This window comes from Bifidobacterium sp. ESL0769 (assembly GCF_029395495.1).
Lineage (GTDB): Bacteria > Actinomycetota > Actinomycetes > Actinomycetales > Bifidobacteriaceae > Bifidobacterium.
In genome coordinates this window covers 1,095,757-1,211,099 of the sequence record NZ_CP113918.1, presented here as the reverse complement: position 1 = coordinate 1,211,099, position 115,343 = coordinate 1,095,757, and the positions used below count along the sequence as shown (strand labels likewise).

Annotated in this window: 96 protein-coding genes, 6 tRNA genes and 2 pseudogenes (2 of these 104 only partly in view); 31 read left to right on the top strand and 73 right to left on the bottom strand. The window is 53.8% G+C overall.

The window, feature by feature from the left end; genetic code table 11:
• The 13 genes from hisF to OZX72_RS04890 form a co-directional block, all read left to right on the top strand.
• Positions 1-151, top strand: the end of a protein-coding gene (gene hisF, locus OZX72_RS04950; RefSeq protein WP_277159284.1) for an imidazole glycerol phosphate synthase subunit HisF. The gene continues 638 nt to the left of window position 1, outside the view; 151 of the gene's 789 nt are visible here — the last part of the coding sequence; its start codon lies off the left edge, out of view; the stop codon is at positions 149-151.
• A gap of 116 nt (positions 152-267) precedes the next feature.
• Positions 268-690, top strand: a complete 423-nt coding sequence (hisI, locus tag OZX72_RS04945) for a phosphoribosyl-AMP cyclohydrolase (protein WP_277159283.1) — start codon at positions 268-270, stop codon at positions 688-690.
• A gap of 81 nt (positions 691-771) precedes the next feature.
• The gene (gene lgt, locus OZX72_RS04940) at positions 772-1,770 is read left to right on the top strand and encodes a prolipoprotein diacylglyceryl transferase (RefSeq protein WP_277159282.1); all 999 of its coding nucleotides are present in this window, start codon (positions 772-774) and stop codon (positions 1,768-1,770) included.
• Between the two features lie 136 nt (positions 1,771-1,906).
• On the top strand, positions 1,907-2,572 hold the full coding sequence (rpe, locus tag OZX72_RS04935) for a ribulose-phosphate 3-epimerase (RefSeq protein WP_277159281.1): 666 nt from the start codon (positions 1,907-1,909) through the stop codon (positions 2,570-2,572).
• A 55-nt stretch (positions 2,573-2,627) separates the two neighbouring features.
• Positions 2,628-2,891, top strand: a complete 264-nt coding sequence (locus OZX72_RS04930) for a phosphoribosyl-ATP diphosphatase (RefSeq protein WP_277159280.1) — start codon at positions 2,628-2,630, stop codon at positions 2,889-2,891.
• A gap of 66 nt (positions 2,892-2,957) precedes the next feature.
• Positions 2,958-3,809, top strand: a complete 852-nt coding sequence (gene hisG / locus OZX72_RS04925) for an ATP phosphoribosyltransferase (protein ID WP_277159279.1) — start codon at positions 2,958-2,960, stop codon at positions 3,807-3,809.
• Between the two features lie 9 nt (positions 3,810-3,818).
• The gene (locus tag OZX72_RS04920) at positions 3,819-4,430 is read left to right on the top strand and encodes a CDP-alcohol phosphatidyltransferase family protein (RefSeq protein WP_277159278.1); all 612 of its coding nucleotides are present in this window, start codon (positions 3,819-3,821) and stop codon (positions 4,428-4,430) included.
• The gene (locus OZX72_RS04915) at positions 4,427-5,404 is read left to right on the top strand and encodes a DUF881 domain-containing protein (protein ID WP_277159277.1); all 978 of its coding nucleotides are present in this window, start codon (positions 4,427-4,429) and stop codon (positions 5,402-5,404) included. The genes OZX72_RS04920 and OZX72_RS04915 overlap by 4 nt, the downstream gene beginning before the upstream one ends.
• A complete protein-coding gene (locus OZX72_RS04910) occupies positions 5,404-5,736 on the top strand; it encodes a small basic family protein (RefSeq protein WP_277159368.1) in 333 nt (110 codons plus the stop codon). Before OZX72_RS04915 ends, OZX72_RS04910 begins: the two co-directional genes overlap by 1 nt.
• A gap of 6 nt (positions 5,737-5,742) precedes the next feature.
• A complete protein-coding gene (locus OZX72_RS04905; protein ID WP_277159276.1) occupies positions 5,743-6,558 on the top strand; it encodes a DUF881 domain-containing protein in 816 nt (271 codons plus the stop codon).
• 4 nt (positions 6,559-6,562) lie between these two features.
• Complete coding sequence (locus OZX72_RS04900) at positions 6,563-7,003, top strand: FHA domain-containing protein (RefSeq protein WP_277159275.1); 441 nt, start codon at positions 6,563-6,565, stop codon at positions 7,001-7,003.
• A 102-nt stretch (positions 7,004-7,105) separates the two neighbouring features.
• The gene (locus OZX72_RS04895; protein ID WP_277159367.1) at positions 7,106-7,726 is read left to right on the top strand and encodes a MerR family transcriptional regulator; all 621 of its coding nucleotides are present in this window, start codon (positions 7,106-7,108) and stop codon (positions 7,724-7,726) included.
• 152 nt (positions 7,727-7,878) lie between these two features.
• The gene (locus tag OZX72_RS04890) at positions 7,879-8,262 is read left to right on the top strand and encodes a hypothetical protein (protein ID WP_277159274.1); all 384 of its coding nucleotides are present in this window, start codon (positions 7,879-7,881) and stop codon (positions 8,260-8,262) included.
• 508 nt (positions 8,263-8,770) lie between these two features.
• On the opposite strand, the gene OZX72_RS04885 is transcribed toward OZX72_RS04890, so the two are convergent.
• The 5 genes from OZX72_RS04885 to OZX72_RS04865 all read right to left on the bottom strand — a co-directional run bounded on the left by OZX72_RS04885 (position 8,771) and on the right by OZX72_RS04865 (position 16,319).
• Positions 8,771-9,118, bottom strand: coding sequence for an RNA polymerase-binding protein RbpA (locus OZX72_RS04885; protein WP_277159273.1), 348 nt, complete (start codon positions 9,116-9,118; stop codon positions 8,771-8,773).
• Positions 9,119-9,202: 84 nt separating this feature from the next.
• Positions 9,203-11,944, bottom strand: a complete 2,742-nt coding sequence (locus OZX72_RS04880) for a DEAD/DEAH box helicase (protein WP_277159272.1) — start codon at positions 11,942-11,944, stop codon at positions 9,203-9,205.
• An 83-nt stretch (positions 11,945-12,027) separates the two neighbouring features.
• On the bottom strand, positions 12,028-12,495 hold the full coding sequence (locus tag OZX72_RS04875) for a hypothetical protein (RefSeq protein ID WP_277159271.1): 468 nt from the start codon (positions 12,493-12,495) through the stop codon (positions 12,028-12,030).
• A 91-nt stretch (positions 12,496-12,586) separates the two neighbouring features.
• Positions 12,587-14,512 (bottom strand): WYL domain-containing protein, encoded by a 1,926-nt coding sequence (locus OZX72_RS04870; protein WP_277159270.1) that lies wholly within the window; start codon positions 14,510-14,512, stop codon positions 12,587-12,589.
• Between the two features lie 325 nt (positions 14,513-14,837).
• Positions 14,838-16,319 (bottom strand): UTP--glucose-1-phosphate uridylyltransferase, encoded by a 1,482-nt coding sequence (locus OZX72_RS04865; protein ID WP_277159366.1) that lies wholly within the window; start codon positions 16,317-16,319, stop codon positions 14,838-14,840.
• Positions 16,320-16,388: 69 nt separating this feature from the next.
• On the opposite strand from OZX72_RS04865, the gene OZX72_RS04860 reads away from it, so the two are divergent.
• Positions 16,389-16,727, top strand: coding sequence for a hypothetical protein (locus OZX72_RS04860; RefSeq protein WP_277159269.1), 339 nt, complete (start codon positions 16,389-16,391; stop codon positions 16,725-16,727).
• Between the two features lie 614 nt (positions 16,728-17,341).
• Here OZX72_RS04860 and OZX72_RS04855 read toward each other — a convergent pair.
• A complete protein-coding gene (locus OZX72_RS04855) occupies positions 17,342-17,887 on the bottom strand; it encodes a hypothetical protein (protein WP_277159268.1) in 546 nt (181 codons plus the stop codon).
• A gap of 850 nt (positions 17,888-18,737) precedes the next feature.
• On the opposite strand from OZX72_RS04855, the gene OZX72_RS04850 reads away from it, so the two are divergent.
• Positions 18,738-19,682, top strand: coding sequence for a hypothetical protein (locus tag OZX72_RS04850; RefSeq protein WP_277159267.1), 945 nt, complete (start codon positions 18,738-18,740; stop codon positions 19,680-19,682).
• A 231-nt stretch (positions 19,683-19,913) separates the two neighbouring features.
• On the opposite strand, the pseudogene OZX72_RS04845 reads toward OZX72_RS04850, so the two are convergent.
• A pseudogene (locus OZX72_RS04845) lies at positions 19,914-21,006 on the bottom strand (IS256 family transposase).
• 215 nt (positions 21,007-21,221) lie between these two features.
• Here OZX72_RS04845 and OZX72_RS04840 point away from each other — a divergent pair.
• The 3 genes from OZX72_RS04840 (at position 21,222) to OZX72_RS04830 (ending at position 26,433) form a co-directional block, all read left to right on the top strand.
• Positions 21,222-21,875 (top strand): hypothetical protein, encoded by a 654-nt coding sequence (locus OZX72_RS04840; RefSeq protein WP_277159266.1) that lies wholly within the window; start codon positions 21,222-21,224, stop codon positions 21,873-21,875.
• Between the two features lie 1,278 nt (positions 21,876-23,153).
• The gene (locus OZX72_RS04835; RefSeq protein ID WP_277159265.1) at positions 23,154-24,221 is read left to right on the top strand and encodes a hypothetical protein; all 1,068 of its coding nucleotides are present in this window, start codon (positions 23,154-23,156) and stop codon (positions 24,219-24,221) included.
• Between the two features lie 1,063 nt (positions 24,222-25,284).
• Entirely contained in the window at positions 25,285-26,433 is a 1,149-nt protein-coding gene (locus OZX72_RS04830; RefSeq protein WP_277159264.1) for an IS1249 family transposase, read from the top strand.
• Between the two features lie 90 nt (positions 26,434-26,523).
• Here the strand turns inward: OZX72_RS04830 and OZX72_RS04825 are convergent, their stop codons facing one another.
• From OZX72_RS04825 to OZX72_RS04810, 4 genes are all read right to left on the bottom strand, one after another.
• Complete coding sequence (locus tag OZX72_RS04825; RefSeq protein WP_277159263.1) at positions 26,524-26,682, bottom strand: hypothetical protein; 159 nt, start codon at positions 26,680-26,682, stop codon at positions 26,524-26,526.
• A gap of 77 nt (positions 26,683-26,759) precedes the next feature.
• Positions 26,760-26,833, bottom strand: a tRNA-Pro gene (locus OZX72_RS04820).
• 372 nt (positions 26,834-27,205) lie between these two features.
• Positions 27,206-29,341 carry a bifunctional cytidylate kinase/GTPase Der gene (gene der / locus OZX72_RS04815; RefSeq protein WP_277159262.1) on the bottom strand — a complete coding sequence of 712 codons (2,136 nt, stop codon included), beginning with the start codon at positions 29,339-29,341 and terminating at the stop codon, positions 27,206-27,208.
• Positions 29,338-30,114, bottom strand: a complete 777-nt coding sequence (locus tag OZX72_RS04810) for a pseudouridine synthase (protein WP_277159261.1) — start codon at positions 30,112-30,114, stop codon at positions 29,338-29,340. Before OZX72_RS04810 ends, der begins: the two co-directional genes overlap by 4 nt.
• A gap of 184 nt (positions 30,115-30,298) precedes the next feature.
• Here OZX72_RS04810 and OZX72_RS04805 point away from each other — a divergent pair, with 184 nt between their 5' ends.
• Complete coding sequence (locus OZX72_RS04805) at positions 30,299-31,324, top strand: aquaporin (protein ID WP_277159260.1); 1,026 nt, start codon at positions 30,299-30,301, stop codon at positions 31,322-31,324.
• A gap of 33 nt (positions 31,325-31,357) precedes the next feature.
• Here the strand turns inward: OZX72_RS04805 and OZX72_RS04800 are convergent, their stop codons facing one another.
• The 21 genes from OZX72_RS04800 to OZX72_RS04700 all read right to left on the bottom strand — a co-directional run bounded on the left by OZX72_RS04800 (position 31,358) and on the right by OZX72_RS04700 (position 48,781).
• A complete protein-coding gene (locus OZX72_RS04800; RefSeq protein WP_277159259.1) occupies positions 31,358-31,645 on the bottom strand; it encodes a DUF3017 domain-containing protein in 288 nt (95 codons plus the stop codon).
• A 149-nt stretch (positions 31,646-31,794) separates the two neighbouring features.
• Positions 31,795-33,462, bottom strand: a complete 1,668-nt coding sequence (gene purH / locus OZX72_RS04795; protein WP_277159258.1) for a bifunctional phosphoribosylaminoimidazolecarboxamide formyltransferase/IMP cyclohydrolase — start codon at positions 33,460-33,462, stop codon at positions 31,795-31,797.
• Positions 33,463-33,488: 26 nt separating this feature from the next.
• Positions 33,489-34,775: a DUF6350 family protein gene (locus tag OZX72_RS04790; protein WP_277159257.1), complete on the bottom strand. Its 1,287-nt coding sequence runs from the start codon at positions 34,773-34,775 to the stop codon at positions 33,489-33,491.
• 83 nt (positions 34,776-34,858) lie between these two features.
• Complete coding sequence (gene sucD, locus OZX72_RS04785) at positions 34,859-35,794, bottom strand: succinate--CoA ligase subunit alpha (RefSeq protein WP_277159256.1); 936 nt, start codon at positions 35,792-35,794, stop codon at positions 34,859-34,861.
• Complete coding sequence (gene sucC, locus OZX72_RS04780) at positions 35,791-36,987, bottom strand: ADP-forming succinate--CoA ligase subunit beta (RefSeq protein WP_277159255.1); 1,197 nt, start codon at positions 36,985-36,987, stop codon at positions 35,791-35,793. Before sucC ends, sucD begins: the two co-directional genes overlap by 4 nt.
• 61 nt (positions 36,988-37,048) lie before the next feature.
• Positions 37,049-37,630 (bottom strand): adenine phosphoribosyltransferase, encoded by a 582-nt coding sequence (locus OZX72_RS04775; protein WP_277159254.1) that lies wholly within the window; start codon positions 37,628-37,630, stop codon positions 37,049-37,051.
• An 85-nt stretch (positions 37,631-37,715) separates the two neighbouring features.
• Positions 37,716-38,213, bottom strand: a complete 498-nt coding sequence (locus OZX72_RS04770; protein WP_348519673.1) for a preprotein translocase subunit YajC — start codon at positions 38,211-38,213, stop codon at positions 37,716-37,718.
• A gap of 132 nt (positions 38,214-38,345) precedes the next feature.
• The gene (gene ruvB / locus OZX72_RS04765) at positions 38,346-39,407 is read right to left on the bottom strand and encodes a Holliday junction branch migration DNA helicase RuvB (protein WP_277159252.1); all 1,062 of its coding nucleotides are present in this window, start codon (positions 39,405-39,407) and stop codon (positions 38,346-38,348) included.
• A gap of 6 nt (positions 39,408-39,413) precedes the next feature.
• Positions 39,414-40,031: a Holliday junction branch migration protein RuvA gene (gene ruvA, locus OZX72_RS04760; RefSeq protein ID WP_277159251.1), complete on the bottom strand. Its 618-nt coding sequence runs from the start codon at positions 40,029-40,031 to the stop codon at positions 39,414-39,416.
• 151 nt (positions 40,032-40,182) lie between these two features.
• On the bottom strand, positions 40,183-40,764 hold the full coding sequence (gene ruvC / locus OZX72_RS04755; RefSeq protein ID WP_277159250.1) for a crossover junction endodeoxyribonuclease RuvC: 582 nt from the start codon (positions 40,762-40,764) through the stop codon (positions 40,183-40,185).
• Between the two features lie 14 nt (positions 40,765-40,778).
• Positions 40,779-41,534 carry a YebC/PmpR family DNA-binding transcriptional regulator gene (locus OZX72_RS04750; RefSeq protein ID WP_277159249.1) on the bottom strand — a complete coding sequence of 252 codons (756 nt, stop codon included), beginning with the start codon at positions 41,532-41,534 and terminating at the stop codon, positions 40,779-40,781.
• 53 nt (positions 41,535-41,587) lie between these two features.
• Positions 41,588-42,778, bottom strand: coding sequence for a glycosyltransferase family 4 protein (locus OZX72_RS04745; RefSeq protein ID WP_277159248.1), 1,191 nt, complete (start codon positions 42,776-42,778; stop codon positions 41,588-41,590).
• A 101-nt stretch (positions 42,779-42,879) separates the two neighbouring features.
• Entirely contained in the window at positions 42,880-43,887 is a 1,008-nt protein-coding gene (locus OZX72_RS04740; RefSeq protein ID WP_277159365.1) for a phosphatidylinositol mannoside acyltransferase, read from the bottom strand.
• A gap of 183 nt (positions 43,888-44,070) precedes the next feature.
• Positions 44,071-44,727 (bottom strand): CDP-alcohol phosphatidyltransferase family protein, encoded by a 657-nt coding sequence (locus OZX72_RS04735; protein ID WP_277159247.1) that lies wholly within the window; start codon positions 44,725-44,727, stop codon positions 44,071-44,073.
• Positions 44,728-44,754: 27 nt separating this feature from the next.
• Entirely contained in the window at positions 44,755-46,788 is a 2,034-nt protein-coding gene (gene thrS, locus OZX72_RS04730) for a threonine--tRNA ligase (RefSeq protein WP_277159246.1), read from the bottom strand.
• A 381-nt stretch (positions 46,789-47,169) separates the two neighbouring features.
• A tRNA-Gly gene (locus OZX72_RS04725) sits at positions 47,170-47,245 on the bottom strand.
• Between the two features lie 70 nt (positions 47,246-47,315).
• The gene (locus OZX72_RS04720) at positions 47,316-48,263 is read right to left on the bottom strand and encodes a cation diffusion facilitator family transporter (RefSeq protein ID WP_277159245.1); all 948 of its coding nucleotides are present in this window, start codon (positions 48,261-48,263) and stop codon (positions 47,316-47,318) included.
• Positions 48,264-48,376: 113 nt separating this feature from the next.
• Positions 48,377-48,449 (bottom strand) — tRNA-Val (locus OZX72_RS04715).
• Between the two features lie 49 nt (positions 48,450-48,498).
• Positions 48,499-48,571: transfer RNA gene (locus tag OZX72_RS04710), tRNA-Val, on the bottom strand.
• 36 nt (positions 48,572-48,607) lie between these two features.
• A tRNA-Cys gene (locus tag OZX72_RS04705) sits at positions 48,608-48,678 on the bottom strand.
• A gap of 30 nt (positions 48,679-48,708) precedes the next feature.
• Positions 48,709-48,781 (bottom strand) — tRNA-Gly (locus OZX72_RS04700).
• 244 nt (positions 48,782-49,025) lie between these two features.
• Here OZX72_RS04700 and OZX72_RS04695 point away from each other — a divergent pair.
• Positions 49,026-49,904, top strand: coding sequence for a PAC2 family protein (locus tag OZX72_RS04695; RefSeq protein ID WP_277159244.1), 879 nt, complete (start codon positions 49,026-49,028; stop codon positions 49,902-49,904).
• Between the two features lie 3 nt (positions 49,905-49,907).
• On the opposite strand, the gene uppP is transcribed toward OZX72_RS04695, so the two are convergent.
• Positions 49,908-50,822 (bottom strand): undecaprenyl-diphosphatase UppP, encoded by a 915-nt coding sequence (gene uppP / locus OZX72_RS04690; RefSeq protein ID WP_277159243.1) that lies wholly within the window; start codon positions 50,820-50,822, stop codon positions 49,908-49,910.
• A 266-nt stretch (positions 50,823-51,088) separates the two neighbouring features.
• On the opposite strand from uppP, the gene OZX72_RS04685 reads away from it, so the two are divergent.
• Positions 51,089-51,880 carry a fructosamine kinase family protein gene (locus tag OZX72_RS04685; protein ID WP_277159242.1) on the top strand — a complete coding sequence of 264 codons (792 nt, stop codon included), beginning with the start codon at positions 51,089-51,091 and terminating at the stop codon, positions 51,878-51,880.
• A 142-nt stretch (positions 51,881-52,022) separates the two neighbouring features.
• On the opposite strand, the gene dnaJ is transcribed toward OZX72_RS04685, so the two are convergent.
• Both dnaJ and hrcA read right to left on the bottom strand, forming a co-directional pair.
• On the bottom strand, positions 52,023-53,168 hold the full coding sequence (dnaJ, locus tag OZX72_RS04680; RefSeq protein WP_277159241.1) for a molecular chaperone DnaJ: 1,146 nt from the start codon (positions 53,166-53,168) through the stop codon (positions 52,023-52,025).
• Between the two features lie 75 nt (positions 53,169-53,243).
• Complete coding sequence (gene hrcA / locus OZX72_RS04675) at positions 53,244-54,344, bottom strand: heat-inducible transcriptional repressor HrcA (RefSeq protein ID WP_277159240.1); 1,101 nt, start codon at positions 54,342-54,344, stop codon at positions 53,244-53,246.
• Positions 54,345-54,630: 286 nt separating this feature from the next.
• Between hrcA and tkt the strand changes: the two genes are divergently transcribed.
• Both tkt and tal read left to right on the top strand, forming a co-directional pair.
• Positions 54,631-56,730, top strand: coding sequence for a transketolase (gene tkt / locus OZX72_RS04670; protein WP_277159239.1), 2,100 nt, complete (start codon positions 54,631-54,633; stop codon positions 56,728-56,730).
• Between the two features lie 122 nt (positions 56,731-56,852).
• Positions 56,853-57,956 carry a transaldolase gene (gene tal / locus OZX72_RS04665; protein WP_277144769.1) on the top strand — a complete coding sequence of 368 codons (1,104 nt, stop codon included), beginning with the start codon at positions 56,853-56,855 and terminating at the stop codon, positions 57,954-57,956.
• 96 nt (positions 57,957-58,052) lie between these two features.
• On the opposite strand, the gene OZX72_RS04660 is transcribed toward tal, so the two are convergent.
• The 11 genes from OZX72_RS04660 to uvrA all read right to left on the bottom strand — a co-directional run bounded on the left by OZX72_RS04660 (position 58,053) and on the right by uvrA (position 72,582).
• The gene (locus OZX72_RS04660) at positions 58,053-58,850 is read right to left on the bottom strand and encodes an alpha/beta hydrolase (RefSeq protein ID WP_277159238.1); all 798 of its coding nucleotides are present in this window, start codon (positions 58,848-58,850) and stop codon (positions 58,053-58,055) included.
• Between the two features lie 208 nt (positions 58,851-59,058).
• The gene (locus OZX72_RS04655; protein ID WP_277159237.1) at positions 59,059-59,616 is read right to left on the bottom strand and encodes a hypothetical protein; all 558 of its coding nucleotides are present in this window, start codon (positions 59,614-59,616) and stop codon (positions 59,059-59,061) included.
• A 191-nt stretch (positions 59,617-59,807) separates the two neighbouring features.
• Positions 59,808-60,647: an HAD hydrolase family protein gene (locus OZX72_RS04650; RefSeq protein WP_277159236.1), complete on the bottom strand. Its 840-nt coding sequence runs from the start codon at positions 60,645-60,647 to the stop codon at positions 59,808-59,810.
• A 111-nt stretch (positions 60,648-60,758) separates the two neighbouring features.
• A complete protein-coding gene (gene secG, locus OZX72_RS04645; RefSeq protein WP_277159235.1) occupies positions 60,759-61,010 on the bottom strand; it encodes a preprotein translocase subunit SecG in 252 nt (83 codons plus the stop codon).
• Positions 61,011-61,098: 88 nt separating this feature from the next.
• Complete coding sequence (tpiA, locus tag OZX72_RS04640) at positions 61,099-61,902, bottom strand: triose-phosphate isomerase (protein WP_277159234.1); 804 nt, start codon at positions 61,900-61,902, stop codon at positions 61,099-61,101.
• Between the two features lie 201 nt (positions 61,903-62,103).
• Entirely contained in the window at positions 62,104-63,309 is a 1,206-nt protein-coding gene (locus OZX72_RS04635) for a phosphoglycerate kinase (protein WP_277159233.1), read from the bottom strand.
• Positions 63,310-63,595: 286 nt separating this feature from the next.
• On the bottom strand, positions 63,596-64,552 hold the full coding sequence (gene whiA / locus OZX72_RS04630; protein ID WP_277159232.1) for a DNA-binding protein WhiA: 957 nt from the start codon (positions 64,550-64,552) through the stop codon (positions 63,596-63,598).
• A 205-nt stretch (positions 64,553-64,757) separates the two neighbouring features.
• On the bottom strand, positions 64,758-65,687 hold the full coding sequence (gene rapZ, locus OZX72_RS04625; RefSeq protein WP_277159364.1) for an RNase adapter RapZ: 930 nt from the start codon (positions 65,685-65,687) through the stop codon (positions 64,758-64,760).
• Between the two features lie 65 nt (positions 65,688-65,752).
• Positions 65,753-66,778 (bottom strand): shikimate dehydrogenase, encoded by a 1,026-nt coding sequence (locus OZX72_RS04620; RefSeq protein ID WP_277159231.1) that lies wholly within the window; start codon positions 66,776-66,778, stop codon positions 65,753-65,755.
• 103 nt (positions 66,779-66,881) lie between these two features.
• A complete protein-coding gene (gene uvrC / locus OZX72_RS04615) occupies positions 66,882-69,476 on the bottom strand; it encodes an excinuclease ABC subunit UvrC (protein ID WP_348519672.1) in 2,595 nt (864 codons plus the stop codon).
• Positions 69,477-69,645: 169 nt separating this feature from the next.
• On the bottom strand, positions 69,646-72,582 hold the full coding sequence (gene uvrA / locus OZX72_RS04610) for an excinuclease ABC subunit UvrA (RefSeq protein ID WP_277159363.1): 2,937 nt from the start codon (positions 72,580-72,582) through the stop codon (positions 69,646-69,648).
• Between the two features lie 375 nt (positions 72,583-72,957).
• Here uvrA and OZX72_RS04605 point away from each other — a divergent pair, with 375 nt between their 5' ends.
• From OZX72_RS04605 to OZX72_RS04585, 5 genes are all read left to right on the top strand, one after another.
• Complete coding sequence (locus OZX72_RS04605) at positions 72,958-74,559, top strand: ABC-F family ATP-binding cassette domain-containing protein (RefSeq protein WP_277159229.1); 1,602 nt, start codon at positions 72,958-72,960, stop codon at positions 74,557-74,559.
• A gap of 98 nt (positions 74,560-74,657) precedes the next feature.
• Positions 74,658-76,646 carry a bifunctional ADP-dependent NAD(P)H-hydrate dehydratase/NAD(P)H-hydrate epimerase gene (locus OZX72_RS04600; RefSeq protein WP_277159228.1) on the top strand — a complete coding sequence of 663 codons (1,989 nt, stop codon included), beginning with the start codon at positions 74,658-74,660 and terminating at the stop codon, positions 76,644-76,646.
• 74 nt (positions 76,647-76,720) lie between these two features.
• Positions 76,721-77,386, top strand: coding sequence for an HAD family phosphatase (locus tag OZX72_RS04595; RefSeq protein ID WP_277159227.1), 666 nt, complete (start codon positions 76,721-76,723; stop codon positions 77,384-77,386).
• A gap of 122 nt (positions 77,387-77,508) precedes the next feature.
• Positions 77,509-78,435, top strand: coding sequence for a LysR family transcriptional regulator (locus OZX72_RS04590; RefSeq protein WP_277159226.1), 927 nt, complete (start codon positions 77,509-77,511; stop codon positions 78,433-78,435).
• Positions 78,436-78,712: 277 nt separating this feature from the next.
• A complete protein-coding gene (locus tag OZX72_RS04585; protein WP_277159225.1) occupies positions 78,713-79,750 on the top strand; it encodes an alpha/beta hydrolase in 1,038 nt (345 codons plus the stop codon).
• A 52-nt stretch (positions 79,751-79,802) separates the two neighbouring features.
• Here the strand turns inward: OZX72_RS04585 and OZX72_RS04580 are convergent, their stop codons facing one another.
• The 10 genes from OZX72_RS04580 to OZX72_RS04535 form a co-directional block, all read right to left on the bottom strand.
• Positions 79,803-80,831 (bottom strand): LacI family DNA-binding transcriptional regulator, encoded by a 1,029-nt coding sequence (locus tag OZX72_RS04580; protein WP_277159224.1) that lies wholly within the window; start codon positions 80,829-80,831, stop codon positions 79,803-79,805.
• Positions 80,832-80,920: 89 nt separating this feature from the next.
• Positions 80,921-83,305 carry a glycosyl hydrolase family 65 protein gene (locus OZX72_RS04575; protein WP_277159223.1) on the bottom strand — a complete coding sequence of 795 codons (2,385 nt, stop codon included), beginning with the start codon at positions 83,303-83,305 and terminating at the stop codon, positions 80,921-80,923.
• Positions 83,306-83,311: 6 nt separating this feature from the next.
• A complete protein-coding gene (locus tag OZX72_RS04570) occupies positions 83,312-84,217 on the bottom strand; it encodes a carbohydrate ABC transporter permease (RefSeq protein ID WP_277159221.1) in 906 nt (301 codons plus the stop codon).
• Entirely contained in the window at positions 84,214-85,149 is a 936-nt protein-coding gene (locus OZX72_RS04565) for a sugar ABC transporter permease (protein ID WP_277159220.1), read from the bottom strand. The genes OZX72_RS04570 and OZX72_RS04565 overlap by 4 nt, the downstream gene beginning before the upstream one ends.
• A 214-nt stretch (positions 85,150-85,363) precedes the next feature.
• The gene (locus tag OZX72_RS04560; RefSeq protein WP_277159219.1) at positions 85,364-86,746 is read right to left on the bottom strand and encodes an ABC transporter substrate-binding protein; all 1,383 of its coding nucleotides are present in this window, start codon (positions 86,744-86,746) and stop codon (positions 85,364-85,366) included.
• 181 nt (positions 86,747-86,927) lie between these two features.
• Entirely contained in the window at positions 86,928-87,749 is an 822-nt protein-coding gene (locus tag OZX72_RS04555; RefSeq protein ID WP_277159218.1) for an endonuclease/exonuclease/phosphatase family protein, read from the bottom strand.
• A 239-nt stretch (positions 87,750-87,988) separates the two neighbouring features.
• Complete coding sequence (locus OZX72_RS04550; protein WP_277159217.1) at positions 87,989-88,348, bottom strand: type II toxin-antitoxin system PemK/MazF family toxin; 360 nt, start codon at positions 88,346-88,348, stop codon at positions 87,989-87,991.
• A complete protein-coding gene (locus OZX72_RS04545; RefSeq protein WP_277159216.1) occupies positions 88,342-88,611 on the bottom strand; it encodes an AbrB/MazE/SpoVT family DNA-binding domain-containing protein in 270 nt (89 codons plus the stop codon). The genes OZX72_RS04550 and OZX72_RS04545 overlap by 7 nt, the downstream gene beginning before the upstream one ends.
• Positions 88,612-88,831: 220 nt before the next feature.
• Positions 88,832-89,686, bottom strand: coding sequence for a DUF1648 domain-containing protein (locus OZX72_RS04540; protein WP_277159215.1), 855 nt, complete (start codon positions 89,684-89,686; stop codon positions 88,832-88,834).
• Positions 89,683-90,063: a metalloregulator ArsR/SmtB family transcription factor gene (locus OZX72_RS04535; RefSeq protein WP_277159214.1), complete on the bottom strand. Its 381-nt coding sequence runs from the start codon at positions 90,061-90,063 to the stop codon at positions 89,683-89,685. The genes OZX72_RS04540 and OZX72_RS04535 overlap by 4 nt, the downstream gene beginning before the upstream one ends.
• 268 nt (positions 90,064-90,331) lie before the next feature.
• Between OZX72_RS04535 and OZX72_RS04530 the strand changes: the two genes are divergently transcribed.
• On the top strand, positions 90,332-90,904 hold the full coding sequence (locus tag OZX72_RS04530; RefSeq protein WP_277159213.1) for a hypothetical protein: 573 nt from the start codon (positions 90,332-90,334) through the stop codon (positions 90,902-90,904).
• Positions 90,901-91,095 (top strand): helix-turn-helix transcriptional regulator, encoded by a 195-nt coding sequence (locus OZX72_RS04525; protein WP_277159212.1) that lies wholly within the window; start codon positions 90,901-90,903, stop codon positions 91,093-91,095. The genes OZX72_RS04530 and OZX72_RS04525 overlap by 4 nt, the downstream gene beginning before the upstream one ends.
• A gap of 8 nt (positions 91,096-91,103) precedes the next feature.
• Here the strand turns inward: OZX72_RS04525 and OZX72_RS04520 are convergent, their stop codons facing one another.
• From OZX72_RS04520 to OZX72_RS04460, 13 genes and pseudogenes are all read right to left on the bottom strand, one after another.
• Entirely contained in the window at positions 91,104-92,576 is a 1,473-nt protein-coding gene (locus OZX72_RS04520) for a hypothetical protein (RefSeq protein ID WP_277159211.1), read from the bottom strand.
• 59 nt (positions 92,577-92,635) lie between these two features.
• Complete coding sequence (locus OZX72_RS04515) at positions 92,636-93,088, bottom strand: hypothetical protein (protein ID WP_277159210.1); 453 nt, start codon at positions 93,086-93,088, stop codon at positions 92,636-92,638.
• 83 nt (positions 93,089-93,171) lie between these two features.
• The gene (locus OZX72_RS04510) at positions 93,172-94,983 is read right to left on the bottom strand and encodes an AMP-dependent synthetase/ligase (RefSeq protein ID WP_277159209.1); all 1,812 of its coding nucleotides are present in this window, start codon (positions 94,981-94,983) and stop codon (positions 93,172-93,174) included.
• Positions 94,984-95,087: 104 nt separating this feature from the next.
• Positions 95,088-96,578, bottom strand: coding sequence for a hypothetical protein (locus tag OZX72_RS04505; protein WP_277159208.1), 1,491 nt, complete (start codon positions 96,576-96,578; stop codon positions 95,088-95,090).
• Between the two features lie 128 nt (positions 96,579-96,706).
• A complete protein-coding gene (locus tag OZX72_RS04500; protein WP_277159207.1) occupies positions 96,707-98,725 on the bottom strand; it encodes an AAA family ATPase in 2,019 nt (672 codons plus the stop codon).
• A 39-nt stretch (positions 98,726-98,764) separates the two neighbouring features.
• Positions 98,765-99,457, bottom strand: coding sequence for an orotate phosphoribosyltransferase (gene pyrE / locus OZX72_RS04495; RefSeq protein WP_277159362.1), 693 nt, complete (start codon positions 99,455-99,457; stop codon positions 98,765-98,767).
• Between the two features lie 106 nt (positions 99,458-99,563).
• On the bottom strand, positions 99,564-100,490 hold the full coding sequence (locus OZX72_RS04490; RefSeq protein ID WP_277159361.1) for a dihydroorotate dehydrogenase: 927 nt from the start codon (positions 100,488-100,490) through the stop codon (positions 99,564-99,566).
• Between the two features lie 95 nt (positions 100,491-100,585).
• Positions 100,586-101,404 carry a dihydroorotate dehydrogenase electron transfer subunit gene (locus tag OZX72_RS04485; protein WP_277159360.1) on the bottom strand — a complete coding sequence of 273 codons (819 nt, stop codon included), beginning with the start codon at positions 101,402-101,404 and terminating at the stop codon, positions 100,586-100,588.
• Positions 101,405-101,471: 67 nt separating this feature from the next.
• Positions 101,472-102,488: pseudogene (gene pyrF, locus OZX72_RS04480) on the bottom strand (orotidine-5'-phosphate decarboxylase); the annotation flags it as partial.
• A gap of 169 nt (positions 102,489-102,657) precedes the next feature.
• Complete coding sequence (locus tag OZX72_RS04475; RefSeq protein ID WP_277159205.1) at positions 102,658-104,157, bottom strand: dihydroorotase; 1,500 nt, start codon at positions 104,155-104,157, stop codon at positions 102,658-102,660.
• Between the two features lie 142 nt (positions 104,158-104,299).
• On the bottom strand, positions 104,300-104,719 hold the full coding sequence (locus OZX72_RS04470; RefSeq protein ID WP_277159204.1) for an aspartate carbamoyltransferase regulatory subunit: 420 nt from the start codon (positions 104,717-104,719) through the stop codon (positions 104,300-104,302).
• Positions 104,719-105,675, bottom strand: coding sequence for an aspartate carbamoyltransferase (pyrB, locus tag OZX72_RS04465; RefSeq protein ID WP_277159359.1), 957 nt, complete (start codon positions 105,673-105,675; stop codon positions 104,719-104,721). Before pyrB ends, OZX72_RS04470 begins: the two co-directional genes overlap by 1 nt.
• 282 nt (positions 105,676-105,957) lie before the next feature.
• On the bottom strand, positions 105,958-109,101 hold the full coding sequence (locus OZX72_RS04460) for a bifunctional [glutamine synthetase] adenylyltransferase/[glutamine synthetase]-adenylyl-L-tyrosine phosphorylase (RefSeq protein WP_277159203.1): 3,144 nt from the start codon (positions 109,099-109,101) through the stop codon (positions 105,958-105,960).
• A 201-nt stretch (positions 109,102-109,302) separates the two neighbouring features.
• On the opposite strand from OZX72_RS04460, the gene OZX72_RS04455 reads away from it, so the two are divergent.
• On the top strand, positions 109,303-109,677 hold the full coding sequence (locus OZX72_RS04455) for a hypothetical protein (protein WP_277159202.1): 375 nt from the start codon (positions 109,303-109,305) through the stop codon (positions 109,675-109,677).
• 143 nt (positions 109,678-109,820) lie between these two features.
• On the opposite strand, the gene metF is transcribed toward OZX72_RS04455, so the two are convergent.
• The 4 genes from metF to OZX72_RS04435 form a co-directional block, all read right to left on the bottom strand.
• Positions 109,821-110,672, bottom strand: a complete 852-nt coding sequence (gene metF / locus OZX72_RS04450) for a methylenetetrahydrofolate reductase [NAD(P)H] (protein WP_277159201.1) — start codon at positions 110,670-110,672, stop codon at positions 109,821-109,823.
• 86 nt (positions 110,673-110,758) lie between these two features.
• Positions 110,759-113,098, bottom strand: coding sequence for a 5-methyltetrahydropteroyltriglutamate--homocysteine S-methyltransferase (metE, locus tag OZX72_RS04445; protein ID WP_277159200.1), 2,340 nt, complete (start codon positions 113,096-113,098; stop codon positions 110,759-110,761).
• Positions 113,099-113,265: 167 nt separating this feature from the next.
• Positions 113,266-114,411 (bottom strand): tRNA (adenine-N1)-methyltransferase, encoded by a 1,146-nt coding sequence (locus OZX72_RS04440; protein WP_277159199.1) that lies wholly within the window; start codon positions 114,409-114,411, stop codon positions 113,266-113,268.
• Between the two features lie 181 nt (positions 114,412-114,592).
• Positions 114,593-115,343 carry the 3' portion of an NAD(P)-dependent oxidoreductase gene (locus OZX72_RS04435; RefSeq protein WP_277159198.1) on the bottom strand. The gene runs 254 nt beyond the window's last position, so 751 of the gene's 1,005 nt are visible here — the last part of the coding sequence; its start codon lies beyond the right edge, outside the window — the gene reads right to left on this strand; the stop codon is at positions 114,593-114,595.

Genomic DNA, 115,343 nt, shown 5'->3' with positions numbered 1-115,343 from the left:
ACTTGAGGATTTCCCACCCGCTGTCGAGGCGGGAGCGGATGCGGTGCTTGCAGCCTCGGTGTTCCATTATGGCAAGATGACCATCGCGCAGGTCAAAGAGACCATGAAGGAACACGGCATCACGGTTCGTGAGCCGGCGATGGTCCGTTAAAAACAGCTAAAATATAACATAACTCAATGGTTGCCGGGTTACGCTGGAAACTCGCCGATATGAGCGCAATCGTAACTCGCAACAAAGAAAGAAATCAAGGAAGACTGAAGAAAAAGTTGAATAACGACGACATTACTTACGACAACAGCAAAACGTTGGATCCCCGTCTCGCGGCGCGGCTGAAGCGCGACGGCAAAGGGCTCGTTGCTGCAGTCATCCAACAATATGATTCCAAGCAGGTGCTGATGGTCGGCTACATGAACGACGAGGCGCTGCGCCGCACGTTGACCACCGGCCGGGTCACGTTCTGGTCGCGTTCCCGTCAGGAATATTGGCGCAAAGGCGACACCTCAGGCCACGTGCAGTATGTCAAAAGCCTGTCGTTGGACTGCGACGGCGACGCGTTGCTGGTCGAAGTCGACCAGGTCGGTGCGGCCTGCCATACCGGTGCACGTTCCTGCTTCGAAGAAGGCGGGGAAGTTCCTGTGGTGGTCGGTCAGCGCAAACCTGAAGACGCCGCCTACGACATCTGCCGCTGAAATTCGGGAGATTACAGCGGTTATGGCCTCGGGTATGATGGCCGGCAGAGACAATATCGGCGAAAGTTGCTTTGAGGGGCCATGATACAAGGATTGACATTGAACGTGTTTGCAGGACGCAGCCTGGCTTATATCCCATCTCCGAGTATTTCGAAGGTCGTCATTCCGCAGCTGAAAATCGGCAACTGGTCGATCGGCCCGATTCCGATTCGTTTTTACGCGCTGTGCATCCTACTCGGCATCGTTTTCGCCGTTTGGATTACCGAGAAACGCTGGAAGAAACTCGGCGGCAACTTCGACCAGATACTTGATATTGCGTTGTGCGCAGTGCCTGCCGGCATCATCGGCGCACGTCTTTACCACGTGGTGACCACGCCGGAACGCTTTTTCGGCCCGAACGGTGACCCCATGGAGATACTGCGCATCTGGAACGGCGGCCTCGGCATCTGGGGCGGCGTGCTCTTCGGTGCACTGGCCGCCTGGGCCTGGTGCCGTCATAAGCATTATCCGATGGCTCTGCTTGCCGATGCCGTGGCTCCGGGGCTCTTGGTGGCCCAAGCAGTGGGCAGACTAGGCAACTGGTTCAATCAGGAGCTCTACGGCGCCCCCACAACCCTTCCGTGGGGTTTAAAACTCAACATGACCGGCTCGGCCATCGGTCACGGCGAACAGTGCTACGACGGCGAGACCTGCCCGACTGGCACCCTCTTCCAGCCCACGTTCCTCTACGAAATGATCTGGAACCTCATCGGTGCCGCACTTATCATCTGGATCGGCCACAAGGCCATGAATCGCCTCAAAGCAGGAAGCCTGTTCACCGTTTACGTGATGTGGTACACCGCCGGCCGCACCTGGATTGAGGCGCTGCGCATCGATTTCGCACATGAAATCCTCGGTGTACGCGTCAACGTCTGGGTCTCTATGATCGTTTTCATACTGGGCGTGGTGGCGTTCGTCGTCGTGCAAAAGCTCGGAAGTTCCACCATAAGTCTTTCCGAGCGTCTACGTACCTTGACAGAAGTTGAGGAACAGGCTGAGGCCGATGCTGAAAAAGCCAAGAACAAAGCCGAAAAGCAGTAGACCCAAGAAAGCCTTCGATAATACAAAACAATATTAGGGCATCTAAAATTTTGATGTCTAAAAACACGGCTAAAATTCTCTCAGGCTTTGTTACAAGCCGTTTTCAAGTCGTTCGCACAGCATAGGATATACAATTATGACCATTCAAATCGCACCAAGCATTCTTTCCGCGGATTTCTGCAATCTTGAACGTGACCTCAAAGCCATTGACCATGCCGATTTGGTTCACGTTGATGTGATGGACCACCATTTCGTGCCGAATCTCACCCTCGGAGAACCCGTCGTCAAGCGCATCTGCGAGGTGACCGATCTGCCTGTCGACGTGCATCTGATGATTGACGACCCCGATCGCTGGGCTCCCGAATATGCCAAGCTCGGAGCCTCGTCAGTAAGCTTCCATATGGGTGCCGTTCACGCCCCGGTGCGTCTGGCGCGCCAGCTGCATGGAATGGGCTGCAAGGCCTGCTTTGCGGTGCGTCCTGCGGAACCGGTCGAGCCGATTTTCGACATCCTCGAAGAGTTCGATATGATTCTGATCATGACGGTTGAGCCCGGATTCGGCGGCCAGAAGTTCCTCGACAATCAGATGGCCAAGGTTCGCCGTCTGCGCGACGAAATCACCCGTCGTGGCCTCAACACACATATCCAGGTCGACGGCGGTGTGAGCCCCAAGACGGCCGACATCGTGGCCAAGGCCGGTGCTGATGTGCTCGTCGCGGGCTCTGCGGTCTATGGAGCCGATGACCGTGCCAAGGCGATCGACGACATCCGGGCCAAGGCGGAAGCCGCGTATCAGGCCTGACATATTACTTACGCCGTCCACACTATGGAGTGCAGAAAACAACGGAGAGAAAACGATGAAGACATTCGAATCACTGTTCAAAGAACTTAGCGAAAAGGCCGAAACCCGTCCGGTAGGTTCCAAAACGGTCGACGAGCTCGACAAAGGCACGCATTTCATTGGCAAGAAGATCAATGAAGAGGCAGGGGAGACCTGGATTGCCGCCGAATACGAAGGCGCGGACCGTACCGCCGAGGAAATGAGCCAGCTCATCTACCATATCCAGGTGATGATGATCAAGCACGGTATCAGTCTCGAAGACCTGTACAAGAACCTGTAGAAACATAACCGATGACGTTTGGCACATCGGATTAGCAATGAGAAAGAGCAGTGAAGGAGGAAAGGAATGCTGAGAATCGCGGTACCCAACAAGGGCATGCTTTCTGAACCCGCGTGGAGTCTGCTGAAGGAAGCCGGATACCAACTGCGCACCCAGCCACGTCAATTGGTGGTTCAGGACGAAGACAATCAGGTCGAGCTTTTCTACCTCCGTCCTCTTGATATCGCCATTTACGTAGGCCAAGGCGCCATCGATATCGGTATTACGGGTCGCGATATGCTACTCAACACCGACACTGAAGCCACCGAAGACCTTCCGCTTGGTTTTGGAGCGTCGACTTTCCGCTTCGCTGCCCCCAAGGATTCGTCCATCACCAAGCTCGAAGACGTTGATGGCAAGCGCATCGCCAGCTCCTTCGACAAGCTCGTTCGGGATTATTTGACCGAGCATGGCCTGCATGCCGACATCACACACCTTGATGGTGCCGTCGAGTCCTCCGTTCAGCTTGGTGTCGCCGACCTCATCGCCGATGTCGTCTCCACCGGCACGACGTTGCGCAACGCAGGTTTGCGTATCTTCGGCGACCCGATCCTGCACTCCGAAGCCATTCTCATCCGTTCCCCGCACATCTCCGAGCACGACAAGCAGCTGCAGATCTTCAAGCGACGTCTTGAAGGCGTGCTGACCGCCCGACGATATGTGATGATGGACTATGACGTGCCCGTCAGCAAGGTCGGCGCTGCCGTAGCCCTCACCCCGGGGCTTGAAAGCCCCACCATCTCACCGCTTCACGACCAGCAATGGTGCGCTGTCCGCGCCATGGTGGAACGCGAGAAGGTGAATCAGACGATGGACCAACTCTATGACGTCGGCGCACGAGCCATCATCGTCACCGCTTTGCAAGCTTCAAGAATCTGAACCCGTTTTATGAAACTTCCAATCAATTCCAACAACCGTTACAGTCCGGACGCACGTGATATCTACTTCACTGTGCCGAACCTCATCAGTATTCTGCGCATCGTCTCAATACCCTTCATCTCATGGCTCACGGCACAGCACAAGATGGTTGCGGCGCTTATTGTGCTCGCGGTTTCGGCGGCCAGTGACGGTTTGGACGGAACCATCGCCCGCAAGTGGAACCAAGTCAGCAAAATCGGTCAGATTCTCGACCCGGTGGCCGACAGGCTACTGATATTCTGCAGCATCCTGGCTCTCGGCTTGGCCGGTATCATTCCATGGTGGATGTTGTTCATCGTGGGGTTGCGTGACCTGATACTGCTGATACTGATTGTTGTCCTTGCCCAGCATGACTACGGACCTCTGCCGGTGCATTTCGTCGGCAAAGCCGGCACCGCGTTGCTGATGATTTCAATCGCAGCGCTGATTTTCGCGGATTTATGGAACAATACGTTTACACAAATCATCCATTTGGCCGCGCTGGCCGCTGGCATCTGGGGTATCGTTCTTTATTGGTTGGCTGGATATATCTATATCCGCCAAGGTATTACACTGGTTCGTCATGATTCGGGCAATAAATGACAAAACCGGAACGAGCACCCGCTTCATTTCCCGTTGAAATCGACGAACAGCCGAGCAAACGCCGCGCAGTGTTCTCCAAAGCCGTTCAAAATGTTGGCTCTTGGCATGTCGTCGACGCAGATGATACGGCTGCGCTTTCTTCCCGGCACCGACGCAAAGTCGACGATGACAGCCTTCGTCTCATCGACGATCTGACCAACCGACCGCTCGATCCGCTGTTTTCCGATGCCAGGCTGACCCAACAGAAACCACGCTCCGCACTTTCGATCTGGTCCACTCGCATCATCGTCTTCATCATCTGTATCGCGGTGGGTTTCGTCGGCAGCGTTTTCGTCCGTCAGCTCAATACCGACCCGCGAAAGCAGGTACGCGCAAGCCTTATTTCGGAGCTGGAACAACAGAATGCGAGCCTCAAGAAAGTCACCACCGAGGTCACGGATCTGCACGCCAAAGTCGTCAAGCAGGCGGATTCCATGCCCAACGCCAGCCCGGATTCCACACTGAGCCAAGACGAGATGGTGAACGGCACACTGGCTGTCAAAGGTCCCGGAATCGTCTTTACTTTGGCCGATCCAGTGGCTTCCGGAGCGGCCAACGGTGCCGCACCAAGGGAAAACAACACGAATCATATCCGTGTAGTCACCGATGCTGACCTTCAGGGCATCGTCAACCTGCTTTGGAAGGCAGGCGCCGAGGCGATAGCAATCAACGGATACCGTATCGGCGTTTCGACGTCGGTGCGAACCGCGGGCCAGACGATTCTCATAGGGGTGAATCAGGTAACGAGTCCCTATAAGATAGAAGTGATAGGTGATGCAAAAGACCTGTCAGAGGCAATGAACAGCAAATCGCAGCCTGGCCTGTACCGTACGCTTAACGCGGCCGGTATTAATCCTCAGATATCGCGATCCTATTCATTGAAACTGCCAGCGGCGGAAACCACCAACATAACCGAAGCAAAAAGGAGCAAATGATGGCAGCAGTGCTCGGTCTGATTGTCGGGGTCATCATCGGCATCTTCGTGAAGCCGGATATCCCTATAGTCCTGCAACCGTATCTGCCGATTATGGTCGTTGCGGCTCTCGATGCGCTTTTGGGTGCCGCAAGGGCTTATTTCGAACGTTCCTTCTCCGACAAGGTATTCGTCATTTCCTTCATTTCCAACGTTTTGACCGCCACGCTGCTCGTCCTGCTCGGCAACCAGCTCGGCGTCGGCTCCCAGCTGCAGACCGCCGTCATCGTCGTGCTCGGCATACGAATATTCTCCAACGTCTCCGCCATACGCCGGTTCATTTTCAAGGGCTGATCGACGATGGCAGGTATCAAGAAACGCAACATCCTCAACAGCATGCACATCCAGCATGCGCAGGATCGGGAAAACGACCGTACCAACACCGGCTCCTTCCCGATCGTACGCAAAAAACCGATACGGCAAATGGGCGGGGGCATCGTCACCAGATTGATGACCAGCCTTCTGATTGTCCTTTTGTGCGCTCTACTCGGCTTCGGCTATGCCATTCAGCTCAACAACAAGACCTCCAGCTACGAGACCATGAGCGAGGAAGAACTGACGAGGCTCATCAGCGAAACCAGCACGCAGGTGCAGAACCTTCAGCAGCGCAAAACCGAGCTTACCGGCCAGCTCAACTCGTTGAAAGCTTCCGCAAACAAGCAGCAGGAGGCTCAGCGCATTGCCAAGGAGAACGAAGACACCAGCGGTATCCTTTCCGGCCGCCTGCCCGCCGAAGGCAAAGGCGTCATCATCACGATCTCTCAAGGCAGCAAAGAACGCATCGACGCCGCCACAATGTTCCAGCTGCTCGAGGAGCTGCGCAACGCAGGCGTCGAAGTCATGGCGCTTGACAACGTGCGTGTGGTGACTTCGACCTACATTTCGGACACGAAAAAAGGTCTTGAATGCGACGGGCAGGCCTTGAAGACCCCGTACAAGGTCAAGGCGATCGGCGACCCGCAGAACCTGCAGAACGCCGTCAATATCGCCGGGGGAGTGGGCTCGAGATTCAAAGTGAAATTCGGCGCCGACGTCACCGTCACCCCAAGCGAAAGTGTAGATATCAGCGAGACACGCGATGTCGGGCAATATCAGTATGCAAAAACGGTAGAATGAAATTATGACTAATCCGATTCCAAGTGCGGGCGAAACGACCATCATCGGCATGCCCGCTGTCAATATTCCGGTCACCTCTACGGGCGACCGTCCTCTGACCCAGGATGATCTGGACACCATCACCAAATTGTCGCCGGGTTCGGCATTGCTGATTTCGACCAGGGGAGCGGTATCCGGTTCCCGCTACCTGCTTGATGAAGACGAGGTGAGTGTCGGGCGCGACCCGCATGCCGACATCCTTCTGGACGATTCCACTGTTTCGCGTGCGCATGCAGTCTTTCGTCGTGCCGGCAACACCTTCGAAGTCGATGACTCCGGGAGCCTCAACGGAACGTACGTTAATCGTCAACGTGTCGACCGTGCGACGCTGCACAACGGTGACGAGATTATGATCGGGAAGTTCCGCTTGGTGTTCTTCTCGCCATCTGCTGTGGTTGCTCAGTGAGAGTTTTCGCTGAAGCTTGAAATTGCCAGAAGAAAGGAGAACGCCTTGAAAACCAGCAATAAAGTAACAACAATTGCCAGGACACCGTCTCGTTCTTCTTCTCTGGGCAAAACTCCGAAAACAAAAGGCGGAAATTCTGCCGACTTGGTGCAGGGGGAGTTGTTCTCCGAATCGAGCGATGAGGCGGATACCCGGGGATACCGCGGAACCGTGGCTTCCAAGGTTGCCGGTATCACCTACCGCCAGCTTGATTACTGGGCCAGTAAGCGGATCTTGGTCCCTTCCATTGCCACTTCACACGGATCAGGTTCCAGAAGACTGTATTCGTTCAAGGATGTCCTGATTCTTGCCGTGTCAAAGAAGCTATTGGACATTGGCGTCAATTTGCAGAACGTCACTTCTGCCATCGGTTTTCTTTCTTGTCATCGCACCACTGAGCTTGAACACATGACCATCATCTGTGACGGCCAAGATGTCAAAGAATGCGAGAACGGCGACGAAGTACTGAAACTGATTGACGAAGGCACCGCGGTTTTCGGAGTTTCGGTGGGGAAGTTGTGGCATCAGGTCGAGGCCCAGCTTGAGCAGGAAAAACACGTTGACATCACGCCCGGTGATTCCTCAGTTTCCGCGTTGCCTGTTTCGCCCATCGACGATATCGCAGCCGAACGTATGCGTCAAAAGCTCGAAAACCAACATCTTGAAAGAGCTATGCAACATTGACATTAATGTCGGCATTTATTCCGTCCGATGTTCCCGAAACTGTCGATTATATTATTGCTCATCCACTGGTAACTGTTACATTTATCAGCACAACAGCTTTTTAGATTTAACATAACAGTTGTCAGTAAGATCCACACAAAAGGTTTGAACATATGACCGCAATACTTCCAGGATTTCTCTGGCTTTTCGCTTTGCTATGGGCTTTGGGAATCTGCGCAATGTGCCTTGTCAACGGAGCCCTTCGTAAAAAAGACGACCATCGCAAGGTCGAAACCGTGCAGTGGTCAGTCGTCATCATGCAGATCGTCTCGATGTTCCTGTGCTGCGCGCCGTACGGCGTCTACAAGTTATTGCATGCTCAAATCCACGGCATCATTCGTCATCTCTACGCCATGCTTGGCATCCCGTCCGCCGTCATCTTGGGCATCTTTTTCGTCGCCGAACTGGTCCTGATGTATCTGCAAGCCAAGCAAGCCCAACGCAGCATCATCGACGAGGTCCTTTCCAAGCGCCATCATCACACAACCGTTAAGTAATGACCGAGAGATCATATCAGCCAAGTCTTGCTCAGGAAATAATCGCGGAATCATAATTGCCGTAGGGTGGCGCTACGTTATGTAAGCCAGCGCAGCTTGGGTATATAAAACGTGACGACCGCGAGCGGTTATGTAAGCAAACTTAGCTTGGTTATATAACCGCGAGACGTTATGTCGAGATTTCTTTGAAATCTGACATAACGTACATTATCGGACAATCGTCTGAGGTACGGAATCGTTGACTTGTATACGTTAACGATTCGCTATGCAATATTAATTGCTTTTTCTAAATTCTCTCAGCACAATTCTAAGGGACAATGTACAGAATTCATGCAACAAAATTGTAACCAACCGAATAACCAATTAGTCAGTAGTCGTTATCAAAATTTTCTCAGCGCGATTCTAAGCGACACAGTCAATAAATCAGCAAACAAAAACGGCGATCACCTGAATGAATCAAGCAATCACCGTTTTATCGTCAGTTATTTACCGAGCAAAACTCAAAAACTCACTCGTAATCCGGGAACCAGCCTTCACGGTGCATCTTCAAACGCTTGTCGAGCAGCTCTTTGAGTTCGTCTTCGGTACGACGTTCCATAAGCATGTCCCAATGGGTACGCGTCGGCTTTTTGATTTCGTCGACTTCATCAGGATTCGCATCCTCGCGCTTGGCGACCTCACCGCAACGGCATTCCCATTCGGAGGGAACTTCGGCACCTTCAGCGAACGGCAAAATCGTACGATGGCCCTTTGGGCATACATAGGCCACATCAGTTCTCGCCGCAAAATCAACATTTTCATCGGATTCGAGTGATTTCGCCCCGATGCTCATACCGCGTAGGCTGCGTTCCGCCATACATTCTCCTTATTAATAGTCTATTTCTAAAGTACAGAACAGTTCGGACGAGTCGATTATTCCCCCGCCGATATCGTTTTACGCTCAGTCAACTCCGGAATACGCAACAATACCACGGTTGACCAGTTTGTTGGCTTTCCTCGCGTTTTCAGCCAGATGTGGATCGCCCGCCTCATAGTAGGTGTCGGCAGTAGAGATTTGCTGAAGTACATCGGAAAGGCGCTTGGCGTTACGAACGAAGTCGCCACCGGTCAGCTCGGTGCCATGCAGAATCTGAGCGAGGTCCTCTCCCCTGGCCCAGTCATATATAACGTCTACCAGCCCGAAATCAAGCGGCTCCAGTTCGTCCAAATCAGCGTCCTCACGCATCATCTCGACATCGGCAAACACGTCCCGCAGATGCCGGCAACTTGTAGCGACGGGGCCGCCAGGGCCACCGGGGTAGCGTCGCGGTTCGTTGTCTCCTCCCCTGCGCGCCTGGTAGACGAGCGCAGACAGGGTAGCCGCGAGTTCTTCCAGCTCGAGTCCATCCAGAAAACCATCGGTGATGGCTTCAGAGAGCACCAGATCATATTCGCTATACAAGTGACGTAGCAGCTGACCCCGCATGGTGAGCCGGTAATCGCGGGTTTCCTGTGCTGCGGGCTGGGAATTGATTGTTGGCGTTGAAGTTGCGCCTTCACGATTCGCCGCCGTCGAAAGTGAGCCCTGATGATCTTCATAGGAAGAATATTTATCGGTATTCCCATGGGTTTCCTTGAGATAACCTAGAGAAGAAAGCACATTGCAGATCTGGTCGAACTGACGTGCCACGGAACCGGTGCGCGATTCGTAGCGTCCTCGTGCGTGCCGCAGTTCCTTGGATTCCCGCAGCCAGCGGTGTCCCCATTTCAGATGGTTCTGGAAGTCCGGGCAAGACTTGCAGGGATGTTCGCTTTCTTCGGTTTTCAGCTGCTCAATACGCTGGTCGAGTGCACGGAACGCTTCGGTTCGTGCCTTGTCGCTGGCGAAACTCCGGCGCTTGAGATGCCTGCGTTCATCCTTCTGCAAGTAAGAAAGTTTCTGGCGAATGGTCATGAATTCCTTGAAATCACCGTGCGAGCAGGCGAACGCCTTTTCGTAGCCTTCCACAGCCTTTTGAAGGGTCTGGATACGCGATTCCAAGTCTTCGGCCGATTCGTTGGCTTCCCATTGCGCGAACGAATGGTCGAGCGTGTCACGCGCGGTCTCGTAGCTGCTGGAATTGAGCAGGTTCACGGCCATGTTGAAGGTCGGCTTGAAACTCGAATGCAGCGGGTAGACACGCTTGCTGGAAAGCGAGGCGGCAGTGGCCGGCACGAAGCCTTGATGGTCGACAATAACAGCATGACCGATGGTGTCGATGCCACGTCGACCTGCACGGCCGGTGAGCTGTGTGTATTCCCCTGGTGTCAGTGTTACGTGATCGACGCCGTTGAACTTCTCAAGCTTTTCGATGACCACACAGCGGGCCGGCATGTTGATGCCCAAAGCGAGTGTCTCAGTGGCGAAGACCATCTTGACCAAGCCTTCTTCGAAAAGACGCTCGACAATCTGACGGAACAGTGCGACCATGCCGGCGTGATGAGGTGCAAAGCCTTCTTCCAGCGCGTAACGGAAACGGGCGAAACCGAGCGCTTTGAGATCGGCGTGGTCAAGTTCGCCTTCCACCATCTCGTCGACGATGGCCCGGATACGCATGACTTCGTCTTTGGTAGTCAGTTCAAGCCCGGCTCGGAGACATTGTTCAACCGCCTCGTCACAGCCGTTACGCGAGAAGATGAAGTAGATGCCAGGCAGGAGCCCCATGAAGTTCAGTTCATCGACCACAGCCCATCGACGGGGTGTATAGCGACGTACTTGGCCGGGCCTGCGCCGTTTCTCTACTCCCTTGCGATGCCGGTTTTTGCCCCTACGCCATTCTTCATGCGCACGTGATGCCGCCTTGCGGTCGAGCTGGTCAATGCGGTCAACGAGCTTCGCGTTGAGTTTGTCGGTCTGCACGCCGTTTTTATTATGCCGGTAAAGATCGATGAGTTCGGGTTCGTGCTGGTCGTCACTCTGCACCATGACGTGCTGTTCAAGGGGCACCGGGCGCTTTTCGGAGACAACGAGCTTGGTAGCACCACGAACGGATTCAATCCAAGCGCAGAAATCCTCCACGTTGGAAACGGTTGCCGAAAGACCGACGATTTTAACGGATTTAGGAAGGTGGATGATGACCTCTTCCCACACCGGTCCACGGAATTTGTCAGCCAGATAATGCACTTCATCAAGAATCACGTAGCGCAACGCCCGCAACGTTTCCGAGTTTTCGTAGAGCATGTTGCGCAGGACTTCTGTGGTCATCACCACGATGTTGGCTTCCGAATTGATGGAAGTGTCACCGGTCAGAAGCCCTACGTGATCCGAACCATAGATATCGACCAAATCATGGTATTTCTGATTGCTCAAAGCCTTGATCGGCGTGGTATAGAACGCCTTCACGTTCTTTTCCTGCGCCAGATGCATGGCGAAATCGGCGACGATGGTCTTTCCTGCGCCCGTCGGTGCCGCAACCAGCACATTGTCTCCGGCCTCGAGTGCCTCATCCGCCTCTATCTGGAAGGGGTCGAGTTCGAACGGCAACGTTCTGGCGAATTTCGCCGCCTCTGACCTCTCGTATGTACTGTGTTTTTTGAACGCGGCGTAACGTTGTGACGGCGAAAGCTGTCGTTCATCGTCCGAACTGTTGTCAACCGATGGGTTGAAATCCTCGAAATCCAGATCGGAATGCTTTTTGTGACGGGAATGATGTGAATGACTCATAAGAACGAAACTGTCGATTCATGAACGTCGGATATGCTTTTAACTTTTGAAAGAATAAATGCGATAGACAGCAGAACCATCATTTAATTGGCCTTCGCCATATTCCGATGGGTGGTATTCGGATACTGCTCAGCTAAGGTCGAGCGCTTTTCGTCGACAATGCCATCGAAAGCCTGCTGATTCGAGGATTGCGAAACCGCCTGATTGCTCCCTGCCGGCACGTTTCCGGTAAACGGAACGCGATTATTCTTCCAGATACTCCAACGCTTTGCGTGACGGTTATGCCGGGCAATCCGACGGCGTTCCACTTCGGTCTGAGCCAGGCTATACCGATGCGCTGCCGTCGACAAGGGTTGCGTGAACAACGGCTTTTCGCGGGTGTCACTGGAAGATTTGGATTGTTGCATGGCATCGAGATAATTCTGAATCTCTTTGCCGGTATCCGAAACGCTATGTGCCGCGCGAACCGCATGAATTCCTGCATAGACGAGACCGATTACGAGAGCTGCAAGCACGACCAACGCTACGATGATCCAACCCCACCAAGGCATGTGACTCCCCTTTCAGGTTTCGTTCGATGTTGAATTATTGATGAATTATTCTGCTGCAAACAGCAATCAACAATTCCTGCGGCAAAACTGCTTAAGCCTGATCCTGCTGGTTGTTGTTCTCAAGGCTCAGCTCACGGTGTGCGCGAGCAACGATCATCGTCAGCAGCGGTTCCGGCGCGACTGCCGTGATGTGGCGGGCGTGCGCGATGGCAAAGGCCACGAACCACGAATCCGAGGAAACCGTCAGATGCACCTTCTCGCCGTCGCCGCAACGCTCGACCGTGGCTCCAGGCAGCGTCTTGATGAACGGCAAATCCGGCTTGTCTGTGATGAAGACGGTTGGGGTACCGTTGTCGAAGCTCCACTTGCGCAGCTCGGCAACCGGAACATCGGGAATATCGAGTTGGGCGGTCGGTTTGACCAGATCGGCCTTTTCGATGCGGGAAAGACGCAGGACCTGCCAGATGCGTGGCTGGCCGGTGGCCTTGTTGATGGTCGTGTCCTTGGAAACGAATTTCTTCTCGTCCTTCGGTGCGGCCTTGGCCACATCCGTCCAGACAGCAACGTAATACACACCTTCGTCCACGAAAATCTTGGAAGGTGCGACGAGCTTGCGACGCGTGCGGCCGGTGCCGTCGGTATATTCCATATCCAATAGCGAATCGGTGGAAATGGCGCGCTTGACCACGCTGAAACTGCGTGGCTCGACCTCGTAACCGGTCAGGGAAAGCCAAGGGGTCTCCCCCGGCTTGACGTGCTGGCGCAGGCGGACATAGAGCGATTCGGCCTGTTCACGCTGTTCCATCGGGAGCAAGGAAGAATGCGCAAGGTAACTCACAGAAGCCGTAAGCATGCTCAGATATTGCTGCGAGATACCTGCAAGGCGTTCGAGGCCCAACGAATTGGTGGCCGAAACGATGCCGTCGGCATCCAGTAGCGACCAATCGATGTCGAAGAACTGGCTGCCGGCCATCTCGCCATCGTCGGAAACGGTGGTAAGCGTGTTGATGTCCTTGCGGATGACCGCGACGCCCTTCTTCTTCTCGTCTTCGGTCTTGGGCTCGCCGATGAAACGTTCCGCAAGTTCTTCCAGGGAATATTCCTCGCCCAAGTGAGCGGAAAGGAAGAGCATAAGGCGCAGCCTGCGATCAACCTCGCTGCCGGTCTGGAAGGAGGAGTTGCGCTTGGAATGCGACTTCCCGCTTTCCGAATCGATTTCGCCGTTGGCAGTGGTTTTGCTGATCGCCGGGGTGACGATGGTTTCCCCAATCTCGCCTTGACTTTCGTCTGCAAGCTTGAAGTTCGTTGCGGCATTGAGCCTGCGGTTCCAAGCGTCAACCGCTTCCTGCGGCGAAACCACCGAGGAACCTGGATGCTCAAGCATGAACATGGCCAAATCGTCGGAATCGGTGTAGGCGACGTTCATATGCCCGCCGTCCACGTCGATGGTGGCTGCGAAACGTCGCTGGTCCACCACCTTCATCAGGTTGTCGGGAATCGGCTGGGTGCCGAGACCCGGAGCGATGGAATCAAGACCAAGACCTGGCGTCGGAGTCTGCGGCACACGAGGCGCCGTCCGGGAAGTATGTTGCTCCTCGTGTTTCGCTGAGGACGAAGAAATCGACATCGAACGTGCCAAATAGTTCGCTGCGGCAAGCACCGGCAGGTCCTCCTGCTTGAAGCGCAGACGCACCCTTGGCTCATCGCCAAGCTGCAAACGATAGGACGCGAAATCCTGTCCCTCGGACTTCGAAGAATATTCCGGCTGACGCGATTCGATGGCGATGCCCATCGCCGCGAGCTTGGCGCGGTCGCGCTGGAACTGCTTGGCAAACGCCGCCTTTGCGGCCTGATCGGCCAACTCTCCGTAGGAGTCAGCGTATGCCTTGACCCGCTGCGCTATCTGCCGTGAAGTCAACCATTGTGGGAACGCAGATGATAGGACAGCAAGCACATCCAATTCGTGCTTGCCCCACTTGTCGGAAAAACGTCGCCTTCCGTTGCTTCCTTCTGCCATTAGTCCTCACGTATCGTTAATGTTCAAGTAAAAGTGTGCGACTTGTGACGCACATCCTTATCTATATTAGATGCTTTTTCTAGTAAATTGCGGATTTTTACAAATTTAATTCTTTTTCTCACGTTTTAAAGCGTGTCATGCGCTTTCTGAAACCGTTTGATTGCTTAAAAGCGCCGTCTTCCGATTTTGCCTATATTTATCAAAAGTATCTGTCTGCATCTATCTAAATCTGTCTCTAAATCAAACTGTATCTGCCAACGAATCGGAAATCACGACGTTTTGACTTTACCACCGCGATTCCCGATTCGTTGAACAAATCATCAAATCACCAAAGCCATTCGTCGGGCTCGATACCCTGCGGCCCCACGAATTCGCCGTTAGGCACGTAGCTCGGCTTGCCCTGATCCTTCAAAACCGCATCGCCATAGAAGACGACATCGTGGCCGAACGTCCAATCGCCGTTGATGGTCACCGAATTGGCGGCAGCCAGCGATGGGATCGCGTATGGGAAACGATCGTTGAAATCCTCGATATTGCGGTAATACTTCGGGTCAAGCTTCACATCCGGGAAGATGTAATTGCCATCCTCCATCTCGTAGGAATCCGTGAGATGGAACCGGTCGGAACGCATGATGAACAGATCGTCGGTGGTTTTGACCGGAAGGAAACGCATGCGGTCGACCTGCACGCAAATGGCGCCGTCGAAAAGACCGATCGCCGCACCCATGGCTGTTTCCAGCTGCACCACTTTGGCGGAGTCGGGATTGGTGGGGTCGACGGTCTTGTAGTTTCGGATGATCGGCAACGGCAGCACACCGTTGTATTGTGTGAGCTTTTCTTTCAAAACATCAATGCGCACCCAGATGCTGTTTGTGTTGAAGTAAGGGTGACGCTCTATGTCTTCCGCGGCTTCCCTGTCGTCTGGATTGACCTGTGTCATCTCGCGCAGGATGAGCCGGCCGGATTTCTTGTCACGGACGAAGTGGCCACCCTTGCGGTCCGCATAGGTGCGGTTGGCGACTTCAACCATGAACGGCGCACCGGTGTTCTCGAAATACTGCGCGAGCGTACGCGAAGGACGTGCGCCGAGATTATCGGAATTGGATATAAATAGATATTCAAAACCTTTTCTTTCCAGAATGTCCAGCAGACCGGATTCCCAGATGGTGGAGAACAGATCACCGTGTCCCGGCGGACACCATTCCAATTCCGGATTTTCCGGAAAGTCTACCGGTTTGCCCGTTTCAAGATCGATCTTGGGCTCCTGATGCTGCACAATCTCAAGCGGAATATCTTCCTGGTGGAAATTCTTGCTTTCCTTAAGCGCCTCAATGGTGTCTTTGGAAGTGCGGAACGAATTCATCATGGTCAACGGCAGCGGAACGTTGAGACGCTGGCGGGCCGTGGTGACCTGGCCCATGATGATATCGATAAAACGCATCGGGCGGGCTTTGTGACGGCGGACGGGAAGCAGTGACTTCGCCTTGTCCAAGCCCATCGAGGTGCCGAGCCCGCCGTTGAGCTTAAGGAACGCCGTCTTGGCGAAGGCGTGAACCGCCTGATCGTGGTCGATGGTCTTGTATACGTCATGGAAACTGGGCACATCCTGCAATGGCTCGACAGCGTCCTCGCGAATCCAGCTGCTGGCTGCGTTGTGCTGCCATTCCTCGTAAAGTCTCTTGAATTGTGCAATGGCCACATCGCTCATATGCGCTTCGTGCATCTTTTGCGCCGAAGCTTCGAAGGCGTCTTCCAAGCCGCACCTCTTTCGTAGTCGAGTGTTCTCTGTCTTTATCGGCGGTGCCATCTGCGACCACCAATAAGCATACTTTTCAACCATACTAGCTTTTCTGAAAGCTTGCTGGACGCAATACCGATGAAACGTAAACGAACAGTAAAAATGTGCGATTTGGTTTACAGCAATATTATTTCTTACCAGTGTGTTGGAATGTCGAGTATCCAGTTTCAGAGTCTGAACCGAATGTTTCTTCACCTTACACTTCCTTTAAAAGCACATCAATGGCAAGCTCCTCGAAGAAAAATAGTTCAGCACCGTATCTATCGTTATCAATTGCCAAGACGTCGTCGCTTACCCTATGTTGACCAGCTTGGGACCACTTTATTCCTCCACAATACCGTTATTAAGCTCACCAATGCTTTAGGCAATATGGACTTCTCAAAAGACATCACCGAACAACGCAAAAATATGGACTGAAAGCGTTATCAGCTATTTATAAAGAAAATGTATAACTAATGGCTTCTGTTGGATGATAAACTGTTTTACGAAGAAAAAGACCTCGAAAATACCTTTAGATATTATTCATCATACGTAGCGTAATAATTTTTCCTATCATAAGACGCTTCTTCTGTCGCTTATCGGTTTCATCTGTTTACAGGCGAGAATATTGGGTTTTAGAATCGTTTTCTGGCTTCCATGAGCCTGTCCCTGCCAATCCGTGTCTGATGCCGAAGCCTGATTCGTTGACGTTCAGGACGGGATCGTGGGGCGAGAAGCTGCTTGGGAGGTTTGGTCCAGCACGGGCTCGTCACCGTGGCAGGTTCTGGCAGTCTTGTCTTCTCCTTTCACCGAGCTTCGAGGTTGTGCCAGTTCTTCAGCTAGGTGTCAAGCACGGCTCCTGTGTTGGGGCGTCCGCTTCTCGTGTAATATTTCTTTTCGCAGGTACCCATCATGTGTTGTCTGTGCATGCTGTGGTGGTTTCGAGCATCCGATTGATAGCCGGTCGGTTTTGAGGGAACCCCGCCGCGGGCCGGAACGCGGGGTCGACGTAGGCAAATAGGCTTCTGTCGCGGAACACACGTTCGAGCCTCTTACTGCAGCGGGCGGAGCCGCTTGTACGTCCACCACCATTTCAGGCCCACTGCAGCCTTCGGATTCTCCTTGACCGTGACCATACTTTTCCACTTCTCGTACCAGGCATCGGGCATCTCGCCGCCTCCTCTGCCGCATGCACCCCGAACAGCCATGAGGACAGTCTCCGCAGTTTTTTGCAGCCTGCGTCTTAGGCCGGTGGGTGTAGTCACGGTTCGTGTCTCCGTGCACGTGTGCCAGACAACCTTGTGCCAGCCATTCCTCCCGAGCGGCCCATTCCATGTCGTGCATCTCATCGCATAGAGCATGTCCGGGGCAGCGCGCCATGGAGCAGACCCCGGTACCCGCGATCGACTCGTGCGAGCACCAGTGAATACGGACTGACGGGCCTGTAATTCCGTCGATGAGGACCGGCAGGCAGCGGCCGTTGACGTAGGTCCGTCAATCTCCGGGACATGGTTCTTCGCCTTCGGCATCGCGATGATGGAATCGACTTGCCAGCGCCAACGACGGTTCCAGCGGAACGAGTGTCCCTCCTCTGCCAAGGTGTGCCCATCCAGTAACCGGTCGACGAAAGAGTCCTGGTCGCGCAGTATTGCAGTACAGCCCTTCCCGTTGCGCACCACCCGGTTGACCGAGCATTCCGGGCAGCGCCACCGCTGATACTCTTCGGTGTCCTGCCATCTTTCTTCATCTGTCCGCCGCTCGACGAGCACCGTTAACCTTCTTCAATCTCGTCCTAACAACGTTTTGGACTACCTTGAAAGCCTCCTAAAATTCCCAAAAGAAAAAATAATAGGGCGAAATGCTTACTCTCACAAGACCAAACCACGGGCATAAACGAAATATTCTGGCCTAGAACCCCATTAATTGCTTCTAGTATAACAAGCAGTCTTTGCATTTTCATCCAAGTATTTTATCCTCACTTAATTTTTCGAGAATAAAGTTGATGCAGCCTCTCACAGCTTAAAATAGTAGGTAGTAATTGTTTCAATTAATGACGAGTGTTTAATCGATTTTCGACTGACTGATAGTGGATTCGTCATCATTGACCTGCTTGACAATGATTATAAGCCAGTACTGAAGTTGCTGCTTTCCCACCTGAGACGAAAGTTGCTGGAGTATATGGGCCGGATTGATGTTCATACTTATACCTTTCTGCATTATCCGGCTAAAAGCCACTGTTGGCTATGTAGAGCCGACAGGCTGGTGATACATTGAGACCTATCAGGTGTAGTGAGAATGTGCATAGATTGATGTTCCGTTTGATTGGGTCTAAGCCCAAAATTCCTTAGATTTTACTGCCCAAGTATGTTACAATTTTGTAATGCTTATAAAATGTCACTAAATAGTGAAGTTGATAATTTATTTGTAGAATTAAAATTAAGGAAACCAATGAGCCAGACAGAATCCCACGAATCCATGAGAGAATTGTGGACTGAGACCAAGAAAGCTTGGCAAGATTTTTGCGACATCTTAAAAAATCAAATTTCTAGTCTGATAGAAAATCGCCACAAAGTGCCTTGGCTTTGGCATCACAAAAAAGAGATTAAAACGGTATGGAAGAATATTAATACCGCAAGGCAAGATGGGAAAAATTTCTGGTTCTGTATTAAAGTTTGTCTTGCTATCATTTTCATGGGCATTCTTAGCTGTCTGACATTACTTTTCATACCAATATTGAACAAAGAAGCTCATCAATGGTTGAATTTCGGCTTACAAGAAACTTGGATTATGAATTCTGTTGGGCTGGGAATATTCATCGGATTTTGTGAAATAATAATACAATCCGTAAATTTATTGTTTATACTTATTGCTGTTGTAGCTTATGCGATATATATCGTTGCTGCAGGAGTTTATGTGCCAAGAATCTTTATCAAAGCATTCAGAACGATTCCTTATGTTGGTACATTAATTTCAATTGTTCTTTCCCTCGTGAATTTGTTTTGTCTGTGGAGATTTAATTATGTGTTAAAACTGTACCAGCTAATATTATTTATCTTTGGATATTCAAATACTAATGTAGAAATATCACCGCTCATCATAAATATATTTAGTAAATTCTGCAGTCTTCTTTTTTTAACTTCAGTCATTATAGACTGGATTATACGATTAAATGTTTTGCTCAAATACGCGGATAGTCCACAATGGGGAGCTCCAATCCAAGAAAGTGATGTGTTTCCTCAAAATAATCTGAAAACAGAAGTGAAAAATAGAGCTGACCAGTGGAGAGATCTACTGCATAAAAAAGGGGAAAGTAAACCAAAAAAGAAAACCAAAAAACGAAAAAAGAAAACCAAAACAAATCGAGCAAGAAAAAATAAAAGAAAAAGAAAATAATTAAATCCTAAACACTAATCAAATTTGTATTTTCCTCTTAACGATAAAGGATACGGATATTGTTGGGAATGAAAAGCGGTTAATTACTGCTGACCTCTTCTGTATATGGGATTGAGTCAACCTGTAATTGCGCACTTTTGGTTTTCAGTCTTGATCGCCTGTGTGCAATGTTCCAGCCGTGTCGTCCATTATCGGCTCGAGCAGTGACATGTCCATGTAGCGGCGGTCCGGTCAGTCCTGGGTGACATGGCGGATTCTCGCGGTGACGAGCATGAGGGCGCTCTTCCTGTCGGGGAACTGTCCGACGACCGGTCCTGCGGCGTATCTTGCGGTCGGGGCGTTCGATCATGTTGTTCGTGCGGATCAGCCTCCAGCGCTCCGACGGGTATTCCAGCAGCTGGTAGGTCGTCGCCTCGCCGATGCCCTCGCGCAGGCATTTGGCGGCCTCTTTCAGCTTCATGCCGTCCAGTTTCCGTGGCGACCGATTCGGCTTTGGCGAGGGTCCTGTCACGGTCCTCCATGGCGCGAATATGGCCTTGAGCTTGGCGGCGACGGGCTTGCGTTCCCTTCTCGGCACCTTGGCGAGGACGTTGCGCTCGAAGTGGACCATGCACCGCTGGTAGGCGCCCCGGGCAGCAGCTCGCCGACGGCGTGGACGAGCCCGGGGTTGCGGTCGTCCACGGCCAGGCGCACGCCGGCCAGACCGCGGGCGATGAGGCTGCGGATGAACGACTCCCAGCTGGGGCCGCGTCCTCCTTCATGCCCTCGGCCACGCCGATGGCGACCAGCACGCTGACGTTCTCGATGCTCCCGCCCCAGCTTCGCTTGATCCATATCCCGTCCATGAACACGTACGGGAAGGCCCGTCCCAACGGCCTGTTCCGCCACGCATCGATGCCCTTGTAGACTCTCTTCAGGTCGTCGCTCAGGCTGTGGGGCGGCATGCGGTCGCCCCACAGCTGCTCGCCGGTCGCGTCAACCTGACGGGTCGACACCCCGCTGAAGTACATGCTCATGAGCGCTTCCTCGACGCTCGACTCGCACGTCCGGTAGCGCTGGATGACGGCCGATTCGAACAGCGCCCCCTTCAGCTTCGGCACCCTCACGCTCATGCTGCCGGCCTTCACCGTCAGATTGCGTTCGTAATGGCCTCCACGGTAGGCCTTCCGGCCGTCCGAGCGCTCGTATCCCCCGCCTGCACGACCTGTTCGGCTTCGGCGTCAAGCATCGCGTTGAGGATCTCCTCGACCTTCTTCGACACCATCCTGTCGAGCTCGGTCTCGAACTTGGACTCGTCGACCTGTATGATTCTGCTGGCGGGCATGGCACCCACCTGCTTCCAATCGGTTTTCTTTGTCAACGCTTGAAAATCGTACACAGGCAAGGGGCCATGCCCCTATCAAATCCCAAAACCCAAAGTGCGCAAACTACCGGACACTACCGTTGTGGTGCAATGAGAGAATATATTTAAATCCAAATCCGCAAATCACCATTTTAGGAATAGCTTTTTCTATTGAGAAGTTAAGTAACATTAAATGTATGCTGAACAATATTGAAGAATGGCTTTCGAAACATCCAAATACATTGAAGAAAGCCCGTTGGCCTTTAACGATCATATTCGGATTTTTAGTAGCTTTGTGTTCGGTGCATTTGCTACAGTTCATGATTCCCACGGTCACAGAATCCATCCAAAAATATGGCATTCCACTGACTGTATTATTGTGGTGCTTCGGCTTCTGGTTTTCCTTTCCCGTAGAATTTATTCCTCACGGTTGGTGCTCGCGTATATTTTTAGTTGTTTTACTTCATTTGTTGTATAACGCCGTTAGTAGTTTTCTTGGATGTGAGTTAATGGGCTCAAATCCAGATTTATGGAACAGAATTAGCTTTCTTTTTCTATTTATGACGATAACAGATATGGTCGTTGGACTTATTGCTCTATATGACGTTAGGCATAGGCGGAATATAAACTGGTTTTTGAGAACATGGTTCTATGCCATGTTGGGATTAGTATTTGATGCTGTGGTTGGTTATGGATATCTAACCGGTTCTCCGGAGAACATAAATGGAGTAGTGACCATGCTTTTTTCGCTACTAACAGCTTCTTATATTAAACAAATATATGACGAACGGATATATCCCAGTACAAGAGTACAAGAAGCAGAAAAGAACGATAAACAAGCCGAGCAATAATTTTGTAAAAACGAAACCAGTATTCAGATATTCCCGACAATTTTAAAACTCTGACGATTTCTTCTTGATTCGCTATGACTTGAACACAAGACCCTTTGCTGGATTAATGGCTGAAACCGTTGGCAATAAACAGTACTGTAAATTCCTAGTAACTCGAATTTTCAAGGAGACTCGTGATAACTTGAAAAAACAAGATGGACAACTAGCAATGGTTAATAACGGAAGCCATCGTGCCTGAAGTCAGTAATCACAGGATGTTCCTGTCGGATTATGTTTTTGCCATCCATATCCCAGTGCCGTAAGTTGCTGCTTGGATGTCTATGACTACTTAGATGAAATCAGATTACAGACTGGGCTCTAATCTGATGCTCTTGCTTGATTTTCATTATTACAGGGAAGTCAAACTTATAAGGATGATCTCAAAACCTAATGAACCGTATGAGTTCTCGTAGGAAAATACCGATTTCGATGACTATCTGCGTCCCCAAACGAATTCGGACCCCAACACATGGTTTTAGCGGAGCTCTGTTTTTACTAAGCTGCGGAATTTTCCGGGAATGGACACATATAGGCTATTACACCACTATCAGCGGGTTCCCGTAACAATACGGATGCATGGAAGGCATCCATGCCTTCGACGGGTTCCGGACTCGCAACCGTCGCATCCCATCCGACCAATTTAAACAGCTGTTTTCTACTCACGTGTTTGCCACAGGAGATCATGCAGTAGAACCGATGAGAGGCACATCGCATGGCCTCTTTTCACTCGTCTCACTTCCATGCGCGGAGACTGTATATCACCAGTTTCCCGATAGCTCGATGGAAGTAACGTTCTCACTACCTCAATGCAAAAGCCCAACCTGCCCAAGTCGGCAAGAACGAAACCAATACAACAGACGGCAAGCGATAGTCTCTCGAGGTCCAAGATTATGATATTTCGATTGACTCCTTCGACGATCACAGAAAATGACACCACTTCACTGTGAACTGTGGCAACAGTTGTTTGACAAGAAAAATGCTGCAATATGGAGTTTGAACGATATCTACAAACCCAAATCTCATTACCCCATCTTGCTATGCGGTCTTCCCTGAGCACGGAAATTCTTTGAGAAATAATATACGTTCGTGTTAGTTTGGATTCGAAGGGCTTTCAATCGCAATGCCGTTGTGTCGTTGAAGACGTCGTCAATCGCCGGCATGGTTTATTGCCTCACCTGGTGGACAATCAGATAATTTGGTTTCAGGTCCCCTAGACTTCGAACGGCGGGCACACTTTCGTTGTCAGTCGGCGTCGCTGTTTCCGCTATCGGAGTTTTTGCCTTAGTCTGTCTTATCGCTGCGGACTTTTACCGCAGTTTGAAGGATCCGTTTTCAAGAATGGTGTTTTCGCTGACGTTCCTTTCTATGTATGACGAACCAGCAGTACTGCTTGCTCGCGTAGAAGGTTCACAAATCAAGATCTGGTTTGATGCCGTGCTGTTGTTCATTATCCCGGCTGCGGTTACCGGTTCCAAGATGAGCGACATGCATTGGCGTGCGAAGGCAAAGCGCAATAAAATGAATCGCACATACTCGAAATTCGCTATGAGATACTGCCCCAAAATGATGCCATGGGCGATGTTAGGTATGGCGACGGTAAATCTGGCAGGCGTACTGCCTTATGGACAAGTATCGGTAATGCTATTAGGCCCGGGTCTCCTACTCTTTGGATCCTGCCTTCTAATTTTCGTTGTCGGTTTGTTCTGTAATCTCGCATCTGTGATGTGGAAGACGTCACCTGCCGCCGTTGACAAAGAATACGAAAACTCTATAGGGGTTATTGTCGTCATACTATTCATTATTGTCCTATGTTGTTGTTCGCTGGTTTATGATTCCCGTCATCGACAGAACTACAGTTCCATTCTGATGATCGGTATGTTCGTGGTAGGTGCGTTTGTCTCCTGTGTAGCTGTCAGACTCATGACCGTGTCATCACCCGCCCGTTCGATTAGATCAGGGACCGCAAAATGCTTGACAGTCCTGTATGTCATGTTTCTGGGATGCGCATTCATCGAAATGCTCGAGGATAAACGCATGGACTGGTTCGTATGGGTGACCGGTCTAGCACTCACTATGGAAAGCGTAATCTCGCTATTCGCCTGCCATGACCTGTCTGCTGCAGAATCACGTGATTCGCCCGCAGACATCGTATGGTTTGACAAATCAGTTCCCTATTTGTTGTTCGGTGTGGTTTTCAGCATGGTCATGCTTTTTATACCGATGAAAACGGGCGGCGGAGGGGAGAACGTTTTTCCAAGCTCTTTCATCATGGGTCACCGTACAATATACGGTCTTTATCTGGAATGAACGGCAGATGAACATCATCTCCCCGACTTTTGGGGAAATCTGTAATTGGGCCCATGAAAAAAAGGTTGCCCTACCGAATTATCTTAAACGCTGTACTACGACTATCTGGCCGAACTAGCACGTTATATCTCTGCCCAGACAAAGTCATACAGGAACACGAACGCGAACGTAGACAGCTTCGCCAATGTCTGACCCATGATAGCGCTTACATCTCCATGACGATAGTAATCTCCATGTGTTGTCGAGTTCAGCATTGTACCAGCTGTTAAGTCGAAGTCACGACCTCTCATACTGCTGCTGAATTTGGGCCCTGCGCAACACCCCACACAATGGTTCAGCGGCACACAAATGTGCGCATGCCGCTCAACGAGTCGACCACTTTCCGTCACCTGAAGCCGTCGATGCCGCTGGCACATGTGAACCTTTTCTCAAGCCTCAAACCTCTATATGTTCTTTTCTAATCGGATGCGTCTGCGCTTATAAGCACTACGAGCAGGTTATAAAAACCTTGGTTCTACACAAACGATGACACACCCACAACATCGTATGATAGAAGAAACGGACGAAGCAATCCTGCGCACCGGCAACATCTCGTGGCTCATCGCCTGCCCGCTCCACCCTCAGATACCACGAACAGCGCCGCATCCTCATCGCGTAACGCGACTCAGAAGGCCCCACCTTACTCCCTATCATCTGGCGCAACCGCATCAGTATCAGGCTCTTCGGTTCCACGGTATGGACGGTGAGGACATGCACACATCCACTATCTGCAAAACACTTATGACAATCTAATATCGCCAACAACGACGATTTGAAGACACTGAAGCGCCAGCCAGCTTAGGCATGAGAACTTTAGGGTTAAGTAAACAAAAGTGTGTCTTATTTTCGGGGTTTGACGTTGCGGGAGTAGGCGTGCGGGCCTGTGTTTAACGTTTGTGGCGTTGAACACCGGTCTTTCGTCTCCCGGCTTGACTTTCGCGCGGTTGTGTGCTGGCTGTTGCATGGCGGTATGGCCAGGAGGAGATCATCGAGGGCGAGGCGCTGCCCGCTGTGCGGGCTGCCGATGCGCGGGAACGGATACACGAAGGCGGGGCGGCGGCGCTGGAGGTGCGACGCGTGCTCGGCGAGCGGCATCGCCGCGAGGCCGGGTGCCAAGCGCCTGGCCGAGTTCCGGGCATGGCTGGGCTGGGTGCTGGGCAAAACGGACGTCCTGCAGGCCGCCCGGGCGATCGGGGTCACCACCCGTCAGGGGTTCGCGAAACGCACCGCCTGGTGCTGGGGCATCAGGCCTGTCCTCCCGAAGCCCGGGAAGGCGCATTGCGTGGAGGTGGACGGCACGTACCTGAACGGCTGGTGCCTGCTCGTGGCCGTCGACGCCGAAGACGGCAGGCCGCTGGCGTTCCAGTGGTGCGACACCGAGAAGAAGGCCGCCTGGCTGGCCCTGTTCCGCCGCATCCCACGGCCGGACGTCGTGGTCTGCGACGGCGGCGTCGGCTGCCTCGCGGCCATCGGCGCGCGCTGGCCGGGCATGAGGGTCCAGCGCTGCCTGGTGCACGTGCTGCGGAACACCAGGCGCGACCTGACCTCCAGACCGCGCACCGCACCCGGCAAGGCGCTCTACAAACTGGCCAGACGGCTCGTGAACGCGGAACGCTGCGGCACCCCCGAACAGGCGCGGCAGTGGATGGCCGACCTGCAGGAATGGTACGGGGAGAACAGGGAATGGCTGGACGAGCGGACCGTGGCCACCGATCCCGACACCGGGTTCCGCCGCACCTGGTACACCCACCAGAAGGCCCGCGACGCCTACCACCGGCTCGCCAGGCTCAACGCCGCCGGCATGCTCTTCACCTGGCTCGACCCCGAACTGACCGCCGGAGGGCCGGTCGCGTGGAACACGAACATGCTCGAGGGCGGCACCAACAAGCCGGTCAAGGACGCCATGCGACGCCACAACGGCCTCAGCCCGCAGCACGCCAGACGCGTCTGCGAATGGCTCCTCTACATGAGAACCCAAGACCCCGAACCCGAACGGCTCGCCAAAAACGCGCTCCGGAAAAGAAAACCGAAACACAGGGATACCGGCCACGGCATCGCCCTTCCCGGACTCGACCGGCGCTCCGTGCAACAGCCGGCCCCCGACGACCCCGCCGTCGATGCCTACGAATCAGGCTTCGGCATCAGACACGGATGGGCCGGATACTCGGCATGACCACCATCCGGACAGAATAAGACACACTTTTGTTTACTTAACCCGAACTTAGGGATATAGGCCAAATTGTGTGTCTGGCGGTTTGGTTTTCTAGTAGGTCTGGTTGGGGTATCTGGTGGCGGTGTGGAATTCGTTCCAGTCGATGCCGGTGCCGTATGTCTCGGGTGTGCCGAGGGTGCGTGCCGAGGATCTTGCGGACTGACTTTTGATGTTGACTGTATGTTGACTGTTGGGGAGTATCTGCGGCAATGTTGACTAATGTTGACCGGTTATGAAAAACGCCGGAATCCTGAACCTTCAAAAGGTTGGAATTCCGACGATATTCGTCGGGTCGGCGGGATTTGAACCCGCGACCCCTTGACCCCCAGTCAAGTGCGCTACCAAACTGCGCTACGACCCGAACAGTGCAAAGCACCGAGAAAGAAGTTTAGCACAAATGTGGCAGTGCCACTACTATCGGCGTGGCGCAAAGAATATAGGGGCCTGAGTTGCACAGGCAGAAGCTCGAAATAATAAGTCAGAAATGTCGGACACCGGAGAAGTAATAACAAGCTGAATTCTGTGAATAAGCACAAAACCACGAACCTCAGCAAAATCGTAAAAGCACAATCTGCATCTTTCACTGAAGACAAATCTTAATAAGGGCGACCGATACAGATTCAACAATAAGGATGTGGTCTCACATTCAACTATAAAATATGAGTCGCGTATAAAAATGTGGGTCGCGAGCTCACAACAAACTCACGACCCACATTCTTAACGTCAACAGTCGTTACTTCTTCTTCGACTTGCGCTCGCGGATGTGCACCGAGATCTGGATCGGGGTGCCTTCGAAGCCGAATTCCTCACGCAGCTGGCGCTCGATGTAGCGGCGGTAGCCGTGTTCGAGGAAGCCCGTGGCGAAGATGACGAAACGCGGCGGACGCGTCGAGGCCTGGGTCGCAAACAGGATGCGAGGCTGCTTGCCGCCGCGCAACGGGTGCGGGTGGGCGGACTGGATGCGGCCGAGGAAAGAGTTGAGTTTGCCGGTCGGTATGCGCTTGTCCCACGAATCCAACGCAGTGTTCATTGCCGACAGCAGACGGTTGGTGTGCCAGCCGGTCTTGGCGGAGAGGTTGACACGCTGAGCCCAGGTGACCTGGTCGAATTCGGTCTGCCACAGGCGTTCGAGGCGTTGGCGGTCGAAGTCGTCCATCAGGTCCCACTTGTTGAACACCAGCACGATGGCGCGTCCGGCATCAACGGCCTGACTCATCACCTTCAAGTCCTGGTCGGAAATCGGCTGTGAAGCGTCAAACAGCACCAGCGCAAGCTCGGAACGTTCGATGGCTGCCTGCGTGCGCAGCGACGAATAGTATTCGGCGCCGGAAAGCTTGTGCAGACGACGCTTGATGCCGGCGGTATCGATGAAGAGCCAGTCCTCGTCGCCGATGCGAATGATCTCGTCGACCGGATCTCGCGTGGTTCCGGCCAAATCATTGACGACGCTGCGTTCCTCATGTGCCAGTTCATTGAGCAACGAGGACTTGCCCACGTTCGGCTTGCCGATCAGGGCAACGCGACGCAGATTGGTGGGCGTCAGGAATCCGGAGGTCTTCTTGGCTTTTTTGAGCGTATCCACAGCCACGTCGAGCAGGTCGCCCACTCCCCTGCCGTGCATTGCGGAAATGCCGTAAGGCTCGCCCAGACCAAGCTTCCAGAAATCGGCAGCCAGGTATTCGTTGGAACCGTCATCGATCTTGTTGACGGCCAGCACGACCGGTTTGCCGCTTTCTCGGAGCATCTTGACGATTCGCTCGTCGGTAGATGTAATACCAACTTGTCCATCGACCACCAATACCACGGCGTCGGAAAGACCCACAGCCACCTGCGCCTGCGAAGCAATGGCGGATTCGATGCCTTCGACATCGGTTTCCCAACCGCCGGTATCGACCAGCTTGAAGTCGGTTCCGGCCCATTCGGCGTCGTAGCTTACGCGGTCGCGGGTCACGCCGGGAGTGTCTTCCACGACGGCCGCGCGACGGCCGAGAATACGGTTGACCAGTGTCGATTTGCCGACGTTAGGCCTTCCGACCACCGCAAGCACGCCAACGGCCTTCTGCTTAGCAGCGGTATCGCCGTCAACCGTTTCGCCGGCAAGCAGCGCCTCGTCTTCCTCGTCAAGGTCGTAACCTTCAAGGTTCGCGGCGTACTGCTTATATGACTGCTCCTCAACGGCCGCATCGACCAATGCAATAAGCTTGTCAAGCGTCTGTTCAAACGTCAAATCAGAGTTGTCGACAGTCGTTACGCCATCGGCCGCTTCAAGGAAGCTGGTAGCCTTGGAATCGGCCTTGTCGCGGGCGATGACGTTATCTGCACCAACGCCAGCGCCCGCAGCAGACTGCCCGGTACGCCGCGTCTGACGCACTTCCGGGCGCGCAGTCAAAAGTACACGCACTTCCGAATTCGGAGCAACGACAGTGGTGATGTCGCGTCCTTCGGCAACGATTCCGGCACCCTTCGAGAATGAATCGACAGAAGCCTCACGGTTGATATACGCCCGTTGCGCGGCAATCAGCAGATGCCGTACCGGCACGATATTCGAGACCTTCGAGACGTGTGAGGAGACGTTCGAATCGCGAATCGCCTCGCTGATGTCCTCGCCGTCAACCAGAACCTTCGGGTCATCAGGATCAACCCCGATATCGAAATGGTCGCCGGTGAACAGGTCCCCCACCATTTCAGTGATGACCTGCTCGTCAACTACGTCAGCATCCAAATCAGCACCCTGTTTGAGGCACCACCAAGCCGCAGCGCGGTACATGGCGCCGGTGTCGAGGTAGGCATAGCCGAAATATTTGGCCAGCGCCTTGGAAGTCGATGATTTGCCCACTCCCGCAGGCCCGTCAATGGCTACTCGTATCACAGACCAACCTCCTTGGAGAGCGAACGGACTTCCGTCTGCGAAAGCACGCGGTACGACCCCGGCTTCAGATCGCCGAGCTTGATGGGCCCGATCTGCGTACGTACGAGCCTACGCACCGGGAAACCGACGGCGCCAAAGATGCGGCGGACGATGCGGTTCTTGCCCGAGTGCAGCACGACCTTAACGATGGTCTGGTCGCGCGAGGAATCGATGATGGCGCAATGGTCGAGACGGATAAGCCCGTCGTCCAAATTGACGCCTTGGGTGACCAGACGCCGGCAGATGTTGCCGCTGATGCGTCCGTCAAGCGTGGCGACGTAGGTCTTCTTGACCTCGTAACGCGGGTGCATGACGTGCTGGCTGAGCTCGCCGTCGTTGGTCATCAAGATGAGGCCTTCGGTTTCGTAATCCAGGCGTCCCATATGGAAAATGCGCTCGTATTTGTCGCCGACGATGTCGCGGAGCGTATAGCGCCCCTTCGGATCGTCCATGGTGGAGAGCACCTTCTTGGGCTTGTTGAGCGCCAGAGTGATGTGCTTGTTGTTGAGCCGAATTCTTGACCCGTCAACGCGAATCTGCTGACTCGAAGGATCGACACGGGTGCCGAGCTCAGTCACCAGTTCCCCATCAACCTCCACTCGGCCTTCGGTGATGATTTCCTCACACTTGCGCCTCGAGCCGAAACCGGCCTGCGCCAAGAGTTTTTGAAGGCGAATCCCTTCATCGTAATTTTCGTGATGCGCCTTCTCGGCGTGTGAATATGCGTGTGGCATCGTTCTCCCAACGTGGCCTTGCGAAGCGTTCTCATACAACGTTTCGTCGCGTACTGAATTCGCTGCGTATCTACGTAATACTTTCTACGTGAACACAACTAGAAACCAGTATACAGTAATTACCGCCCTCTTGCTATCATATTGTGTTGTATGGCGTCAATTCATATATAAAAAGGAATAATTGATGACGGAACAAAAAGCACAACACACAGGCAGTACGAGCGGGAAATCCATTTCGATTTCGGGTATTTTGGGCGAGCTCGTCGGCAGCTTCCTGATTTTTCTTGCTATTTATCTCGTTTCTGCGTTGAGCCCATCGCTCTATGGCCCCAGCGCGATTCTAATCGCCGCAGCCACGGGCCTGGCCTACGCTGCCATGACCTTCATCTTCGGCAAGTTCTCAGGTGGCCAATTCAACCCGGCAGTGACGTTGGCGGCAATGCTGACCGGCAAGACCAATTTCATCAATGGCCTTTGCTACATCATCGCCCAGGTTCTTGGCGGCATCGGAGCCGGTGCAATAGTCAAGTTCGTATTGCCGACTTCCAAGGCTGCGCCGGCCAAGATGTGGTTCGCGAATGCGGTCAACGGCTATGATCAGGGTTCCATTTCCTCCGCACAGTTGCAACAGGCCGGCGTGAGTTTCGGCATTTTCTTCGCGATTATCGTCGAGGTCCTCGCCACGGTCATCGTGGTAGCGGCTTCGCTGCGTGCTATTGATGATGACGGTAAGGCCACTAAGAACGCGGCGGCTATCATGGGCGTTGCATACGCACTCGGTGTCACCTTCACCTATCCGATTACCGGCGCCTCGCTCAACCCTGCACGTGCCACCGGCATCGCCATCTTTGCCAACAACGCGGGTCTTGCCGTAAACCCGTTGAAGCAGCTCCTGATCTTCTGGATCTGCTCGATTCTCGCCGCGGCCGTCGTCGCCATCGTCGCCATCGTCGCGCAAATGCTTTCCAGCAAGCATGAGGAAGACGTTGAAGCTCTTGACGTCACCGCTGACTGGGAGAAGGACGACAACGATTCCAAGAGTGAAGTTGAGGACGCGGAATCTGAATCTTCTGAGCAGTCCGCTGATTTCCAAATGCCATTCCTTGGCGATTCAAACAAGACTGAGGATTCAGCTACTCAGGATGCTACCGACAATGACGCAAATGACGCAACCATCGAAAGCATCAATTTCAGTGAAACCAAAGACTAATCGGATTGACTGATAACGCTTGAAAAGCGTTGTTTACATCATCAGCCGAATGCTGAAGTAAACAACCAGCAGTCCGATTCCCAAGGCGATGCCCATAAAGGCGTCGAATCCGACTGAACGGATTTTCCAAGGGCTTCGGTCTTTCAAGATCAATCTGATAAGTCCCGTGATAATGGCCGTCGCAGCGAATACCGCTGTGGCGGCCATTGTATGTCCGAGGCCTGCCAATACTGCGGCAACAATGACCAGACCCAGCACTCCCCATTCGAACAGCGGTTTGCCTTCGTTTTTCTCGGAGACATACGGATGCTTGTGGGACATGGTCATTCCTTTTACGATAAAAATACCGGTACGTGAGCCAGTTTAGCCGCGTACCGGTATTTTAGTTTATGAAGTTATCGATAGTCTGACACTTAACCGCGTTTTTTATTCGTTTCCACTCAGCTCAGCTGGGCTTCACTACACCCGGCTCAGTGGAAGAAGTGTCTCGTTCCCGTCAGATACATGGTGATGCCACGCTTCTGTGCGGCCACGATCACTTCCTTATCGCGGATTGACCCGCCAGGTTGCACAATTGCCTTGACACCCGCATCAATCAATGCTTCGGCACCATCGGCGAACGGGAAGAACGCATCAGAAGCAGCGACTGAGTCCTTCGAACGATTCGCGCCATCAGCAAGCGTGTTGGCTCGCTCGACGGCCAGATGGCAGGAATCCACACGGTTGACCTGCCCCATGCCGATGCCTACCGTAGCCCCATCGTGAGCCAAAAGCACAGCGTTTGATTTCACGCACCGAATCGCACGCCATGCGAATACCAGATCATGAAGCGTATCGGCATCAGCATCTTCGCCGGAAACAAGTTTCCAATTTGCCGGATTATCGCCAGGGGCGTCGATTCGGTCGATGGACTGCGCCAGGATGCCGCCGTCGATTTGACGGAACTGCATGCTAGTATGCGGCCGCTGCGCCACCTTGAGGATACGCAGATTCTTTTTGTGAGCTTTGAGCAGTTCCATCGCCTCAGGCTCGTAATCCGGGGCCACAATGACTTCGGTGAAAATCGGACGGACGTTCTGAGCCATTTCAAGAGTGACGGCGGAATTCGCCGCAATGACCCCGCCGTAAGCACTCATCGGATCGCAGGCGTGAGCCTTGAGATGGGCTTCGGCGACGGTCTTGCCAATCGCGAGACCACAAGGATTGTTGTGTTTGCAGACAGCCACGGCAATCTGCGGCGCGAAATCCCAGACCGCACGCCATGCCGCATCGGCGTCGACGTAATTGTTGTAGCTCATCGGCTTGCCGCCAAGCTGTTCGGCATGCGCGAAGCCGGTCTGGTCCAGCGCATCGACGTACAGGCTCGCCTGCTGGTGCGGGTTTTCGCCATAACGAAGCCCATGAGCATAGTCCCAGGTACGGGTCAGATGTGCGGGGAATAGCTCGGTTTCGGAGCTCTCTTGAGCCTGCTTGTTCTCCTCCGCTTTGTTTGTATCCCGGGTGACTGCAGAGGTGCCATCGGCAATGCTTGCCGGCTTCGGCCAGTGGCTACCGGTCCATTCGGCAATGGTAGCGTCGTAAGTTGCCGTTGTTTCGAACGCTTTGGCGGCCAACCAATGCCGTTCTTCTGCCGAGAATCCGGTACCGTCGGTCACACGCTGTGCGGTCAACGCATAATCAGCGGGATCGGTGATGACGGCCACGCTGGCACTGTTCTTCGCAGCCCCACGGATCATAGACGGTCCCCCGATATCGATTTTCTCGATGATATCGGCTTCACTCGCCCCGGACCGGACGGTATCGGCGAACGGATAGAGATTGACGATGACCATGTCAAACGGCTTGATATCAAGCGATTTGAGCTCTTCGGCCTGTGCCGGATTGGTCATATCTGCCAAGATTCCCGCGTGAATATGCGGATCGAGCGTTTTGACCCGTCCTCCAAGGCTTTCGGGAAAACCGGTGACTTGTTGTACTTCGGTGACATCGACGCCTAGTTCGGCAAGCCGTTTAGCCGTGGAGCCGGTGGAAACGACTTCAGTGCCGGCCTTAATAAAGGCATCAGCAAGTCCTTCGATACCGGTTTTGTCGTAAACCGAGACCAAGGCGCGGCGAATTCTGCGATTGGTGTCTGTCATCTGTTTCTCCCTTTGTTGTGGCGGTATTATGGGATTTCCGTCTCATCTTCCGGCGTTGAACCGGCAGCTGATAATGAGGCTGAAGTAGTTGAGGATGTGGAAACGGCATTGCCGATATCGCTATTTTCGTCTGTGCCATCATTCCCGTTTTCGTTCGTTTTTCCTTGGGCTCTCAGATAGCCGAAGAACAATCGCATCGCAAAGACCATGGCGACGACCACGACGGAGAGCAGCCAGGCGAACGAAAAACCAAGGGCAGTGGGCAGGCACACCACCCGAGAGGAAGCGGCCGAATCCACACCGACATGGGCAAGGCGATGCTGTCCCAAAGCCCCGGAAGAGAGACCGAAGAGAATGTTCATCAGCAATGCCATCAAGGCGCTGGTGAGGAAGAAGGAAAGAATCGGATAAATGAACTGGCCGATAATTCTGCCGATGTTCAACGGCTCTTCCGGTTTGCCGGCACCGATGGCGAAGCAGCGCGGTAGAAACAGCTCGACGGCTCCGATAAGGAGGCCACAGACGAGTGGAATCGATATGAAGCAGACGCGGAGGACATCGTTGGATACCGCCTGCGGGAATATCGCGAAAATCGGCACTGCAGGAAGGCCTGCAGCGTGGTCGTTCCATAACGTGAATGATGCAAGGTCTCCGATGGTGAATCCCGAACCGAACAGCCAGGAAATCGCCCACAGGCAAAGGTTCGGCAGCCATGCCAGGGTGCAGATCGTAGTCATGATCCGGGAACCGGTCTGCATATTGGCCAAGTGGAAGACACGCACCATGGCACTTTGGTTGGTGACGACCCAGACCATCACGGTGATGAAGCCGATAGTAAGATAGCCTAGAAGCAGGGCAATGGTATTGGTGAGTCCGAGTTTCAGGGCAACGGTGAGACGATTAGAAATGTTGTCGCGAATGAAGGTGACGCACCGTTTCATGAATTTCGACTGTGGCAAAGCACCGCACAGGAAACCGACGGTGAAAACGATGGCCGTCTTGACCATGACGAGCCAGATGGGGTCTTCAAGAATAACTGCGACGTTCTGCGTGAATACCCACATGATGGCGACCCACAGTAGCAAGCCCGTTACATAGGCTTTGGGATTTCCGGAAAGTACTTTGGTTAGCCATGCTATCAGCCAGATGAGCAAAACCATCAGGAAGAGTGGCACAATGCTCAGTGTGATGGCCCCAGCGCGGAAACTCGCGCCTTGGCTCAAAAGTACAATCGCCAACGTCAGCGGAACCGATTGGCCGGAAAGTGTGCCGCCGCCTTCTTCCATGGAGACAACCAGCAAGGTTAATGCCATGAAAAGCCCTAGGCACACCGTGAAAATCACAGATCCGCCAAGGGCTATCAGAACCCCTTTTATCCATGGCCGCTGGTTTTTGCTCATGCCTTGGAAGTACCGCCGTCCACCATCTTGCGAATCAGCTGTGCCGCCTGGCCGGGGGTCCTGCCCACCGGAATTCCTGCGGCTTCAAGCGCTTCCTTCTTATCCTGAGCGGTCCCTTTGCCTCCGGAAACGATGGCGCCGGCATGACCCATCTGCTTGCCTTCGGGAGCAGTGAATCCGGCGATATAGGCGACGACTGGCTTGGTCATATGTTCCTTGGCCCAAGCTGCGGCGTCCTGTTCGGCGTTACCGCCGATTTCGCCAATCATGATGACAGCTTTGGTAGCATCGTCAGCTTCGAACTGCTGCAAAGCTTCGACCAACGTCGTGCCAACAATGGGATCTCCACCCACTCCGATACAAGCGGTGAAACCGATGTCGGAGAGTTCACCCATCAGCTGGTAGGTCAACGTACCGGATTTGGAAACCAGACCAAGCGGTCCTGAAGAAACGATGCCGTCAGGGATTATGCCAAGATTGATGCCCTTGTCGTCCGAATCACTGGCCTCAGGAAGTTTCAGTAGGCCAGGGCAATTGGGTCCGATGATCCTAATGCCTTTTTGCAAGGCAAGTTCGACGCAATAAGCCGTGTCGGCCACGGGAATACCTTCGGTGATGACGACAATCAGACCGATCCCGGCTTCGATGGCTTCCAGCATCGCGTCTTTTGCGAAACGTGGAGGAACGAAAATCACGCTTGCCTTGGCACCGGTGGCTTCCTTGGCCTCATCACAGGTCGCATAGACCGGGACCGCGATATCATCGTCGGTTTCATCGATATGGAAGGAAACGTTTTTGCCGGCTTTACGGGGATTGACACCGCCGACGATGTTGGTACCGGCATTGAGCATACGGGCAGTATGGGTCATGCCTTGGTGGCCGGTCATGCCCTGAACGATGACCGGGGCATTGTCTTTGATGAAGAGTGTCATTTCGTGGCCTCCTTAGCAGGCTTGGCGAGCCTTGCGGCTTCTTGTGCCGCTTCCTCCATGGTGCCACTGACGTGGATGTTGGGATTATGTGCGTTTTCGAGTATCTTGAGGCCGACCTTTGCGGCGTTGCCGTCGAAACGGACGACAACCGGTTTGGAAACATTCAGTTTCTCGAGTGCTTCGAGGATGCCGTGGGCCACCTCATCACATGCGGTGATGCCGCCGTAAACATTGACGAGCACTGATTCGACCTGCGGGTCGGAGAGCACGATGGAAAGACTGGTGCTCATGACTTCTGATGAGGCCCCACCGCCTATATCTAGGAAGTTCGCCGGTTTCACACCGGTTCCCTGATCCTCTCCTGCGCCGGAGACGGCATCGAGCGAGCTCATCACCAAACCTGCACCGTTGCCGATGACGCCTACTTCGCCTTTCAGATGCACGTAATGCAGCCCGTGTTCTTTAGCGCGTTCCTCGAACATATCGGTGTGGGTGGTGTCGGCAAAACGCTGCCACCCGTCATGACGGAATGCGGCGTTGTCGTCAAGGGAAATCTTGGCATCGAGTGCACAAAGCTTCTTTGAAGATTCATCATCCGGATCGCCGATTTTAGCCAGAGGATTGATTTCGACCAAAGTCGCGTCGTTATCTTTGAAGCATTTCCACATCTTCAAAAGCACATCTGCGGCCTGATCGACGTCGGCATGGTAAAAACCAATGGATTCTGCCATTTTACGGGCGGCATCCAAGTCGAAATCCTGCAGGGCACTGATATGTAAACGCTTGACCGATTCAGGATGTTCCTTCGCGATTTCCTCGACTTCGGTGCCGCCGTTGGCCGTCGCAAGAACATCGAAATCACGGGAGGACCGATCGAGTGAAATAGAAACGTAATACTCATGGAGCACGTTTTTGGCCTCGGCTACCAGAACGCCGTTGACCTTGTGACCGCGAATCGTCATCGGCAAAATCTGCTCGGAGGAAAGAATAGCCTCATCTTGCGTTTTCGTGAGCTTCACTCCGCCTGCCTGACCACGATGTCCGGTGCGGACCTGCGCTTTGATGACGCACGGATAACCGATTTCGTCAGCCGCCTCGGCAACCTCATGGGAATTCTGGGCGAATATCCCCTTGGGAGTATCGATGCCTTGTTCCGCAAGCAGCTGCCGTGCCTGATATTCATAAAGATCCATGGAACCCTCTTATCCGATAAATGCTCATTCAACCTGTGCTTTAGACAACTGACAATCAGCGTCAGGCTGGCATGGTGACCAATGAGCTGATTGGCATATCGCCTAGATCACTGCGCCCAGTAAGACCAATAAGCTCCATCACGAAGCTGAAACCGACGACCTCGCCACCTGCCTTGACGATCAGGTCTGCAGCCGCCTTTGCTGTGCCACCCGTAGCAATCAGATCATCGACAATCAGCACTTTGTCGCCAGGCTTGACCGCTTCTTTTTCGATTTCGACCTTTGCCTCACCGTATTCGAGTGAATAGCTTTCACCGATGGTCTCAGGAGGCAGTTTCCCGGCTTTGCGCACCGCGAGGAAACGCTTGCCAAGTTTGGCTGCCAGCGGCGGACCAATCAGGAATCCGCGAGCTTCCAGGCCGGCGATATAGTCAAAGGAATCCGCAGGGACCGGCAGTGCCAATTCAAGCGCCTTGATCATGATAGAGAATCCGCGTGCATCGGCAAGCACCGGAATGAAATCACGGAACAGCACACCCTCTTTCGGGAAACCGGGAATGGTGCGAATGAGCGAAGCCATGTATTGTGCATCCTCTGCACCGACCTTGCCGAGCTCTGTGATGGTGATATCCGATTGTGTCATGAGCAAGCCTTACTGCCTAGTGGCCATTGATTACTGAATTTTAGGGCCTTATTTTCGTTTAGACCCCACAACTATAAACGAGGAATTACTTGGTTTTCCCGCTGTCTTCTTCAGCCTTAGCATCTTCCTTGGAAGAATCTTCGGCAGAAGCGTCATCCGTATGTTCCTCATCGTCATCCGGGGTTGGTTCCGTCTCGTCGGTTTCACTATCGCCGTCAAACGGCTTTTGTGCCTGATCGTCAGATGATGATGTCTGGCTCTCAGTGGCGTTGACATCTTCTGCCTCATCGGCGGAATCTTCATTGTCGTTGACGATCGGGTTGCCGTCTTCGTCCACTTCGTCATCATCGATGTAGGCCGGACGCTCATATTTCTTGCTGATGGCACGGAAAATGAAACGCATCTTCGAACCTTCGGAATCGATGACGATCTCTTCGTACTTGGTATCGACGGAAACGACTTTACCGATGATGCCTCCGATGGTCTGCACCAACTCACCAGGCTGCAGCGAAGTGCGGAAATCCTGGACTTTCTGCTGCTGTTGCTTCGATTTGCGCGATTGCCACCACATCAGGGCAACCATCAAGATAATAAAGACGAAAAGAATGATCGAATTGCCACCACTCACAGGGAACTCCAATCGGACGAAACGTTACATACGGACTTGCTGAAGATGCCAAACTCGCTGATATCTACATACCTACCGTATCGGATTTTAGAATAACTTGTTGACATCATCTTTCGGTGTCAAGCCCAGATGTTGCCACGCTTTTTGCGTCGCGACCCTTCCTTTCGGAGTACGCACCAGGAATCCTTCACGCACCAGATACGGCTCGCAAACGGTTTCCACCGTTTCGGATTCCTCGCCTACCATTGCCGAAAGATTGTTAAGGCCGACCGGGCCACCGTCGAAATTCTTGACGATGGCATTCAAAACCGCCAGATCAAGCCGGTCAAGGCCTTCCGAATCAATCTGATAGAGCTCAAGTGCTGCCTGGACGTCATCCGGCCCAATCTCATCGAGGTCGTGGACGATTGCCCAGTCGCGGACACGCCGTAACAGACGGTTCGCAATACGCGGTGTGCCGCGGCTGCGCAGGGAAAGCTGCTGAGCGCTGCCGTCGGCCAGATTGATGCCGAGCACGCCTGCGCTGCGCTCAATCAGTCGCTCCAGTTCCTCATGCGGATAGAAATCCAGATGAGCGGTAAAGCCGAAACGTGCACGCAACGGAGAGGGCAGCATGCCTTCACGCGTAGTGGCACCGATAACGGTGAATCGTGGCAATGTCAACGGAATAGATGAAGCGCCAGGCCCTTTGCCGACCATCACATCGACACGAAAATCCTCCATCGCGATATACAGCAGCTCTTCTGCAGGTCGCGGCAAGCGGTGAATCTCATCGATAAAGAGCACTTCACCTTCGTCGAGAGAGCTCAAAATCGATGCCAAATCGCCGGCATGCTGAATCGCCGGGCCAGAAGTGACGCGAATGGGCACCTGCAGCTCGTTGGCCACAATCATCGCCAATGTCGTTTTGCCAAGTCCTGGAGGGCCGGCGAGCAGGATATGATCCGGTGGCACGTCGCGTTTTCTTGCGGCATCGAGGAAGAGCTGTAGCTGTGCTTTCAACAGCGGCTGGCCGATGAAGCCTTCCAGTGCTCGCGGGCGAAGTTCCTCATCGCTGACCGGCTCATTGCCGATGGGTTCGGAGGAAATCATGCGCAACGATTGCTCGTCGACTCCCTTATTGGATTGTGGTCCGTTGGTCTCTGCCATAATGATTTAGCGCCCCCGATCCAAAGATGTCAATGCCAGTTTCAGAACTTTGGGAATATCCGAATTCTCCAGTGGAGTCTCGATGCCATTGTCTTTGCAGACCTTGGTGACAGCATGAGCCGCGTCATTTTCCCGCCATCCCAAGGAAACGAGACCTTCGATGACCTCCGTAGTGCCAGTGTCATATTCAGGTTCAGTCGAGGCACGACCGCTTTCGATTTCGTCAAGGTTGATGGAACCACGCAATTCAAGGATGATTTTTTGCGCACCTTTTTTACCCAAGCCCGGAGCCTTTGCCAGTGCTGCTGCGTCTCCGTCCATAACGGTTTTCGCGAGCTTGTCCGGCGGAAGTGTCGAAAGCAACGACAACGCCACACGCGGACCGATGCCACTGACCTTCTGCAATTGCAGAAACATTCGTTTTGAGGATTGCGAGAGGAATCCATACAGCGCAATGGCATCCTGCGAGACGTTGAGCGAAGTGTAGACCTTGGTTTCCTGGCCGGAATGCAGGGCGGAAAGCTCAGCGGCAGGCATACGCACTTCGAAGCCGATGCCGTTGACGTCGATCAGGGCGGAGTCGTTGCCGACGCTTTCAACCCTTCCGTTGAGCATTCCTATCATTCGTCACTCCCGCTGCAAAAATTCGCCATTACAACCTAACAGCCAAAACAAAGTCTTCATTTGCCGATGAACCGAAATAGAAAGAGACGAGCCCACTGCCAAACAACCGAAGAAACTCGCCAATTCACCGTTCGAACATCTGTTCGATAGCTTACATGCCCCTATCGACGCTATGGCGTTTCTTGGCATGCTGCTGGGCCTGCGCCCATTGACGTTGGGCAAGGGTCAGATGCTGCTCGCGTTCCCCGCCCTGAAGCGCTCCGGAAGGACGCAACGCATGGCATATCGCCTGAGCCAAAGCATCGGCGGCATCGGCCGGTTCTGGAATTTTGTTAAGGTTCAGAATGCGCGCGACCATACGTTCCACCTGAATCTTTTCTGCCCGTCCGTTGCCGGTAACGGCCATCTTCGCCTCGGTCGGCGTATGCAGGGCCACGGGAATACCGCGTTGAGCGGCAGCCAGCATGGCCAGTCCCGCGGCCTGAGCGGTGCCCAGTACGGTGTTGCGGTTCTCTTGCGCAAACACGCGTTCGATGGAAACCGTATCAGGCGAGAACCGGTCGATTTTCGCCGCAAGCCCATTGTAGATGGCCAGCAGACGCAGGTCCTGCGAGATATGCGGATCACTGCGTACGACGTCGACGTGAACAAAAGAAAGCCGGCGCGATGCGTCGGCTTCGATCACACCGACCCCGCAGCGGGTAAGCCCGGGGTCGACGCCAAGAATAATCACAGTAGGATTACTCCCTATTCCTCGTCGAGCTGGGCCATAACTTCGTCCGAGGCGGTCCAGTTGCTGTAGATGTTCTGCACATCGTCAAGGTCATCGAGGTTGTCGATGAGCTTGGAAACCTTCTGTGCATCCTCAAGGCTCAAATCAACCTCGGTCTTGGGAATCATCACCAAATCGGCGGAATCATAGTCGATGCCAGCCTTCTGCAGTGCCTCGCGCACCGCAACCATGTCTTCGGGAGCGGTGACGACAACGTAGACCTCGTCCTCGTCGCGCACGTCCTCGGCACCATCTTCGGCAGCCAGCTCGAAGAGCTTGTCGTAATCGAGCCCCTCGGAAGGCACCACGATCTGGCCCTTGCGCTCGAAATTGAAGCTCACAGAACCGGAAGTGGCCAGCGAGCCATTACCCTTGGTCAGCGTGGAACGCACTTCGGCGGCCGCACGGTTGCGGTTGTCGGTGAGGCACTCGATGATCAGGCCCACGCCGGCAGGCGCATAGCCTTCGTAAGTGATGCTCTCGTAGTTGGCGGCACCGGCTTCAGCACCGGACCCGCGCTTGATGGCACGCTTGATGTTGTCGGACGGCATCGAGGACTTTTTGGCTTTGACAATGGCATCATACAGCGTCGGATTGCCGTCGGGGTCGCCGCCGCCCAGACGTGCTGCGATTTCGATGTTCTTGATGAGTTTGGCGAACAGCTTGCCGCGCTTCGAATCGATGGCGGCCTTCTTGTTTTTAGTGGTCGCCCACTTGGAATGCCCTGACATATTGCTCCTAGCAGGTATACGAATACGTTAAACGTAACAATTTTAAAGCGGTTTCACGACAATACGCGGGCATAGACTTCTAAAACCCGATCAGCCACTACAGGCCAGTCATATCGTTTGGAACGTTCAAAGCCCGCCTGCCGCAAGTGCTCACGACGCTCCGGATTGTCCAGCAGCGAAATTATCTGCCGGGCACAATCATGCCCATCACCGTTGGCAAACAACGCCGCATCGTCGCCGTCCTGTGCGACGGCCGCGAAGGCGTCGAGGTCGCTGGAAACCACCGCGCACGAAGCGGCCATGGCTTCCACCAGTACGATGCCGAAGCTTTCTCCCCCGGTCTGCGGGGCGACGTAGACATCCAGCGATTGGTAGAACCGGGCTTTATCCTTGTCGCTGATTCGCCCGAGGAATTCGAAACGCTTGGCCAACGTTCCGCTTGGGTCGACCTTGCCGAGAATCTTCAAGGCATCCTGTTCCCCTGTACCAGCGCAAAGGAAACGCGCAGAGGGATAACGCTTGATGATATCGTTTGCGGCGCGGGCGAACACGGAGAATCCCTTGCGGGCCTCCCCCATGCGCCCGAGAAAGCCGATGGTCGGTCGTTCCGCAGTGCCCTGCCAAGCCGCTTTGGGCTGGGCGGTAGCAAAGAACCTGCAGTTGATACCGTTGGGAATGACGTCGTATTCGATATTGCGCGGACCGTAATGGTCAACCACCTGCTTGGCGGCATCGGAAACGCAAATGCCTGCGGAAAGCGGCGAGAGATATTGCTTCAAATACCCTTGGAAAAACCGCAAAACAAACGGATACGGGTCAAAAGCGGCATGGAACGTCCCGACGAACGGCGGATGATGAATCATCGTCAGGGGTTTGTGGCTCAATGATGGGCATTCGGGTTCGTGCAGATGGACGATGTCGAAATGCCCCTGTTTTACCCAGCGCCGGGTGCGCGGCCCGACGAAGCCGAAATAGCTCAGGCGTGCGACGGAACCGTTGTAGGGAATGGAAAACGAGGAATCGTTGGTAGTCACCCAAAGCGGCATGTCCCTGGTGCGTCGGCCCGGAGCCAGCACTTCCACTTTATGGCCGCGTTTCATCAGTTCCTCTGCGAAATCGCGGATATGGAACTGCACTCCTCCAGGCGTCTCGAACGAATACGGCGAGATGATGCCGACATTCAGTTTCCGACCGTGAAGCGGGTCCGGGCGCTGGTTGGTTCCATCGTTTTCTACATAGGACATGATTCTTTATTCTGCCATAGATTCGGTATTTCGACGTGTGTTTCCAGTTCAATCATTATAGAGACAATAATCACGTTGTGGTTTTCGTTGATTGTATCGGGTTATCGCTTTTGCCGGTTTCCATTGATTTGCTTGAGTTCTTCCATCACTTCGTCTGGAACGTCCTTGAGACGTGAGATATCCAGGTCCTCGATGAAGATCGGCTGCAGCATGTGCCAATCCTCCGGGTGCGCGGAAATGTCGCGGCTCCATACGTCGACCCACGCCTGGCTGATGGCATGGATGGCCTCTTCACGCGGCAGGCCGCGGAACCGGTCAATATCCACCGGCGCGCTGATATCGACAACGTACCCGTAGCGGATGCCTGCCCTGCGTCGTGCTTCTCCCTGTAGTTTTTCACGGAACATGTTTACGACGAACAAAGGCTTGCCGGTGTCCAGCGCCAGCGTGGCCGGCCCACGCGCCACGCGGATGGTGGAACCGAAAGCGTGGACGAATTCACCATGGCGGCTGAGATCCCTGTCGGCAAGCAACGGAACCAGGACGTGCGGCTTGGCCAGCGCGTTTTCGAGTTTCTCGATAAGATGCGGTTGGCCGGTAAGGAAGACGGTGATGTCCATACGCTTGCGAATCTCGATGAAGGTATCGAGCAGCTTTTGATTTTTAAGTCGTTCCGCTGTCACTGTCACCGGCGCAAGGACGTTGGCCGCCAGGAACCCTTCGTAATCCCAATTGCCCTGATGGCTGATGGCCATCGGCGCACTGCCCGGATTGTCATGCACCAGTTCCTTGCAAATCGGCAGCCCCGGCCCGATCGGCCTGGCACGGGCAAGAAGTCGTTCGTCGGTTTGCCCTCCGACGGTCATTGCTTCGGCAAAGTAGGTGAAATAGGAACGCATGCCGCGGTGGCTTGCTTTGCGAAGGTCTTTTTGCGTCACACTGCCGTCACGCGACTCCAGAACGTGACGAAGGTTGCGTTCCAGCTGTTTGACTCCCCCGATATGCAGCAGCCAGCACACATCCGCGGCGAAAAGAAAGAGGCCACGCAGCAATGGTTCAGGGATAATCCTTGGGTGTTTGGCCAGAAATACGAGGAAATTATCGAACATGTTTACCGTGGGTCTTTCAAACGTTTGGTTGGAGCCTTGTGATTGGCGACTCATCCATCAAATAGTATTACATAAAACAGATGATGCGAATATTGATATCCGAATCATAAAACGAATGCCATACGCAAAAAGTCTGCCTCACATAGTCGTAAAAGAAAATGCGAGACAGACTTTTTACAACAATCAGATTGCGCCGTCGGCTTTCATCTGTCGACGAACCTCGAAGATACGCTGGAAAACGGTAATCGTACCCAGCACCGCGAGAATGACGATGAAGGCCATGAGCCACCGCGGGTCGCCGAAAATACCGCTCAAGAGCATGCCGACAAGGATGATGACCAAACGGTCACTTCTGGTGGCGATGCCGTTTTTGGCTTCATAACCCACCGATTCCGCGCGGGCGCGGGCATATGAGGTGACGAACGAGGTCATCATCGCATACATCGATGCGCCGATGCCGACCCAGCCAATCACGTCATCCATGTCAATGGAACCGGAAGCGATTGACATGCCACCATGTAGCAGGAAATAGAGCACGACTGCGAACAACACTGCCCAATCGGCGATGCGATCGAGCGTGGAATCAAGGAAGGCCCCGAATTTGGTACCTCCCGTGGTCAATGCCGCCACCGAGCCGTCCAGCGAATCGAATGCCGCGAGAATAGCCATCAGTATGGAGCCAGGGATAAGCCAGCCGGTGATTCCCGTGGCAATTGCCACGAGAATCGTACCAACGGCTCCGATAATGGTTACCGCGTTCGCCGTGAGCCCCATCGCCACCAAAAGCTTGGCTATCGGGGCGATAAGGCGTTTGAACGGTGGTCGTAGTTTTTCGAGCATGCTTACGCTTCCCTCGGCAGCTTTCTCTTACTTGGTCGCTTGAGCGAAATCGTCGGCATTGTTGACCTGAGCGCGAGACTTGATGACCTTCAGAATATTGGCCTTGGCCGTCTCGACAGGCACACCGTTGAGCTGGCTGCCATCGCGGAAGCGGAAGCTCACCGCGTTCTTGTTGACGTCGTCTTCGCCCACGATCAAGGTGAAGGGCACCTTGGACTTGGAGGCGTTGCGTATCTTCTTGCCGAAGCGATCGTCGGAGGTGTCCATCTCGCAGCGCACCGTCTCCTGAGTCAGGGAGTCGATGAATTTCTGCAGATGAGGCGCGAACTCGTCGGCCACCGGGATGCCCGTGACCTGAACCGGGGCGAGCCAGACCGGGAAGGCGCCGGCATAGTGCTCGAGCAGGATGGCGAAGAAACGCTCGATGGAGCCGAACAGAGCACGGTGAATCATCACCGGACGCTGGTGGGTGCCATCCTTGGCGATGTACTCAAGCTTGAAACGCTCCGGAAGATTGAAGTCAAGCTGGATGGTCGAGACCTGCCAGGTGCGACCGATGGCGTCACGTGCCTGCACTGAGATCTTCGGGCCATAGAACGCGGCCCCGCCCGGATCGGCCACGAGGTCGAGGCCGGAATCCTCGGCCACCTCGCGCAGCGTGTCCGTCGCTTCCGTCCAGATCTCGTCTGAACCGACGAACTTCTTCTCGTTCTTGGTGGAAAGCTCGAGGTAGAAGTCATTGAGACCAAAGTCCTTCAACACCTGCAACACGAAGTTCAGAATGGACTTGAGCTCGCCCTTCATCTGGTCGCGGGTGCAATAAATATGGGAATCGTCCTGCGTCAAGCCACGCACGCGGGTCAGCCCGTGGACCTCGCCGCTCTTCTCATAGCGGTAGACGGTGCCGAACTCAAAGAGGCGCAGCGGCAACTCCTTGTAGGAGCGTTGACGGGACTTGAAGATGAGGTTGTGCATCGGGCAGTTCATCGGCTTCAGGTAGTAGTCGAAGCCTTTCTTGGTGATGTTGCCGTCTTCGTCGACCTCTTCATCCAGGTGCATCGGCGGGAACATGCCGTCCTTGTACCACTGCAGGTGGCCACTGGTCTCATAAAGGCCGCCCTTGGTGATGTGCGGGGTCTGCACGAAGCTGTAGCCAGCCTTGCGGTGCATCTCGCGGGAGTAGTCTTCCATGGCGTTGATGATCGCGCCGCCCTTCGGGTGGAAGACGGGCAGGCCGGGTCCGATCTCCTCCGGGAAGGAGAAGAGGTCCATTTCGGCGCCGAGCTTGCGGTGGTCGCGCTTGGCGGCCTCCTCCATACGAGCCTGATAAGCCTTCAGATCTTCCTTGGAAGCCCAAGCCGTGCCGTAGATACGCTGCATCGACGGGTTGTGCTCGTCACCAAGCCAATAGGCGGCAGCGGTACGTTCCAGCTTGAACGCCTTGATATAACGGGTATTGGGCAGATGCGGGCCTTGGCAGAGATCTTTCCAGACAATGTTGCCGTCGCGGTCAAGATTGTCGTACATCGTGATTTCGCCCTGATTCGGCACTTCGGTGCCGACGGTCTCGTCGATGTCTTCCTTCTTCTTGCCGATGAGCTCGAGCTTATAAGGCTGGTCAGCCTCTTCTTTTTTGGCTTCGTCCTCGCTCACCACACGACGGCGGAAGGACTGGGAGGACTTGATGATGCGCTTCATGCGCTTGTCGATTTCCTTCAGATCATCGGGAGTGAAGGGCTTGTCGACGTCGAAATCGTAATAGAAGCCGTTTTCGATGGCCGGGCCGATGCCGAGCTTGGCATCCGGGCGAATCTCCTGCACGGCCTGCGCCATGACGTGGGTGGCGGAGTGGCGCATGATCGCCAGGCCGTCCTCGCTGTCCAAAGCGATGGGTTCGACAGTGTCACCGTCGTGAAGCGGGGTGTAAAGGTCACGTGGCTTGCCGTTCAAACGGACTGCGATGATGTTCTTGTCTTCGGCGAAAAGATCGGTGCCGGTCTGCGTGGCTTCCACCTCCCTTGCTTCGCCGTTGAGTTTGATGGAGATGGTTTGTTCAGCCATGGTTATGTGTCCTTTGCTTTCAGGGCCCGCGTTACTAGGGGCAGGCCTGGACGGAAATCAACAGTGCCAACGATATTGGTTATGCCCGACATACGAAGATAACTATGCATCTTCAAGATTACTTACTGTGCAGGGGTTCTGGGATATACCTTATTCGGGACGCTCCTGGCCGAACCGTTAAGTGGAAAGCCCTGTGGGCTTTACATAGGTTCGGTGAGCGCGATGTATCGAGCGCGAAGGCAAAATCTTTGATTTTGCTCGGCCGTGTCTTACGCCCGAGCAAGGCATATCCGCCAACCCCAATCAAGAATGATAAGATTTTCTGAATGATTTTGATAAATTGAAATCGGAAATCGTGGCACTGAGGCGATAAGAAGGGGATGGAGCGGACAACGGGACTCGGACCCGCGCTCTCGACCTTGGCAAGGTCGCGCTTTACCAACTAAGCTATGTCCGCAAAAGACAACAGATGTTGAATATACAGGATGGACTGGATTAACACAACTTCCGGCGGGTTGAACAGCGTGTCATGTTGTTTCGGGCTTTCGATATAAGTCAGGTTCGACATAGATCTCAAAACGATAGAACGGCAAGGCCTGGCGTACGGCTGATTCGATTTTATTGATGGTTTCGACGTCATAGTCACGATCGAGTTTGGAGGTCTGCACTTTCAAGCACAGCAAGATGTCGTCTTCGGCCATGTGCACGGCCTGCATGTTAATGAGACGGTCTACACCTGGAGTTTCTTCAACGGCACGACGAATACGAGCAACCATCTCCGGTTCCACCGCCTCACCGATGAGCAGTGAACCTGATTTGAAACCGAGCGCAACGGCTCCCAAAATCAGAATCACGCCGACGCACATGCCGCCTATAGCATCCCAGATCTCGTCGCCCGTCACCAGAGCCATGGCGATGCCCAACCCCGCAAACACCAGGCCAACCAACGCAAGCGTGTCCTCCATCATCACCGAGGCAAGTTCCGCACTTTTGGTCTTGCGCCAGAAAGCGAACAGATTGAGATTGCCGACTTTGAGCGTTTCCATGCGCTCGCGGGCCTCACGGATGGAAGTGTGCAGGCCGAAGCCTTCCAGACATGCCGAGACGACGATGACTGCCAAAGATGCCAGCAATTCGATGGATTCGACGCTTCTGGGCATGGAACCGTTGGTAAGTTGGACAAGTTTCTCGAAGCTTTGCGACGACGAGAACCACCCGCCTACAAAGAACAGCAGCGTGGCCACCAGGAACGACGCGAGATATTTGGCACGATACAGGCCGAAAGGATGGCCCTTGTCCGACCTCGCAGCGGCTTTGCCGCCGACCATCAGCACCAGCTCGTTGGCGCAGTCTGCGACGGAATGAACCGCCTCGGAGAGCATGGCCGAAGACCCGGTGAACACTGCCGCAAGCCCCTTGGCAACTGCCACGCCGACATTCGCCAACAGCGCCGTCTTCACCGAATTGCTTGCCATACCTTATCCCCCAGCCCAAAAACCTATGGATCAGTACATTAGAATGTAGTCTTTAAAAAATAATAACTCATAACAAGATATACACGTGAAATAAAGAAAATCTGAAAAGAAAGTGGGTGATGCTGGAATCGAACCAGCGACCCCTTCCGTGTGAGGGAAGTGCGCTAACCGCTGCGCTAATCACCCGATTAATATTCGGTTATGAAACAAAAACCGGAGTTTCCTCCGGTCCTCGTGGGCGATACAAGATTCGAACTTGTGACCCCTTCCGTGTCAGGGAAGTGCGCTAGCCTCTGCGCCAACCGCCCAGGTTGTTTGGATTCAGGACTTACGTCCATCTTCCGAGGTGGGTACGAGAGTCGAACTCGTCTATACGGCTTTGCAGGCCGCTGCCTAACCGATTGGCTAACCCACCGTAAGGTCGTGTACAACTCCTCGGACCTAGAGCGGACAACGGGACTCGGACCCGCGCTCTCGACCTTGGCAAGGTCGCGCTTTACCAACTAAGCTATGTCCGCAAAGCTTTCAATGAATTCATCCGTTGTGGATTCCTTCACCGAAGCACGAGAGATAACTATATATGCTCTTGCCCGATTTGACAAATGGCTGCGTGTCGCCGCGGAATACCAATGTATTCCCTACTTAATTAGGCATTGCCACAGGATTTATCAAAGCAATAGTTTCTACTCCCGTAGATGAAACTCATTCACCGATGGCATAAGCCCTCAAATTTCAAGGTTTCCAGCAACTACATTAGGACTCATGACAACTGATGCGAAAACAACGAAGCCCATCATGGTTTGCGCCTTCGAAGGCTGGAACGATGCCAGTCAGGCAGCCACAAACGTAATCCGTCATCTGGTGGCTTCCTACGAGTCCCGGGAAATCCGGCACATTCGCACCGACAGTTATTACGACCTGCAATCCGCACGACCGATGATCTGCCATGTCAGCGGCCAGGCACGCATCATCTGGCCGCAAACGACGTTTTATGAAATCACGGTTGCACCCGGAACCCATATCTATGCTCAGATTGCGCCCGAACCCAATTACCGCTGGATCGATTATTGCCGCAACTCGCTGCGCATCGCCGACGAGCTGGATGTCAGCGAAATCGTAACGTTGGGATCCATGTTCGCCGACTGCCCGCACACCCGGCCGCTGCCCGTCGAGGAATCCGCCTTGAGACGCTGCGAATCAAGCATCCGCGGAGGTGCCGTCAAAGACTCGGAAAATCGCGAGAAAGGCAGCAATCCATACGACGGGCCGGTCGGCATCCCCACCGTGCTCGATATGCTCGCCGAGCAGGAAGGGTTCGACACGAACTCGATGTGGGTCTCCGTGCCACAATATCTGGCTGGAGACGAATGCCCGCAAGGCACTTTGCAGATTTTGCAACGGCTTTCGCAGATGCTGGGCGTTCAGCTCAACGTCGGGACCCTGCCGAAGCAATCGGTGATGTGGAAAGCTCAGGCGGATGTACTCGCCAACTGCAACGACGACCTGAAACTTTATATCCGTCATCTTGAGGACAAATACGATCTCGACCAGCAGCTTGACAAGTTGAGCGGTGGAACGGTGCCTCAAGGCGACCAGATTGCGCAGGAAGCCGAGGAATTCCTGTCTCACATCGAAGACTGAGAATCAAATTATCGCTGTAATCGGTTGAATCATGGAAGAAACGGCCTCAACAGCGGCAGGTGAGGCCTGAAGTACGCCGGCGATCAGGAGAATCGCGACGACGACGGCGATGACGATGCGGTAGATGGCGAACGCCTTGTAGGAGAACGTCGACACGAATTTCAGGAACGCAATGATGACGATATAGCCGACGAGGAAACTGACGACCGTCGCAGCCAATGTCGCGCCCCAACCCGGGAAATTCGGCTCGCTTTGGTAGTCTCCGACTGCCTTGACAGCCTCCAAGATGCCCGAGCCAAAGACTGCGGGAATGGCCATGATGAAGCTCACACGCACCGCATCCTCACGCGTATAGCCCATTGCACGGCCGACGGTGATGGTGCCGCCGGAACGGGAGACGCCGGGAATCAACGCCAACATCTGGCCGACGCCGAAAAGCAGTGCCTCTTTCCAGTTCATTTCACGAACGGTCTTGCGTTCGGGGAATTTCGCGTCGACGATCCACAGAAGGATGCCGAAGAGGAGCAGCACGGTGACGGTGATCCACAGGTTGCGCAACGTGGTTTCGATGGTCTTTTGGAACAGCAAGCCGGCGATGAGAATCGGCATGGTACCGATGATGATATACCAGCCGAACGTGGCGTCGCGGTCGCCTTTGCCGAGACGTGATTTCCAATCCTGGCCGTTATGGCCGACAAGGCAGCCGAACCAGTGCGAAAGAATATTGACGATATCGTGGCGGAAATAGAGGATGACCGCAAGCTCGGTGCCGAGCTGGATGATGGCCGTGAACGCGGCTCCCGGGTCGGAGTGCAGCATCAGCTCGCCGACGATGCGGATATGTGCGCTCGAGGACACCGGAAGATATTCGGTGAGCGCCTGGACCAGCCCCAAAACAATGGCTTGGAAGAAATTCATAATCCCTCTTTATGCGTATCCCCGCCATAAAATCATGTTGCTTTTGTATGCCTACAGAACCAAATAACAGGCTGGGGTTCGTGTCTAACGTGTTCAGACTACCCAATATCCCGGAACTTCGTGTGTTACGACTGCGGATTGTCGCACATCGCTCACACAATTGAAACGGGTAGGCCGATGCCCGCGGAACAGCGAACCGGCAATTTACAGGTCAATAACTTGTATAGTTTCTCGATAGCTGTTGGAAGCAAACGAAGGGTAACATCATGGCAAAATATCGTAAAAGCAGGGCGTTCGCGCCAAAGGGATTCTTCGAGTGCGAGGGCAGAGGGCTCAAATGGCTGGGCGAGGCCCAATCGCAAGGCGGGCCGCGCGTGGTCGACGTTTACGGCTGGGGTGACGGCTGGCTTGACATCGAACGAGTGAACTCCTGCTCCCCCACGCCCAAAGCCGCGCATGATTTCGGCGCAGCGCTGGCGCACATGCATGACGCAGGAGCCGATTATTTCGGTTCCGCGCCAGCCGGTTACGACGGAACCTGCTATTTCGGGCCCTTACAAGACCCGGTGCCGATGGATACCGGCAAATGGACGAACCCTGTCGATTACCTCGGCGAGGGGCGTCTGCTTCCCATGGTCAGGCTTGGCATTAAACGCGGCGAACTGAACGACAACGACCTTGAGATGACGCAGGAAGTCATCGACGCCTTGCCGGACCTGCTTGGTCCAGCCACACAGGACAAGCCGGCGCGTGTGCACGGCGACTTGTGGAGCGGCAACGTGATGTGGACCGACGATTCCGGTCAGACCGAGGCCGTGCTCATCGATCCGGCCGCGCACGGCGGTCATCGCGAGGAAGATCTCGCCATGCTCAATCTGTTCGGTATGCCGTTCCTTGACGAAATCATCGACGGCTATGAATCAGCGCATCCGCTCAAGAAGGGCTTCCCCGATAGGATTACCATCTGGCAGCTCTATCCGATCGCCGGCCATTGCGTGTTCTTCGGCGGCGGCTATGTCAGCGAATACCGCGCTATGTGCCGTTCGTTGCTCTCCTAAAGGCAACCCCTCAAAGTTCTGAGTTGCAAACTCTCAATTAAAAAGCATCTTCGTACAAAGTCTTGGACGAAGGTGCTTTTTGAATTCCAGTTCTAACGTTCTATGCTGTACGTTTCCGGGCTTATCTTAAGTTGTTGAAGTTTTAGTGCAGCGCGTCTTTGATCTTGTCGAAGAAGCCTTTCCTGTTTGTGGCAGGCCGTGCGCTTTGATTGACCTTGCTGGCATTCGCGTCATGACTCTGCGCGAACTGCTCAATGAGGTTCCTCTCCCCCTCGCTGAGCTTGGTGGGAATGTGCACGCTGACGTGCGCAATGAGGTCACCGCGCTCTTCAGGCTTGCGGATCTTCGCCACACCGATGCCCTTAATCGACACGGTTTCTTCGGGCTGGCAGCCCTCGGGAATGCTGATGGTCTGTTTGCCGTCAAAGGTATCGATATCGAGGTCGTGGCCGAGCACAGCCCAGCTCATCGGAATCTGGATCCAGCAATGCAGGTCGTCGCCTTCGCGCGTGAACTGCTTGTCCGGCTTGATGCGGATATCGATATAAAGGTCGCCGGCAGCACCGCCGCCTTCACCGACCTCGCCCTGGTTGGCAAGGCGCAGACGCGTGTTGTCTTCGATACCGGCGGGCACGGTGACGCCGACATCGCGGGAAGTGCGGATACGGCCGTGTCCCTGGCAGGTCGGGCAGGGATGCTCGATGATGGTGCCGTGGCCTTCGCAGCGCTCGCACTGCACGGTGGTCATCATCTGGCCAAGCATCGTGCGACGGACCTGTTGACGCGACCCCTGGCCATTGCAATCCGGGCAGGTCACCGGCTTTTCGCCGTTTGCCGTGCCGAGTCCACCGCACTTCGGGCACAGGCCGAACGTATTGATCTTGACATGTGCAGTTCCACCGAATACGGCGGTCTTCAAGCTGATGGACGTACTGGAAAGCGCGTCACGGCCCGGCTGGGTACGGGGAATCGGCCCTTGTCCGCCGCCACCGAAGGCGTTGCCGAAGAACTGGCCGAAGATGTCGCCCATATCGCCGAAACCGGCGGAGGCGAAACCGGCACCCGCATTCGGATCGTTGGGGTCGACGCCGGAATCGTACATACGGCGCTTGTCCGGGTCGGAAAGCACCTCGTAGGCGTTGTTGACTTCCTTGAACTTGTCCTCATACTGTGGGCCGGCGATGTCCGGGTGGTATTTGCGGCTCATCTTGCGATAGGCCTTTTTGATTTCCTCGTCGCTTGCGCTCCGTTCGACGCCCAAGACTTCGTAATAATCTGTTTCTGCCACTGAAATTCCTCGAATATTTTCTCGAATACGTTTATGTTACGTTCTGCCAATTATTGTTTCATAAGCCTTGGAATACTAGGCCGCCTCGTCACTGGCTATCAGGTCCGTCAGATATCTGGCGACGGCTCGCACCGCGGTGATCGTCGTCTCATAATCCATATGCGTGGGACCGATGGAACCGACGAAAGCGACGGGATGCGAACTGGATTGCGTGGTTTCATCCTTGCGTTGGTAGCTATCGGTATTATCCGTATCATTTTGCTCGTCGGTCTCGCTGCGGCCATAGCCGGAAGAGACCACGGAAGCATGGATAAGCCCCGGCGTCCTCGTCTCCGAACCGATGGCCACACCGACGTCCTCATTCTCCTCGCTCAGATCGCTCATCAAACGCATGATAACGACCTGCTCCTCCAGCGCATCGAACAACGGTGCAAGGTCGGCATGCGACTGCTGATGGGCAAGCTGGGACGTTCCTGCCATATACATCTGGCCGGTGCCTTCGTCGTGCGCCATCGCCTCCACGGTTTTGGCCAGGCTCTCCCCCAGCGGACGCACCGAACTGTATTCGGGAGCCTTGATGATGGTGCGGATGCGTCGAGCGGCCTGCACCAACGGCATATTCATGCATTGCGCGTTGACGAGCTCGGAGAACCTGCTCAGAGCAATCGCGCCAGGAAGTTCCCTCAAAGTAAAGGTGTGCTGGGCCACGGAGCCGGAATCGGTGATGATAACTGCGAGCATCGTCACCGCGTTCAACGGGACGATCTCGATATGGCGAAGTTTCGATTTCGAAAGCGCCGGCGAGGAGACCACCGCTACTTGACCGGTGATATTTGCAAGAAGCCGCGCGGCGCGCTGCAAGGTGTCCGGCAGACTTACGGAACCGGACAGGAACGTGGTGATACCCCTACGTTGCGCTTCGGAAAGCGGAACGACCGAAGCGAGACGATCGACGAAATAACGGTAGCCGCGTTCCGTGGGGATACGCCCGGCCGAAGTATGCGGCTGAATCAGATATCCCTCTTCCTCCAAAGCCGACATGTCGTTGCGAATGGTCGCCGAACTGACCCCCAAGTTGTGCGCCCGCGTCAAAGCCGTCGAACCGACGGGCTCCTGTGAACGAATGTAATCCTCGACCACGGCCCTCAGCACCAGCATGCGTCTTGACTGTGTCATCGGTCCTCCTTCCATGGTCATTTCGATACCTAATTACTAATGAGTATACCAAAGTATTAGCACTCTTGGCCAGAGAGTGCTAATTGTTCCACTCTCAGGGGATTCGAACAGTTTCAGGGGCTTTGCCGACGTGAGCGTTAACATAACAAAACATACCAAACGTGTTCAAAACCTCACTTTTCGTCGGCTCTTAAAGTTAGCATGAAAGTGCAATGTGAGGGTGCTCTGCGGCGCGGAATAAGCCGTGTTTGCGGCATCCGGAATATTGGAAGGAAAGTATAAACCTATGACCGATTTCACTTGGTCGGATTTGGACGAGCGCGCCGTCAAGATGGCGAAGGTGCTCTCCGCGGACGCGGTTGAGCGGGCTGGCAGCGGCCACCCGGGCTCCCCCATTTCCCTGGCTCCAATCGCCTATACGCTTTATCAGCATTACATCAAGCACGATCCCAACGACCCCCACTGGGATGGCCGCGATCGCTTCATTCTCTCCGGCGGACATGCCTCGTTGACGCAGTACGTCCAGCTCTACTTCTCCGGTTATGGCTTGACCATCGATGATCTCAAGTACTTCCGCGGCGGCGCCGACACGCGCACCCCAGGCCATCCCGAGGTCGGCCTGACCCCCGGACTGGAAATGACCACCGGCCCACTCGGCCAAGGTCTCGCCTCGGCTGTCGGCTTCGCTTACGGCCAGCGTTTCGAACGCGGTCTGCTCGACCCGAACGCACCGGAAGGCACTTCGCCCTTCGACCACAAAGTCTGGGTCATCTGCGGCGAAGGCGACGTTGAGGAAGGCGTCTCTTCGGAGGCCTCCTCGCTCGCCGGCAACGAACGTCTCGGCAACCTGACCGTAATCTTCGACGCCAACCACATCCAGATCGAAGGCGACACCAAGCTCACCTTCTCTGAGGACATCCTCAAGCGTTACGAGGCCTACGGCTGGTACACCGACGAAGTCAGCTTCGTCCAGCCCGACGGCTCCTACAAGGAAGACACCGCAGCCCTGGCCGCAGCGCTCGACAAGGCCGAAAAGGTCACCGATCGTCCGAAATTCATCAAGGTCGACACCCTGATGGCTTGGCCGACCCCAGGCAAGACCAACAACGAATCCGCGCACGGCTCCAAGCTGGGTCCGGAAGCCGTTGCTGGCTTGAAGAAGGTCCTCGGCTTCGATCCCGACGTCGACTTCCCTGTCGACGAAGAGGCTCTTGCCCACGCTCGCAAGGTTGCCGACCGCGGCCTCGAGACTCACAAGGAATGGGACGAGAAGCTCGCCGCCTGGCGCAAGGCCAACCCCGAGCAGTCCAAGCTTTATGACCGCATCAAGGCGCACAAGCTGCCCGAAGGCTTCGACGAGGCCATCGACGAGCTCGAGAAGAGCTTCGCCGCCGGCGACAAGAACGCCACGCGTAAGTCCTCCGGCCAGGTCATCAATGCCATCGCCAAGGTCATGCCGGAACTGTGGGGCGGCTCTGCTGATCTCGCAGGCTCCAACAAGACAGACATCGACGGCGCCGAGACCTTCGGCCCCAAGGCCGACGAGACTCGTACCTGGCCCGAAGCCAATAAGTATGGCCGTCAGCTGCACTTCGGCGTTCGCGAGTTTGCCATGGGCGCCATCACCAACGGCATTCTGCTGGGCAGTGACACCCGTCCGTTCGGCGGCACGTTCTTCCAGTTCTCGGATTATGAGCGTCCGGCCGTGCGTCTTGCCGCGCTGATGAAGATTCCGAATCTCTACGTCTGGACCCACGATTCCGTGGCTCTCGGCGAAGATGGTCCGACCCACCAGCCGATCGAGCATCTCGCGGCTTTCCGCGCCATGCCTGATATGGAAGTCGTGCGTCCTGCCGACGAGTACGAGACCGCCGAGGCCTACCGCTACTTCTTCGAAAAGAAGAACACGTTGCCGACCGCGATGATTCTCACCCGTCAAGGTGTGCCGACAATCCCGGGAACCGCCGAAAAGGCGCGTGACGGTGTGCGCAAGGGCGCTTACGTCCTCGTCGACACCGACGGCGAGCCTGATGTCATCATCATGGCCACCGGCTCCGAAGTTCAGTGGGCCGTCGAAGGCGCCAAGACCCTCGCCGGAAAGGGTGTGAAGGCCCGCGTGGTCTCCATGCCGTCCATGGAATGGTTCGAAGAACAGGACGACGACTACAAGGAAGCCGTGCTTCCGAACTCCGTTAAGGCCCGCGTCTCCATCGAGGCCGGCGTTGCCCAGCCTTGGTACAAGTACCTCGGCACCTATGGCAAGCCAATCTCCATCGAGCGCTTCGGACTGCAAGGCGACGGCGCACAGAACATGATCGACCTCGGCATCACCGCTGAGCATGTGGTCGAAGCCGCCGAAGCCTCCATCGAAGAGGCTCGCGCCTGAGGTTTGGCCTCAACACTATAAGCGATGCGGTTGCTCGCGAATTTTGCAAGAACCGCGAATGCCCGCATCGCTTTGAAAATTTAAAAACTTTCCAATACCAATGTTGGAATAAGGAGAAAAATATGACAGAAGCAACACAGCGCACCAGCGATTCCGGTGTTTCGATCTGGCTGGATGACCTTGATCGCACCCGCATCACCTCCGGTAATCTGCAGGAGCTCATCAAGACCAAGAACGTTGTCGGCGTGACCACCAACCCGTCCATCTTCCAAAAGGCTTTGGCTCAGGTCGGGCCTTACGACGAACAGCTCAAGGAACTCGGCAAGATCAACGTCGAGGACGCCGTGCGCGAGCTGACCACCACCGATGTGCGCAACGCCACCGACATCTTCCGCGAAGTCGCAGAGAAGACCGATTACGTTGACGGCCGCGTGTCCATCGAGGTCGATCCTCGTCTGGCTCACGACACCGAGAACACCGAGAAGCAGGCCGAACTACTTTGGAAGATGGTCGATCGTCCGAACGCTTTGATCAAGATCCCTGCAACCCTCGAAGGTCTGCCGGCCATCACCGCCACGCTCGCCAAGGGCATCTCCGTCAACGTGACGCTGATCTTCTCGCTCGAGCGCTATGAGCAGGTCATGGACGCCTACATCGCCGGCATGGAACAGGCTGCCAAGAACGGTCACGACCTGAGCAAGATGGCTTCGGTCGCTTCCTTCTTCGTTTCCCGCGTCGACACCGCTGTGGACAAGCTGCTCGAAGCCAACGGCTCCGACGAAGCAAAGGCTCTGGAAGGCAAGGCCGCTGTGGCCAACGCCCGCCTCGCCTACAAGCTCTGGCAGGAAAAGTTCGCTTCCGATCCTCGCTGGCCCGCGCTTGAGGCCAAGGGTGCCAAGAAGCAGCGTCCGCTGTGGGCCTCCACCGGCACCAAGAACGCCGCCTACTCCGACTGCAAGTACGTCGACGAGCTCGTCGCTCCTGACGTCGTCAACACCATGCCGGAAAAGACGCTCAACGCCCTCGCCGATCACGGAGACGGCAAGCCGAGCATCGAAGGCACCTATGAGGAGAGCCAGGCCGTGATGGACAAGCTCGCCGCCCTTGGTATCAACATCAAGGATGTCACCGACCAGCTCGAAGCCGACGGCGTTGCCAAGTTCATCGCCTCCTGGGATTCGGTCCTTTCCGACACCCAGGCCGGCATTGATCGTGTCAATGGCTGATTTTGGCTGATTCCCTTTAACGGGTAGTCGTAAAACATAGAACCCACGGATATATTAAGTATCCATGGGTTCTATTTATATCGAAAGTTAGAAGAGTTATGAATTCAATAGTTTCTTTGACCACTCGGTGAGGAGGGGTTTCAGGGCTTCGGGATTGTCGATGTGGATGTTGTGGCCGGCTGGGTCGATGACCTTATAAACGGCATTGGGATAGTGCGGGAGTAGAGCCTTTTGATCAACGTAGCCGACCACCTGATCCTCTTTGCCGGTGACGATGAGTGTTGGACCGGTGTAGGTTCCCAGGCGCTGCTCGGGGTCACCGTCGAGCCAGTAGCGCTGGCCAAGCTTGGCGTTGGCATCGCGGTCGCAGAGCTTCGTTCCAGGAAGAATATAACGCTGGTAACGACGCCAGGCATCGAACGACTGATTGACACCCATGGTGACAAAATCGATGACCTTGTCTTGCGGAAGGTTGTGGGTCAAGTCAGGATTGGCATTGCTGATAACATGTTCTGCCAAATGACGATGTGACATTACCGGATCAACAACCGGGGCAATCAAAGCGACACCTGCAACTCGCTTTGGTTCGCGTGAAAGTGCGTCCCTAACCAACGCACCACCCATGGAATTGCCGAGTAAAGCAAAGCGTTTGTTTCCGACCAACTCATTGACGGCATTCGTGAACCATTCGGCAAGTTCCGGCAATCCCCCAATGCCCGATAAAGCCGGCGTCTGGCCATAACCCGGCAAATCCATATAAATACGTTGTGTACCTTCAGGGAAAGCATCATCTAGCATCATCAGTGAACGATGATCCACACCCATGCCGTGGACAAGAATGATGGGCAGCCCCTCCCCCTTGACAACCGTATACGCTTCAGGCTGCGTGACCATACGACTACTTTCTTCCCCTACAAGATGCTTGTTTTTTAGCATAGCTAAAAACGCGGAAGCCGGGCCCCGTGAAACACAGGGACATCCGGCTTCTACTTCCAGACCCTCAGCGAGGGAAAGGCATATCTAAATAATATCTGACGATGCCATTTAGACCAAATGCAGCCCAACTTTTGAGCTTACGGCATAGGATTTGCTCAACACTTCGTCATAGATTAATGGTGAATCTTTGCAAATCCGTGATAGTAAACATCTCTCGTTCTGTTGCTTCAGATGCTCCTAAAATTTGATCAGGAATCCAAAGTCTTGAATCCTTGTCCCCAGGGAGAAGCTCATAACGAAGTTTCCTCACGAATAACTTTGAATGAAGAACCCGAATAAATTCCAACTCCTCTTTATTTTGCTTTGCACTCCTAGATTCCATAAAAAGACGTGTTATTCCAAATTGGTTTTCCAATATCGGAAGCAACGTTTCAAGACATTTACGTCTTGCTCTTTCCGGCCTCATCGTGTCAAGTAGCGGTTCCGCTGAAACAGTAATATGTTGCAATTTCAGCGAGTTTATCAATGAGACAGAACGTCGATGCTCATTTGGTGTCATATCGTGCCAATGGACTTTCCTACCGGTTAGAAGTTTTGCTTCCCGGAATTTTAAACGAACCGTAGACTCCTCAAGATTACATATTGACACACCGATCACATATCTGGAAGGCCTTGTGTCCTGCGTACGGATGCTTTCATCTCCCCACGCGATTCGTTCCTTCATTACCATTCGCCCCTCCGCTTCGTTGCATTCTCAATCGCGACTTCTTCGTACGATTTCATTGTTTAGACCTTGAGTCTATCAAACATGATGGAAAGTTATGTATAATTTAGCGGTTTGCTCTATGCAATCTAAGGAAGAAATTATTAAAAATTCTTCGCTTAAAAACAAGAACAAATACGGCTCAGAACTAATTACAAATGTTTCTCAATCCACTGAGCCACACCGTCATCATTGTTTGACGGACAGACTTCATCGGCAATGGCTTTGACTTCGGGCTTGGCGTTAGCCACGGCCACACCGTGACCTGCGTGTTCCAGCAGGTCCATATCAATCAGATCGTCGCCGAATGCGATGGTATCGGAAACCGGAATGGCGAAGTGCAGGCAGGCCAGATTCATTGCGTTGCGTTTCGTGGCCTTGAGATTCATCAGCAGCCAGAGAGCGTCTTCGGAAATCAGTAGGGACATGTCATCTGGGACTAAAGACCTTACCAGCTCTCGTTGCTCGTTGGTAGGAAACATCATGATCTTTTGTGCCATTCCTGACGGCATATCACTGAAATCGGTCAGCTGATATTCTTGGGACGGCCAAACGTCCGTTAAATCGAAATTCGTATAGCGAGTGTCATTGAATTCGATACCAATCCTCAAGTTCGGAATCTGAGCAAGCAGCTGGTGACAAACTTCGATACAGCGCTCAACCGGGACTCCGAACCGCAAGATATTGCTATTCCCGGTACTCTGGTCATCGCTCAACTCCTGCAACAAGGAATGTTCGGAATCCAAATCGACGACGCCACCGTTATGATAGGCACATGCCGAAGCCCCCATACGTTGCACCAAATCAAAGGCAGTCATTGGCGGTCTGGCCGTTGCCACCATCACTACGTTACCCGCTTGCCATGTCGCTTCAAAGGCTTTCTCGCTACGTTCCGAAAGCCAACGCTCGCCGTATTCGTCACCACACAGCGCGGTCAGGTCCAAGTCCACAACCAACAGCTTGCCGCCCGCGGACAGGTCAATATCGGTCACATTCATTCCTTAATAATCGGACGGTTCGAACTCTAAACATTATAGAAACCGAGAATAAAAAATGCGTTTCATGAAACCTTCCATGAAACGCATTTGAAAAAAACTAAAGAGTTACTTAATCAGGTTGAACTTCGTCATCAGACCCAAAGCAATGATGATTGCTACCCAGAGGAGAGCGATGATAATCGTCCAACGGTTCAGGTTCTTTTCTGCAACACCGGAGGTACCTGCGTTCTGAGTGAGGCCGCCACCGAACATATCGGAAAGGCCACCGCCCTTACCCTTGTGCATGAGAATCAGCAACGTCAACAGAATGCTGAAGATAACAAGGATGATTTGCAGAACCAGCTTGACGATTGCCATTGTCGACACAGTTGAACCTCCAGTTCAAGAACACTAGTTATTTACTATACCGCAAAGTACGGAAAATGTCTCATTAATCGATAATTAATCAGCGTGAAGAGGTCACGGTTTTCAACGTAAGCCTGCAGATCTTCGCAAGTTCGTCCGCATCGAGCGAGGCACCACCGATGAGGAATCCGTCGACGTCGGGTTGGCTGATGAGTTCGACAGCGTTCTTCGAATTGACCGAGCCGCCGTACAGAATCCGGACAGTTTCCGAGACCTTGGAACCGAATGTCTCATAGAGGTTGCTTCGAATGGCTCTGGCAGCGTCCTGAGCGCTGGCCGGAGTCGCCACGAGTCCGGTGCCGATGGCCCACACGGGTTCGTATGCGATAATTAGTTTGGCCGCCTCTTCGTCGGAGAGGTCGCGGGTGACGTCGTGGACCTGGCCGACCGCAAAGTCAAGCTCGATGCCCTTGCGACGCTCCTCCATGCTCTCGCCGACGCAGAGAATCGGCTGCATGCCGGCGGTCAGCACGGCACGAACCTGATCGACGATGTTGGCGTCGTCCTCGGGATGGTATTTGCGACGCTCGGAATGACCCACGATGACGTATTTGCATCCGAGCTGCGCCAACATGTCGGCGTTGACGTCACCGGTGAACGCACCCTGGTTGGTTACCGAAACGGTCTGCGCGCCGTAGTTGATCTTGAGCTTGTCGGCCTCAACCAACACCTGAACGCTGCGAATCGAGGTGAAAGTGGGCATCAGTGCCACTTCCACGCGCTTGTAGTCGAAATGGGCGTCACGCAGGAGCCAAGCCAATTTTTGCACGAAATACGTGGCTTCGAGATGATCGAAATTCATCTTCCAATTGCCGGCCACCAATGGAATACGTGCAGAGGACATTGCTTTCCTTCCCAACCACGGAATTACGGTTTATCTGCGTCAAATTGCCGCAACGGCTCCCCTAGTGAGCCTTAACGGCAATCCTTTGCAAAAAGAATGCGGACACACCAAACGGCATGTCCGCAAACATTCCTGTTATCAGTGTAGCGTACCTCGGCTACTCACTGATGAGGCGGCGCACTGTCAACATTTTCGAATCGATTACTCAAGCACCTTGAGGCCAGGCAGGGTCTTGCCTTCGAGGAACTCGAGGGAGGCGCCGCCACCGGTGGAGATGTGCGAGAAGCCGTCCTCGGGGAAGCCTAGGTTGCGTACTGCGGAAGCGGAGTCGCCGCCGCCGACGATGGTGAAAGCACCCTTGGCCGTGGCATCGACCATGCCCTGGGCGACAGCCCTCGTGCCGGCCTGGAACTGCTCGACCTCGAACACACCTGCAGGTCCGTTCCACACGACCGTCTTGGAATCGACGATCTTGTCGTGGAAGAGCTTCTGGGTCTTCGGGCCGATGTCAAGGCCCATCATGTCGGAAGGAATCTTGTCGGCATCGACGATCTGCGGGTTGACCGGGGTGTTGCCGTCCGGGAAGCCCTTGTTGACCACGACGTCGACGGGGAGAATGAGCTCAACGCCGTTCTTCTTGGCCTCTTCCATGTAGCCCTTGACGGTCTCGATCTGATCGGACTCGAGTAGGGAGGTGCCAACTTCGTAGCCCTTAGCTGCGAGGAACGTGTAAGCCATGCCGCCGCCAATGAGCAGACGGTCGGCCTTCTTCAGCAGGTTCTCGATGACGCCGAGCTTGTCGGAGACCTTCGAGCCGCCGAGCACGACGGTGAACGGACGCTCCGGATTCTCGGTGGCGCGAGAGAGGGCCTTGACTTCCTTCTCGATGAGCTTGCCGGCTGCACTCGGCAGATCGGCGGCCACATCGTAGTCGGAGCCCTGAGCACGGTGCACGACGCCGAAGCCGTCGGAGACGAAGACATCGCCCAAAGCGGCGATCTTCTTGGCATAGGCAGCGCGCTCGGCGTCATCCTTGCTGGTCTCTTCGGGGTTGTAACGAACGTTCTGCAGCAGCACAACATCGCCGTCCTTCATGGCGGCGACCTTGGCCTGCGCGTCCGGGCCGTAGGTGTCATTGGCCAGCGTCACGTCGACGCCGAGCAGCTCGCCCAGGCGCTTGGCGACAGGTGCCAGCGAAAGCTCAGGAACAACCTTGCCCTTCGGACGGCCGAGATGGGCCATCAGAATGACCTTCGCGCCATCGGCACGCAGTTCCTTGATCGTGGGCAGAGCGGCGCGGATACGGCCGTCGTCAGTGATGGTGGTGCCCTTCAGCGGCACGTTGAAATCAGCGCGGACAAGAACCTTCTTGCCTTTCAGATCTCCTAAATCCTTGAGTGTCCTCATTGGTATCCTTTCTTTGAAAAACCATTCCCGACCGGAAAAACCGTTTTCTTCGACCGAGCAAGAGTACAAAATCGTGACCTATGTCACTTGTAATGGTACCGTCCTCGCCCAACAAGAAAGCCGGTTTCAACGAAGATTCGCTTTGAAAAAGCGACTAATTTGTGAACGCTCACACAGCATATTTTACCGATAATTCCTCGGTATTGTTCATAAGTTGAGACAGGTACCTTCTGAAATTATTTTCGCACGATACATACGGTTCTTGCGACTTTAACGCAAATACCGATTACTCGTTGTCCTGCTGGTGCTCCTGCGCCCGCTTCGTTTTGGTGGCGAGCTGCAACAACCGACGGATACGACCGGCGATGGCATCTTTCGTAATCGGCGGATTGGAGAGACGACCCAGCTCTTCCAGGCTGGCATCGGTGTGCTGAAGCCGCAGATCGCCGGCGGCCTTAAGGTTTTCAGGAATATCATCACCAAGAATCTCGAAGGCCTGCTTGACCTTCTGCGTGGCCTCGGCGGCGGCCTTGGCACTGCGACGCATGTTCGCGTCATCAAAGTTCGCGAGACGATTGGCCTTGCCACGAGCCTCACCGTCCGTGCGCTTGCCGGTCCATTCACGGGCCGAACGAGGCGCACCCATCAGCATCAGCATGCGTTCGATGGAATCGGAATCACGAAGTGTAATACGCTCGGAACTGCGGACCTTACGCGCCTGAGCGGAAATGCCAAGCCTGCGGGCCGCACCCTGCAGCGCCGTCACCGTCTCGTGCGAAGGGCAGATGATTTCAAGATAGCTGGATTTGCCCGGATCGGAAATCATGCCGCGCGCAAGGAACGCACCGCGCCAAGCAGCTTTCACCTGGGCGATATTGCCGCTGATGACCTCTGCCGGAAGACCTTCGACCAAATGCATACGGCGGTCGAGCAAACCCGTCTGCAGAGCAAGTGCGGTCGCGCCGCGTTCGACGAGCAAATCGTATCGTTGCACGATCCCGTTGGGGGTCTGCCTGCTGATTTTGGTCACTTTAGCTTCACGCTGAAAATAATGTGCGATGGTCTTGCGCAGCCATTCGGTCGCCTCAAGCGAATCGAACTGTGCACGGATGACGGCCTTGTTGCCGACGGGACGCAGACCTCCCCCAAACCGCATCATCGTCGCAGCTTGTGCCATCTTCGCGGCCGGCAAATCCGTCTCCACGCTTGCCAGCTCACTTTTGACCTCGTTCAGAAGAGCCAAAGCCCAACCTCCTACTTCCCGTTCTTCATGTAAGTGTAATTGGAACATTAAACGGAGTCATCTCACGCCATGCCACGGCTATCTGTGATAGCGAATGACTTGGACAAGAATCCATCGTTTGACTTCCCCTTGCCTATTTTTACGTCTACCGCCGGATATCTACGTCAACCAAATGTTTAAAAATGATTGACAACCACACAAAATACTAATGTCGCTCATGGCGGTGCAACTCCCTCGCGGATACCGTCACACTGAGTCCATGAGCGCGGAACCGTTGCGCCAATTCATTACTGATGGCCACGGAACGATGCTGTCCGCCGGTGCATCCAACAGCAATTGTGACATAATGCTTATCTTCCTGAGCGTAACCCTTGATCGCCACCATGATGGCTTTCTCATAGGCATCGAGGAATTCCTTCGCGCTTTCGTTGGAAAGGACGTAGTCGCTGACCGGCTGGTCGTTGCCGTTGAGTTCGCGTAGGCTCGGCACCCAGTACGGGTTGGGCAAGAACCTCACGTCGGCGACGAAATCGGCATCCAGCGGAATCCCGTATTTGAAGCCGAAACTGAAGATATGCACGGAAACAGTTTTTGCACCGCTGCCCAGCAGAGCTTCGTAAAGCTTCGTCGAAAGCTGATGAATGCTCAGGCTTGACGTGTCGATGACGGTGTCCGCACGCTCCTTGAGATTGGAAAGCAGCTCGCGCTCCTCACGGATACCGTCGATGAGACGGTTGCCATGCTGGAGCGGATGCGGACGGCGAACGGACTCATAACGCTGCACGAGCACCTTGTCGCTGGCGTCGAGGAAGAGAATGTGGGTACGTACGCCCAAATCGTCCAAATGGCTCAGAACGGCGGAAAGATCGTCGAAATAGCTGCGCGAACGCACATCGATGACGGCGGCAAGCTTATGGACCTTGGAACCGGAAGAAGTCATCATATCGACCAAGGGAATCAGTAGTTTCGGAGGAAGGTTGTCGACCACATACCAACCCATGTCCTCGACGCAATCCGCGGCATGGGAACGTCCGGCACCGCTCATGCCGGTGATGAGCATGACCTCGAATTCCTTGGCCGGTTTGGGCTCATCTTTGTGTGTTGGCGACGAGACGGCACTTCCCGTGTCATTCATCTTGGGTGCAGGGGCCGTCTTTTCGACCTTGTTTCCGGTGTCGTCCGGTCCTTGCGTTTCCGAAATCACAGTGCCTCCTGTAAGGCGCTTCTCATCGCCTGTTCAAAATCTGCTGTTCCCATAATATGCGCCCCTACCGTCATCAACCTGACCTGGGCTATCGCCTGATATAACAACATTTCCTCGCCTCCGATAGTGGTTCCGCCATTGCCGCGCCAAACCTGCATAAGCTTGGTCGGACGCGGATCATAGACGACGTCCAGTAGGGTTTTGCCAGACAATACGTTCTTGGAACCAGCGAGGGCATTGGCAAGTTTCTCTGCCGTCTCATCGGCCCCGTGCGCCGGTATGGTGTTGATGACGATATCGGCTTGTTGCAAGCATTCTACAGCTTGAGAAAGCGGAATCTGTTCGTATTTAAGATTGGCTTGCGATTGGGCAAGCTGTTTCATCGGGTCATGGTCATGCTGATGGCGGGCACAGACCGTTACTTGTGTTATGGCACCTACATCCGGTACTTCGATTTCCGTACATGCGGCCAAAGCCGAAAGCGCCGTATTACCATTACCCAGGATAACGGCTTTTGCTCCGGCTTGATACGGTTTTTCGGTATCCGTTTCGTTGGATGCATCAGAAACGACAGCTTGCATGAGTTCCTCAGACTGAAGATTCTCTGACTTAGACTTCTTCGGCCCGAAGTTTTCGGATCCAACAGACTGCCAGCAATGGGAGAACGCTTTTACAATGCCTTCGACATCGGTGTTGTAAAGCTTGATATCCGGCTTCGATGTCGCTTTTGACCAATCGAACACGGCGGTATTGGCCACAAGAAGCTTTTTCGACCAGGTATCGGAAGGGGTTCCGTAAGGTTGGATCGTCCGTTTCAACGGCATGGTGAGGCTCAGCCCGGCCCAGGAAGGGTCCAATGTCTTGAGGAAACCATCCAGGTCATCTTTGCCGACCTCGGCGCGTGAATAGTACCAGTCGTCCAGCCCAAGAGCCTTGTAGGCCGCGTTGTGCAGCACTGGCGAAAGCGAATGAGCTATGGGCTTGCCCAACACAGCGCAGCGATGATGTGTCTCATTGGCCATTGGTTGATGCTCCTTTCCGTCAATCTCACTGATTGTTGTCGACTTTCCTTGTCTGACTTGTTGTTTCTGACTTGTTTATATGGTGTTTCCCGGTTTCGGCTGCTCAATTTGTCCGGGATTCGGTCGCCGACGAGGATTCCGTTTCATCGGAACCATTGTGAAGAGCATTGTAAACCGCTTCCGCTTTGGCTTTGCCGATTCCCTTCACGTTTTGCAGATCCTCTAGGCTGGCCTTTCGGATGCCCTTTACCGAGCCGAAAGCGCGAAGCAGCTTCTTCTGATAGCTTTCACCGATGCCCGGGATGTCATCGAGGGCGGAACGCAAGGCACCTTTGCGCCGGGACTTGCGATGGTAGGTGATGGCGAAGCGGTGAGATTCGTCACGCACACGCTGGAGCAGATACATGCCTTCGGATTGACGTTTGAGGATAAGCGGGTAGTCCTCCCCCGGTATCCAGACCTCTTCGAGCCTTTTGGCAAGGCCGCAGACCGCTACATCATCGACGCCGCAGTCTTTCAGGGCCTTCGCCGCAATCTCAACCTGGGGCTTGCCGCCATCGACCACGATGAGATTGGGCTTATAGGCGAAGTGACGTGGATGTGTGTCCTGCTGAACGACGGCATCGGCACTGGTCAAACCGCTGGCTTCAGACTTCGTATTTTGGTTTGTCGAAATCTGATTGGGGTTATCGCCAGCCTCAACTGATTGTTGCGGTTCATTCTTTACCGGTGATTGCGAAGCTATATCGGTATCTTTTTTAGCAACTTGCGAGTTAGCGATGTTTTCTGCTTGAGCCGATTGGCTGCGTGCCGCCTCTTCGGCCTGCTCGACTCGTTTCTCATTGTCCATGCTTTCGCCGGTATCTCCGGCGATGTTGCCGTGACGGAACCTTCGGGTGAGTGTTTCGTACATGGCGCTCAGATCGTCAAGAGCGCCCTTGCCGTCCTTGCCGCGAATGGCGAACCGACGGTATTCGGATTTCTTGGCGATGGCATCCTCGAAAACCACCATGGAGGCGACCTGATAGATGCCGCCGATGGTGTTGGAGATATCGTAGCCTTCGATGCGCAGCGGGGATTCGCTCAAGCCAAGCGCCTTGGCCACATCGTTCATCGCTTGGGTACGTGCCCCGATGTCGCTGATACGACTCATCTTGCTGCGCTGCAACGCCTGTTTCGCGTTGCTGTTGGCCCGGTCCATCAGCGTTTTCTTCTCGCCACGGCTAGGCACGCGAATTGTGACGGCCGCGCCACGCAGACCGCTCAACCATTCCTCCAGCTCCTCACGACGTGCCGGCTCAATAGGCACCAACACTTCGCGAGGAACAGGGGCGATGGGCGCCAGCAAATCGCTACGACCTGTCTGCATCTGACGTTCGCGACGGATATGCGTAGCTTGGGCACGCGAAAGACTGTCGGTTGCAGTAATGCTCTGGGTCGCGCCCAGCGCGTCTCGGCGTTCTACGATATCAATGGCACCATTTGCCGATGCCGAAATTGAAGTGGGTGTCTCCGTTACAACCTGGCTATCCGCCGCTGTTGCATCGGCGGCATCGGTGTCAAGATCGATTTGATCAATGCGAGAAACGGAATCCAAATCAGATGGAATATCTTCATCTATCGAATCCTGTGCTTCACCTTCGTTGGATTTCGAATCATCAGCGTCGTTGGAAACATCGCCATTCTGTTCCAGCAGTTCCTCACCGTTGCTCGGCAGATTCAGCGGGGTACTGGCCTGGCTGTCGGTTTCCCCCATCAGGTCGGAATACACCTGCGTAATCAGGTCCGCAATCAAATCGGCATCGTCGATATCTTCCACACGCTTGACGCTCCAGTTGCGTTCGCCGCGGATGGAACCGGAACGGACGAAGAAAGCGTGGACAGAGGCCTCGAGTTCGTCAGATTCCATGCCGAACACGTCGGCGTCGACATCGGAATCGAAGACGACCGCGTTCTGTTCAGACACTGTTTTAAGCATGGAAATCTGATCGCGCAGACGCGCGGCCTTCTCAAATTCCATATCATCGCTGGCCTGTTTCATCTCCTTGGTGAGACCTGCGATGAATGAAGTGCCATAACGCCCAGTAAGTACACCGACCAGCCGTTCAGTCATTCGGCGGTGGTCTTTTTCACTGATACGACCGACGCACGGCGCTGAGCATTTGCCGATGGAGGCAAGCAAGCACGGCCGATCGGTCATGTGAGCGCGGTTGAACACAGCCTTGGTACAGGTTCGGACCGGGAACGCCTTGAGCAGCTTATCAAGACTGTGGCGCAAATCCCATGCCTTCGCATAGGGGCCGAAATATCTGGTGTCACGTCTTTTGCGATTACGCGTCACCCACACTCTCGGGTACTTTTCACCAAGAGAGACCGCCAAATACGGATAAGTCTTATCGTCTCGGAATACGACGTTGAAACGTGGATCGAATTCCTTGATCCAGGTGTATTCGAGTGTGAGCGCCTCAAGTTCGGTGCCGACCACTGTCCATTCGAGGCTGCGGGCGGTCAGCACCATGTTCTGCGTACGCGGGTGAAGTTCGCTCAGCGGTTGGAAATAAAAGGTGAGACGGTTGCGCAGATTTTTGGCTTTGCCGACATAGATGACACGACCATCGCCGTCACGCCATTTGTAGACGCCCGGATCGGTGGGGATATCGCCGGTGGCAGGACGGAACAGATCGCGGGTATCCCCCAGCTTGCGCGTTGTCTTGCGCCAGCCGGTGCTGCCACCGTTACCTTGTCCGTCCGCCGTTACTGCCATTGCCTACCTTTCAAACCAAATTAAGTCGTCAATCATTTCAAAAGTTCGAATATGTAATGTATGACTCATATCCGTGCTTACCGATTAACCTTGCAACAAGGAGTCACTTGAGCATAGGGCCAAGATATTTGCCCGTCCAGCTCTTTTCGCACTTGGCCACATGTTCGGGCGTGCCTTGCGTGACGATAGTGCCGCCGCCGTCACCGCCCTCGGGTCCGAGGTCGATGATCCAGTCCGCGGACTTGACCACATCGAGGTTGTGTTCAATAACGATGACCGTGTTGCCCTTGTCGACCAAGCCTTGCAGAACCTGCAGCAGCTTGCGAACATCCTCGAAGTGCAGACCGGTGGTCGGCTCATCGAGAATATAGACCGTGCGTCCGGTGGAACGGCGCTGCAGCTCGGTGGCGAGCTTCACGCGCTGTGATTCGCCGCCGGAAAGCGTGGTGGCGGGCTGGCCGAGGCGGATATAACCAAGCCCGACGTCGACCAAGGTGTCAAGGTAACGGGAAATGCCAGTGTAGGCCTTGAAGAAATCAGCAGCCTCCGAAATGGGCATGTTGAGCACGTCTGCTACGGATTTGCCGTTGTACTTCACCTCAAGCGTCTCGCGGTTGTAGCGCTTGCCATGGCATTCCTCACATTCCACGTAGACGTCGGGCAGGAAGTTCATTTCGATCTTGATGGTGCCGTCGCCATGGCAGGCCTCGCAACGGCCACCTTTCACATTGAACGAGAAACGGCCAGGGCCATAGCCGCGGACTTGTGCTTCGGGCGTCTTGGCGAAGAGCTGACGAATCTTGTCCCACACGCCGGTATAAGTGGCCGGGTTGCTTCGCGGGGTACGGCCGATGGGGTTCTGATCGACGTGAATGACCTTGTCGCACTGCTCAATGCCTTCGACGCGCGTGTGCTTGCCCGGCACGATTCGTGCGCCGTTGAGTTTATCGGCAAGAGAAGGGTAAAGAATCGAATTGATGAGCGTCGACTTGCCGGAACCGGAAACACCGGTGATGCAGGTCATCACGCCCAGAGGAATGGACACGTTGATGTTCTTGAGATTGTTCTCTCGTGCCCCGATGACCTTGAGCTGACGGCTTCTGTCGGTTTTACGACGCTTCTTCGGTACCTCGATGGTGCGACGGTCTGCAATGTAGTCGCCGGTGATAGAACGAGGAGCATCAATCACGTGTGCCGCAGGACCGGAATAGACGACCTCGCCACCTTTTTCACCGGCACCAGGGCCGATATCGACCAGCCAGTCGGCCTTTTCGATGGTTTCCTGATCATGTTCGACCACAATCAACGTATTGCCAAGGTCACGCAAATGATGCAGCGTCTTGATGAGGCGCTCGTTGTCACGCTGGTGCAAGCCAATTGAAGGCTCATCGAGCACATACATGACGCCTACAAGGCCACTGCCGATCTGAGTGGCCAAACGGATACGCTGCGCTTCACCGCCGGAGAGCGTCTTTGCAGCACGAGACAACGTCAGATAGTTCAAGCCGACATCGTTCATAAAGCCGAGACGCGCACGAATCTCCTTCAATACTTCACCGGCAATCAGAGCTGCCGAGCCTTCGAGTTTCAGCGAACGAATCCATTTGAGGCTACGTTCGACCGGCATATCGCACACGTCTGCGATGGACTTGTCGTCGACGGTGACCGCCAACACCTCGGGACGTAGACGCTTGCCTTGGCAGGTCTGGCAAGGTACCTCTCGCATATACGACTCGTAATACAGCTTCATCTGGTCGGAATCGGTCTCGTCATGACGACGCATAAGCGTACGCACCACGCCTTCGAAACCGGTGCTGTATTCGCGAAGCCTTCCCCAACGGTTGCGGTAGGAGACCTTGACCTTGAAATCGTGACCATACATAATGGCGTGCTGGATTTTCTTGGGCAAATCCTTCCAAGGAGTATCGAGACTGAAGCCCATCTCCTCACCCAAACCTTCAAGAACGTGACGATAGTATTCGCCAGTCCCCTTGGTCATGCCCCACGGTTCAATGGCGTTGTCGTTGAGCGACTTGCTCGGGTCGGGAATAACGAGCTCTGGGTCAATCTCCAGCTTGTAGCCGATGCCGTCGCAATCCGGGCACGCACCATACGGTGCGTTGAAAGAAAACGTACGCGGCTCGATCTCGTCAAGTTCGAGCTGGTGACCGTTCGGGCAGGAGCGCTTCTCGCTGAACGGTTCGCGGCGGTTCGGGTCCTTCTCGTCCAAATCGACGTAATCAATGACCACGATGCCTTTGGCGAGTTTCAGCGCGGTTTCGATAGAATCCGTGAGGCGCTGGCGAATGCCATCCTTGATGACCAGACGGTCGACCACGACCTCGATGGTGTGCTTCTTCTGCTTGGTCAGCTTGATATCGTCGGAAAGCTGACGCATCTCGCCGTCGATGAGCGCACGCGAATAGCCGTCACCACGCAACAGCTCAAGCAAATCCTCGAATTCGCCTTTACGCCCACGGACGACTGGTGCGAGAATCTGGAAGCGCGTCTTTTCCGGCTTCTTCATCAAAGTGTCGACCATCTGCTGCGGCGTCTGGGCGCTGACGACCTCGCCACAAATCGGGCAATGCGGGATGCCGGTACGAGAGAACAGCAAACGCAGATAATCGTAGATTTCGGTGATGGTGCCGACGGTGGAACGCGGGTTGCGGTTGGTGGTCTTCTGGTCGATGGAAACGGCCGGGCTCAGGCCTTCGATGAAATCGACATCCGGCTTGTCCATCTGGCCCAAGAACTGACGGGCGTAAGCACTCAGCGATTCGACATAACGACGCTGACCTTCGGCGAACAACGTATCGAACGCCAAAGAAGATTTGCCGGAACCGGAAAGGCCGGTGAAAACCACCATACGGTTACGCGGAATGGCAAGGTCGATGTTCTTGAGGTTATGTTCGCGAGCGCCTTGAATCGTGATCTTCAGATCGCTGGGAATATGCGAGATGTCCGCCACGAGCGAATTGCCGGTCTGCTTGAGCGGCGCCTTCGCGATTTCCTGGGACAGGAACGAGTCGCTGTCCATCAGCTTCTGCGCCACCACACTTGCCGACGAATCGTCGGTTTTCCCAGATTTACGCGCCGTTGATGCTGTTGCCAATGCTTACCTCCGCTTAATGCCAAATGCTCCACTGTAGGATATCCCATCATAGTGGACGGTTCGAACAATTGTTCGATTCCTTGTTGTCATGGCTGAATCCAGTACTTATCCTTAAGCATCAACCCACAAAATAAAAAGATGCTTCCGTAACTTACGTTATTGGCGGAAACCCGAAGTTCTACCGCCAGTCCGATTACGCCGTACAATTTATTGCTTCAATAAAAGCAGACGTGTCGCTATGATGGCATGTTGGTATATTTGGCCGCAATTTCGTAATAACAACAGGATAGGTAATAAGGTATGGCAATCGAGGCGCAAGGGCTGGAAATTCAGATCGGGGCACGGACACTGCTCAATCCCACTGATTTTCATGTGAGCAAGGGCGACAAGATCGGCCTCGTCGGGCGCAACGGCGCCGGCAAGACCACCTTGACCCGCGTCATCACCGGCGACCTCTTACCCACGGCCGGCAAGGTGCGTATCTCCGGCAAACTCGGATACCTGCCGCAGGACACGCATGCCGACGACCCTGAGCAGACGGCGCTTGACCGCATGATGAGCGCCCGTGATATCGCCGCCATCATCAAACGCATGCGCAAGGCCGAAAAGGAAATGACCAACGAGAACCCGAAGGTCATGGAAAAGGCGATGGACAAGTACGACAAGGCCATGCAGGCGTTCGACAAGGCCGGCGGCTACGCGGCGCAATCCGAGGCGATTTCGATGGCCGCGAGCCTTGGCCTTCCCAACGAGACGATGCAGCAACCAATCGGCACGCTTTCCGGCGGTCAGAAGCGCCGCATCGAACTTGCACGTATTTTGTTCTCCGACGCTGACACACTGATCCTCGACGAACCAACCAACCATTTGGATGCCGACTCAATCGAGTGGCTGCGCGGCTACCTGAAGCGCTTTGAGGGCGGGTTCCTGGTCATCTCCCACTCCACGGAGCTGCTGGACGAAGTGGTGAACAAGGTTTGGCACCTGGATGCGCAGACCGCCCAGATCGATATGTATTCGTTGGGCTGGAAGGCCTATCTGAAGCAGCGTGTTGTGGACGAGGAACGTCGCCGCCGCGAGCGCGAGGTTGCCGAGAAGAAGGCCGCACGTCTGATGAAGCAGGGTATCCGCCTGCACGCCAAGGCGACCAAGGCCGTCGCGGCGCAGAACATGATGCGTCGTGCGGAGCGTCTGTTGAGCGAGACCAGCGAGGCCGAACGACAGGAGAAAGTGGCCGACATCCGTTTCCCGGAACCGGCGCCCTGCGGCAAGACGCCGATCATGGCCAAAGAGATATCCAAGGCGTTCGGCTCGAATATCGTATTCAGCGGCATTAATCTGGCCATCGACAAGGGCTCACGGGTGGTCATTCTAGGTTATAACGGCGCAGGCAAGACGACAACGCTGCGCATTCTGGCCGGCGAGGACAAGCCCGACACCGGCGAGGTCGTCTACGGTCATGGCTGCAAGATCGGCTATTTCGCACAGGAACACGATACGTTGGAGATGGAAGCGACCGTGCTTGAGAATCTGCAGCACGTTGCTCCCGACCTTGACGACACACACGCCCGTTCGATTCTTGGCAGTTTCCTATTCTCCGGTGATGACGCGTTCAAACCGGCCAAGGTGCTTTCCGGCGGCGAACAGACCAGGCTCGCGCTGGCGACGTTGGTGACTTCGCGCGCCAACGTGCTGTTGCTCGACGAGCCGACCAACAACCTCGACCCGGTCTCTCGCGACGAGATTCTCAAGGCCATCGCCAAATACGAGGGTGCCATCATTCTGGTCACCCACGACGAGGGCGCGGTCAAGGCACTCAACCCCGAGCGCGTGCTCTTGATGCCGGATGGTGACGAGGATCTGTGGAGCGACGATTATCTCGACTTGGTGGCCGAAGAATAACAGCAAACGCAATAGATAAGCTACGATATGAGATAGCAATGGATAAGGAGCGGCAGACATCATCGTTTGCCGCTCTGTTCGGATAAAGCGGAAAGCACATGATGGACGAGGTAACGATGACGGAACTGATGCGCAAATCACTGCTCCAACGGCGGGCCTACAGCATCGAAACCGTGCGCGGCATGGAACGTCCGTTGCTTGATCAAGGCGTGCCGCTGATGCGCATGGCCGCCTCCGCCGCCGCAAGGGTGACCGCCGAATTGCTTGACGAGCATGATATCGATATCGTCGACTCCAAAGTCGTGCTGTTGGCCGGTGCCGGAGACAATGGCGGAGACGGGCTTTTCGCCGCTGCTCAATTGGCTCGCGCCGGTGCCCAGGTTACGGCCATTGCCGTCGGCAAATCCCTGCATTTGCAAGGTCTGCTGGCCTTCACCCGCAGCGGCGGACGGTTGCTGATCGTCAATCCGGAAGCCGACATCCCCGGCGTTGCGTCCGGTTTCAGCGCAGGCGAGGCCGGAGAACGCCTACAAGCGGCAATCGAATTGACGCAACAGGCCGACGTGATTCTTGACGCGATGACTGGTATCGGCGTGAAAGGCGCCCTGCGCGGACCTGCTGCAACGATGGCGAATATCCTTCATCCCACCAACGATGATGGGACGGAAATGGAGAAGCCGAATTCCGTTGTCGGCACCGAACAAGAGCAGAAGCCGCTTGTGGTCGCCATCGATACGCCTTCCGGTGTCGGCGTGAACGACGGCACGTTGCCCGGCAGCTATATTCCAGCCGACGTTACGGTGATGTTCGGCGCGATGAAGCCTTGCGCGATGCTGCCTCCGGCAAGTTTCGCCTGCGGACGTACGATTTTGGTCGATTTCGGTTTCGACATCACATACGCCTATCCCGTCGTTTCTTCAATCGATGAGACGGCTGGAAATATGATACGACTCCCGAAACCATCCGATTCGAAATATTCCCGCGGCGTTGTCGGACTGATTACCGGATCGGCAAAATATCCCGGTGCTGCCGTACTGAGTTCCGGTGCGGCCGCCCGTTCCAATATCGGCATGGTACGTTATATGGGACCGGTGAACGCGTCCGATATGGTATTGCGTAACGCTCCCGAAATTGTTCTCGGCAAAGGGCGCGTTCAAGCTTGGGCCGTCGGTTCTGGTGTTCCTACAGCGGAAGCCATGAACGATACCAGCAATGAGAATTCCGGCAAACATAGCCCGAAAGGCCAAGATAGCCAGCGAGAAGCCATTGCGGCGCTGCTCAAACACTATGCATTGTCGAACGAGACAGATTCCGCAATCAGCGACGAAACCGAGATCCCGGTCCATGATCTGGATAAGGGAAAAACCCCGGACGTTTCCGAACAAACCGGGACCGTCCGGAACAATGCCGATTCAAGCATCGATTACGAGCGCGAACCTTGGTCCATGCCGCCGATCTGCGTCGATGCGGGCGCGCTTGATCTGCTGCCGGAACGCGTGCCGGCCCATGTCGTCATCACGCCGCATGCCGGTGAGCTTGCGGCGTTGCTGCGCCGCTGCGGCGAAGACGTTGACACGCCAGATATCACTGCCGAACCCTGGCGTTGGGCCAAGCGGGCGCACGAACTGACTGGTGCGACCGTGTTGCTCAAAGGCGCGGTGACCATCGTCGTAGGCGATTCAAATGTGGCTGGTCTACCTGCCGGAACCGAAGCAGGAACCGAAAACGGCGATGGCACACGCAAGATGACCGTAACCTGTATTTCCGGCAGCGGACCGGCATGGTTGGCAACCGCCGGAGCCGGAGACGTGTTGGCCGGAGTAATGGCCGGAATGCTGGCACAACAAGGTGAGGAGGCATTGCAACGCGACCCGAGCCTCGACGTTATGACCGCAGCCGGTGCAAGCTATATCCACGGTTACGCCGCCAGCCTTGCCGCCGAGTCCGACCAGCACGGCTGGGAGCCGCCCGAGGTTTTCGATGCGGATGGCACCATCACGCCGGAAGGCAAACCTGGACATCCGATTGTGGCGACTGATGTGATTGCAGCACTGCCTCAGACATTTGAGGAATTGCTGCAGAACTAGGTATAGTATGGTCAATTGGCCAGTTTTGACAATACCGGCACACGAAACCGAAACCAAAGAAGAAGCAGGAAACAATGATGAATAACGTTGATGACAATGACGTTGCCAACCGGAACGGCGAAATCCACGATGTCATGTTCGACTTCTGCGGCGTGCTCGTCGAGCTGAACTATCGGCCGTGCCTTCTGGGCCATTTCCCGCAGAAATTCGTTGACACCCTGTGCGCGGACGAAGATGACACCTACGGGTTCTTCGCCGCCGAGGCTCGTATGGATGCGGGCGACGATTTCGCTGATGTCATCAAGGATTATCGGAAACAATACGGCGATGATTTGGCCAAAGCGTTCACCTATTACATCGAGCACTATGACGATGCCCTGCCGAAAATGATCGACGGAATGGAAGCGCTGCTGACGGATCTACGTGAGGCCGGTTATGGTGTCTGGGGGCTGACCAATTGGTCGCACGAAACGTTCCATCTGGCCTTCGAAAAGTTCCCGCAGTTGGAACGTCTGTTGCAGGATACAGTGGTTTCGGGCGTCGAAAAGATGCACAAGCCGAACGCCGATATCTTCAACCTTGCCTTGAGCCGCTTCGGCCTTGACGCCGCGCAAACGGTGTTCTTCGATGATACGCAAGCCAATGTCGATGGCGCCAAAGCCGTTGGTATCCAAGGTATACATTTCAACGACGCTTCGGATGCGAGGAAAGAGCTGCGGCGTCTGGGCGTAAAAATCTGAATATCGCCAAGATATTTGTATCTATTTACGCGTTGAATGACGTGGCCTGCAACGACAATATCAATGTCAGAAGTTGTTATAAGTTAATCCACTCGATACACACTTTGTTATAAACTTTGGATATGACACTGCTGCAGCTGAAATATATCGTCAAGATCGTGGAGTGCGGCTCGATGAACGAGGCCTCGCACGAGCTGTACGTCTCTCAGCCCGCGCTAAGTTCTTCGGTCAAGGAACTTGAGCACGAGATGGGCATCGAGATCTTCACCCGTTCTTCGCAAGGCATCGCGCTGACCGTCGATGGCGCCGAATTCCTCACCTATGCTCGCCAAGTACTTGATCAGGCCGAGCTGATGGAGGAACGCTACAAGCACGCCAAGCCGCGCAAGCAGCTGTGCAGCGTCTCTACCCAGCACTATATGTTCGCCGTAGAAGCCTTTGTGGAAATGATTAATTCCATCGAATCCGACGAATACGAATTCACCATTCGTGAGACCCGCACGCGTGACATCATCGACCAGGTCGCCAACATGCTTTCCGAAATCGGCATCCTTTACCTCTCCGATTTCAACAAGGACGTCATCGGTAAGCTGCTGCGAAGCAAGCACCTCGAGTTCCATCCTCTCTTTCGCGCCCCGCTGCACGTATTCATCTCGCGCAACAACCCGCTCGCGACGAAGAAGAAAGTCACGATGGACGACCTCAAACCCTATCCGTTCATTCAGTACGAACAGGGCGAGGAAGGCAGCTTCTACTTCGCCGAGGAAGCCGTCTGGCCCAAGGACTCCCCCAAGCTCATCACCGTCACCGACCGCGCGACGATTCTGAACTTCATCATCGGACTCAACGGCTACACGGTGTGCACCGGCATCGACAACGGCGACCTCAACAACGAAAAGATCGTCACTGTTCCGCTCGACACCGACGAGACCATGCTGCTTGGCTGGATCACCAACGAGCGCGCCAACCTTTCCAACGCCGCCGAAAGCTATCTGGAGAAGCTCAAGTCAGTCATCGCCAGCCACGGCTACACATTAATCAACGATTGATGGGCCGGCCGTCGGACAGACACAAGACAACCGCTTCACAAGGTCGTGCGCCGATCAAGCGTCGGATAGGCGACAAACAAACGCAACACATGGGCAAAGCACAATACCGATATCGATCAATTTCCTGCAGGATTGAGTGGCAAATATCCGACATGGCCAAAATTCAAAAAGCCGCGACACAGTCGGCGCAATTGTCTAAAATCAAACTGTTTACACTATCATCCGGTTCTTCCGAATGTAGCGCAATGGAGCATTACTGATACTGAAAGGAATCCCTATGACCGGAACTGGGCTCAAAATCGACGATGATGAACGCAAAATCCTGCAAACGTGGACACAATTGGACGAGGACCTTGCCGACTGTGACCCGAACCTGGCCAACGCCGTTCTATCGACCCGACTTGGCATGGGCCGCGGCGATATGCCTCGCAACAGTTATTGGCAGGACCCTGAGGGCATCGATGTAATCGCCGATATCCCCTATTGCGGAAGTGCCGGCCAAATTCGCGGCCATAAGCTCGACCTTTATCTGCCTCACGACGCGGTGGTGCGCGCGGGCAAATCCCTTCCGGTCTATATCGACATTCATGGAGGCGGATTCGTATACGGCTACAAGGAGCTCAACCGTAACTTCAACACCCACTTGGCGGAGCAGGGTTTCGCCGTTTTCTCACTGAATTATCGGCCGATGCCGCAAACGGATTTCCTCGGCCAGCTTGCTGACATCGAAGCGGCTTTCGCTTGGATTTCAGCGCATTTGGATAATTACCCGGTCGACCGGAATTCGATTTTCATTACCGGGGACTCGGCCGGCGGCACGTTGGGACTCTATTCCACAGCCATCGAACGCTCTGAAACAATGGCCGAAGCACTGGGCATCAGGCGCACGGGATTAAACATCAAGGGCGCCGCCTACATTTCCGGTCTGTTCGACATTGCTGCCTACACGCCGGGAGCGCAGCAGAATCCGCTGACCTCCGAGAAGGCAGACACCAGCACCCTTTCAACAATCGCACCGTCGTTCTTTGGCCCTCTTATCAAAAAAGCCAGCGATTGGACCAACCTAGATTATATGTGCCGCAACGTGGATCTACCGCCCCTGTTCCTCAATACGTCGAACGATGACTTCATCCAAACCGAGACCATGAAATTGAGCACGGTCTTGAGCGCACATGGCCGCGATTTCTACCTCAACAATCCGCATACGCAACCCGGTGAAACCTTGGGACACGTCTATCCGGTTTGTATGACATGGCTGGAGGAAAGTGCTGCAGCTCTGCAAAAAATTCGCGATTTCTCATACCGCCAGCTCTAAGTCTGCGTTTTATCCGGTTCGCTGAGTTTCCTGGCACCATTCGTCGGGAAACTCAGCGAACTGGCGGCCCTGACGAGCCTCGGACGACAAGACGTGTCGGGAACAGTTTCTGCTGGATATGTGTTTCCCCCTTGATTTGCCGTAACAGCACATTGACCATTTCTCGGCTCTCATCCTGAACCGGTTGCTCGACGGAAGTGAGGTCGAAGGCAGCGGAAAGATCGTGCCCGTCAATGCCGACAACGGAGACTTCACGTCCGGGTAGAATCCCACGATTGCGCAAGGCCTGTATCGCACCCATCGCCATCTCGTCGGAAGACGCAACGATACCGGTGATATCAGGACGCCGATCCAATAAAATGTTGGTTGCGATAAAGCCGTTTTTAGCAGTCATGATATCGGCCGGCGACTCAAGATCCGGACCACATTCAAGCCTGTGACTTTTAAGGCTTTCGATCCAGGCATTTCGACGGCGCTGGGTCGGCGCACTTGGGCATTTGTCATTGGTCATGCCCGAAAGATGCCCGATCACCTTGTGTCCGAAGCCGATAAGATGCTCACAAGCCATTTCCATCGCCTGTTCGTCATCGATGCCCACATGTGAAAATCCCGGCTGAATCACCGAAAGGAAAGCAACCGGGACATCCAACGAACGAAGCTGACGAACTTCCTCATCGTCGAAGAAAAGCGACAAAACCGCGACGGCATCGACCTTACTGCGCAGCACTTCGGGATTGAACCGTGGCCTTCCCCCCGAAACATAATCAGGCAACGAATAAACCAACGCATCATAGTTCATGGTTCTGAGCAGCAGTTCCGCCGCTTCCACCGCATTAGCGAAAAACCATCGGGAAACATCAGGAAGTACCAATCCCACCGATTGCGTCGAGCCGCTGGCAAGGGACATCGCGCTATGCGAGGGTGAATAGCCCATGGAGCGGGCGACCGAAAGAACCTTACGCCGGGTTTCATTGCTCACCCCGGACAAACCGTGAATGGCACGGGAAACCGTGGCCGTGGAAACATTCGCTTCGACGGCCACATCTTCTATTCTCGCTTTTGCGTTCGTCTTTGAAACCATGCACACCACCATCCATCAATAGTCGTTCAATTGTATATCGATTTATGTGTGCGAGGGTCGAGAGAACGGGTCAGATTCCCACCAACAGCTTAAACCTGACGAGATTCTCCCTCGACGAGAAGACGTACGGGACTGCCGGTCAAACGACGAAGCTTGACGCCGTCGCTATCGAGCCTGACCTCGATCAGAGACCCCCGTATCTTCAAACGGTAGGTCATGGATCGCCAGGTTGGCGGCAGATGAGGATCTATCGAAAGCTGACGCCCACCTGAATCTCGAAAACCACCAAAGCCTGCAACCACGGAAAGCCAGACGCCACCAGCCGAGGCAAGATGGATGCCGTCACGTGTATTGCGATGCAGATTGGCGACATCCGCATACAGCGAACGCCGGAAATACTGCATGGCCAAGTCCTCATAGCCGACTTCTGCAGCAATGATAGCTTGGGAAGAAGCCGAAAGCGAAGAATCCTGAATGGTCAATGGGTCATAGAAATCGAAATCCCGACGCTTGGCATCGATATCGAACTGCGATGAAAGCAGATACAACGCAAGAACGGTATCCGTCTGTTTGAGTATGCGGCGACGATAGACATTGATGGGATGGTAATGGAGGAACAACGGTTGTTTGATGTCTCCCTCACCATTCCAAGGTTCACGCGCCAGCACATCGGCATCCTGCAAATGGATCTGACGAGACGAATCATAAGGCAACTTCATGCTATCGGCAGCTTTAAGCCAGTCTGCAGGTTCACTCTGCCCAATGGAAAGACGCTTATCGGCAGCAAGTCTGTCATCAGAATCCAGTTGGTCCAATGCCCGGGCTGCTGCACGAAGATTGAACTGCGCCATGGCATTGGTGTAATAGTTGTCGTTGACCATAACGGTGTATTCGTCCGGCCCAGTGACGGTGTTGATATGGAAAGCGCCGTCTTCGCCGAAGAAACCGAGGCTTGCCCACATCCGTGCTGTCTCGACCAACAGGTCCACACCCTCACGGGCGAGAAACTCCCGGTCGCCACTAACAGCGGTATATTGGCATACCGCATAGGCGATGTCCGCATCGATATGATACTGCGCGGTGCTGGCCACAAAGTATCCCGATGCTTCCTCGCCGTCGATAGTACGCCATGGGAACAAGGCTCCGTTTACATCCAGCATCTTCGCACGTTTCCGAGCGGCCGGCAACATGCGGAAACGGTAGGAAAGGATGTTCCTTGCATGTTCGGGGAACGTATAGGCGAGGAACGGAAGAATATAGGTCTCGGTATCCCAGAAGTAATGGCCGGAATAACCTGTGCCACTCATTCCCTTGGCGGAGACGCCATTAGGAATGAACATCGTGGCCTGGGCCAGCTGGAACAGTTCCCAGCGCAGGATCTGCTCGGTGCGTCCTTGGCTGTCGTCCTCGATGGAGATATCCGCAAGATTCCAGAATTCAGCAAGGCATTGTTCCTGTTGCGAGCACAACGCACGCTCACCTTGCCCTGAAGCCCATCGCAGTGTTTCGGCGCAACGTTTCACCAACTCCGAGGAGTCCGTTTCTTCTGAAACGACAACCTTAAGCCCTTCGGAAACACCTACCGGCTCAATATCCTGTGAATTGTAGGAGGCGTAACGAATCAGCGTTTGCTCCGCCCCATCGCGCAAATCGACATCGAATGAAGACGGGACCGATGCGCCATCAAGGAACTGCGAAAAGCCGACGGCCATGACCATCCCGGAGTTGACACAATGATAGGCCCCATAGGTCTCGTTGTTGTCGTTACAGGTCAAACCGTCAACGTCAAGGTGCTTGCGCCCGCTGTCAGCTACGGAACGAATTCTTCCATGCCCAACGGATTCTCCGCCTTGCACATTCTCGACATTGATTGGTGCCTCAACAGAAAGATGAAGGTCGGCGCCGACGGCACGCAAACGTACCGTGACCGTCATCAGGTCTCTGCGGAACAGACACACCATGGTCGTGATATCGATTTCCAGACATGCACCGTCTTCGAGTGCATACTTATAGAAACGGGTTGCACTCCCCTTTTTGAAGTCGATTTCCTGCCATATCCGGTCATCGCCGGAAAGCTCACGGCCGTCTACGATGAAGCGAAAATCGCAGACGTCGGGAACGCCTTGGATGGCCTGACCGACACGCGAATATCCATGCGCGTTCTCGTTGTGGCTGATGGGTGAAGTCTCATGAAACCCGTTGAGGAATGTGCCCGATCCCAGAGATCGTGGTTTGCCGGAATCACCGCGTACACCGATACAACCGTTGGAAAGCGAGAACAACGTCGCGCTCTCCTCGTCGGTTGAACCGTAACGGACGAATTTCCAAGGATCAATCGGATAGCATTTTTCGTCCATAGGCTGCGAAGGAAGATGTTGCCACAGCTCCCATTCATCGAAGTTTGTATTCTGCCCCCGATGAATGGAAGCTGTGGCATCTTCCGAGTCAATCTGTTTGCTCGGATGCTGAGTCACAATCCATCAGCCCTTTACTGCACCGGCAAGCATGCCGCGTACGAAGTAACGCTGCAGGAAGAGGAACACCAGCACAGGCACAATCATGGCGATGAAGGCTCCAGGAGCCAACAGGTACCATGCGGATCCGCGGGAGCCGACCATGTCGGAAAGGCGTGCGGTCAACGGTGCCGTCGAAGCGGTGTTGCCGGTGAACGCCAAAGCGACAAGCAGGTCGTTCCAAACCCAGAGGAACTGGAAGATTGCGAAGGAAGCCGTGGCCGGAACCATCAACGGCAGAACCACTTTGAGGAAGATCTGAACGTCGCCTGCGCCATCAACCCTGGCTGCCTCAATAAGCTCCCTGGGGATATCGCACATGAAGTTATGAAGCATGAAGATTGCCAGCGGGAGGCCGAAAATGGTATGCGTCAGCCAGATGACCCAGAAGGTGTTGTTGATGCCCCAGTTCACATACTGAGTGAGCAGAGGAATCATCGCGACCTGCACCGGGACGACCTGCAGCGAGAACACCGCGATGAAAAGGATGTTCTTGCCCGGGAAATCGCACCATGCGAACGCATAGGCCGCGAGCAGGGCGAGGCTGATCGGGATGAGGACACCGGGAATGGTGATGACAAACGAGTTCGTCAGATAGGCGCCCAGATTGTAGGTGCCGCCGAGAACGGTTTTGTAGTTTGCCAAGCCGAAATCGGACCAGTTCTTCGGCAGAAGGCTCGTCCACCAACCTGAAGTGGAAATGGCTAGTCTGTTCTGCCTGAAGCTGGTGACCAACAGGCCGACAGTCGGAATGGTCCACAATACCGCGATGATAATGGATATCGCAGTGGCCCAAGGCGAAGAAAGCTTGTTCTTGGTACGAATCAAAGCCTTCTCACGACGTGATATTCTTGCTTTTTTCTTCTCACTCATCGTACATCCTGCGACTTTCTCAACTGCCTGACATTAAAGACAACCACCGGAATGACGATGATGAACATCAGCACCGCCAATGCCGCGCCAAGTCCCGTATTCTGGTTCAGGAACGACTGCGTATAGAATTCGTTCGCTATGACGGAGGTGTCATAGTTGCCGGCTGTCATGGTTCGCACTATATCGAAAGACTTCAAGCCTGCCATCGCGACGGTGGTGATGACCACGACGATGGACGGACGAATCATCGGAATCGTCAGATAGATGAATTGTTGCCACGCATTCAGGCCATCGAGACGTGCTGCCTCAACCAGATCCTCGGGGATTCCCTTGATGGCTGTGGAGAGCACGGTCATCGCATAACCGGCTTCAATCCAGATCATGACGAAAATCAGAAGGAATGTATTCAACGGTGCATTCATCAGCCATTGCGGCGCCCGCACCGTATGCCCGAACAATTTTGCGACCCAGGTATAAACGGCGGAAAGCAAACCGACTCGCTGATCATAGACGAATTTCCAGATGATGGACGCGCCGACCATCGAAATAGCCATCGGCAGGAAAATCAAGGTCTTGGCGAGCTTTTCAAAACGCGTACGATCGACAACCACCGAATAAATCAGACCGACGGCGGTGGAAAGCAATGGTACCAAGATAGTCCATAATACAGAGTTCAGAAGCACACGCAGGAATTGCGGCTCCGTGAAAATCTGGATGTAATTGGCCCATCCGACACCTTGTGTTCCGTCTCGGCCGTAGAACGAGTTCTTGAAAGTGACGATTGCAGGATAAATCAAACCAAAGCAAATCAATATAATCGCCGGGAACAGGAACGTAGCGGCCACACCCCAAGATGGCATATGCTTCGGCAGGTTGGTGAGGAAAAGGACCAAGCCCACAACGGCGACAAACAAAAGGATTGCAATTACCATCAACAGCAGTTTTTGCAAATCTGTCGATGGATGCATCAATACATTCATGGTACTGCCTCCCAGCAGCTCATGGAATGCGGCCTGATGCAAAATCGGCATCAGGCCGCACCCAACATCATTCAATTAACACACGTTATATTGTCTATTAATCTGAAGTCCGCCCTGTTGATCGGTATAAAACCAATCAACAGGTGATGCTTCAGTCAAGCATGTGTCAGTTGACATCCCTCTGCCAAGAAGCCTCAATCTGATCAAGAGTCTCCTTTTCGGACTTATTCTGAGCGAAGTACTCGGTCATCTTCTTCCAGAAGCTACCTGCACCAACCTCAGAAGGCATCAGATCAGAACCATCGAAACGGAACTCGGTCTTAGGATCAATCAGAGTCTTGTAGGAGAGCTTGTCGAGCTGAGAGCCCAAGAGCGAGACATTCAGACCCTTGTTCGGATAGACCCAGCCACCCATCTGACGGGCACGCTCGTTGGCCCAATCAGGTGAGGAAAGATAGGTGAGCAACGCATTGACTTCAGGACGGTTTGCGAACGAAATGGCGAAGTCGCCACCACCGAGGACAGGCTTGGAATCCTTGGTCTTGCCTGGCATCAGGAACACCCAGGCGTCACCGTCAGGAGCTATTTTGATATCAGGATTCGCGGACTTGAAGTTGGTCTGATAGAACGGCGCCATGTGCATCATGTAGCCCTTGCCGTTGAGCAGCGGCGTACCTGCGTCCTGCCATGCAGTCGAGGCGATGGACTGAGAATCGCCCAAGCCGCCATTGACGTAGTCATTGTTCTTGAGAATCTTGCCAATTTGCTGGAAGGCAGCAAGAATCTTCGGATCGTTGAACGGAATCTCGTGGGAAACCCACTTGTTGTACGTATCCACATCGGTGAAACGAATCACTGCATCTTCAAGCCAATCGGTTGCGGGCCAACCAGTACTGGCGCCACTTTCAATACCGACTGACCAAGGCTTGGCATCCGTACCCTTGGTATCCGCAGCAATCTTCTTGGTGAGAGTCATCATCTCATCCCAAGTCTGCGGAACTTTGTAACCCTTCTCCTTAAACTTCTTCGGGGAATACCAGATGAAGGACTTGGTGGAAGCATCCAACGCGATGCCGTAAATCTTGCCGTCTACCGAGCTATACTCCTGCCAATCCTTGGTATAGTACTTTTCGATATTGGCTTTCACAGAATCAGGCATGACCTTGGTCTTGCCGGTTTTCACCATGGTCTTCAGCATTCCAGGCTGAGGAACAACGGCGATATCAGGCGCCGAACCCGACTTCACACGAACAGGAAGCTGCACGGAAAGCTCGGAAGAACCTTCGTACTTGACATTCGCGCCGGTGCAATTACGGAACTTGTCGAACGACTTATTGGTGGCGTCACCTTCCTCGTCCATCCAGCCCGAGAACATCGTGACGGTCTTGCCCTTGAGGTTACCGTACTTCTTGAAAACCTTGCAGTCACCACTGCCGGCAGCACTATTCCCCTGAGTCGACGAGCCGCCCGAACCGCACGCAGCCATTCCCGTAAGCATTGACAGACTGGCAACAGCAGCCAACGCCTTGACAACCATGTTCTTTTTCACTTCTCTACCTCCTTGTAGTCGACGTGCTCTAGTGCACATCGCCGTTTATATGGTAAGCGCTTACGCAAATTTTTGCAAATTACAATAGTGGAGTTTCTAATATTACATAAAATAAATAAATGTCTAGAAAACCATGCATGTTATCCTTTGACTGGCAACGCAAACAAACCGGAAAATAACATCAGGAAAGTTCGATTTTCGCCGTCAACAGCTGGTGATCGGACAAATCAGTCGGAATCATTTTCGTTTCCAATAACCGGATGTTCTTGGAAAGGATAATGTTATCGACGCTATTGACCTTCATGTTTTCGTCAATGCCCGAGAACGTGTCGTACCAGACTCCCCCGTTACCGTTGGAAAGAGTGAACTCATCACGCAGGAAATTAAGCTCCTTCGTGCTCTGATCAACGTTCAAATCCCCGGCCAAAATGGTGCAATCCGCAGGGTCCTTACGCAGCATGTTTCTCAGCTGGACGAGCTGGGTATGTCTCAAAGCCTCGGTTTCAAAGCTCAGATGCGTAGCATAGAATGCCAAGGACTTATCGCCGATCTTGAATTGGCTGCGAATTGCTACACGCGGTTCTATGGAAGTGGTACGGCGGTTGAATTCTTCGAGGTGTTCAAGCGTCTCAGGTTTTTGAGGATCATACTCGTTGTAGCACTTATGCAGTTCGGCTATCGTCTCCGGCTTGGCGTCCTCGGAATACAACGATATGATCTCGCTGCTTTGCACTGGAAGTTCACTGACCATGCCGATACCCATGGAACCGTGCGCGAATTCAATCGAAGGAGCGTAGCGATAATCAACAAAACTGTTGTTGCCTTTTGTGAACGCGGAAAGGCTGTTGAACCGATCTGGGCCAAAGCGGTAATTATCGAAATTTATCTCCTGCAACGCACAGATATCAACCGAATTCTCCCTTAAAAGACTGGTCTGCGCCTCACTGTCATTGGGAATCGTGCATTGCAGATTGAACGTCCCTATCACCAATTCGGTCATCATCGCTCCTTTGCAACCGACTGAGATACTACTCCGAATATATCGACTAAACCCGTTGGTTCTCTGCCGTTATTTAACGCACCGAAAGCTCGGCTCAGAACCATAGTAAGCGCTTACGTTCCATCTTGCAAACGTCGCGTGCCTCCTATTCCTATGCTTATTCAACATTGCGGAGCCCCAATCTATCTGGACGGTAGTTGACGCGGAACGGGAAGAATAGCCACAACACAGACTATTGGCAATCAATACAAACAGGACAAAGCGGTAGACGTGAGTTTGCGCATCATCACTGGCGAAAGCCGTCCGACATATTCGGTATCTCGGGCATTCAGATCGAAAGATTTCATTTGCTCCACTTGCACGAAACCGGAAAGCTTTCCATACCTTGTATCATGTCCGCTCAATAACGAATCTTCTATATTAAAATGCAGGGGAAATCCATTATCCCCATTACTTATGGGACATACTATTTGTAAATTACACTCTTTGTTGAAATCATCGTTGCTTATCACTACGGCATAGCGTCTTTTGGTTTGTTCGTGTCCTTTTGAAGGTTGGAAATCGGTACATATAACATCACCCTTGAAAAACTGCATTACCATATCTCCTTTCCAACAGGGGCTCCAGTGTCCCACTCTTCGCCTCGATAGGAACCCGTATAGCCTTTGAACAAATCCCTGAGTACCGGAACATCGTATTTGCCGACCTTTACAGTCCGAACCGTACTTGGCGTCAACACAATGGAACCATCTTTATAAGAGATATCCAGCTCTGTACCTTCCGAAATCCTTGCCTCGTCTCTGATTTCCTTGGGAATACGAATCCCTTCGCTATTGCCCCACTTTGCCACTGTTACTTTCGACATCGGCGTACCTCTTTCTGAGACTTGTGTACACATAAGTATATCCTTCCTTTGCCATTGCGCAATTCCCAAATTCAACAGTTGCAAAATAGGGCATTAACTTACTAATTCCAATGCAAATCAAAGAAACGAAAATGTGGATAAGTGGACAGTTTTTCGATTATCCACATATCAAATAGGCGAATCTCTGTCAATAACAGTAATTTCGTTACTTCACCAGAAGCTACTTATGGTTCATCTTCCCGCCAATATCGCCATATTTCTTGCCGGCGTAAACGCTGTAGGCGTAACATGCCACCACTATGACCAGAAGAACCGCAAGAATGCCATATGTATTGACCAAACTAGATGAGTGCACGGTAATGCCCAGAACTACCAAGACAACACCACCGATAATGAATGCCAGTCCGCCAAAGCGTTGGCAGCGACGCCACGATTCACGGCTTTTGTAGGCTCCAGACACGCGTATACCCGTCAATCTGTTCGGCCGTGTATTCGGCAGGATGTTGCCGAGAACGATGAACACCAGACCGGTGACTACGTTCATGATTGGCTCCAACGGTATGTTCACCCCACCCTGTCCTTTACTGAAAGCGTCTGCGATAATCCAGATGTTCATGACGTTGAATACTACGAACATGCAACACCCACCGATGACCCATGTATGTACCGTCGTCTTCTGATCCGTACTTGAACCAGACTGTTTCTGCGCAGAACGTTCGACGGGAACTTCGCACACCAACCAAATCGCACACATCAGCAACGAGAACAGAGGGAAAAAGAGTCCCTCATACTTGCTGCCCCAGCGGTCAAGCTCGCCGCGGGCATTGTAATGCGCAGGTACAATGTCCGGCATATACGGCAAGGCCAACAGGTAAATCACCAGCGGCAAAAGACTAATGATCACCATCGCCACATTCCAGTTCTTTGCGCCGCCAATCACTGCTTTCCAACCTGTGTGCCGTATCGTATTCGCCGTTTCGTCGTCTGTTAGCTGTTGAGCTCCGGTCTTCTTACCTTTGGACTTTTCAGACATTGATTTCTCTTCCCTTGAATCTTGCGTCATGGTTACCTTCATTCGTTTTCCCGTTTGCTGTTTTTCACTGTCTTGGCCTCGAGTTGCGACGAACCGAGCGAAGATTTTCCACACCCTACCGACTTCACCCTATATTCAGAAGCCCTCACGATTTGGCCATTACGTTGAAGCTCCTTCAGCCAGACGATGGTGTCGTCAAGGACAGTCAGGTTCGGCTCGTACCAGATCATCGTGCCGTCCCGGCTGTCGGTGACCAGCTCGGCCTCCTTGAGCTTGCGCAGATGGTATGAAAGTCGTGACGCCGAAAGCCCTGTTGCTTCCGCGAGTTCGCCGGCGTTCATAACCCTCTGCCTTAACAACTGGAGAATCTCCCGTCGTGCCGGGTCCGCGAGCGCTGACAACGTGGTTTGCACTCCCATATCCCCTCTTTTCGTTACTTGATACTTTATTTCTATTTCAAATAAATTTGAAATATATCTATATCATAAACCTACTTTTCCCTTATTTCAAATTCTGTTGAAATAAATGGCGTCCCCCTCAGCGCACCACCGAAGAAAGCCGCCCTTCGCTTCACGTTTTCAAATTGACAACAACGGAATCGATATGTATAGTTTCTTTTACATAGTAAAGTTTGCTTTACTTTCCTCGATAATGCATCTACCTATCAACGCGATAATGGAGGAACACATGAACAGGCAATCCAAGATAGATCCGCTGGTAAGCGGCCCACTTGAAGACGCTACCAACGAACCGGAAACGATCAATCAACCAGCTCAGCAAACCAACGTTTCCTCAACCAGCGCCTTCGGTACGAAAACCATTTTCGGCGGCGGCAAAGTCACTCTTTGGGTCACCTCGATTGTCGCGGGAATCGTCATTGGTTTCGTGTTCGGCGTCATCGCTTTTCTCATCCGCAAACCTACACAACTCAACGATTGGACTTTCATCATATTGATGGCGGTCCTGATTGGCGGCTGCAGCGTTGGCTTCTGCTGGGTGACCATCGTCGACAGAACGACCATCACCGGCGCAATCCCCCATCCCGAAGAGAATGTGGAGGATACCTGGCGCACGCAGGCGATGTCCGCGGGCCTTATCGGAATGGTGCTTGCCGATACGATACTACTCCTGCTGGTGGCGTTCTATGACAAGCCGATTCCCAGCGTCGTCGCTGCGTTCGCGCTGCTCGGCATCATGCTCATCGGTTTGCTCACCATGGCATGCGCCTACTTCGTCTACCGCAAGAAGGCCATGGCATGAAAAACCACCTACCGCAACTTCGCCAGCAACACCAGCTCTCGCAGGCTGCCCTCGCCAAGGCGGTCGGTGTGAGTCGCCAGACCATCATCTCCATCGAAAAGGGCCGTTTTGATCCGTCCTTACCTCTGGCGTTTCGCCTGGCTGAACTTTTCGATTGCACCATCGAAGACATCTTTACTCCGGAATCATAAACAATAAATCAAACCATCGGAAAGCGAGCGCAAGCTTCGCATCCGAATATCATAGACAATGCCTTCAGCCTATAAGCATTTGAATCAAATCCTTGATGGCTATTCGTCGGAATCCTTTCGTTTTGACAAAAAGTCATGCAGATTTGGTTTAGAACCGGCCTTTTTAGACTTAGAATTCTCTGAGCCTCTTCAGCATGTTCATCAGCAAGTTTTTCAGCTAACTTGTCACGGCCTTCTTTGATATTCTCACCAAGTTGACCTGCATGCTCGCCGACGAATCCGGCACCTTCCCCAATTTTCAGGCCGGCACCTTTACCCAGTTTCACAGCACCACTACCGATCTGCTTGGCACCCTGGCCGATTTCTGCGGTTGTGTCCACAATAAGTTTGCCGGCAGCGTCCTTCCAATGGGGTGCCATCTCAATCTCGACGGTATCCGCATCGACGCCAATAGCTTTGGCAAATCCGGACAGGCGTTGATTGACTTCTTGTAGCTTTTTCAACGCCTCCTTTACCACATTAGGATGCCAAACCTTCTGGGCTCGTATAGCATCCGCAGAATCCTGAATGCTCTTGCTGAATTCTCCGAATTCAGCAGCTATATCATGCAAACGCTTTTGACGCGCCGCATTGATACCTTCTTTGTACTGCTCAACTTCCTGCGGTTGGTCATCAAGCACACGGTCCAATTCAATGACATACAGCTCATCTTGAGCCTGTATCGATTTGCCGATAACGGACATCCAATCAGTAGCATCTTCAAGTAATTGTTCTGAAAGCTTTTCAGCCTTGCCGACATCTTTTTCATTAGAAAGCTTATTGACCAGGTTTCCGATCTTCACTAACGCGTAACTCTGCGCACTCGCCAGATCCATCGGGCAATCATCGACCTTCGACCAAGTCGTGTCCGCTATCACTCCGACTTTGTCATAGATTGTCTTGGTCTCGTCGATCATCCGAGCGGCACCCATCAGATTCGCAATCGTCTGGTCTTTTTGGTCCTGCAATAAATCATCGATTTTGCTGTCGATCTCATTGAGATAGTCAGTAATCTCTTTCATCGACTGTTCAAGTGCCATCTGTGTCATAACAGCGCCCGCACCGGCCAACATTTCAGGATTGGCCAGTGAAGAGGCTTTCGTCAAATCCTCGAATTTGAGATGGCTAATAATCTTGCCATGCTCACCGCGCACCACGCCGGTACCGGTTGAACCATACTTCTTAACCTGCGCAGCCGACTCCTTGGTGAGTTTCACCCAACGGCCACTTTGCTCGGAAGTATTGGCCAGCGTCTGAAGCCCGTTACCGCATGCCTGTACCGCACGCTTACCCATAGCTTTAGCATTCTTATCCAGTCCAGTCTGCTTCAACCATGCATCAACTGCTGAATCATCGCCAAGAACCATGATTCCACTATCATCTTTGACAATTTGGATGGATTCATTGTCATTTGCTTCGGGAACAATATCCTCTGATGTCATTGATTTCTCTCCCTACGCTGCATTGAAAGACAGACAACCGAAATAGAGCAAGCGGAACGTTATTTACCAACAACGGCAATGAACACACTGTTGTAGAGCTTGCCAGCACGCTTCTCAAGCTCTCTGACTTTCTTGATGTCGTTGCCTTTGGCTTCCTTGACGAGCTTGGCACCGGTACGTATTTTATCCAGTTCGACTCGCCATGCGGAGATCGGGGCGTCATCGGCAAGCATCGAGGAACGTGTTTGAATCAATTCCTCGACGGCTTCGCATTGGTTCTCGACTTTTGAAAGCGGGTCGTGCTTGTCTGGAAGATGAATCTTCTTGGTGAGTTCGATGAACTTGTCAGAAAATTGCTGTTCTTTCAACCACTGCACAACTTGCTTCACCTGGTCTGGAGAAATCACCTGCCCCAATATATTGACGATATCGACAGCGGTGCTCAGTTTCCCAAGAACTTTCCCTTTTGTTACTTTTGGCTTTGTTACCGGCTTCTTTGCAGTAGTCATCATATCTCCATGATTGATAGTATTTTCTGCTAGAACTTATTATCGCATCACGAAACCGATAAACGCAAATAGCCTCGATAACCCGCTTATTTCTTCGGCGCGTAGATGACGTTGTCGATGAGGTCTTTGTAGTAATCGGTGATGACCTGGCGCTTGGCCTTGAGGCTTGGGGTGAGCATACCGTTGGCCTCGGTGAATTCGTCGGGGACGATCTCAAACTTGCGAATGGATTCGGCGCGCGAGACCAGCTCGTTGGCCTTGTTGACGGCACGCTCGACTTCGGCGCGGACAATCGGGTTTTCGCCGGCTTCCTTCAGATCCTTGACCGGTTCGGCGCCTTCGGACTTGAGCCAAGCATTGGTCTCCTGCAAGTCGAGCGAGATGATCGCGGCGATGAACGGCTTGCGGTCGCCGACCATGACGCACTGGCTGACCACCGGCGAGGTCATGACGGAAGTCTCCACTTCGGCGGGCGAGACGTTCTTGCCACCGGCGGTGATGATGATGTCCTTCATACGTCCGGTCAGCGTCACGAAACCGTCGGAATCGATGGAGCCCAAATCGCCGGTATGCAGCCATCCGTCGACAATCTGTTCCTCGGTAATTTCGGGATGGTTGTGATAGCCGACGCACACCGCGCGGCTCTTGATGCACAACTCCCCGATGTCGCTGACACCAACAGACACACCCTGCAGCGGGATGCCCACGGTGCCGATCTTGTATCCTTTGGTGGGGTTGACCATGGCAGGCGCGCAGGTCTCGGTCATGCCGTACCCCTCAAGCAGTGGCAGACCGACGCCATTAAAGAAGTGCGCGATAGTCGAATTAAGCGGAGCGCCGCCAGAAACAGCGTACTCGACTTGTCCGCCGAAAATCTGCATGATGGTGGAATAGACCAGCTTGTTGTAGACGGCGTGACGAATTTGCAGTGCACGCGGAATAGGCTTGCCGGACTGCTGGGCCTTCGACCAAGCGATAGCAGTTTCGGTCGCATGCGAGAAAACGCGGCCGGCCATACCCGAACCGGCCTTCTGCGAAGCAGCATTGTAGATCTTCTCGAAGATACGCGGTACGGCCAGGATGAACGTCGGCTTGAATGTACGGAAATCCGCCAGAATGGTCTTCAAGTTGCTCGACAGACCAAGCGTGACCGTCCCTGCGAAACAAACCAGCTGCATGAAGCGAGCGAAAACGTGCGCCAGCGGGAGGAACAGCAGAAGTCTTCGACCGGGCTTGTTGAGAATATCGCCCATAGATTGCACGCCGGAAATGGTGATGAACACGAAATTGGAATGGGTCAGTTCAATGCCCTTTGGCGTTCCCGTGGAACCGGAAGTGTAGACGATAGTGGCCAAATCGCTGCCCTTGACCGCCTTTTCTCGTTGCCAGAATTCGTCATCAGTGACGCCCTGCCCGAACTTTTCAATGGTCTCGATGGCACCAGCAGCGATGACATAGACACCTTTGAGGTCGGCGCAGGAATCGCTTACGGTATCAATCTTGTCACGCTGTGCATCGTCTTCGGCGAAGGCGATTTTGACATTGGAATCGTTGAAAATCATCTGCACCTGCGACGGCGAATTGGTCTCGTAAACAGGAATCGTGAGTGCACCGATGGACATGATGGCTACATCCAGCGCCGTCCACTGCCAAGATGTATGTGCGATAATCGCAACGGAATCCCCGGGCTTAACGCCGCGAGCAATCAGACCTTTGGCAAGCCCGATGACCTTGTCGCGGAACTGCGTCGCCGTAAACGACTGCCACTTGCCGTCGTCGCCGACATATTCGACCAACGACTCGTCCGGAGTACGCTTGGCGCGATCGTCAAGCAGTGTGAAGATGTTCCGGTCGCTTTCGATCGGATTCACCAACGGCTGTGTGTATTCCTGTTGCATACGGCTCCCTAGTTGACGCAGAACATATTTCAAACATTACTGTCACCGCTAGAAAACAAGGCGTTTGCAGTAGTTTTGACCATGCGTATATAGAAATATAACCGCTAAATATTGTCGTTCACCGCTTTGCAAAAGGCTTCTGCCTGCTGCTCCATCTCTGCGCGGAACTTTGAATAATCACTACAGCCAGTCGGAATGACCAAACCGATTTTCTTGACAATAATATCTTTGGAATCGTCACGGAACCGCGTATGACGGTCTTCTGTATCTATCCCTTGAAGCAACCGCAGCGTGAACACTTTCGCTTTATACACTGGCTTTCCCTCTGAGAATCCTCCATCCTGTTCGTCAGACTCATCCAAGGAATTAAATCGGTCGGATAAGTCAGATTCAGATGAGTCGGCTTCATCGGGTAGGTAAGGATACCAGAACTGCCCTTTTCGGGCATCAAAACGAAACATATAGGAAAGCAATTGTTCGTCATCATCCGAACTGTTCTTTTTCAGGCGTTTGTATTTGGCATCAGCCACCACATTCTGCCCGCTATCGTTCCTACCAATGAAATCCGGATAAATCTCGCCGTTTCCCCCTCCAAAAAAATATTGTTTCATCTGTGACATCTTGTTTCTGGGGTGTATGAATGACCCAGACATGGCATCCGATTGGCACAGCTGATTGAGATATTCCTCCCATAGCCACGCACAATTAATCAAGACTCCAAAAATCTTGCCGGAATTTCTGTCTTTAGGTGCGAAACCACGATTCTGCAAAATCGCAATGCAAACACGTTGAAGGATACGGTATTGCTTGAAATATGGCTTGTCTACCGGATGACGCAAGTTCCATGAAACGAGGTTCTGGCGTTCCGATTTGTCATAGCGTGCCGTCACAGTCCTTACTGTTTCGACATCATTTCTCACCTGTCCCGAATAGTTCAGCACCCGGCGTCCGAACGAGCCAAGACCCGCGATATATTCGACGGTGTGCCGGATGAGTTCAGTGATGTTGTTGTCGACGTCAAAAGGCCGGGTCACATATGAGATATGACCAGAAAAGGGCATGTCCTTACGAATGTACCTAGGAATATCGATGAAGCCTTTTGGACGGGAATCATCGTATTCCCGCCTCATATAGGATTTATAGACCCCTTGCGAAAGCGCTTGATGCAGGTAGAAAGGGAAAAGCATAATCAGAAGCTGCTGCCAACTGCTATCTGCCAAATTCGTGAAGTCAAAGTTCCGTGCGACGTCAATATGAAGCACCTGCGAGACAAGGTAACGCAACAGGAAATCCTGATCAAAGGAAGAAGAATCCCCGTTCGTCTGTTTGCCAAAACGGGTGGTTATGGTCACGCAATCGGTTTTCTGACCTTCATGATTGAATTTTCCAAGAACGCCAACGAAGTTGCCGGTAGCGTAATCGGTTCCGTCACCAATCCAATGCTGGACAACAAATTCGTTGTCTTCCGCATCTTTCTGGCCTTCCATGTTATATCCGAAATTCAAAATATCATTGTCTGCGATTAAGTCCCCAAAGCTCTTATCCCTGAGTTCTTCTCCAAGCGGGCATTCAAGAAAACCACTATTCTCTGCCATGATGGGCGAATTGTCACTCAGTTCATACGGCAAAAATTCTCGATCTACGTCTTTATTGGGAATGCTCAAGGTTACCTCAGCTTTTCGAATCCGGAATATATGCGTACGTCAAAGAGCCATTGTCAGCTTCAGTCGACGTCATTGTCCTCTTTGTCTTGTGTCTGAAGGGAAGCTTCCTTGTCCCCGTTGCTTTCACTCGAAACTGAATAAGCATCAGCTACCCTAGTTCCAGCATTTGAATCAAATGTTTTTGCGATTTCATTGTAAATCTGCTGGAAATCATCTCTGCCGCGTAAATATTCTTTGACCAGTGAGCCAACCTTGTTATTCCACAGGTTCTCGTATGCCTGTGTCTCAGGCAACAATCCGTCTTTTTCAGGGTCGACAACATCTAGGAAATAACTTGCACCAATCTGATAACTTTCATTGAGATACTCCGTTTTTCGGATTTGCTCATTCATGGCTGCCATTACTTTCTTGGCTTTTGCAACGCGATTACTATCATATGTATGTTCGCCATCACCATCGAGCATGCGAACAGACTCTTTGGACTGGGCATCGATTTCGATGAACGTGAAACGACGCCGCATGGCGAAATCCAAGGAATCGACACTGCGGTCAATGTCGTTCATCGTGCCGATGATATACAGGTTTTCGGGAACGTAGAACATTTGACTCGCCTTTAATCCCCCACGTTCATCAGCATATGAATCGTCATGAAGATTCTTATACTGTGTATCAATGCTCCCGCTTTCGCCGCGGTAATCCGGGTCAATGCTAAAGAACAATTCACCGAAAATCTTGGAAATGTCACCTCGATTGATTTCGTCAATCACTATGACATATTTCTTAGCGAGCTTTTTTGTCTCGTCGAAATCTCGTTTTAGAATTTCTTTGCCGACATCTTCTTCAATATTGTCGTTGCCTTCAACCTCGTCATACTTAGCTTTAACTTCCTTAGAGCATCGTTCCCACTCATTCCTGGCTTTGTTGGCGATTTCCATAAACGTTCCGGGGTAAAGTTTGAAAATCATCTCTCCACTGTCTTCATCAGTAACCGGCCTCAGTCCCTCAACGAAATCAGTGTAGTCATAACTGGGATGGAATTGGACAAAGGCAAACCTGCTGCTTTTGCCAAGTTTCTTCTGGGAAACACCCGTCATATACGATGCTATTCCCTTAGATAAGTACGTTTTTCCGGTGCCGGGCGCACCATGAAAAACGATATTGTGCACATGTTCAAGCATATTGGCATATGTTAAAATCTCGGAATTACTGCCCATAATTTGTTCTTCCTTGTACTGCGATGAATGAATGTATTGTTTGTGTTGGTCTAGAATGAAATCAAAAATTGCTCGAACCCAGCAATTCGGCATAGTGTTCTCAAGTTGTAAATGCGCCACTGAAACATTAAAGAAACCATTAAAATCCAAACCTTTGGGAACATGATTAATATGCCATCCAACTTGTAGTTTCAAAAGATGTTTAGACTTATCGGAATCAGACACCGCAATATTCAACCAATTATCTGTATTCATAAACGTTGACTGAACAGTTGATATCTGCCCATTCCCACAAAAAGTAATACCAAATCGTAACGGACCAACCTGATTAAAACCTTCTGAAAGATGATAGCTGTCGTTAAAACCAAATCGATCATCTCTATCAGGACTCACCTTTTCATGGTTGAGTCGTTTATCTGCATTCTTATTAGCTTGATTAACAAAAAACTTAAGTAGTTCGAAAAACTTTTGGTATTCGGCTTCATGTTTATCCTGCCATTTAAGAAAAGCTAAATATCGCTTGATGGCATCGAATAGATTGTTTCTATGTAATCCGTTAGGTTTTATATTTTCGGTAAAGGCACTGTCATTAGCAATATCATCATAAGTACCCTTAAAACTATCCAATGATTCATACTCAAAGATACTGTTTCTTAGCGGGAAATTTGCAGTATGTTCAGAAATATTTTCAAACGCACTCTTTAAATTTGAAAGATTATTGGAATAATTACTTATTGTTCCCTCGGTCAGAAAACCATTTCCCATACTTTTAAGAGTTCTCTTATTCCATAAGGCAAACCTCGCCTTTTGCACTTCCTTTGGTTCGGCATCAAGCGATAAACCATCTAAAGTAGATACAGACATTTTACTTCCTTCATATTCTCATATGAAATTATAAATAAATCAGCACCCATATCTTTTCAAATATGCTTCCGCGCGTTCCTTGATATCGTCGCTGAGGAGCGGCTTGCCGTCGACGGTGACCATGCGGGATGCGGCGGCGAAAATTTCTTTGACATTGGCGATGGAGAGGACCGGGAAACCGAATTCCTGCTCGACGGATTTGACGGCGGAGATGTCGGAATCCTTGGTCTTTTCCATGCGATCAACAGAGAGGACCAGGCCCACGATATCGACGTTGGCGGCTGACTTGAGCTTCGGAACGACCTCACGGACCGCAGTACCAGCAGTCATCACGTCATCGACCAGCAGAACTTTCATACCATCTTCAAGAGGCGTGCCAACGAGGATGCCACCGTCGCCGTGGTCCTTCTTTTCCTTGCGGTCAAAGGTGTAGCCGACTTCCATGCCGTGCATGCTGGTCAGGGCGATGGACGTAGAGACCGCAAGCGGGATGCCCTTGTAGGCCGGGCCGAAAATCGTGGCGATGTCTTTGGGAAGGGTACCGTCAGCGATGGCGGAGGTGATTTTTTCGGCATAGAACGCACCCAACGTGGCAATCTTGCGGCCGTCGTTGAACGCACCGGCGTTGATGAAATAAGGCGACTGCCTTCCCGATTTCAGTGTGAAGTCGCCGAATTTCAGGGCACCGGATTCGAGAAGGAATTCTGTGAATCGCTCGTCAATCGGAGTCATCGTAGGTTTTTCGGCATTTTGTATTGACTGCTCGGTTTTGTTTTCGGTCATATTACTTTAACCTTTCATGTCAATAAATATCATAAATAATAATTTCGAATTCGTTTCACCAGGTCTGGCCTTTGGCCAGTTTCGCGGCAAGTTCGGGACGGAAATCAAGCAAATCATCAAGCTCGCGGGCAACGCGCATCGGGGCAGTCGGGTCAACAAGCGCGGCGGCACCGACCTCGACGGCGTTCGCCCCTGCGTAGAGGTATTCCAACGCCTTCTCCCCCGAATCAATGCCTCCGATGCCGATGATCGGAATGTTGGGAATGGACTGGCGTACGCGCCAAACGAAGCTTAGCGCTATCGGGAAGATGGCCGGGCCAGAGACACCGCCGGTACGGTTGGCGATAATCGGCTTGCCGGTGTTGATGTCGATGCGCATACCGACCAGCGTGTTGATGAGGCTCAGGGCATCCGCACCAGCGTCGACCGCCGCGTGAGCAATCTGGACGATATCAGTGACGTTCGGGGAAAGCTTGACGATCATCGGTTTGTCGGTCAACGTGCGCAAGTGCTTGATAAGACGGCTTAATACCACGGGATCGGTGCCGACGCTCATTCCACCATGACTCACGTTAGGACAGCTGACGTTAATTTCCAACATATCGGCTTCGGAATCGGCAAGCTTCTCGACAACCTGTGCGTAGTCTTCATCGCTGTGGCCGGCAACATTGGTGATGACCATGGCACCAAGCTTCTTGAGCCGCGGCAGTTCGTCGACCAGATAGCGGTCGACTCCCGGATTTTGTAGGCCGACCGCGTTGACCATACTGGAGGGGCCTTCGGCGGTACGCGGTGAGGGATTCCCCTCCCACGGAACCGGCGAAACACCTTTGGTGCAGATTGCACCCATCTGGCTGACGTCGTAATAATCCCCACACGCATCAAGCTGGAAGGTGCCCGAGGCCGTGCCGACCGGATTCTTCCATTCGGTGCCCGCAACGATGGTCTTGTGTCGCCATTCGTGGGGTTCTAGGACGTTCATTGGTTCGGCCTGTGCAGCCGGCTTGGCCTGTTTCGTCCGTTTCGTCTGTTCGTTCATCGCAGCAGCTCTTTCATCGCTCGTATCCGTCATCGTGCTCACGCCTCCCAGCCAAGTTCTTCGGTGGTGAAAACGGGACCGTCCTTGCAGACTTTGAGCCTTCCGCTCGGCGTATCGACCACACAGGCCACACAGGCTCCATAGCCACAGCCCATGCGGGCTTCGAGGCTCAATTGTGCCGAAATACCGCGTTTGCTGGCCCAGGCCGCAACGGCCTTCATCATCGGCGTAGGTCCGCAGGAAAGAATCACCGGCGGCTGATCGGCATTGCTCAGTTCGTCCTCAATATCGTTGAGCAAGTCGACGACATTGCCTTCGGCATTGACGATGCTGTGGGTCTGGTCTGCAAACGGTGCAACCAAATCGTCGGCGAAACGTGCGTCACGGTAGCCGAAAACGGAAGTAATCTGTGTTCCATCATTGCGTTCGCTGAGCTTTTGCTCGGCATACAGCAGCGGCGGCACACCAAGGCCTCCGCCAACCAACACATAATTCGCGGGCTTTGGGGTATCGAACGGCTTGCCCAAGGGCCCGAGAACGTCAATGACATCGCCGGCCTGAAGCAGCGAAAACTCGGCCGTTCCCGCCCCGACAATCTGGTAGATCAGCGTCACATCGTCGCCCTCGACCTTGGCCACGCCGAAGGGGCGAGGCAATGCCATTCTGGCATCAGCTGGATAAAGGTTGACGAACTGCGCCGGCTGAACGGTTCGGGCCACATATGGGTCACGGATAACCAACTCGTAAATACCCTCAGAGAGCATCGAGGCGCTCATCACCTCATCGGTGCGTCTGCCGGGTTTCCGTCCGGCTTCGGCTGCTTGCCGCTCGACGGTATCCGTGGTAACCGTGGGCATGAAAGTTGTTACGCTCATGTCGCTCCTTCTGCAATTTTTTGATTGATACGTTTAACAGTTGCGATTATCAGTGCAGGGCTTTTCTCAAGTCGTCACGCATGGCGATGGCTGCGGCTCGGGCATTGCGACCGACCAAATCGAGAGCCTCTTCTTTGGTCATTTCCTCGCAATACTCCCCCGACTTCTTCCACGAGCCGATGATGCCGCGTGACGAGTTGATGATGGCGCCACAGCCGTTCTTGTCGAACATCTGTGCGGCATCGGCTGCGGTACCACCTTGTGCACCATAGCCTGGCACGAGAAAGAAGGTGTGCGACATACGCTCGCGTAGTTCCCTGCCCTGCTCGGGATGGGTCGCCCCGACCACGGCGCCCAGACGGGAATAGCCATACTCGCCGATGGAATCGGCACCCCAGTCTTCCACGAGGTCAGCCACATGCTCGTACAGCTTGTCGCCGTCGGCAAGTTCAAGTTCCTGAATTTCCTTACTGGAAGGGTTCGAGGTGCGAACCAGCGCGAACACGTCTTTGTCGGTTTGCTTGGCAGCGTCGGTGAACGGGGTGATGCCGTCAGTGCCGAAGTACGGATTGACGGTGATGCCGTCCTCTCGCCATGGCTGGCCATTGTAATCGTCTTCGCGTGAGTTGATGCCGGTCAGGTGCTTGGCGTAGGCGGCGGCGGTCGAGCCGATATCGCCACGCTTGATGTCGCCGAGTACATACAGCCCGTGCCGCTGCGCATACTCGCAGGTGAAACGATAGATATCAAAACCGATGGAACCGTAAGCCTCATACATGGCGACCTGTGGCTTAACAGCCGGCACGATGTCCTTCACGGCATCGATAATCGCACGATTAAATTCGTAAAAACCTTCAACGATTTGAGCACCGGGCTCGGCTTTCTCCAAAGCATCGTCGGCAACCTTTTGCTTGGCTTCAGCACCATCCGCATTGTCCAGAGAAGCCAGAAGCCGCTGAGCATCGGGGTCGTCTACACCTTTCAAAGAATCGATGAATTCGTTGAGACTCTTTTCATCGAATTCATTTTCTGAGGTGAAGACCTGCGGTGGCACCAGCGCCTGCGTTGGATCCAGCCCGACAATGCTGGGATTGTCTTTGGCTTCGATGGCCTCAATCAGTCGATCCATTGTTTTCCCTCATTTCTAGGTTCTTTTAACTGTTATGTTGCTAATTATGACAGTTGTTTTAACTGTTATATTTATTCATATATCAGTTCGAATTCCGTTTAAAGCTTTATCGAACCGTCTTTTCGATTGCCACACTATCCTGCAACCGACTAAATACCAGCTTTGAACCGATGATTGTCGCCATTGGTCTGCCGGTAAGCTTCCAACCATTGAAGGGAGTATTGCGTCCTTTGGAATGGAATTTCGACGAATCCACGGTCCATTCGCTGTGGGTATCGATCAAGGTCAAATCGACATTTTCGGGATGTTCGACCTTACTTAAATCGAGCGTCCGTTTCGTCGCGCACTTCGATGAGGTGTTGAGCAGCATTGCCACATCCGTCGGCGTATGGCCCATCAACCGTTCAGGAGCCAAGGTCATGAGCTCAATTAGCCGTTCATCGCTGATGGCACCGCTTTCGACCAACACCTTGCGGCAGACGCCATAGGCACATTCCAACCCGATGATGCCGTTTGGAGCATCGGCCAGACCGGCGGCTTTCTCGGCGGCCGTGTGCGGGGCATGGTCAGTGGCGATCATATCGACGGTTCCATCCGCAATCGCGGCGACCGTGGCGCGTCTGTCCGCCTCGCCACGAAGCGGCGGGTTCATCTTGGCCATCGCACCGTACTTGAGAATATCCTCATCACATAGTGCGAGATAGTGCGGTGCTGTCTCACAAGTGATGGGCAGTCCCTCGGCTTTGGCTTTGCGAACAGCGTCGAAGGCTCCAGCCGTCGAGACATGCTGAAAATGGATGTGGGAACCTGTACGTCGTGCCGCCTCGATGTCGCGCTCGACAATGGCAAGTTCGGTTTCTGCCGGAATACCAGAGAGACCGAGCTTTCTGCTGACGGCCCCATCGTTAATGGAACCGGAATCGTGGTGCTCACAATGCTCCAAAACCGGCAGTCCCGTAGCCTTCGAGTCGGCGAGTACCGCGTCAAGAATCTCATCGGTAATGGCTGAACCGTCATCGGTAATGGCACGTAATGGATGCTCTTCAACAGGGCTTTTCAGGCTCTGGCTCGTCTTCGCATCCTTGTTATCTCTTCGTGCTGATTGACCGGCTGAATCCATGAATCGTTCATAATCTGCAGGTTGTGTCGGCAGTTTCCCGGCGCGTCCCAGCGAGGCACAGACGGAAACGTCATAGCGAACCGGCAATTTCACATCGTGCAATTGCTCGTAACGTTGCAGGTAGTCAAGCACGTTGTAGACACCGACTTCCTTGAGTTCCTTGCCGCCGTCAACAACATCCTGAACATTGATGTCGCGCCCGTCGGCCGCAGGCAGGGTGTTTGGCATGATAAGCACGCGCGTATAGCCTCCGGCCGCAGCGGCCTGCGAACCGGTAACCATGGTTTCTTTGGCAAGCTGACCAGGGTCGCGGAAATGCACATGCGGATCGGTAAGCCCGGGCGCAAGAATCAACGACGAACCGTCGATGTCACCGGAAACGACGGCACCAGGCTCGGCGAACGAGCGTTGCGCGTCGATTTCCGGCACGACGAGGTCGACGCGTTCGCCGGTGTCCCACACCGTAATGTCATGAATGGTCAGCATGTGCATTCCGTTCTTTCGATAAACCGCTTATTCGTAATGTTCCAGCTTGATTGGTTCCATCAAAATCATCAATCAAACCTTTCGTCTGCATCAAGTCCAAATTCCAATTAAAGCGACGGAATTCGAGCCTAATCAGCATTCGTTACAGTTCCGCTTCCTCGTCGCAATAATCGCAGCGATATTCGCGACGTTCTGCATTGGCCAGATAGAACCGTTGTTCCAGACCGGTCTCAGAAGTAGTCACGCAGCGCGGGTTCTTGCAGGAGATGACACCAACCAGATGCTGCGGCAACTCCGGTTTGGCTTTTTCGACGATCTGTCCGCCGCGAACGATGTTGACCGTGGCATGCGGGGCGATAAAGCCGAGTGCGTCCAAATTCAGGTCTTCAACGTCCTCGAGCTTGATGATGTCCTTGGCTCCGAGCGCGTGGCTGGTCGCGTTCATGATCAGTGCCAGCTTGGTGGTAGTCGGATCGACCTTCAGATAGTGCAACACAGTGAGCGCGGTTCCAGCATCCACATGGTCGATGATGATGCCGTTGGTGATGCTTGTGACTTCCATCAGACCAGCACCTCCTTATTCTCCTCATAACCGGGCAGTTTGTCGCCGAGCACCGAACTTTCCAGCGCCATGCGCATAAGCATGCCGCGACGTACCTGTTCGAAGTAGGCGGCGCGCGGGTCGTCGTCGACTTCCTTGGCGATTTCGTTGACACGCGGCAGCGGGTGAAGCACAGCCATCGTGGGTTTCGCGAGCTTCATCTTGCCCTCGTCAAGGATGTAGGTGTCGCGCAGGCGCAGGTAATCATCCTCGTTGAAGAAGCGTTCCTTCTGCACGCGGGTCATGTAGAGCACGTCGAGGTCACCGATGACGGCAGACAGATCCTTGGCCTCGACGTAAGAGCAGGTCGGGCTCTGGTCGATGCAATCGAGCACATATTGCGGTGTTTTGAGTTCATCGGGGCTGATCAGCACGAAACGGACATTGCCGAACCGGCACAACGTGGTAATCAGTGAATGGACGGTACGGCCGAACGTCAAGTCGCCGCACAATCCCACGGTAAGATCGGTGACGCGTCCGAATCGCGCCTGAATGGTCGACAAATCGGCCAGTGTCTGCGTGGGGTGCATGTGTCCGCCGTCGCCGGCGTTGATGACCGGTACGTCCGAGGAGTGCGCGGCGACCAGCGCGGCGCCTTCTTTGGGATGGCGCATGGCGATGATATCGGCATACTGTGAGACGACCTTGACGGTATCATGAATGGTCTCGCCTTTGGTGGCCGAGGAAAGCTGGGCGCCGGCGAAGCCGATGACTTTGCCACCCAAACGCAGCATCGCGGTTTCGAAACTCAGGCGAGTACGTGTACTGGGCTCATAAAACAAAGTGGCCAACACCCGGCCATTGCAGGTGTTCGCCACTTCTTTACGGTGAGAATCGATGTATTGCGCTTTGTCAAGCAATAACCGAATCTCGGAAATCGGTATGCTGTCCAGCGTCACCACGCTGGAACCAACCAATGATGATCGCCCGCCCCCATCAGCGGGATTCTTCGTAGGTTTTTGTCTAATCGACATCGGCTCACCTTTCGTCAACCAAGGTGGCCACTTCGTGTGACCATTGACAAGATACCCGCATACGGCGACACGTATCGGCAATCTCACCTTTCCGAGCATGTCAGCGAGAAATGACTAAAACCACTTTTCATCGGTTCAACATCACCGATTCCAACGCGAAGCACGATCGGCAAGGCAATGAACGACAAATCGATATTCCCGAGAAAACATATCGATGGATGAGTCTCACTGCCCATAGAAAAGCCGTTCCATCACCTCGCGGCAGCGGCGCATTACGGCTTGCAGGTCATTGCCGAAGTATTGGCCGCGGTTCGCGTCATATCCGAGGAACGTCGCCACTCCACCGAGCCCGTAGAAATCAGATGGCAGCACGTCAGCCTGCGAAAGCCGTGCACCCCACAGATAGTTGCCGTTGCGGGCGGCGGTGAGCATTTTCCATGCCTTGCGCAGCGCGTCGGCATCATCGCAGTTGATATATTCCAAGCGTTCGAGCTCATCGAGGGCTGCCAGCGTCGAGTTGACACGAAGGCTTTCATGCTCACCGGCATGTTGGAGCTGTAGTAGCTGGACCGTCCATTCGACGTCGGAAAGCCCGCCGGCACCGAGCTTCAGATGCTGGTTGCGTTTCACCCCGTGAGGCAAACGTTCCGCTTCCATCCTTGCCTTGAGCTTGCGAATCTCGCCGATTTCCTCGTCGGTCAATTCTCGGTCCATATAACGCAGCGGATCTGCAAGCTGGGTAAGGAAATCTTTTGCCAACTGTGCGTCGCCGGCGGCATACCGCGCCCGCAGCAACGCCTGGCGTTCCCAGGTGCTGTACCACTTGGTGTAGTAGTCGCGGCACGATTCGTAGGAACGAATCAGCGGGCCATTTTTGCCTTCAGGACGCAGCCCGAAATCAAGGTCAATCTTCGGTTCGAGACTTGACGGGCCCTGCAGAATGTTGCGCAGGTCGTTGACCACGTTACGCGCGAAATCAGCGGCTGTTTTTTGCGTATCATCGCCGTCTTCGGTTGTTGCGATTTGCATCGGCCGGTACATCATGATGATGTCGGCATCGGAACAGAAGTTGACTTCGCGGCCTCCGTAGCGGCCCATGGCAATAACACTGATGGCCACCGGGGCCGAATCCAGCTTCATCTCGGCGCATTGATGATTGACCGCCCACTGCAAGCCCGCTTCGATGGCGGCATCATAGACGTCGGTCATGCCGTTCAACCCAACACCGTCGTCAAAGACCTTTGAAGTCCAGCCAAGTCCGATTCGTTCGATCTCGTGACGACGCATCGCACGGATGGAAGTGGCGAAATCATTCATATTGTCGACATAGCGCGAGACCGCGGCCTGGGCACGTACATCAAGACTTTCGCGCGTTCGCGGCATCAGCATCCCATCGTCGCCCAGCCATGTCACCGATTCGATGGACTGGTTGAGCGAATCGCCCAGCAACCTCGAATTGGAGAGGATATGACAAAGTCTGATCAGCGCCTGCGGCGAATCGCGAAGGAAACCGAGATACTGGCTGCCGCCGCCGAAACGCTCCTCAAGCTTTCGCCATTGCAGAAGGCCCATATCTGGGTTCTGCCCTTGTGCCAGCCATTGCAGAATCGAAGGAAGCAGGATGCGGTTGATCTTGGCCGCTCGGGAAACGCCCTCGGTCAGCGCCTGTACGTGGCGCATGGCAGCATCCGGATCGGCGAAGCCGATGGATTCGAAGCGCTCGCGGGTCGCCTTATCGCTCAATGTGACCTGATCGTCGTCAAGCTGCGCGTTGATGGGCAGCATCGGACGATAATAAATATCGGTATGGAGACGGCGCACTTCAAAGCGCACTTTGTCGTATCGCTCCACCAGCTGGTCGGGAAGCAGACCGAATGCACGGCCCATACGACGCAGTTCCGGGTTGTCGTCGATTGCGCGCGTGTCGGCATTGCGTACGATATTGGGCACGCTTTCATTGGCCTTGCCCACGTCGGGGAACAGATGTGTGCGTTTGAGCTCCCACATCTGCGCACGGTGCTCGAGCACCCTTTCAAAGCGATAATCCTCATCAAGCCTTGCAGCCTGAGGACGAGCGACATATCCGCCAGCCGAAAGCGCCTGCAACGCACCCAGCGTGGAACGGCCACGCAAGGATTCATCGGAACGACCATGAACCAGCTGCAGCATCTGCACCGTGAATTCGACATCGCGAAGTCCGCCTTTGCCGAGCTTGATCTCGCGGTCGCGCAGGTCCGGAGCGATGTTGTCTTCGACGCGTCGGCGCATGTTCTGGCAGTCGTAGACGAAATTATCGCGCTTCGAAGCTGACCAAACCAGTGGTCTTGTCAGGTCAAGATAGGCTTTGCCCAACTCTTCGTCGCCAGCGACCACCCGCGCTTTGAGCAACGCCTGGAACTCCCAGTTGCTCGCCCACTTCTCGTAATAGACGCGGCAGGAATCGACCGTACGCACCAGCGGGCCGTCCTTGCCCTCCGGGCGCAAGGCGGTGTCAATCTGCCAAAGCGGCGGCATATCGACGCCAGGTATCACAGACTGGCAGATCTTTTGCAGGGTCATTCCGATTCTCGTGCCGATGCGCGTCAACGTCACGCCGTCGATTTTCTCATCGCTTTTCTCCCCACCGCCAACTGCAGCAAGCGGTTCTACAATATACACCAAGTCACAATCGGAAACGTAATTGAGCTCCTGGGCCCCGAGCTTGCCCATGCCGATGACGGTGAAACCGCAACGTTCGCTGCCCTCGACCTGCATTCTGGCGATATCGAGCGCCGCGCCGATGGCGGCATCGGCCAAATCGGAGAGCCTTGCGCTGATTTGCGGTTGTATTTTCACCGGATCAGCAGTTGTCGTGTCCTCGGCCATGATGGCCGCAAGCTGAAGATAATAATTCTCACGCAAGGCTTGAACGGCAATAGCCATGTTGCTTGTCGGCGACGGAGTATCCGTTTGTTTCGAAACAGCCGTTTTGACGGCATCGCTCATATGCCCAATACGTTCGGCCCGGCTAAAGTCAAGACTTCCGCACGGATCACAAGCCGCTGCAGTCACCAAATCCGGATGTGCGCGCATCAACCCGCCCATCGCATCCGAAGCGCCCAAAACCCCAATCAAACGGGCAAGTGCCTCTGAGTTATTGACAAGCTGCGCGCAGTTCTCCTGCGAAGTCATAATCTCAACAAGATGCTTCAACGCAGTATCAGGATCACATGCCCGCTCGAGTGCGTCAAGCACGTTCTTGAAATCAGCCTCACTGAACCCTGCACACGCTGCCAAAGACGCGAACAAATCTCGGCTTTCGCCTAAGTCCTGCAGCCCTGCATGGATGAGCTCGCGATTGCTGATGTTGACGTCCTCGGAATGTTCCATGGCTCCAATTTACAACAACCCACGCTTCGAACGCGCATAAGCCGTAATCAAATTGCTGACTTTATCAAACGGCTCGTATATTTACCACGCAGTTATCAATTTCATTAATCTCCATTCCGAAACTGCAGCAACAATAATAGCTGGCGTTGGGCAGAATATCGGTTATCCTATAAATAACGAAAATTTATACGGGAGAGAACATTGGGAACCATCGACATCGTTGTTGCGATTATTGTGGGCATCGCAGGATTGGCGACCGGGCTTATCGTCGGAGCCATGCCAGCATTCACCAACAAATTGAATGACTGGCAAAATCATTTCCAACAATGGGCCGGTATCATTCTGGTCGTCGTGTTCTTTCTGCTGATCTACAACAAGCTCGATATATCATCCTGGTCGATTATCGTTTCCACCATAGCTGGGTTCGCCCTGGCAAAAATACCTCCGCTCCACCAATGGATTATCGCGAAATTCCCGATGTTGGCACCGAAAGTTGAGGAAAAACCGAAACCCCAACCGGCCCAGAACCGTAAGCCCAAAAAGAAGAATGGCAAGAAGCACAAGCATACCCACTGATTCCGGTAATTTCGGGCCAAATTTTCAACGAGACTGATTCCGGTAATTCCTGAGCCTGATTTTCACGAAAGCAATGTAGCACCTGATTACAACGGAACGAATCCGGTCCGCTTTTCAATGAAACCGATCTATCCGTTTCGATATTATTCCTTGACTCCAAATAACGGCTCGACGTTGGCCCATATTCGACGGGCCAGCGCGGCACGGTTCATCGTGTAGAGATGAATGCCGTCGACGCCATGCGCCACCAGATCGGCAATCTGCTCGGAGGCGTAATTGATGCCGGCCTGTTGCAGGCAGGGCGTATCGTCGCCCCACTTGTCGACCATGCGCTGCACGGCCGGTGGAACCTTGGAACCGTTGCGCTTGGTCATGTTGTTGATGGATTTGACACTGCGTACGGGCATGATTCCAGCCTCGATCGGCACATCGATGCCCTTGGCACGCGCAAGATCAAGGAAACGGTAGAAATCGTTGTTGTCGTAGAAAAGCTGGGTGATCAGGTGAGTGACGCCGGCATCCACCTTCTTTTTGAGGTTGTCGACATCATCTTCCAGGCAGGAGCACTCGAGATGACATTCCGGGTAGCAGGCGCCCATGATCTGCATATCGGGGTCGTGCTCGCGGATATAGGCAGCCAAATCGCTGGCATGTTCGAAATCCCCGCAAGGTTCGTTGCCTTCGACGTAATCGCCTCTCAACGCCAGCACGCCAAAGACACCGGCCTCACGGTAGAGACCCAAAGCCTCATCCACCGTTGCCTTGCTGCTATACAGTGCCGTCAGATGGGCGACGACCGGAATGTGATAGTCATAGTTGATGGCATGGGCAATTCTGGCCGTCTTGACCCGATCGGCATGGGTGCCGTGACGGTAGGTAACGGAAATGAAATCGGGGTTCAAACCCTGAAGCCCGTCAAGCGCATCGTAGATGGCGCCTACCGGGGAATGCGGCTTTGGCGGGAATACCTCAAGCGAGAAAATCGGCGAATGCATGGCTGTCTCCTGTGACAAATCGTGTGGCCGGCATCGTTTGCTGTTGCTTGATGCCGGCCACACGTTGATAGTACTTCAATACTTACTTAGTTGCGCGAGCTCTGAGAATCGTTCGCCAGTTCGGCGCGAACGGTCCTGGCGGCTTCGACCATATGCTCGAGGCTTGGCCAGGTCTCTTCGTTGCCGCGGGTCTTGAGTCCGCAGTCGGGGTTGATCCATACCCGGCTGGGGTCGGCTTTCTTCAAAATGGCGTGGATGCGGTCGACCAGTTCCTTGGTGGACGGGATACGCGGCGAATGGATGTCGTAGACGCCAGGGCCAACCTCAGTCTCGAAGTGAGCATCGTGGATGGCGTCAAGCACGACAAGATCACCACGGGAAGCTTCGAACGAAATCACGTCGGCGTCCATGTTGTCGATGTCCTTGATGATGTCGTTGAACTCGGAATAGCACATGTGGGTGTGAATCTGCGTGGTCGGTTTCACGGCGGAATGTACCAGGCGGAAGGCGGGAATCGCCCAATCGAGGTACTTCTTGTGCCAGTCGGAGCGACGCAGCGGCAGCTTCTCGCGCAGCGCGGCCTCGTCAATCTGGATGACCTTGATGCCGGCGGCCTCGAGGTCGAGCACCTCGTCGCGAATGGCCAGAGCAAGCTGCTGGGTCTGCAGCTCGTTGCTGATGTCTTCGCGCGGCCAGGACCAGTTCAAGATGGTGACCGGGCCGGTGAGCATGCCCTTGACGACGTGCTTGGTACGACTTTGGGCGTACTTGCTCCAACGCACCGTAATCGGCTCTGCGCGCGAAACGTCGCCCCAAACGATTGGAGGCTTGACGCAACGGGTGCCATAGGACTGTACCCACGCGTTCTTCGTGAAGAGGTAACCGTTCAGGTGCTGGCCGAAGTATTCGACCATATCGTTGCGCTCGAATTCGCCATGGACCAGCACATCGAGGCCGATCTGCTCCTGATGGGCGATAACCTGGTCGATCTGGCCGGCGATGAAACCGTCATAGGTCTTCTGGTCGATTTCACCCTTGCGAGCCTTTGCCCGCATGGAACGGATCTCACGGGTTTGCGGGAAGGAACCGATGGTGGTGGTTGGCAGTTCCGGCAAGTTGAGTTCCTCGTGCTGCAGCTTCCGGCGCTCGGCGCGGGCCGGCTGACGCACAAAGTCCTTGTCGGTCAGCGAGGCGAGACGCTGGGCCACGGCCTGATCAGGGGCCACGCGGCTGCCGTCGAAGAGCGCCTGGTTAGCGGCCAGAATCTGCGATTCCTTACGCAACGTGTCGTCATCATCGGCCAACTTGGCGACATCGACCAGTTCGCTGAGCTTTTCGACAGCGAAGGCAAAATGTTTGCGTACTTCCGGCTTGAGCCCGGTCTCACCTTCCGTGCTGAACGGCACATGCAGTAGCGAGGAAGCCGTCGAAACCGCAACGTTGTTAGTTTTGGTCTTCAGCGCATCAATCAGACCGAGGCTCTGCGCGTAGTTGTTGCGCCAGATGTTGCGGCCGTTGATGACGCCGGCGAAAATCGTCGTGTTTTCGGAGACACCATACTTCTCGATGGCGGCAAGGTTCTCATCGCGTCCTTCGATCAGATCGAGGCCGACACCATCGAATCCGAAGGAGTTCACGGTCTCGTAGATGTCGGCGATGTTGCCGAAGTAAGTGTTGAGCAGCACCTTGACGTTCTTGCCATCAGCGCCGGAACGTGCCGGCAAAATGGCGGAATAAAGGGCCTTGAAGAGCTCAGTGTCGCCGTCTTCCTTGTCAAGCACCAAGTAAGGTTCATCGAGCTGCACCCATTGCGCACCGAGTTCGGCGAACTTGCGAAGGATTTCGGCGTAAACACTGGAAACCGCATCGACCAGGCCACGGTCGAGCTCCAGATCTTCGGCCTGCGGATTGCGGGCCAGCTTGAGGAAGGTGTAAGGTCCAATCAGCACCGGCTTGGTAACGATGCCTTGCTCCTTGGCCTCGTTGAATTCGTCGAACGGCTTGGTGGAATTGAGCTTAATCTCAGTCGATGCGTCGATTTCGGGAACCAGATAGTGATAGTTGGTGGTGAACCACTTCTTCATCGGCAGCGCGGTAACGTCACCTTCCGGCCCCTGATAGCCGCGGCCCATCGCGAACAACGTATCCTCGGCGTTCTCGAAGGAGAGACGACGGTAACGTTCCGGGATGACGTTAAGCAGAATAGCTGTATCGAGCATCTGGTCGTAGTAGCTGAAATCATTGCTGGGGATGAGGTCAACGCCTGCTTCGGCCTGCAGCTTCCAATGGTCGGCACGCAGCTGCTTGCCGGTCGCGCGCACGTCATCAAGGCTGGACTTGCCTTTCCAGTAGCCTTCGATAACCTTTTTTAATTCGCGGTCGCGCCCGATGCGCGGGAAGCCGGAAACCGATGTGAGAGCAGACATAATTCCTCCAGAAGTTGACAGACGACTATCAAAATCTTATCAAAAAATCCCGTTCAAAGGGCATCAAGCCACTTAAGGTGTCGTTATAGATTGCGTTTATATATCAATTCTAGAGAAATTAAATATTTACTGCGTCAGGAACAAAAAGACTTTGTTTTTATTTTTGATTACCGCTTACAGCTCATTGCTTTCGGCTCAATCTCGCGCAATTGGTCGCCGAGGTCGCGCAGAACCTTGCGCAGCTTGCGGTCGCTGATGTCACGGAGTTCCAGATCGGCAAGACGCTCGGCCTGCTGTTCGTCGGTCAGAGAATCAATGTCGGTGACGGTGTCTTTGGTGGCGCGGTCACGCTTGCGAAGAGCTTCAAAGCCAGCAGCCATGGCTCGGGTAACGATAAGAAAACCGGTATGGCCGATCATCTGGTGGTCAGGACGGACTGCAAGACCTTGCGCCTTCCACGTACGCTCGAACGTCTCCTGCACTTCCGGTTCCGTCCAGCAACCGGCTTCACGCAACGCCTCGCAGAAGCGCGACATCTGCGTGGTCGTGGTGATGTAAGCAATCAGCACACCGCCGGACGCGATGACACGATAGGCCTGTTCCAGCCGATTCCATGGATCAAGCATGTCGAGCACGATCCGGTCAAAGGGTTGGGGCGCATAATCTGAATTCAAATCATCTCCACCGTTTGAATCAGAAGATGATGAAGATTGGATTTTTTCTGCTAATTTTCCGGCAACAGAATCGAAATCGCCGGTTAGCAAATCCCACCATTGCGGGCGCCTTCCGTAATAGAGCGTCGCATTGGCCTCGGCTATTTTGGCGAATTCGGGACGCATCTCGATGGTGGTCAGATGGCCGGACTCCCCCACTGCATCAAGCAGGTTGAGGCTCATCGCGCCGCTGCCGGCACCGGATTCCAGCACGTTGAGACCGGCACGGATGTCGCCGAGCTGGATGACCTGGGCGATGTCTTTCGGATACATGATTTGTGCGCCACGCGGCATGGAAAGCACATAGTCCGCGAGCCTCGGCCGCATGACCGCGTAATCCCAGCCGCCGATGGCACGCGCAGCCTTCCAAGGCTTGGGTTTGTCGTGACCGGGTGTGCCGCCGCTTATCTGTGCTTCTCGCTTCGAGGTGACGGTGGTGACAACGATGCCTTCAGTCGAACCGATGACGTCGTCGTGCAGGATGATGCCGTGGTCGGTCTGGGTGGTGCCGCCGACGACAAGCTGGTCGGTGATCTTCTTGCCCTTGCGGTCCGTGAACTGGACCTTCTCCCCCGCTTGCAACGCCCCACGTCTCGGCATACCCGCTCCTTATTATCCACGTAACACAAACTGACGGCTGGTGGCTGGCAGAAACCTTTCACCAACATCTTGCCTTATGTTCTCACGTCGTCTCGATGGATCTCAACAAAACGAAAAGGAATTTAAGCATAAAAATCGACTTATTATATGCTTAAATTCCTTTTGGATATGAAAAACCAGCTCAGTAGTTCAGCTTGTACACTGGCTCCTTGCCTTCGGTGACGCGCTTGACGTCGGTCATGCTGTGCATGACCATGTTGCGCACGGAAGTCTTGGTGTAGAAGGCGGAATGCGGGGTGATGATGACGTTATCCATCGCCGAAAGCTCGCGATAGAACTGCGGTAGCTGCGATTCGTTGTCAAACCGCTTCATGAACAGCCCGGTTTCCTCGGCGAAAACGTCAATGGCAGCGCCGGCGATCTCGTGATTCTTGAGCGCCGCAACCAGGGCCTGTGTGTCGATAAGCGGGCCACGCGCCTGGTTGACGATGAACGCCGTGTCCTTCATCATCTTGAACTGCTCGGCACCGATCATACCGACCATGTAAGGCTCAAGCGGTGTGTGCAGCGTCAGGATATCGGCCTCGCGCACCACGGTGTCGAAATCGGTGTATTCGAGGAAGGCATCGTTGGCAGCGTTGGTAATCAGATCGTTGCCGATGACGGTGGCGCCCAACGCGTGGAAGAGCTCGGCCACGGCGGAACCGATGCGGCCGACGCCGATGATGCCGACGGTCTTGTGATAAATCTCGTCGCTCATTTCCTCGGAAACACGCACGAAATCGCATTTACGCTCGTTGCCGAGAATCTTGCCGTAATGGCGCAGCAGATACATGGTGGAGGCAAGCGTGTTTTCGGCGACCGCGCGCGGCGAATAAGCCGGCGTGTGAGTGACCAGGAAATGATACTTTTTGATGTAATCCATATTGAGG

Bases quoted from the DNA above. Each gene is read 5' to 3' on its own strand.
- OZX72_RS04585 (WP_277159225.1), top strand. From the start codon at position 78,713: ATGACCGGAACTGGGCTCAAAATCGACGATGATGAACGCAAAATCCTG.
- tal (WP_277144769.1), top strand. From the start codon at position 56,853: ATGACAGAAGCAACACAGCGCACCAGCGATTCCGGTGTTTCGATCTGG.
- OZX72_RS04590 (WP_277159226.1), top strand. From the start codon at position 77,509: ATGACACTGCTGCAGCTGAAATATATCGTCAAGATCGTGGAGTGCGGC.
- OZX72_RS04530 (WP_277159213.1), top strand. From the start codon at position 90,332: ATGAACAGGCAATCCAAGATAGATCCGCTGGTAAGCGGCCCACTTGAA.
- OZX72_RS04900 (WP_277159275.1), top strand. From the start codon at position 6,563: ATGACTAATCCGATTCCAAGTGCGGGCGAAACGACCATCATCGGCATG.
- OZX72_RS04555 (WP_277159218.1), bottom strand. From the start codon at position 87,749: ATGATGACCGAATTGGTGATAGGGACGTTCAATCTGCAATGCACGATT.
- uppP (WP_277159243.1), bottom strand. From the start codon at position 50,822: ATGAATTTCTTCCAAGCCATTGTTTTGGGGCTGGTCCAGGCGCTCACC.
- thrS (WP_277159246.1), bottom strand. From the start codon at position 46,788: ATGGCTGAACAAACCATCTCCATCAAACTCAACGGCGAAGCAAGGGAG.
- OZX72_RS04740 (WP_277159365.1), bottom strand. From the start codon at position 43,887: ATGTTCGATAATTTCCTCGTATTTCTGGCCAAACACCCAAGGATTATC.
- purH (WP_277159258.1), bottom strand. From the start codon at position 33,462: ATGACAGACACCAATCGCAGAATTCGCCGCGCCTTGGTCTCGGTTTAC.
- OZX72_RS04485 (WP_277159360.1), bottom strand. From the start codon at position 101,404: ATGCCCACGGTTACCACGGATACCGTCGAGCGGCAAGCAGCCGAAGCC.
- OZX72_RS04500 (WP_277159207.1), bottom strand. From the start codon at position 98,725: ATGTCTGTATCTACTTTAGATGGTTTATCGCTTGATGCCGAACCAAAG.
- OZX72_RS04565 (WP_277159220.1), bottom strand. From the start codon at position 85,149: ATGGTAATTGCAATCCTTTTGTTTGTCGCCGTTGTGGGCTTGGTCCTT.
- OZX72_RS04840 (WP_277159266.1), top strand. From the start codon at position 21,222: ATGCTGAACAATATTGAAGAATGGCTTTCGAAACATCCAAATACATTG.
- OZX72_RS04830 (WP_277159264.1), top strand. From the start codon at position 25,285: ATGCGCGGGAACGGATACACGAAGGCGGGGCGGCGGCGCTGGAGGTGC.
- OZX72_RS04540 (WP_277159215.1), bottom strand. From the start codon at position 89,686: ATGAAGGTAACCATGACGCAAGATTCAAGGGAAGAGAAATCAATGTCT.
- OZX72_RS04550 (WP_277159217.1), bottom strand. From the start codon at position 88,348: ATGGTAATGCAGTTTTTCAAGGGTGATGTTATATGTACCGATTTCCAA.
- hrcA (WP_277159240.1), bottom strand. From the start codon at position 54,344: ATGACACAGTCAAGACGCATGCTGGTGCTGAGGGCCGTGGTCGAGGAT.
- OZX72_RS04905 (WP_277159276.1), top strand. From the start codon at position 5,743: ATGGCAGGTATCAAGAAACGCAACATCCTCAACAGCATGCACATCCAG.
- rapZ (WP_277159364.1), bottom strand. From the start codon at position 65,687: ATGAATGACACGGGAAGTGCCGTCTCGTCGCCAACACACAAAGATGAG.
- OZX72_RS04875 (WP_277159271.1), bottom strand. From the start codon at position 12,495: ATGCCTTGGTGGGGTTGGATCATCGTAGCGTTGGTCGTGCTTGCAGCT.
- OZX72_RS04440 (WP_277159199.1), bottom strand. From the start codon at position 114,411: ATGCCGAGACGTGGGGCGTTGCAAGCGGGGGAGAAGGTCCAGTTCACG.
- OZX72_RS04885 (WP_277159273.1), bottom strand. From the start codon at position 9,118: ATGGCGGAACGCAGCCTACGCGGTATGAGCATCGGGGCGAAATCACTC.
- OZX72_RS04570 (WP_277159221.1), bottom strand. From the start codon at position 84,217: ATGAGTGAGAAGAAAAAAGCAAGAATATCACGTCGTGAGAAGGCTTTG.
- OZX72_RS04750 (WP_277159249.1), bottom strand. From the start codon at position 41,534: ATGTCAGGGCATTCCAAGTGGGCGACCACTAAAAACAAGAAGGCCGCC.
- OZX72_RS04525 (WP_277159212.1), top strand. From the start codon at position 90,901: ATGAAAAACCACCTACCGCAACTTCGCCAGCAACACCAGCTCTCGCAG.
- OZX72_RS04505 (WP_277159208.1), bottom strand. From the start codon at position 96,578: ATGGCAGAGAATAGTGGTTTTCTTGAATGCCCGCTTGGAGAAGAACTC.
- OZX72_RS04580 (WP_277159224.1), bottom strand. From the start codon at position 80,831: ATGGTTTCAAAGACGAACGCAAAAGCGAGAATAGAAGATGTGGCCGTC.
- OZX72_RS04720 (WP_277159245.1), bottom strand. From the start codon at position 48,263: ATGGCAAGCAATTCGGTGAAGACGGCGCTGTTGGCGAATGTCGGCGTG.
- OZX72_RS04695 (WP_277159244.1), top strand. From the start codon at position 49,026: ATGACAACTGATGCGAAAACAACGAAGCCCATCATGGTTTGCGCCTTC.
- tkt (WP_277159239.1), top strand. From the start codon at position 54,631: ATGACCGATTTCACTTGGTCGGATTTGGACGAGCGCGCCGTCAAGATG.
- ruvA (WP_277159251.1), bottom strand. From the start codon at position 40,031: ATGATAGGAATGCTCAACGGAAGGGTTGAAAGCGTCGGCAACGACTCC.
- pyrE (WP_277159362.1), bottom strand. From the start codon at position 99,457: ATGACTCCGATTGACGAGCGATTCACAGAATTCCTTCTCGAATCCGGT.
- OZX72_RS04475 (WP_277159205.1), bottom strand. From the start codon at position 104,157: ATGCTGACCATTCATGACATTACGGTGTGGGACACCGGCGAACGCGTC.
- OZX72_RS04655 (WP_277159237.1), bottom strand. From the start codon at position 59,616: ATGAAGGAACGAATCGCGTGGGGAGATGAAAGCATCCGTACGCAGGAC.
- OZX72_RS04910 (WP_277159368.1), top strand. From the start codon at position 5,404: ATGGCAGCAGTGCTCGGTCTGATTGTCGGGGTCATCATCGGCATCTTC.
- metE (WP_277159200.1), bottom strand. From the start codon at position 113,098: ATGTCTGCTCTCACATCGGTTTCCGGCTTCCCGCGCATCGGGCGCGAC.
- OZX72_RS04605 (WP_277159229.1), top strand. From the start codon at position 72,958: ATGGCAATCGAGGCGCAAGGGCTGGAAATTCAGATCGGGGCACGGACA.
- OZX72_RS04685 (WP_277159242.1), top strand. From the start codon at position 51,089: ATGGCAAAATATCGTAAAAGCAGGGCGTTCGCGCCAAAGGGATTCTTC.
- OZX72_RS04535 (WP_277159214.1), bottom strand. From the start codon at position 90,063: ATGGGAGTGCAAACCACGTTGTCAGCGCTCGCGGACCCGGCACGACGG.
- secG (WP_277159235.1), bottom strand. From the start codon at position 61,010: ATGGCAATCGTCAAGCTGGTTCTGCAAATCATCCTTGTTATCTTCAGC.
- OZX72_RS04490 (WP_277159361.1), bottom strand. From the start codon at position 100,490: ATGAACGTCCTAGAACCCCACGAATGGCGACACAAGACCATCGTTGCG.
- OZX72_RS04865 (WP_277159366.1), bottom strand. From the start codon at position 16,319: ATGGCACCGCCGATAAAGACAGAGAACACTCGACTACGAAAGAGGTGC.
- uvrA (WP_277159363.1), bottom strand. From the start codon at position 72,582: ATGGACAGCGACTCGTTCCTGTCCCAGGAAATCGCGAAGGCGCCGCTC.
- OZX72_RS04620 (WP_277159231.1), bottom strand. From the start codon at position 66,778: ATGGCCAATGAGACACATCATCGCTGCGCTGTGTTGGGCAAGCCCATA.
- OZX72_RS04745 (WP_277159248.1), bottom strand. From the start codon at position 42,778: ATGTCCTATGTAGAAAACGATGGAACCAACCAGCGCCCGGACCCGCTT.
- OZX72_RS04810 (WP_277159261.1), bottom strand. From the start codon at position 30,114: ATGCCACACGCATATTCACACGCCGAGAAGGCGCATCACGAAAATTAC.
- OZX72_RS04775 (WP_277159254.1), bottom strand. From the start codon at position 37,630: ATGACACAATCGGATATCACCATCACAGAGCTCGGCAAGGTCGGTGCA.
- OZX72_RS04915 (WP_277159277.1), top strand. From the start codon at position 4,427: ATGACAAAACCGGAACGAGCACCCGCTTCATTTCCCGTTGAAATCGAC.
- OZX72_RS04515 (WP_277159210.1), bottom strand. From the start codon at position 93,088: ATGATGACTACTGCAAAGAAGCCGGTAACAAAGCCAAAAGTAACAAAA.
- OZX72_RS04850 (WP_277159267.1), top strand. From the start codon at position 18,738: ATGAGCCAGACAGAATCCCACGAATCCATGAGAGAATTGTGGACTGAG.
- OZX72_RS04600 (WP_277159228.1), top strand. From the start codon at position 74,658: ATGATGGACGAGGTAACGATGACGGAACTGATGCGCAAATCACTGCTC.
- tpiA (WP_277159234.1), bottom strand. From the start codon at position 61,902: ATGTCCTCTGCACGTATTCCATTGGTGGCCGGCAATTGGAAGATGAAT.
- OZX72_RS04880 (WP_277159272.1), bottom strand. From the start codon at position 11,944: ATGAGTCATTCACATCATTCCCGTCACAAAAAGCATTCCGATCTGGAT.
- sucD (WP_277159256.1), bottom strand. From the start codon at position 35,794: ATGACACTCTTCATCAAAGACAATGCCCCGGTCATCGTTCAGGGCATG.
- OZX72_RS04870 (WP_277159270.1), bottom strand. From the start codon at position 14,512: ATGGCAGAAGGAAGCAACGGAAGGCGACGTTTTTCCGACAAGTGGGGC.
- OZX72_RS04595 (WP_277159227.1), top strand. From the start codon at position 76,721: ATGATGAATAACGTTGATGACAATGACGTTGCCAACCGGAACGGCGAA.
- OZX72_RS04890 (WP_277159274.1), top strand. From the start codon at position 7,879: ATGACCGCAATACTTCCAGGATTTCTCTGGCTTTTCGCTTTGCTATGG.
- hisG (WP_277159279.1), top strand. From the start codon at position 2,958: ATGCTGAGAATCGCGGTACCCAACAAGGGCATGCTTTCTGAACCCGCG.
- OZX72_RS04460 (WP_277159203.1), bottom strand. From the start codon at position 109,101: ATGGAACATTCCGAGGACGTCAACATCAGCAATCGCGAGCTCATCCAT.
- OZX72_RS04930 (WP_277159280.1), top strand. From the start codon at position 2,628: ATGAAGACATTCGAATCACTGTTCAAAGAACTTAGCGAAAAGGCCGAA.
- OZX72_RS04545 (WP_277159216.1), bottom strand. From the start codon at position 88,611: ATGTCGAAAGTAACAGTGGCAAAGTGGGGCAATAGCGAAGGGATTCGT.
- sucC (WP_277159255.1), bottom strand. From the start codon at position 36,987: ATGGATCTTTATGAATATCAGGCACGGCAGCTGCTTGCGGAACAAGGC.
- OZX72_RS04660 (WP_277159238.1), bottom strand. From the start codon at position 58,850: ATGGTCACGCAGCCTGAAGCGTATACGGTTGTCAAGGGGGAGGGGCTG.
- OZX72_RS04510 (WP_277159209.1), bottom strand. From the start codon at position 94,983: ATGCAACAGGAATACACACAGCCGTTGGTGAATCCGATCGAAAGCGAC.
- OZX72_RS04805 (WP_277159260.1), top strand. From the start codon at position 30,299: ATGACGGAACAAAAAGCACAACACACAGGCAGTACGAGCGGGAAATCC.
- rpe (WP_277159281.1), top strand. From the start codon at position 1,907: ATGACCATTCAAATCGCACCAAGCATTCTTTCCGCGGATTTCTGCAAT.
- OZX72_RS04770 (WP_348519673.1), bottom strand. From the start codon at position 38,213: ATGGTTGCCCTGATGTGGTGGCAATCGCGCAAATCGAAGCAACAGCAG.
- OZX72_RS04470 (WP_277159204.1), bottom strand. From the start codon at position 104,719: ATGGAAGTCACAAGCATCACCAACGGCATCATCATCGACCATGTGGAT.
- OZX72_RS04635 (WP_277159233.1), bottom strand. From the start codon at position 63,309: ATGAGGACACTCAAGGATTTAGGAGATCTGAAAGGCAAGAAGGTTCTT.
- lgt (WP_277159282.1), top strand. From the start codon at position 772: ATGATACAAGGATTGACATTGAACGTGTTTGCAGGACGCAGCCTGGCT.
- OZX72_RS04920 (WP_277159278.1), top strand. From the start codon at position 3,819: ATGAAACTTCCAATCAATTCCAACAACCGTTACAGTCCGGACGCACGT.
- OZX72_RS04790 (WP_277159257.1), bottom strand. From the start codon at position 34,775: ATGGCATTAACCTTGCTGGTTGTCTCCATGGAAGAAGGCGGCGGCACA.
- metF (WP_277159201.1), bottom strand. From the start codon at position 110,672: ATGCATTCGCCGATTTTCTCGCTTGAGGTATTCCCGCCAAAGCCGCAT.
- ruvB (WP_277159252.1), bottom strand. From the start codon at position 39,407: ATGGCAGAGACCAACGGACCACAATCCAATAAGGGAGTCGACGAGCAA.
- OZX72_RS04800 (WP_277159259.1), bottom strand. From the start codon at position 31,645: ATGTCCCACAAGCATCCGTATGTCTCCGAGAAAAACGAAGGCAAACCG.
- OZX72_RS04735 (WP_277159247.1), bottom strand. From the start codon at position 44,727: ATGCTCGAAAAACTACGACCACCGTTCAAACGCCTTATCGCCCCGATA.
- OZX72_RS04860 (WP_277159269.1), top strand. From the start codon at position 16,389: ATGAAACGTAAACGAACAGTAAAAATGTGCGATTTGGTTTACAGCAAT.
- OZX72_RS04520 (WP_277159211.1), bottom strand. From the start codon at position 92,576: ATGACATCAGAGGATATTGTTCCCGAAGCAAATGACAATGAATCCATC.